93 protein-coding genes, 2 tRNA genes and 1 riboswitch (1 of these 96 only partly in view) are annotated in these 102,282 nt (G+C 44.2%); of the genes, 45 read left to right on the forward strand and 50 right to left on the reverse strand.

Translation table 11 applies throughout. From position 1 onward, the window contains the following. Positions 1-322, reverse strand: the 5' portion of a protein-coding gene (gene sdhD / locus BTW00_RS01010; protein ID WP_178379226.1) for a succinate dehydrogenase, hydrophobic membrane anchor protein. 86 nt of this gene lie to the left of the window's left edge; only the first 322 of its 408 coding nucleotides appear in the window; its start codon is at positions 320-322; the stop codon falls past the left edge of the window. After that, positions 322-708, reverse strand: a complete 387-nt coding sequence (sdhC, locus tag BTW00_RS01015) for a succinate dehydrogenase, cytochrome b556 subunit (protein WP_075105828.1) — start codon at positions 706-708, stop codon at positions 322-324. The genes sdhD and sdhC overlap by 1 nt, the downstream gene beginning before the upstream one ends. Positions 709-1,737: 1,029 nt before the next feature. Between sdhC and gltA the strand changes: the two genes are divergently transcribed. Further along, positions 1,738-3,018, forward strand: a complete 1,281-nt coding sequence (gene gltA, locus BTW00_RS01020; RefSeq protein WP_075105829.1) for a citrate synthase — start codon at positions 1,738-1,740, stop codon at positions 3,016-3,018. A gap of 118 nt (positions 3,019-3,136) precedes the next feature. Here the strand turns inward: gltA and BTW00_RS01025 are convergent, their stop codons facing one another. After that, positions 3,137-4,033 carry a hypothetical protein gene (locus tag BTW00_RS01025; RefSeq protein WP_075105830.1) on the reverse strand — a complete coding sequence of 299 codons (897 nt, stop codon included), beginning with the start codon at positions 4,031-4,033 and terminating at the stop codon, positions 3,137-3,139. A gap of 84 nt (positions 4,034-4,117) precedes the next feature. After that, positions 4,118-4,651 (reverse strand): type IV secretion protein Rhs, encoded by a 534-nt coding sequence (locus BTW00_RS01030; protein ID WP_075105831.1) that lies wholly within the window; start codon positions 4,649-4,651, stop codon positions 4,118-4,120. Between the two features lie 415 nt (positions 4,652-5,066). Between BTW00_RS01030 and BTW00_RS01035 the strand changes: the two genes are divergently transcribed. Together BTW00_RS01035 and ribBA are read left to right on the forward strand one after the other, a co-directional pair. Continuing rightward, entirely contained in the window at positions 5,067-6,356 is a 1,290-nt protein-coding gene (locus BTW00_RS01035) for a replication-associated recombination protein A (protein ID WP_075105832.1), read from the forward strand. 310 nt (positions 6,357-6,666) lie between these two features. Further along, entirely contained in the window at positions 6,667-7,779 is a 1,113-nt protein-coding gene (gene ribBA, locus BTW00_RS01040) for a bifunctional 3,4-dihydroxy-2-butanone-4-phosphate synthase/GTP cyclohydrolase II (RefSeq protein ID WP_075105833.1), read from the forward strand. Between the two features lie 132 nt (positions 7,780-7,911). Here ribBA and BTW00_RS01045 read toward each other — a convergent pair whose 3' ends face one another. From BTW00_RS01045 to BTW00_RS01070, 6 genes are all read right to left on the reverse strand, one after another. Further along, a complete protein-coding gene (locus BTW00_RS01045) occupies positions 7,912-8,391 on the reverse strand; it encodes a thioesterase family protein (protein WP_075105906.1) in 480 nt (159 codons plus the stop codon). Positions 8,392-8,453: 62 nt separating this feature from the next. Further along, positions 8,454-9,491: a hypothetical protein gene (locus BTW00_RS01050; protein ID WP_075105834.1), complete on the reverse strand. Its 1,038-nt coding sequence runs from the start codon at positions 9,489-9,491 to the stop codon at positions 8,454-8,456. 59 nt (positions 9,492-9,550) lie between these two features. Next, positions 9,551-10,540 carry a uroporphyrinogen-III synthase gene (locus BTW00_RS01055; protein ID WP_075105835.1) on the reverse strand — a complete coding sequence of 330 codons (990 nt, stop codon included), beginning with the start codon at positions 10,538-10,540 and terminating at the stop codon, positions 9,551-9,553. Between the two features lie 95 nt (positions 10,541-10,635). After that, positions 10,636-11,670 (reverse strand): hydroxymethylbilane synthase, encoded by a 1,035-nt coding sequence (hemC, locus tag BTW00_RS01060; protein WP_075105836.1) that lies wholly within the window; start codon positions 11,668-11,670, stop codon positions 10,636-10,638. A gap of 204 nt (positions 11,671-11,874) precedes the next feature. Continuing rightward, positions 11,875-12,612, reverse strand: a complete 738-nt coding sequence (locus BTW00_RS01065) for a LytTR family DNA-binding domain-containing protein (protein WP_075105837.1) — start codon at positions 12,610-12,612, stop codon at positions 11,875-11,877. Positions 12,613-12,856: 244 nt separating this feature from the next. After that, positions 12,857-13,882: a histidine kinase gene (locus BTW00_RS01070; protein WP_256713950.1), complete on the reverse strand. Its 1,026-nt coding sequence runs from the start codon at positions 13,880-13,882 to the stop codon at positions 12,857-12,859. Positions 13,883-14,121: 239 nt separating this feature from the next. Here BTW00_RS01070 and argH point away from each other — a divergent pair, with 239 nt between their 5' ends. Both argH and BTW00_RS01080 read left to right on the forward strand, forming a co-directional pair. Beyond that, a complete protein-coding gene (gene argH, locus BTW00_RS01075; protein ID WP_075105907.1) occupies positions 14,122-15,495 on the forward strand; it encodes an argininosuccinate lyase in 1,374 nt (457 codons plus the stop codon). Between the two features lie 397 nt (positions 15,496-15,892). Next, positions 15,893-16,183, forward strand: coding sequence for an oxidative damage protection protein (locus BTW00_RS01080; RefSeq protein ID WP_062843543.1), 291 nt, complete (start codon positions 15,893-15,895; stop codon positions 16,181-16,183). Between the two features lie 83 nt (positions 16,184-16,266). On the opposite strand, the gene phoU is transcribed toward BTW00_RS01080, so the two are convergent. The 5 genes from phoU to pstS form a co-directional block, all read right to left on the reverse strand. Beyond that, positions 16,267-17,049, reverse strand: coding sequence for a phosphate signaling complex protein PhoU (phoU, locus tag BTW00_RS01085; protein WP_075105839.1), 783 nt, complete (start codon positions 17,047-17,049; stop codon positions 16,267-16,269). 100 nt (positions 17,050-17,149) lie between these two features. Next, entirely contained in the window at positions 17,150-18,070 is a 921-nt protein-coding gene (pstB, locus tag BTW00_RS01090; protein WP_083603517.1) for a phosphate ABC transporter ATP-binding protein PstB, read from the reverse strand. A 77-nt stretch (positions 18,071-18,147) separates the two neighbouring features. Beyond that, on the reverse strand, positions 18,148-18,960 hold the full coding sequence (gene pstA, locus BTW00_RS01095; protein ID WP_371915054.1) for a phosphate ABC transporter permease PstA: 813 nt from the start codon (positions 18,958-18,960) through the stop codon (positions 18,148-18,150). Positions 18,961-19,113: 153 nt separating this feature from the next. Then, entirely contained in the window at positions 19,114-20,067 is a 954-nt protein-coding gene (gene pstC / locus BTW00_RS01100; protein ID WP_058023582.1) for a phosphate ABC transporter permease subunit PstC, read from the reverse strand. Between the two features lie 220 nt (positions 20,068-20,287). Further along, the gene (gene pstS, locus BTW00_RS01105) at positions 20,288-21,460 is read right to left on the reverse strand and encodes a phosphate ABC transporter substrate-binding protein PstS (protein ID WP_075105840.1); all 1,173 of its coding nucleotides are present in this window, start codon (positions 21,458-21,460) and stop codon (positions 20,288-20,290) included. Between the two features lie 292 nt (positions 21,461-21,752). After that, positions 21,753-21,908, forward strand: a riboswitch (TPP riboswitch). 246 nt (positions 21,909-22,154) lie between these two features. On the opposite strand from pstS, the gene thiC reads away from it, so the two are divergent. Further along, a complete protein-coding gene (gene thiC / locus BTW00_RS01110) occupies positions 22,155-24,281 on the forward strand; it encodes a phosphomethylpyrimidine synthase ThiC (protein ID WP_256713951.1) in 2,127 nt (708 codons plus the stop codon). A 74-nt stretch (positions 24,282-24,355) separates the two neighbouring features. On the opposite strand, the gene BTW00_RS01115 is transcribed toward thiC, so the two are convergent. Next, the gene (locus tag BTW00_RS01115) at positions 24,356-25,246 is read right to left on the reverse strand and encodes a fructose bisphosphate aldolase (protein ID WP_075105841.1); all 891 of its coding nucleotides are present in this window, start codon (positions 25,244-25,246) and stop codon (positions 24,356-24,358) included. Positions 25,247-25,423: 177 nt separating this feature from the next. Continuing rightward, positions 25,424-26,272 (reverse strand): hypothetical protein, encoded by an 849-nt coding sequence (locus tag BTW00_RS01120; protein WP_075105842.1) that lies wholly within the window; start codon positions 26,270-26,272, stop codon positions 25,424-25,426. Positions 26,273-26,633: 361 nt separating this feature from the next. On the opposite strand from BTW00_RS01120, the gene BTW00_RS01125 reads away from it, so the two are divergent. Genes BTW00_RS01125 through BTW00_RS01135 form a run of 3 tightly spaced genes read left to right on the forward strand, consistent with a single transcriptional unit; the run spans position 26,634 to position 30,113 of the window. Beyond that, positions 26,634-28,547 carry an ABC transporter ATP-binding protein gene (locus BTW00_RS01125; RefSeq protein WP_075105843.1) on the forward strand — a complete coding sequence of 638 codons (1,914 nt, stop codon included), beginning with the start codon at positions 26,634-26,636 and terminating at the stop codon, positions 28,545-28,547. A gap of 37 nt (positions 28,548-28,584) precedes the next feature. Then, positions 28,585-29,475 carry an alpha/beta fold hydrolase gene (locus BTW00_RS01130; RefSeq protein ID WP_075105844.1) on the forward strand — a complete coding sequence of 297 codons (891 nt, stop codon included), beginning with the start codon at positions 28,585-28,587 and terminating at the stop codon, positions 29,473-29,475. 20 nt (positions 29,476-29,495) lie between these two features. Beyond that, positions 29,496-30,113: an alpha-ketoglutarate-dependent dioxygenase AlkB gene (locus BTW00_RS01135; protein ID WP_075105845.1), complete on the forward strand. Its 618-nt coding sequence runs from the start codon at positions 29,496-29,498 to the stop codon at positions 30,111-30,113. A gap of 32 nt (positions 30,114-30,145) precedes the next feature. Here the strand turns inward: BTW00_RS01135 and BTW00_RS01140 are convergent, their stop codons facing one another. Then, positions 30,146-31,030, reverse strand: coding sequence for an EcsC family protein (locus BTW00_RS01140; RefSeq protein WP_075105846.1), 885 nt, complete (start codon positions 31,028-31,030; stop codon positions 30,146-30,148). 65 nt (positions 31,031-31,095) lie between these two features. On the opposite strand from BTW00_RS01140, the gene BTW00_RS01145 reads away from it, so the two are divergent. Continuing rightward, on the forward strand, positions 31,096-31,746 hold the full coding sequence (locus tag BTW00_RS01145; protein ID WP_075105847.1) for an IS1595-like element ISPssp3 family transposase: 651 nt from the start codon (positions 31,096-31,098) through the stop codon (positions 31,744-31,746). A gap of 164 nt (positions 31,747-31,910) precedes the next feature. Here the strand turns inward: BTW00_RS01145 and BTW00_RS01150 are convergent, their stop codons facing one another. The 3 genes from BTW00_RS01150 to BTW00_RS01160 all read right to left on the reverse strand — a co-directional run bounded on the left by BTW00_RS01150 (position 31,911) and on the right by BTW00_RS01160 (position 35,187). Next, positions 31,911-32,936: an NADP-dependent oxidoreductase gene (locus BTW00_RS01150; RefSeq protein ID WP_075105848.1), complete on the reverse strand. Its 1,026-nt coding sequence runs from the start codon at positions 32,934-32,936 to the stop codon at positions 31,911-31,913. A 178-nt stretch (positions 32,937-33,114) separates the two neighbouring features. Then, positions 33,115-33,870 (reverse strand): endonuclease/exonuclease/phosphatase family protein, encoded by a 756-nt coding sequence (locus BTW00_RS01155; RefSeq protein ID WP_075105849.1) that lies wholly within the window; start codon positions 33,868-33,870, stop codon positions 33,115-33,117. 204 nt (positions 33,871-34,074) lie between these two features. After that, entirely contained in the window at positions 34,075-35,187 is a 1,113-nt protein-coding gene (locus BTW00_RS01160; RefSeq protein WP_058023597.1) for a hypothetical protein, read from the reverse strand. A 553-nt stretch (positions 35,188-35,740) separates the two neighbouring features. Here BTW00_RS01160 and BTW00_RS01165 point away from each other — a divergent pair. From BTW00_RS01165 to BTW00_RS01180, 4 genes are all read left to right on the forward strand, one after another. Further along, positions 35,741-37,942: a M3 family metallopeptidase gene (locus BTW00_RS01165; protein ID WP_075105850.1), complete on the forward strand. Its 2,202-nt coding sequence runs from the start codon at positions 35,741-35,743 to the stop codon at positions 37,940-37,942. Beyond that, entirely contained in the window at positions 37,943-38,200 is a 258-nt protein-coding gene (locus BTW00_RS01170) for a YheV family putative metal-binding protein (RefSeq protein ID WP_075105851.1), read from the forward strand. Positions 38,201-38,342: 142 nt separating this feature from the next. Continuing rightward, on the forward strand, positions 38,343-38,891 hold the full coding sequence (locus BTW00_RS01175; RefSeq protein WP_075105852.1) for a hypothetical protein: 549 nt from the start codon (positions 38,343-38,345) through the stop codon (positions 38,889-38,891). Positions 38,892-38,919: 28 nt separating this feature from the next. Then, on the forward strand, positions 38,920-39,483 hold the full coding sequence (locus tag BTW00_RS01180) for a hypothetical protein (RefSeq protein WP_075105853.1): 564 nt from the start codon (positions 38,920-38,922) through the stop codon (positions 39,481-39,483). 113 nt (positions 39,484-39,596) lie between these two features. Here the strand turns inward: BTW00_RS01180 and pnp are convergent, their stop codons facing one another. The 14 genes from pnp to tpiA form a co-directional block, all read right to left on the reverse strand. Continuing rightward, positions 39,597-41,699: a polyribonucleotide nucleotidyltransferase gene (pnp, locus tag BTW00_RS01185; RefSeq protein ID WP_058023602.1), complete on the reverse strand. Its 2,103-nt coding sequence runs from the start codon at positions 41,697-41,699 to the stop codon at positions 39,597-39,599. Positions 41,700-42,423: 724 nt separating this feature from the next. Next, positions 42,424-42,690 (reverse strand): 30S ribosomal protein S15, encoded by a 267-nt coding sequence (gene rpsO, locus BTW00_RS01190; protein ID WP_045443035.1) that lies wholly within the window; start codon positions 42,688-42,690, stop codon positions 42,424-42,426. A gap of 374 nt (positions 42,691-43,064) precedes the next feature. After that, on the reverse strand, positions 43,065-43,241 hold the full coding sequence (locus BTW00_RS13985) for a hypothetical protein (protein WP_178379227.1): 177 nt from the start codon (positions 43,239-43,241) through the stop codon (positions 43,065-43,067). A gap of 126 nt (positions 43,242-43,367) precedes the next feature. Then, positions 43,368-43,529, reverse strand: a complete 162-nt coding sequence (locus BTW00_RS13990; RefSeq protein WP_178379228.1) for a hypothetical protein — start codon at positions 43,527-43,529, stop codon at positions 43,368-43,370. A 74-nt stretch (positions 43,530-43,603) separates the two neighbouring features. After that, positions 43,604-44,128 (reverse strand): type 1 glutamine amidotransferase domain-containing protein, encoded by a 525-nt coding sequence (locus BTW00_RS01195; protein WP_025652582.1) that lies wholly within the window; start codon positions 44,126-44,128, stop codon positions 43,604-43,606. 385 nt (positions 44,129-44,513) lie between these two features. Beyond that, complete coding sequence (gene truB / locus BTW00_RS01200; RefSeq protein WP_075105854.1) at positions 44,514-45,602, reverse strand: tRNA pseudouridine(55) synthase TruB; 1,089 nt, start codon at positions 45,600-45,602, stop codon at positions 44,514-44,516. A 9-nt stretch (positions 45,603-45,611) separates the two neighbouring features. Then, positions 45,612-46,001, reverse strand: a complete 390-nt coding sequence (locus BTW00_RS01205) for a ribosome-binding factor A (RefSeq protein WP_058023606.1) — start codon at positions 45,999-46,001, stop codon at positions 45,612-45,614. Between the two features lie 202 nt (positions 46,002-46,203). Beyond that, positions 46,204-48,939, reverse strand: a complete 2,736-nt coding sequence (infB, locus tag BTW00_RS01210) for a translation initiation factor IF-2 (protein ID WP_075105855.1) — start codon at positions 48,937-48,939, stop codon at positions 46,204-46,206. A gap of 151 nt (positions 48,940-49,090) precedes the next feature. Next, the gene (gene nusA / locus BTW00_RS01215; protein WP_075105856.1) at positions 49,091-50,575 is read right to left on the reverse strand and encodes a transcription termination factor NusA; all 1,485 of its coding nucleotides are present in this window, start codon (positions 50,573-50,575) and stop codon (positions 49,091-49,093) included. 137 nt (positions 50,576-50,712) lie between these two features. After that, a complete protein-coding gene (gene rimP / locus BTW00_RS01220; RefSeq protein ID WP_075105857.1) occupies positions 50,713-51,213 on the reverse strand; it encodes a ribosome maturation factor RimP in 501 nt (166 codons plus the stop codon). A 443-nt stretch (positions 51,214-51,656) separates the two neighbouring features. Beyond that, a tRNA-Met gene (locus BTW00_RS01225) sits at positions 51,657-51,733 on the reverse strand. 123 nt (positions 51,734-51,856) lie between these two features. Beyond that, positions 51,857-51,940: transfer RNA gene (locus BTW00_RS01230), tRNA-Leu, on the reverse strand. A 142-nt stretch (positions 51,941-52,082) separates the two neighbouring features. Beyond that, positions 52,083-52,391, reverse strand: a complete 309-nt coding sequence (gene secG, locus BTW00_RS01235; RefSeq protein ID WP_021814138.1) for a preprotein translocase subunit SecG — start codon at positions 52,389-52,391, stop codon at positions 52,083-52,085. Positions 52,392-52,606: 215 nt separating this feature from the next. Beyond that, on the reverse strand, positions 52,607-53,419 hold the full coding sequence (gene tpiA, locus BTW00_RS01240; protein ID WP_083603518.1) for a triose-phosphate isomerase: 813 nt from the start codon (positions 53,417-53,419) through the stop codon (positions 52,607-52,609). 389 nt (positions 53,420-53,808) lie between these two features. Between tpiA and pilB the strand changes: the two genes are divergently transcribed. From pilB to coaE, 4 genes are all read left to right on the forward strand, one after another. Continuing rightward, on the forward strand, positions 53,809-55,524 hold the full coding sequence (pilB, locus tag BTW00_RS01245) for a type IV-A pilus assembly ATPase PilB (RefSeq protein ID WP_075105859.1): 1,716 nt from the start codon (positions 53,809-53,811) through the stop codon (positions 55,522-55,524). Between the two features lie 220 nt (positions 55,525-55,744). After that, complete coding sequence (locus tag BTW00_RS01250) at positions 55,745-56,968, forward strand: type II secretion system F family protein (RefSeq protein WP_075105860.1); 1,224 nt, start codon at positions 55,745-55,747, stop codon at positions 56,966-56,968. A gap of 7 nt (positions 56,969-56,975) precedes the next feature. Continuing rightward, on the forward strand, positions 56,976-57,878 hold the full coding sequence (locus tag BTW00_RS01255; RefSeq protein ID WP_075105861.1) for an A24 family peptidase: 903 nt from the start codon (positions 56,976-56,978) through the stop codon (positions 57,876-57,878). 104 nt (positions 57,879-57,982) lie between these two features. After that, positions 57,983-58,669, forward strand: coding sequence for a dephospho-CoA kinase (gene coaE, locus BTW00_RS01260; RefSeq protein ID WP_075105862.1), 687 nt, complete (start codon positions 57,983-57,985; stop codon positions 58,667-58,669). Here coaE and rlmB read toward each other — a convergent pair. Beyond that, entirely contained in the window at positions 58,632-59,402 is a 771-nt protein-coding gene (gene rlmB, locus BTW00_RS01265) for a 23S rRNA (guanosine(2251)-2'-O)-methyltransferase RlmB (RefSeq protein ID WP_075105863.1), read from the reverse strand. The two genes, coaE and rlmB, sit on opposite strands and share 38 nt — an antisense overlap. A gap of 191 nt (positions 59,403-59,593) precedes the next feature. Between rlmB and BTW00_RS01270 the strand changes: the two genes are divergently transcribed. Then, the gene (locus BTW00_RS01270) at positions 59,594-60,250 is read left to right on the forward strand and encodes an IS1595 family transposase (protein ID WP_075105864.1); all 657 of its coding nucleotides are present in this window, start codon (positions 59,594-59,596) and stop codon (positions 60,248-60,250) included. Between the two features lie 121 nt (positions 60,251-60,371). Here BTW00_RS01270 and BTW00_RS01275 read toward each other — a convergent pair whose 3' ends face one another. Beyond that, complete coding sequence (locus BTW00_RS01275; protein WP_058023616.1) at positions 60,372-60,707, reverse strand: pyrimidine/purine nucleoside phosphorylase; 336 nt, start codon at positions 60,705-60,707, stop codon at positions 60,372-60,374. Between the two features lie 719 nt (positions 60,708-61,426). Between BTW00_RS01275 and recN the strand changes: the two genes are divergently transcribed. From recN to BTW00_RS01310, 7 genes are all read left to right on the forward strand, one after another. Then, positions 61,427-63,106, forward strand: coding sequence for a DNA repair protein RecN (gene recN, locus BTW00_RS01280; RefSeq protein WP_075105865.1), 1,680 nt, complete (start codon positions 61,427-61,429; stop codon positions 63,104-63,106). A 157-nt stretch (positions 63,107-63,263) separates the two neighbouring features. After that, positions 63,264-63,827, forward strand: a complete 564-nt coding sequence (locus tag BTW00_RS01285; protein ID WP_075105866.1) for a YqgE/AlgH family protein — start codon at positions 63,264-63,266, stop codon at positions 63,825-63,827. A gap of 65 nt (positions 63,828-63,892) precedes the next feature. Next, on the forward strand, positions 63,893-64,474 hold the full coding sequence (gene ruvX / locus BTW00_RS01290) for a Holliday junction resolvase RuvX (protein ID WP_075105867.1): 582 nt from the start codon (positions 63,893-63,895) through the stop codon (positions 64,472-64,474). A gap of 86 nt (positions 64,475-64,560) precedes the next feature. Continuing rightward, positions 64,561-65,064 (forward strand): hypothetical protein, encoded by a 504-nt coding sequence (locus tag BTW00_RS01295; RefSeq protein WP_075105868.1) that lies wholly within the window; start codon positions 64,561-64,563, stop codon positions 65,062-65,064. 57 nt (positions 65,065-65,121) lie between these two features. Next, entirely contained in the window at positions 65,122-65,448 is a 327-nt protein-coding gene (tusA, locus tag BTW00_RS01300) for a sulfurtransferase TusA (RefSeq protein WP_075105869.1), read from the forward strand. Between the two features lie 29 nt (positions 65,449-65,477). After that, positions 65,478-66,416 (forward strand): site-specific tyrosine recombinase XerD, encoded by a 939-nt coding sequence (gene xerD / locus BTW00_RS01305; RefSeq protein ID WP_075105870.1) that lies wholly within the window; start codon positions 65,478-65,480, stop codon positions 66,414-66,416. Between the two features lie 47 nt (positions 66,417-66,463). Next, positions 66,464-66,802, forward strand: a complete 339-nt coding sequence (locus tag BTW00_RS01310; RefSeq protein WP_075105871.1) for a DUF3817 domain-containing protein — start codon at positions 66,464-66,466, stop codon at positions 66,800-66,802. 1 nt (position 66,803) lies between these two features. On the opposite strand, the gene BTW00_RS01315 is transcribed toward BTW00_RS01310, so the two are convergent. After that, positions 66,804-67,250: a PH domain-containing protein gene (locus tag BTW00_RS01315; protein WP_075105872.1), complete on the reverse strand. Its 447-nt coding sequence runs from the start codon at positions 67,248-67,250 to the stop codon at positions 66,804-66,806. A 230-nt stretch (positions 67,251-67,480) separates the two neighbouring features. Here BTW00_RS01315 and BTW00_RS01320 point away from each other — a divergent pair, with 230 nt between their 5' ends. After that, the gene (locus tag BTW00_RS01320; RefSeq protein WP_075105873.1) at positions 67,481-68,101 is read left to right on the forward strand and encodes a class I SAM-dependent methyltransferase; all 621 of its coding nucleotides are present in this window, start codon (positions 67,481-67,483) and stop codon (positions 68,099-68,101) included. A 90-nt stretch (positions 68,102-68,191) separates the two neighbouring features. On the opposite strand, the gene lptG is transcribed toward BTW00_RS01320, so the two are convergent. Both lptG and lptF read right to left on the reverse strand, forming a co-directional pair. Next, entirely contained in the window at positions 68,192-69,400 is a 1,209-nt protein-coding gene (lptG, locus tag BTW00_RS01325; RefSeq protein WP_075105874.1) for an LPS export ABC transporter permease LptG, read from the reverse strand. After that, complete coding sequence (lptF, locus tag BTW00_RS01330; protein ID WP_075105911.1) at positions 69,400-70,707, reverse strand: LPS export ABC transporter permease LptF; 1,308 nt, start codon at positions 70,705-70,707, stop codon at positions 69,400-69,402. The genes lptG and lptF overlap by 1 nt, the downstream gene beginning before the upstream one ends. Before the next feature lie 488 nt (positions 70,708-71,195). Here lptF and BTW00_RS01335 point away from each other — a divergent pair, with 488 nt between their 5' ends. From BTW00_RS01335 to sstT, 4 genes are all read left to right on the forward strand, one after another. Then, positions 71,196-71,813: a cysteine hydrolase family protein gene (locus BTW00_RS01335; protein ID WP_075105875.1), complete on the forward strand. Its 618-nt coding sequence runs from the start codon at positions 71,196-71,198 to the stop codon at positions 71,811-71,813. A 281-nt stretch (positions 71,814-72,094) separates the two neighbouring features. After that, the gene (locus BTW00_RS01340; protein ID WP_075105876.1) at positions 72,095-73,753 is read left to right on the forward strand and encodes a leucyl aminopeptidase; all 1,659 of its coding nucleotides are present in this window, start codon (positions 72,095-72,097) and stop codon (positions 73,751-73,753) included. 75 nt (positions 73,754-73,828) lie between these two features. Continuing rightward, entirely contained in the window at positions 73,829-74,296 is a 468-nt protein-coding gene (locus BTW00_RS01345) for a DNA polymerase III subunit chi (protein ID WP_075105877.1), read from the forward strand. A 523-nt stretch (positions 74,297-74,819) separates the two neighbouring features. Beyond that, positions 74,820-76,022, forward strand: coding sequence for a serine/threonine transporter SstT (gene sstT, locus BTW00_RS01350; RefSeq protein ID WP_075105878.1), 1,203 nt, complete (start codon positions 74,820-74,822; stop codon positions 76,020-76,022). Between the two features lie 77 nt (positions 76,023-76,099). Here the strand turns inward: sstT and BTW00_RS01355 are convergent, their stop codons facing one another. The 4 genes from BTW00_RS01355 to BTW00_RS01370 all read right to left on the reverse strand — a co-directional run bounded on the left by BTW00_RS01355 (position 76,100) and on the right by BTW00_RS01370 (position 78,483). Beyond that, positions 76,100-76,423 (reverse strand): chaperone modulator CbpM, encoded by a 324-nt coding sequence (locus BTW00_RS01355; RefSeq protein WP_075105879.1) that lies wholly within the window; start codon positions 76,421-76,423, stop codon positions 76,100-76,102. 93 nt (positions 76,424-76,516) lie between these two features. Next, positions 76,517-77,545, reverse strand: coding sequence for a DnaJ C-terminal domain-containing protein (locus BTW00_RS01360; protein ID WP_075105880.1), 1,029 nt, complete (start codon positions 77,543-77,545; stop codon positions 76,517-76,519). 332 nt (positions 77,546-77,877) lie between these two features. Next, positions 77,878-78,171, reverse strand: a complete 294-nt coding sequence (locus tag BTW00_RS01365; RefSeq protein WP_071002625.1) for a Bor family protein — start codon at positions 78,169-78,171, stop codon at positions 77,878-77,880. A gap of 12 nt (positions 78,172-78,183) precedes the next feature. Beyond that, on the reverse strand, positions 78,184-78,483 hold the full coding sequence (locus BTW00_RS01370; protein WP_058024719.1) for a Bor family protein: 300 nt from the start codon (positions 78,481-78,483) through the stop codon (positions 78,184-78,186). 777 nt (positions 78,484-79,260) lie between these two features. On the opposite strand from BTW00_RS01370, the gene BTW00_RS01375 reads away from it, so the two are divergent. After that, the gene (locus BTW00_RS01375) at positions 79,261-79,623 is read left to right on the forward strand and encodes a septal ring lytic transglycosylase RlpA family protein (RefSeq protein WP_058024720.1); all 363 of its coding nucleotides are present in this window, start codon (positions 79,261-79,263) and stop codon (positions 79,621-79,623) included. A gap of 108 nt (positions 79,624-79,731) precedes the next feature. Here the strand turns inward: BTW00_RS01375 and BTW00_RS01380 are convergent, their stop codons facing one another. Beyond that, positions 79,732-81,762 (reverse strand): ATP-binding cassette domain-containing protein, encoded by a 2,031-nt coding sequence (locus BTW00_RS01380; RefSeq protein ID WP_075105881.1) that lies wholly within the window; start codon positions 81,760-81,762, stop codon positions 79,732-79,734. A gap of 555 nt (positions 81,763-82,317) precedes the next feature. Between BTW00_RS01380 and erpA the strand changes: the two genes are divergently transcribed. From erpA to BTW00_RS01420, 8 genes are all read left to right on the forward strand, one after another. After that, the gene (erpA, locus tag BTW00_RS01385; RefSeq protein ID WP_058024722.1) at positions 82,318-82,698 is read left to right on the forward strand and encodes an iron-sulfur cluster insertion protein ErpA; all 381 of its coding nucleotides are present in this window, start codon (positions 82,318-82,320) and stop codon (positions 82,696-82,698) included. A gap of 314 nt (positions 82,699-83,012) precedes the next feature. Beyond that, positions 83,013-84,587 carry a glutamate--cysteine ligase gene (gene gshA, locus BTW00_RS01390; RefSeq protein WP_083499625.1) on the forward strand — a complete coding sequence of 525 codons (1,575 nt, stop codon included), beginning with the start codon at positions 83,013-83,015 and terminating at the stop codon, positions 84,585-84,587. Between the two features lie 52 nt (positions 84,588-84,639). Next, positions 84,640-85,170, forward strand: a complete 531-nt coding sequence (locus BTW00_RS01395) for a disulfide bond formation protein B (RefSeq protein ID WP_071002630.1) — start codon at positions 84,640-84,642, stop codon at positions 85,168-85,170. 447 nt (positions 85,171-85,617) lie between these two features. After that, a complete protein-coding gene (locus BTW00_RS01400) occupies positions 85,618-86,262 on the forward strand; it encodes a copper resistance protein NlpE N-terminal domain-containing protein (RefSeq protein ID WP_075105882.1) in 645 nt (214 codons plus the stop codon). A 240-nt stretch (positions 86,263-86,502) separates the two neighbouring features. Then, complete coding sequence (gene mpl / locus BTW00_RS01405) at positions 86,503-87,990, forward strand: UDP-N-acetylmuramate:L-alanyl-gamma-D-glutamyl-meso-diaminopimelate ligase (RefSeq protein WP_075105883.1); 1,488 nt, start codon at positions 86,503-86,505, stop codon at positions 87,988-87,990. A gap of 351 nt (positions 87,991-88,341) precedes the next feature. Further along, positions 88,342-88,596, forward strand: a complete 255-nt coding sequence (locus BTW00_RS01410) for a GlsB/YeaQ/YmgE family stress response membrane protein (RefSeq protein WP_058024727.1) — start codon at positions 88,342-88,344, stop codon at positions 88,594-88,596. A 197-nt stretch (positions 88,597-88,793) separates the two neighbouring features. Continuing rightward, complete coding sequence (gene def / locus BTW00_RS01415; RefSeq protein ID WP_075105884.1) at positions 88,794-89,348, forward strand: peptide deformylase; 555 nt, start codon at positions 88,794-88,796, stop codon at positions 89,346-89,348. A 114-nt stretch (positions 89,349-89,462) separates the two neighbouring features. Then, entirely contained in the window at positions 89,463-90,638 is a 1,176-nt protein-coding gene (locus BTW00_RS01420; RefSeq protein ID WP_075105912.1) for a type III PLP-dependent enzyme, read from the forward strand. 82 nt (positions 90,639-90,720) lie between these two features. Here the strand turns inward: BTW00_RS01420 and BTW00_RS01425 are convergent, their stop codons facing one another. The 3 genes from BTW00_RS01425 to dnaJ form a co-directional block, all read right to left on the reverse strand. Beyond that, positions 90,721-91,632 carry a hypothetical protein gene (locus tag BTW00_RS01425; protein WP_075105885.1) on the reverse strand — a complete coding sequence of 304 codons (912 nt, stop codon included), beginning with the start codon at positions 91,630-91,632 and terminating at the stop codon, positions 90,721-90,723. A gap of 34 nt (positions 91,633-91,666) precedes the next feature. Beyond that, the gene (gene dapB / locus BTW00_RS01430; protein ID WP_075105886.1) at positions 91,667-92,497 is read right to left on the reverse strand and encodes a 4-hydroxy-tetrahydrodipicolinate reductase; all 831 of its coding nucleotides are present in this window, start codon (positions 92,495-92,497) and stop codon (positions 91,667-91,669) included. 184 nt (positions 92,498-92,681) lie between these two features. Then, positions 92,682-93,806: a molecular chaperone DnaJ gene (gene dnaJ, locus BTW00_RS01435; RefSeq protein WP_058024731.1), complete on the reverse strand. Its 1,125-nt coding sequence runs from the start codon at positions 93,804-93,806 to the stop codon at positions 92,682-92,684. A gap of 415 nt (positions 93,807-94,221) precedes the next feature. On the opposite strand from dnaJ, the gene BTW00_RS01440 reads away from it, so the two are divergent. Then, a complete protein-coding gene (locus BTW00_RS01440; RefSeq protein ID WP_075105887.1) occupies positions 94,222-94,872 on the forward strand; it encodes a DUF2939 domain-containing protein in 651 nt (216 codons plus the stop codon). Between the two features lie 140 nt (positions 94,873-95,012). Here BTW00_RS01440 and BTW00_RS01445 read toward each other — a convergent pair whose 3' ends face one another. Then, entirely contained in the window at positions 95,013-96,077 is a 1,065-nt protein-coding gene (locus BTW00_RS01445; protein ID WP_075105888.1) for a disulfide isomerase DsbC N-terminal domain-containing protein, read from the reverse strand. A gap of 333 nt (positions 96,078-96,410) precedes the next feature. After that, a complete protein-coding gene (locus tag BTW00_RS01450; RefSeq protein WP_075105889.1) occupies positions 96,411-97,115 on the reverse strand; it encodes a pseudouridine synthase in 705 nt (234 codons plus the stop codon). A 197-nt stretch (positions 97,116-97,312) separates the two neighbouring features. Between BTW00_RS01450 and BTW00_RS01455 the strand changes: the two genes are divergently transcribed. The 4 genes from BTW00_RS01455 to BTW00_RS01475 all read left to right on the forward strand — a co-directional run bounded on the left by BTW00_RS01455 (position 97,313) and on the right by BTW00_RS01475 (position 102,224). After that, positions 97,313-97,915, forward strand: a complete 603-nt coding sequence (locus tag BTW00_RS01455; protein WP_075105890.1) for a YigZ family protein — start codon at positions 97,313-97,315, stop codon at positions 97,913-97,915. Positions 97,916-98,250: 335 nt separating this feature from the next. Then, the gene (locus tag BTW00_RS01460; RefSeq protein WP_075105891.1) at positions 98,251-99,300 is read left to right on the forward strand and encodes a YheT family hydrolase; all 1,050 of its coding nucleotides are present in this window, start codon (positions 98,251-98,253) and stop codon (positions 99,298-99,300) included. Positions 99,301-99,374: 74 nt separating this feature from the next. Next, positions 99,375-99,917, forward strand: coding sequence for an acyl-CoA thioesterase (locus tag BTW00_RS01465; protein ID WP_075105892.1), 543 nt, complete (start codon positions 99,375-99,377; stop codon positions 99,915-99,917). A gap of 531 nt (positions 99,918-100,448) precedes the next feature. After that, complete coding sequence (locus BTW00_RS01475) at positions 100,449-102,224, forward strand: hypothetical protein (RefSeq protein ID WP_075105893.1); 1,776 nt, start codon at positions 100,449-100,451, stop codon at positions 102,222-102,224. The last annotated feature ends 58 nt before the right edge of the window (positions 102,225-102,282 follow it).

Here is a 102,282-nt window from a genome sequence, read left to right on the forward strand (position 1 = left end):
ACTGTAGCACTAAACGTAAACCTGCTGCGCTTGAGCCCAGTTTGCCTGTCGTAATATAGTCAGTAAATACGGTCCACATTCCCACCCAAGCATGGCCAGCTAATGCAAGTACAGCAACTAAGCTGAATAAACGCATTGGCAGGCTAGTCATGAATGATGACCACTCAAGATACGTGACATCGCCGTGGGTCAAAAAGAAGCCCAGCAACACCACACTATAAACGGCTAAAAAAACAGCACTAATACGCTGAATAATCCAATCGCGTGAGCCTGAACCTGTCAGACCAGTAGCACTTTTGACTCCTGAATCATTTTTAATCATTAGAACATCACCCATATAAATGACGCGACAACTAAAATCGCTGCAATTACAAAACTGACCATAGAGGCAGTGCGGCCAGATTTTAGCTCTTCGTTCATGCCCATATCAGCAAATAAATGTTTGATACCCATCACGAAGTGATATGCGATGGCGGCAACAAATATCCATGCCAAAAAGCGCACAAGTACGTTGTCAAATACGGTCTCAAAACTCTCAGGCGACGCCAATGAGTTCTGTAATAGCCACAGCATTACAGGAATTAATAAGAATAAAATAATGCCAGAGATACGATGCAAAATAGAGGCGATTGCGATCGGTGAGCGATTAACGCTAATCACTTGGCTTAGAGGCAGATCAATAGGTCGGTTGCTTTTCACAGCGGGCATCCTTTTTGCGGTTATACTCCTGTATCTGCTATCAACGCTTGACAAAAATGGTGTCAGTTGAGCATCGAGCAACACACGAGACGAATAAAGTAAGGAAGAGCTAGCTGACTTCTTTTAGTTTGTGCTAAATATGAAGAAAGAATCATGTATATAAGGTATTGATAAGCTGTCTAGTGTCGCTTGTCGAGCTGACAGGCCTACAAAACAACCTATCTATTATACAACAAAGAAAATAAACATGAGTAAGATCGACTAACCAGTCTATTTTTATTGGTCGTATGAATAGCCAGACAACGTTAATATGTCTTCTCTATCAAAATAAACCTTGTACTGAGCACTAAATACTGGTGCTGAGCATCTAAAAATAGAGCAGTTAACAAGAACATTTAAACCACAGAATTCGGTTTGGTTTATCAAAACACCAGACAATCGTAAATAAGCATGTATAAAGTAAGCTCTAGGCGACACTATATCATGACTACTTATCAATTCGCACAAAGCTAGTGCCAGTCAATTCCTGCAATTATAAAATGACTGGGCGATAATTACAAATTTATCCCTAAAGTAATAAAGGCACACACTTAATTAACAAACGAATAGATATATGCAATACTGAATGTGGAAAACGCTTACCTCTGACAATTATGCTCGACACTTAACTTGTCTACTGCTCATGCCCTGTCTGTTTTTAGCCTCGTTTTTTGCGAAAATCCTGCTGCGTTTTTGCGACAAACCCCAAAATATAACGTCAATACTGACGTTGTAAATATGTTTGATAAACACAAAGTTTGGCGCAAAATAACCAATCAGACATATTTTGATACAAAAATTACAGTGAACAACCACCGCTAGGCCGTGCCAATTGGACCTACGGTCAATAAAAGTTTTTTCAAATCACAAGTAATTGCTGCTAATATACCTTGCGTATTAAATGAGTGAAACGGATTTTGCCGTTTGACAGATAACGACGTGAGGTATGCGTCTGTAGTAATTTTATTCTAACAAATCAAAAACAATGGAGAGCAATTTATGGCTGACACTAATGCCAAACTAACCGTGAATGGTGAAGAATACGAACTTCCTATTATTGAAGGTACTTTAGGGCGCCCAGTTATCGATGTTGCTGCTTTGCAAGAATCAGGATTTTGGTCTTATGACCCTGGTTTTAAAGTAACTGCTCCTGTTGAATCAAAAATTACTTATATCGATGGTGGCAAAGGCGAATTATTACACCGCGGCTACCCTATCGACGAGTTAGCAAACCATGCTGAATACCTAGAAGTGGCATATGCGTTGCTAAATGGCGACCTACCTAACGCTGAGCAAAAGGCAGATTTCTTTGAAAAAATTCGTGAACATACGGCTGTTCATGATCAATTGCGTAAATTCTTTGAAGGTTTCCGCCGTGACGCGCATCCAATGGCCATTATGGTTGGTGTCGTTGGTGCGTTATCAGCGTTCTATCATGACAACCTAGACCTCAGTAACGAAGAGCATCGTGAAATCACAGCTATTCGTTTGATTGCTAAGATGCCTACGCTTGCGGCGATGAGTTATAAATACTCGCAGGGCGAACCGTTCATGTATCCGCGTAACGACTTTAGCTACGCTGAGAACTTCTTGTACATGATGTTTGCGACTCCTGCTGATGTAGACTATAAGACGAACGACGTCATCACTCGTGCAATGGACAAAATCTTTACCTTGCATGCTGATCATGAGCAAAACGCCTCTACGTCAACAGTACGTTTAGCAGGTTCTACCGGTGCTAACCCTTATGCCTGTATCGCTGCTGGTATCGCAGCTCTTTGGGGACCTTCTCATGGCGGCGCAAACGAAGCTGTACTAGAGATGCTTGATGAAATCGGTACGGTTGAAAACGTGCCTGAATTCATGGAAAAAGTGAAAAGCCGTGAAGTGAAGCTAATGGGCTTTGGTCACCGTGTCTACAAAAACTTCGATCCACGTGCGAAAGTCATGAAAGAGACTTGTGATGAAGTATTAGAAGCACTTGGTGTCAACGATCCTAAGCTTGAATTGGCAATGGCACTCGAAAAAATTGCACTAGAAGACCCGTTCTTCATCGAGCGTAACCTATATCCAAACGTTGATTTTTACTCTGGTATTATCTTAAAAGCCATCGGTATCCCAACATCAATGTTTACGGTAATCTTTGCACTGGCTCGTACTTCAGGTTGGATCAGCCATTTGTTAGAGATGCACAGCGCCCCATACAAGATCGGTCGTCCACGTCAGTTATATACTGGTGAAACGCGCCGTGACTTTGTCAAGGTTGAAGACCGTAAGTAAGCAAAAATAGTATCTTTCCAATAAAAAATCCCGCCATCGTGCGGGATTTTTTATTGTGTCTGTAAAGTCTATAGCAAATACGATACTTGGCACGCAACTATCGCCATCACGTCATACGCTATTGGAACTCTTTTAACGTCTGTTCATATTTGGCAATCTGCTCATCATATCCTTTAATCGTATCGTTGAATTTGGTCATGAGCGTTTCAAATTCTTGCTGCTGTTGTTGCTTCATTTGCTGCATATCAACCACTTGCTGCGCTTCTATTTGCTCCCATACTTGGTGCTGAATAATCAACCGAGCCAGCGCAGGACTTTTTGCACTGACCCTTCCTGCAATCTCTGCATGCTCAAACAGCTGAGGTATTAAGGTCGCTATATTGATCAGCGTATCAGAATCCTCTGCACTGAGTGGCTTAGTCACAGGCTGATATAACGCTGCCATCGTTTGCTGATATCGCTCGATGATCTGCTCTTCCGTCAATATAATCGGTTTGCGCGGCTCAAGGCTGATACGCTTTAATACAGTCAGATCACGCTCGCCCACTTCGGTACTTGTATTCATCTCTGCATCCGAACCTTCCTCACTGGTAGCGTTAGCTTCTACTGGACTATCAGCTGGTAATGGTTCGGAATTGGCGCTATTCGCATTTTCTGTAAGAGTAGCTGAATCGTTGGTCGCTCCATTGAGTAATAGCGACTCTTCGCTATCTGAAGCATCTGCCGCTTGCAGTGACTCATACTCTGCTTGTAGTCGACGCTGTAGCCCTTGCGCTTGCGCAACGTATATAGGCTGAAACTGCTCTATACGCGCCGCCGCAGAATCACTTTGCTGCATAGGTTGACTGTCTTCCTCACTTGTTTTTTCAGTTGTCTGAGTCTCATCTGGTACAGGCGGTGCGTCAGCTTGCTGCTGACAGCCGGTCAGAAATAGCACGCCCGTTAGCGCTACTGCGGCCAGAGCTGAGCTAGCAGAAGTATCAATATTAGGCTTTACTGGCAAAAGTCGAAGCATGAGAGTACGTATCCTTTAATAAAGCAAAAATATAAAAAGCTAAAATGGTGATGCACGTAGGCTTTTCGCTTACTATGAGGCAGTTTAAGCAGTAAAATTGCTGTTGGCGCGTTTTTTGTCAGTGATAGTATTCACTGTCAAAAATGGTATACAGGCTTCTAAATCCTGACAATCCTGTCCTTTTTGACGGCGCACAAAATAATCTTGAACCATTCGCGCCTGCTGCTCGATACCGTATTTAAAAAAGGACTTACCCGTCTCTAGCACATAATCATATCGCCGATCGATAAGGGCACCGCGTACCACTTTCAAGCCTTGCTGTAACTGCCACACATGGGTGAGCTCATGGATGAGCCAGCTTTGCTTGCCTAACGAGGCCACACTAAAATCTGTGATCCAATCGGCTGGATTAAAGTAAATATTACCATTCGGACTTACCGCATAACTTTTGAGAACCCACCAAGTGGTTTTTAGTCGCACTTCATCTAATCTGATACGGTCACCGAACACTGAGCGTGCCAGTGCTATCTCGCCAATTGTCAGATAACGCGACTGCTGCTTTTTTACGCTGCTGCGTGAATATAGATTCAACAAACGCTTGAGAGGTTGTCCAGACATCGTCAATGTAATACCTTATATTTGTTAGGGCAGTGATAATAAATGGTGTTTGGTCAACCATTCTGATCGTTACCATTGAACCGTTAGTAAGGATGAATGATTAAAAATAAAGTGCTGGGGACATAAGCTATACGCTTCGTTAGCTTTCATTAACATGTTTTTGCGTTAGCCTAGCGTGTATTGTTTATAGCAAGTACCCTACTTATAAAGTAGCCTACTTTGACTGCTGATGTCTAATACTCATTGTCATAGTAAAGTTGCTGCGAGAATCATGCCAAGCATACAAACGCATGTAATTTCAATAAAAGTGATAATTATAGACTAGTATGTCGTAATTTAGATTTGACTATAAAATCTCTCAATGGCCGCCACTTTAGCCAATAGACCGTTTTTTAATTTTTCAATAGAGAACCTTATGCCGCCTAACTTTCATGCCGACACCCCTCTTGCTCAGCGTATGCGCCCTGATTCTCTCGCGGCTATTATTGGTCAAGAGCATCTTTTGGCCACTGGCGCACCTTTACGGCGTTTGGTCGAACAAGGGTATCTGCCCTCTATTATTTTGCACGGCGAAGCAGGTATCGGTAAGACGACCATTGCAATGCTATTGGCGGATGCGGTTAATAGACCTTTTCATGCGCTTTCTGCATTGAATACTGGGGTCAAGCAGTTGCGCGAGGTGCTCGATAGTAAAGACTCACTGGCATTTGAATCACCAGTGGTGTTTATCGATGAGATTCATCGTTTCAATAAGGCGCAGCAAGATGCATTATTGGGCGCGGTAGAATCTGGTGATATTACGCTGATTGGCGCCACGACAGAGAATCCGTCGTTTAGTGTGAATAACGCGCTCTTATCACGTTGCCAAGTGTATCGTTTAGAGCCATTAACGCCTGAGCAAATCAGTGCGGTATTACAGCGGGCACTCTTGGAGGACCCTATACTCAAAAAGCTCACCATCGACTTGCAAGCACAAGACACCATCAGTCAACTGGCTCACGGTGATGCAAGAAAGGCACTAAATTTATTAGAACTAGCGATTCAAACAGCGGATGCCAAGCAATCACCGATTATTATCAATGATGAATTGGTCAGCCGAGTGGCGCAGACCGCGTTGGTACGTTATGACAAAGATGGCGAGCAACATTACGATATTATCTCAGCCATGATCAAATCAGTGCGTGGCTCAGATCCTGACGCGGCGCTGTACTGGATGGCGCGAATGCTCGTTGGCGGTGAGCCTGCCGATTTTATCGCGCGCAGGTTGGTCATTTTGGCCAGTGAAGACATCGGCAATGCCAACCCAAACGCTCTACTCCTTGCGGATGCAGCCCTGCGCAGTGTGCAATCCATCGGTATGCCAGAAGCGCGTATTATCCTAGGGCAAGTGGTGGTCTATTTAGCCACCAGTGCCAAAAGCAACAGCACGTATAAAGCAATCAACGCGGCGATGGCCTTGGCCGAAAAAGACGCCTCACCAGTACCACTACATTTGCGCAATGGCGTGACCAAATTGATGCGCAATCAAGGCTACGGTCAAGGGTATGCTTACCCGCATGATTATCCCAATCACTACTACCCTCAAAGCTATTTGCCAGAAAACTTAGCAGGCACGAGCTTTTATGAGTTTGCCGATAACCAGCGAGAACAGCATAGCAAGCAGTTTATGGCGTGGCTAAAAAGCCAAGCGGCCAGTAACGACTGATCTATTGACCCACTGGATCAAAAGGTTTGAAAGTTAGTTGCATATACTATTGGTAAAACTGAACCCTGTTTTTAAAAGACTAAGCGTTATAGTTCAGCTTTGGGTCAGCACGCTGAGGCAAAAACCGTTAAAATACCTATCGTCATGATGAATAAGAATCATGAAACATTTTCATATTTGGTTGCTATGATGATCAAACGATTTGCTCAACGGCAACAGCACGTGTTACCAACTACTGCTACAATGAGCCGACAACCCTTTATATTACAAACCACACATATTTATTAATAATAAAATATTGAGATTTACTATGAGTTTAAATACGATTCCTGAGATTATCGAAGACATTCGTGCTGGAAAAATGGTCATCTTGATGGATGATGAAGACCGCGAAAACGAAGGCGATATCATCATGGCGGCGACCCATGTTCGTCCTGAAGATATCAACTTTATGATTACCCACGCGCGTGGCTTGGTGTGTCTGACGCTATCACAAGCGCGTTGCCAGCAATTGGCATTGCCGCTGATGTCAGATCGCAACGAGGCAAAATTTAGCACCAACTTTACAGTATCGATTGAGGCGGCTGAAGGCGTGACCACAGGTATCTCTGCCGCTGACCGCGCGCGCACTATTCAGGCAGCGGTCTCTGCATCAGCCAAACCCGAAGACATCGTACAACCTGGCCATATCTTCCCTATCATGGCACAAAACGGCGGCGTTCTACACCGTGCAGGCCACACAGAAGCAGGGTGCGATTTATCAAGACTGGCAGGATTAGAGCCTGCTGCGGTGATTGTAGAAATCATCAACGCTGATGGCACCATGGCACGTCGCGATGATCTTGAGATATTTGCCAAAGAGCATAACATCAAGATGGGCACCATTGCTGATCTCATCAACTACCGCATCGCCAATGAGCAAACGGTAGAGGAAATCGAAACTCGTCCTTTTGAAACAGAACATGGCACTTTTACCTTGCACCGTTTCCGCGAGTTCGGCGCTGAAGAAACTCATATCGCCTTGGTAAAAGGAGATGTGAGCGAAGGCGTGAGTACCGTACGTGTCCACGGTTTCCACCCACTGCGTGATTTATTTGCCGCCAAAAACGATATGACAGGTCGTAGCGGCTGGAGCGTCCAATCAGCGCTAGAAGAGATTAGCGCCTCAGAGCGCGGTGTGTTGGTTTGGGTCGGCAACCATCAGCCGATCGATTTAGGAGATGCGTTAGATAAAGCCTTGGACAATGAGTCACAATCGACCATCACCCAGCAGCCTTATCGCAGTATCGGCGTTGGTGCACAGATATTGCGTCATTTAGGCGTCCGTGATATGCGTCTATTGTCATCACCCATGAAGTTTTATGCGTTATCAGGTTTTGATCTCAATGTGGTGGATTTTGTGCACGCACCGCAAGAGAGCTAAAATCTACTTGGAAAATGGCCTGAGAAAAGTCATGAAAAAAGGCACGCTACGATAATGTTAGCGTGCCTTTTTTATTTTTGATGGTTATATAACACTATCCGAGATAGGTCATCAACGCAGCTAAAGCCTATTCTAATATTCAGGGGTATGACCAAATTTTGCCTCTAATGCCAGTAAGCGCGCACGTTCTTCTGCTGTCCAAGGCAGTTTAGCTTTGCCATCACTATCGAGGCGCACCACGACAGCCTCAGCGGTGGCAACGATCTTATCCTGCGCTGTACTATAGTAGCTATATTCCATCGCGATACTGGTATTACCCAAACGCTGACAGCGAACCCCCAGTAGCAAGGTGTCAGGATACGTCACTGGACGCAAATATTGACAGCTCGATTGTGCTAAGACGGTAACCATACTGCCATCAAACATATCTAGCGCATGTAAATAGCCAATACGCGCTGACTCAGAATAACGATAATACACCACGTTATTTAAATGGTTAAAGGCATCCATCTCGCCCCAGTGGATCGGCTGATAATGTATCACTGGATAATGAGCCAGCTCTTTAGGACGGTCAATTGCTACCTCAGACATAAAATCTGGTTTTTCACTCATATGGGTCATAACTTACCTTGTACTTTATGTTGTTTATATCTATGGGACTCAGACAACATTGATTAGTTCTGCGGCTGATCCAAAATCTGTGTGGTCAGTAATGGCGTCGGTTTGGGTGCACTGGCAATCAGCTGATCAAGCCAAGTAATGACCTCTGGTATATCATTTGGCGACTGCATGGTCTCTAAGTTGTTGTCCATACCCTTTGGCTTTTTGTCGGATGGAGCAATGCCAATGGCGCCAACTTGCGAGGGGTTTTTGCCATTGCCAACCGATGATTTAGGTAGTAAGGTTTTTAGCTGTTTGCGCGCTTGGGTTAAATAATTGATCAGTTGATCCTGCTCGCGCATATTGCTCGCTTGACTCGCCAGATTCAACGTCATGATGACTTCATGAATCGTCAGTTGTCTATGCGTCAATGTCGTGTCGTTACGCGCTGACGTTTGAGCAGGCGGGTTCGCTACTGCACGCTTTTGGTCACCTTCAGTTGCAGCATCAACTAGCTCTCGGCGCTGAATATCAGCACCCTCGTAGCTGCTGAGGCGCTCATGACTATGCAAAAACTCTTGGATGTTTTGAATCGCAAGATTTTGTATTTGCCATGGGCTAGGTTGTGAGCTTTGCACCTGTAGTCGTTCGATATCTTTGAGCAAGCTTTGCTTGATCACGACGGTCAATGCAGGGGCAATCTCATTGCTACTTTGTGCCAATTGCCAATGCAAACCTCGCAGCAACTCTATCGCTGCGCTGTCATTGTTGTCTGCTATCAACCTATCTGCTGCTTTTATTTGAATACGTAGTAAATCCAGTTGGTTTTGCGCTTGGCTACTGGCTTTGACTCTAGGCTCTGGTAGCGTCTGCTGGCTCATGGCAAACAAACGATCGTCCATCTCGTTTAGGCGACTGACAACCTGCTCATTGCTTTGCAAGCGCTCGTTGACACTATGCTGAAAACGCTGCTGACTAATATAGAGCCACAGCAATGCCGCGATAAGCAGCAAGATAACCAGCCACTGTAAGCGCAGCAACAAAATGTGTGCTTGCCGGCGCTGCTGGATATGAGAAGGCTCCTTAGATAAGGACTCAGAATTCATTGACATAAGAACGTACCGCTATAGGTATGTGTAAACAGGTTTAACGCAAATAAAAAATGGTAACGCTAAGTATCATTATTGATGGCTGATAGAATGGTATCTGGCGCCAAATCTTCTACGCGCCAATAGTTCAGACGCTGAGCTGCCACCATATTGGCCAAGCGCTCACCCAATACGACATAAGAAAAGTCCGCTAGCGTGAGTGGCAAATTATCTCTTGCATCAGTCATTATGTCATTACTACGTTTTGGTTCTGACATTTTTTCTCTTGCACCTTGGACGATGCTCGTCCAATGCTCAAAAGCAGCTCCACTACTCACGACGACGATAGGTTTTGCTTGCTTTGGTGTTGTATTTGTCGTTTGATTACATACAAAAAAATCTTTTTGCCACTGCTGATACTGAGTCATTGCCTCGGTAGGCATCGAGCGCTCATACCACGCAATACTATCGATATGTACGCCGCGTGCTTGCAAGGTATCAACCAGTAATCGCCGTCCCCCAAGCCCGCGCCATATCAGTAGCTTATCGCCTGACTGTAAGCATTCGATTTCAGGCATGGCCAGCATCCCTTCATTATTGGCAACTTTGGGCTGTCGCACTTGATAGTTGGTCGCGTCTATTTTTGCCTGATTGAGGGCCGCAGCGGTCGCTTGCCCCACTGCAATGAGTGGACTTGGCGTTACCAAAGCCTTATGACCCCTATCTGCTGCTTTGTTTTCCGTTTTCGTATCACCACTATCGTCATGCTCGTTATGCACAAGTGACTGCCAAACCTTTAGACCTAAGCTTGCAGCAGTGGGGCTTACGATCACCAGTGCTTTATATTCACCTGCTAGCCACGCACGCATCAGTGCTAGGTCATCGCCAGTCGTTGGGCGCGGCCGCAACGTCAACATCGGTATCTCAACCACCGTGAACCCTGCTGCTCGCAAATGATTCGTCAATGGCGCAGCGCGTGCTATCGGCCGCGTATTGATGACAATTTTTGGCACCGACCCATCAGTGGATTGATTTTTATGAGTAGACCTAGCTTTAGTTGACGTTGATGACATAGATGTACCACGACAAAAGGCTTGTAGAATGGACTGAATCATCGACCAAACAGTGGATATGTGGATCAATGACTCAGTATGACAAAGTGAATACGCTACTCAGCGTGATAAATCGCTGACAAGATAGACCCTGCACCATCAGCAAGTAGTATATTGGCAACATCAATACCGAGCTGATTTGCCTGCGACTCTTGCTCGTCTTGTGTACCAACCAATGTCACTCGCTTTTCTGCTTTTAACAGCTTACTACCATCCGCTTTACCCACTCGACCACGTAACCACAATACATTACCGTTATCGTTGTTGCCGTTTTCACCATTGTCATCGTTATTCGCACTGGTTTCATCCGCCATCTGCAACACTGCGTAGGCTGCAATCGGGACTTGGCAGCCACCCTCCAAGTGACGGTTAAGCGCACGCTCAGCGATAAGGCGAATACGCGCTTTATCATCGTTCAGTGGCGCTAGTAATTTCAACACCTCGTCATCACCTTCACGGCATTCAATGGCTAACGCACCTTGACCAACGGCAGGCAAACAGGCATCAATATCTAGCTGCCCACGTATCCGCTCATCTAATTCGATACGCTGCAAGCCACTGGTCGCCAAAATAATAGCATCGTACTCGCCTGCATCCAGCTTGCCTAAACGCGTACCAACATTGCCGCGCAAGGTTTTGATCTGTAGATCTGGGCGGTAGGCTTTGATCTGACACTGACGGCGCAAACTTGAAGTCCCAACAACTGCACCTTGCGGCAATTCATCAATACTATTATAAGTATTTGAGACAAAAGCATCAGTTGGTGAAGCACGCTTGCAATAGACACCTAGTGTCAAGCCTTCAGGCAGCTGCATCGGTACGTCCTTTAGCGAATGTACCGCAATATCTGCTTGCTTGTTATACAATGCTTGCTCAAGCTCTTTGACAAATAAACCCTTACCGCCAATTTTGGCCAAAGGTGTGTCCAAAATCTTGTCACCCTTAGTGACAATTTTTAGTAACTCAATTGTCAACTCAGGATAGAGCGCCAGTAAGCGATCACGAATATGCTCCGCTTGCCATAGAGCCAAAGGACTCTGACGCGTGGCGATGGTTAAGGTAGTCAAAGCAGGTTGCTGCGGATTGCTCATAAAGGGCCTCAATAAATTCGATACTATAATCTAAATGCTACAATGTCAGTACTAAGTTGCTGCTAAGCGATTAGGAAAACTTGCCACAAAAAATGGTCGACTCACATCAGAGATAGTAAATGCTGGCGCAAAAAAATACCCCTATTTAAGCATAAATAAGGGTTTGATGATATGGGATGATTATGTCGCTCTGAAAACATCCTATTACATGCTTTGAATTTTGTCACGTAAGGCTGGCAGATGACGACGACTCACGGCTAACGTCTCATCGATTCCTTTAAAACGTATCTGATATTGTCCAGCATCTAGGGTTTCTAAAAAATCTAAAAAATTCAGATTGATAATAGCGTTGCGATGCACACGGAACAAACGATCATCAAACTCTCGCTCTAGCTCTTTTAGGGTCTCATCAATCAATACAATGCCATCTTTGTGACGTACTTTGACGTATTTTTGATCTGCCGCAAAATAATAGATATCTTTGAGCTTAATCAGCTCTACACCGCGATGGGTACGAGCAGTAATATGCTCGCGTATCGGACGCGCCGTTGGATTTGCAAGCTTGCGAATTTCATTCAATTGCGCCGCGTTTAGGTTTTTTGCTTTGTTCAGTGCTTCTAATAGCTCGTCTTTGTTTGCCGGTTTCAACAGATAACCGATTGCATTGGCTTTTAGTGCCGCTATCGCATAATGATCGTAAGCGGTGACAAATATAATGGCTGGTGGATGATCAAGTTTGTCCAACTCTTGGGCACAGCGCACCCCATCCATCTCAGGCATACGAATGTCTAATAATATAATGTCAGGCTGCTGAGTTTTTACGGCGACAATTGCTTCTGCCCCTGTGGTAGCTTGAGCAACCACCTCATGACCTGACTCCTGTACGATTCTGACCAAACGCTCACGCGCTAAAGGCTCATCATCACAAACTACGATACGCATGTAAACTCCCACCTCAAACTCTACTGAATATGTTTCGATGGTATGACGAATGTACTGACCAGTTCAATATGGTGAAATTTTCTGCATCATATTTTTGATAGTAAGCACTCATTGTCAATAATTGCCAGATAAAAATCGCAATAACCATATAGATATAAAAGACAGTGCAATAAATATGCCACAACATCTTATAATAAGAATATAGTGTCTGAGAACATCATGAAAAACGGTAAAAGAGGAAAGATTATAAACTGACGTCTTGTAAGGGATAGTCAATAATGGTAGTGATGTGGTTACCAGTAACTGTGCTTTGGATATCAGCACTTTGACCAAAGTACGCACGTAATCGATCCGCTTGAATATAAAAATCCATATGCTGACGCAAATCATGGTTAATGATTAAGGTCTTTGTAGGAAGTTCGACGTCGATCTGAATAGTTACTCTGTGCTGCTCCCAAGTGACTTTAATATTAAAATGGATGGTTTCAGTGGTCATCTCAACCACGTTGAGTAGCATTTTCTCTAGGACGCTTTGTAAGGTTAACGCCGTAATCACCATATCATACATAATATCTTCATCAGGCAAATCCCAATGGACCTCGAGTTTGTCTGCCAAACGGCTAGACTCAATCGCTAGATAATGCTCACACAGCGCAACTTCTTCTTCAAAGCTAATCTCACGTTCGCCGCTAAAACTGGCGCGATATAATACTGAAACGTGCTGTAATAAAGCAGAGGCTTTTGACGGATTGGACTCAATGAGTGAGACCAGTGTGTTAATGGTATTAAAGAAAAAGTGCGGGGCGGTGCGGGCTTTTATTAAGTCATTCTGTGCGGTCAATTTGTATTCAAACGATAGCTTGAGCGCATTAAGCTCACGGTGGCTACGCAAAAAGTACAGCAAAAATACAATGGTAAAACCGCCCGTCAGTACGGTATTGAAAAACAGATTGGTCATAAAAGCTTGACGATCATATTCCATCAAACCCATATTAATCAAAACCAAAACGACTAAAGCCATAGATACCGTAGCGGCAAACATCATGAGCATGACGATACACACACTAACACTAGGAATACTGGCATTTTTGAAGACAGGGCGCAGATAATCTACCAAATATAATGCAGGTATAACGGTCAAACCGTTTTGTATGGTTCGCGCAACAAGCTTGATGATAAAATCTGACCAGCTCGATAGACCATGCCGCTCAATCACTGTGAGAAACAGTGACCAAAAAGCAATATATGTCAGCCACTGCAAAGGCCTCATGATCTCCATGAGTTTTGGAATAAAAAACTCTAAGCGCGTAGCTAGTAAGGCAACCTCATCATTTGCTATACTTGAGTTCTTACTCTCTTGACTTGTCTTGTACCAATATGAACGCCAATTCTTCAAACCTTAGTAATCCCGAATCAAGTAAAAGTTCATCTGTTGCTGATTCTAGCACGAATGTCTCAGTAACAAACAAAGATGCACAAAACAGCCCTACCAGTACTCAGGGCCAGCAGATGTGGGGCGGACGCTTCAGTGAAGCGACGGACAGCTTCGTGGCTGCCTTTACTGCCTCTGTCGGCTTCGACCAACGCTTTGCTCGTCACGATATTCAAGGATCGATTGCCCATGCAACGATGCTCAAAGAATGCGATATCTTGACTGCTGATGAAGTGACCACCATTATCGACGGTCTTCATCAAGTATTACGCGAGATCGAAGCAGGTGAGTTTAACTGGTCAATCGCCCTCGAAGACGTGCACATGAATGTCGAATCACGCCTCACTGATATTATAGGCGCTGTTGGCAAAAAACTACACACGGGTCGTAGCCGTAACGATCAGGTCGCGACCGATATTCGTTTGTGGTTACGTGAAGAAACCGATAATATTATCGAGCTGCTCGTTCGCTTACAAAGTGGCTTACTTGACCTGGCTGATCAACATACCGATACCATTATGCCTGGTTTTACGCATTTACAAACCGCCCAGCCTGTCAGCTTTGGTCACCATGTAATGGCGTGGTTTGAGATGTTGTATCGCGATACCGAGCGTTTGATTGACGCCCGTCGCCGTATCAACCAGATGCCACTTGGTAGCGCCGCACTCGCTGGCACGACGTTCCCGATTGATCGTACCATCACCGCTGAGCTGCTAGGGTTTGAAGGTATTTGTCAAAATTCGCTCGATGCCGTCTCAGATCGTGATTTTGCGATTGAGTTTACCTCCGCCGCCTCGATTCTGATGATGCACATGTCACGTATGAGTGAAGAGATTATTCTGTGGATGTCAGCGCAGTTTAACTTTGTGCAGATACCCGATCGTTTCTGTACTGGCTCATCAATCATGCCACAAAAGAAAAACCCTGACGTGCCTGAGTTGGTACGCGGTAAAGCGGCACGTGTCTTTGGTCAGCTGATGACATTGCTTAGCCTGATGAAAAGCCAGCCACTCGCCTACAACAAAGACAATCAAGAAGACAAAGAGCCTTTGTTTGATTGTGTTGACACGCTAACAGGCTCACTACTTGCCTTTGCTGATATGCTGCCCAACATTGTCCCAAACAAAGAAAGTATGCGTGCTGCGACAATGAAAGGCTATGCTACTGCCACTGACTTAGCCGATTATCTGGTACGTCAAGGCGTTGCGTTCCGTGATGCGCATGAAGTGGTGGGTAATGCGGTTGCACTCGGCATTAAAGAAGGCGTTGATCTCAGTGACTTATCCTTGGCACAATTGCAACAATTCAGCGATGCCATCGGTGAGGATGTCTTTGACTATCTCACGCTAGAGGGCTCACTCGCCGCTCGTGACCATCTGGGCGGTACTGCACCAAACCAAGTCAAGCAAGCAGTGGTCAATGGGCGCGCTCGTTTAAAAGCCTTTGCCTAATCAGACCCTTTTCAGCCAGAGCTAACTTATCGCTGTATATCTGACACCCGCTATTGATGCGGGTGTTTTTTATTTATAGTCAATCCTCTATAAAAGAGCTACAGCGTTAACCTCACTTGAAGTATCACATAGTCATCTGCGCTCGGTTGTCTTATATCTCTTTTAAACTGAATTAACTATAACTTACTATCAGCTACCCTTTTTCGCGCTTGCTCTGTCTGCATGATATGAAATGATAAATCAGCATAAAGGTAAAACCTGCTGCTAACATCCTGTAAATTTGTGTCTGTTTAATAAGAGACACGAGATACCCTTTGCTAAATTGACCAAGACCGTTATCATAGGCTCATATGATTATTTAACTTTATCACTCAATATAATAAATAAGGAACACCTGATGACTGAGACTTTTAACCCCCAAGCCAATACCGTGTTTTGCCGTAAATATAAGCAAGAGCTGCCAAAAATGCCGCATCCGCCCTTCCCCAATAAAAAAGGCCAAGAGCTACAAGAAACGGTATCTGACAAGGCATGGAAAGAGTGGCTAGAACATCAAACTATGCTCATTAATGAGAATCATTTGAGCATGATGGATCCTGAAGCCAAAAAATTCTTGACCGAGCAACGTGATAAGTTTTTGGACAACGAAGATTATGAGCGCGCCCAAGGCTGGACGCCAGAAAGCTAGGCTGAGACCACTGTATTACATCCATAAAAAACGCGCTATAGTAAGCGCGTTTTTTACGTAAGAAGACTATTTTGCCTGCGTTATTAGTCGTCATTACTTTCTAAAGCTTCGTAGTCGTCGACTGACATCGTGCTCACTTGACGAGCGGCTAAGCGATCATTGGCTTCTTGCACTGCTTTTTCGACCATTGAGTAGTCAGAGTGACGCACGTCTTGGCCACTGATATAGTTGATGACAAGTTCGGCAACGTTTTGAGCATGATCGCCAATACGCTCAAGCGAGCGCAAAATCCACATGATATTGATGACTTTTGAGACTTGTCTAGAGTCTTCCATAATATAAGTCATCAGTGCTCGAATGGCCGTTTGGTATTCACTATTGACCACACTGTCGTTACGCATGACTTCAAACGCCAATTCAGCATTTGATTGGCTAAACGCTTCTAGCGAATTGTTAAGCATCACCCGTACTTGATTACTCAAATGCTGTACTTCAGCATAACCGTAAGAGGATTTGCCTTGGGCAGCTATCTTGCTGGCCATTCGCGCAATTTTTACCGCTTCATCGCCAATACGCTCCAAATCTACCACGCCTTTACTGATCGACATGACTAAACGCAAATCTCCTGCGGCAGGTTGACGCTTAGCAACCAGCAATAAAATATGTTCATCGAGCTCAACCTCCATTCGGTTGATATCAAAGTCCATCTCGATGACCTCTTGCGCCAGTGTCTCGTCTCTATCAATAAGTGCATGAATCGCTTTGGCCACTTGGTTGGCAGCACTATCACCCATGTATAAGAACAAACGGATGGCTTCATCAAGATCTTGGTCAAAACTTTTGGAGATATGCTTATCACTTTGCATTAGAGATATTCCCTGAAATCTATATTTTAGTAGCGCGATATGCTGGTTGAGTGAAACGACCCAACTTCAGTATTAGCTCTTCAGTACTAATTAATCAGCCCTAGCCATAGCGACCAGTAATATAATCTTCTGTCGCAGTTTGGGTAGGTTTGGTAAAGATCTGATCAGTCTCACCCATCTCGATCATATCGCCTAGATACATATAGACGGTATAGTCTGATACCCGCGCCGCTTGCTGCATGTTGTGGGTAACAATGGCGATGGTATAGTCATTTTTGAGATCTTCTATCAGATCTTCGATAGCACCCGTCGAGATAGGGTCAAGCGCAGACGTTGGCTCATCGAGCAGCAATACTTCAGGCTTGGTTGCGACACTACGAGCGATACACAGTCGCTGCTGCTGACCACCTGATAGTGACAGGCCGGATGCTTTTAGTTTGTCTTTCACTTCTGGCCATAGCGCCGATTTTTTTAGTGCCCACTCCACGCGATGATCCAGCTCGTCTTTGCTGAGCTTTTCATAGAGTTTGACACCAAAGGCAACATTGTCATAGATCGACATCGGGAACGGGGTTGGCTTTTGAAATACCATACCGACCTGCGCGCGTAGCAAGTTGACATCGATGTCTTTGCCCAAAATATTGCGCCCATCAAGGTTGATAGCGCCCTCTGCACGCATTCCTGGATACAGATCATACATGCGGTTAAAGGTACGTAGCAGCGTCGATTTGCCGCAACCTGATGGACCAATGAACGCCGTTACTTTCTTTTCTGCGATATCGATATTGATGTTTTTTAATGCCTGAAAATCATCATAATAAAAGTTGAGATCGCGGACTTCCATTTTTGCTTTGGGCATGTTTTTGGGCATATCATGAATACTTTGCTTGGTGAAGTCAGCAGTATTGGGTTGCTGCGATTGCGCACTATGAGACGCGGTTCTATTTAACAAGCTGTCTGTTGTACTGTTAAAGCGATCAGCCGTTGTTTCTGTGCGGGCTTTGCTTACGACATCATTCATAATATTATCCAACCTAGCTTAGTGTATTTCGTATAAATATAAGTAAATGCTTGGTATCTTTGCAGCGATATCTGTCTTTATTTGACCTGACCGCGATTGCCAATAAATCTTGCCAAAATATTCAATACCAAGACCGACGCTGTGATCAGCAGCGCGGCTGCCCATGCCAGTGTGTGCCAGTTATCATAAGGACTCATCGCAAACTGATAGATGGTATTGGGTAAGTTGGCAATTGGCTGACCCATATCGGTACTGAAATACTGATTATTGAGCGCGGTAAATAGCAATGGCGCCGTCTCACCAGTGATACGAGCAAAAGCCAAAAGTACCCCTGTCGTCAGTCCCGCTTTGGCAGCTTTGATAGTCACTTGCGTCACCATTTTCCACTTGGGCGTGCCAAGTGCATAAGCCGCTTCGCGTAAGCTATTGGGCACTAGATTCAGCATATTCTCTGTGGTACGTACGACGACTGGAATGACGATCAATGCCAATGCCAATGCGCCTGCCCAACCAGAGAAATTTTGACCTTTGACCATTAAAGCATATATAAACAGACCAATGACAATTGATGGTGCTGATAACAAGATATCGTTCAAAAAACGCGTCACTTGGCCAAGCATACTGCCTTTAGAAAACTCAGACAAATAAATGCCAGTCATAAGCCCGATGGGTGCACCGATGAACAATCCTGAAAACGCCAGCATGGCAGAACCCACGATCGCATTGCGCAAACCACCTGGGCTCATCGGCGGCGGCGTGTCAGCGGTAAAAATTGGCAGCTGCACCATGCCTTGGAAGCCTTCAATAAACAGCGTCACCAAGATCCATGATAACCAAAATAAGCCAAACACCATGGCTGACATGGCAAACCCCAAACCCAGCTTATTCATCCAGCGACGTTTGTTGTACAGACTCTTGTTGTAACGCCCCACGCTGCTTGGCTTGGTGGTCATGGGCGCATTCATCGCATTGTTAGCAGCCATACTATTTATTTCCCATATCTTTTATCAATATCAATCGAGATCCAATAACCATGCTTAGGCTTATCGGTTACCTGCTTTGTGATCCATGCGCATGAGCATCAGTTTGGCCAACGACAGCACGATGAAGGTGATGATAAACAAGATTAAGCCCAGATGCAGTAAAGACGCCAGATGCAGCTCACTTGACGCTTCGGCAAACTCGTTGGCCAATGCCGAGGTGATGGTCACACCAGAAGTAAATAGACTTGGGCTGATATTGAACGCATTACCGATCAAGAAAGTCACTGCCATGGTCTCACCGAGCGCACGACCCAGTCCCAAGATTACGCCACCAACGACACCCGCCTTGGTATAAGGCAGGATAATCTTGAACATAACCTCCCACGTCGTCGCACCCATACCGTAGGCGGATTCTTTGAGTAGATCTGGCACGACAGAGAAAACATCACGCATGGTGGCGGCGATAAAAGGAATAATCATGATGGCAAGTACCAACGATGCGGTAAACATCCCAAGTCCCATGGGCGCGCCAGTAAACAGCTTACCGATGATCGGTAGCGGGCCAACATGCTCAATAAACCATGGCTGAATGTGCTCACCAAAGAAAGGCGCAAAGACAAACAGACCCCACATACCATAAATGATAGAAGGAATACCCGCCAATAGCTCAATGGCAATACCAAGTGGTTTTTTGAGGAATTTTGGGCACATTTCGGTCAAAAATATCGCAATACCAAAACTGACTGGTACAGCGATAACAATCGCGATAAATGACGTCACCAAGGTGCCATAAATAGGCGCGAGTGCCCCGTACTCATTGGCAACCGTATCCCAATTATTACTGGTATAAAACCCCAGACCAAACTCTTGAATACTCGGCCATGCCCCAACAATCAGAGACACCAAAATGCCCCCTAACGATAGGAGGACGAGTATGGCAAACGCTTTGGTAGAGTTGACAAATAAAGCGTCGTAACGTTTTTGTTTAGCCAGTTGGGACCTTAAGTCTGTCATAAGTGTCTCAGCATTGAATGGGTGAATTCAAAAAAACCAGGGTGTTCATTTCGTTTTATGACAGCAAACGCAACTTGTAACATTACTAATGGTTATCGTGAAATAGAGCGATTAGTATTTTGGTCAAATTTGCTGTGATAAAACCTCTCAAACCACTACCGGAGAATAGTGGCTTAAGAGGAAATCAAAAAGTCATTAAGCAGCAGCTTGTACAGATCGTTTATTGCGCTGGCTTATAAACAGGCTGACCATCACTACCTTTGACTTCGTTCCACTTTTCTTTGAACAAGGCCACTGCCGTATCAGAGAATGGTACATAATCTAGGCTCATGGCACTGTCATCACCTTGGGTATATGCCCAGTCAAAGAAGTTCAACACGCCAGCGACTTGCTGAGGATTCTCTGGTTGCTTATGAACTAAGATGAAAGTAGCAGCAGCGATCGGCCATGCTTGATCCGTCTCAGAGTTGGTGATGACTTTATAAAAGCCTTCTTGTTGTGACCAATCGATGTCACCAGCGGCTGCAAAGGTTTCAGCAGAAGGCTGCACAACGTTACCCGCTGCGTTTTTCAATGCCGTGTGTGACATATTGTTTTGCTTAGCATATGCATACTCAACATAGCCGATAGAGTTTTTCATACGGTTGACGTAGCTTGAAACGCCTTCGTTACCTTTACCACCTGCACCAGTTGCAGAGGTTGGCCACTTAACCGTTTTATCAACACCAACGGTATCTTTCCAATCTGTTGATACTTTGGCAAGATAATCTGTGAAGTTAAACGTCGTACCTGAACCATCTGAGCGGAATACTGTGGTGATGGCGGCATCTGGCAAAGTCAAATCTGGGTTCATGGCTTTGATCGCAGGATCATTCCAGTTATTGATTTTACCCAGATAGATATTGGCTAAGGTTTCACCATCTAGCTTTAACTGACCTGGCTCAACGCCATCAATGTTAACGATTGGCACAACGCCGCCAATCACGGTTGGGAACTGGATAAGACCAGACTCTTCAAGCTCTTCAGGTGTCAATGGCGCGTCAGAAGCACCAAAATCGACGGTTTTTGATTGGATTTGTTTGATACCACCAGATGAACCAATAGATTGATAGTTGACTTGGCCACCTGTGGCAGCGTTATAGTCATAAGACCATTTGGCATAGATCGGCTGCGGGAATGATGCGCCTGCACCTGTGATATTCATGGCGATGTCTTCAGCAGATTTGAAACCCGTGTCAGCAGAAGGCGTTGCCTGAGTCTGAGTGGTGGTTTCAGCCGTGGTAGCGGCGCTACTGGTCGTATCAGCAGCTGGTTCTGCCGTCTCTGTTGACTTATTACACGCCGTAAGCATTAATGTACAACTAACGGCCACTGCTAATAACGAATAACGCATGTAGGACTCCTGAAATTTAACAACGATATAAAAAAGCATTGTTTGTGATATGAGCGTTATCTTGCCAAATCTTTATGACAGTTTAATGACAACCTCTCAAATCCTGCATTCGCTTTACACAATATTTAGCCATCGCCTCTAAGTATCAGTAATATCAAGGAATTTTAATTATTATCAATAGCTCCTGTTCTTTGTATCCATGCTAAATAGCAAAATAAGCGCCTGATATTTTCATCCAAATTCCATTAGCCGTTAACGCAGAATTTTGTTAGTATGAAGAAGATTTACAACACTGACAGACTCGGGGTGCGGTGTAGCATTGGCCTACTTTATTAAACGTTTATAGTTAAACATTGATAAAAGTAGCCACCTATCTACATTCGCTGAGAGATCACCCGCCGAACCTGATGCGGTTAGTACCGACGCAGGGAAGTCTTAAGCACGTTGTTATTGATGACAACGGACGCGTAGAAATACCTTTTTATCATCGCTATTGTCTAACGATGCACGTCGCATACGTAGATAACGAGAGAAGATAGAAAGCGGCGTCCACTATTTGATGACCATTAACCGCGACAATTTCTTTGCTCGCTGTTAGGTGTTGATAATATAAATTTGTCTGAATGACGAGTGTTTGCCCCGCAGCTACTGGCGGTGTTGCTTTTATTCAAAAACCAACACGCTAGGACAGCATATGACTATTTCAAACAGCAGCTCTTTTGACAGTGCCTCTTTTGACAGTGCCTCAGCGGCATCACAAATCCAAACGCACAACCCAGCCGATAACATACCTCTCGTATCAGACACCAAAGCCGATAAAAAAGCCGACGCGCTAAAGACACCTGCCCACCGCGCCGCCAGTGATGCGCGCTTTGAAGAAGACGCGCGCGACTTACACCGTATCCTACCCGCCTCGCGCAAAGTCTATATCGAAGGCTCACGGCCTGATATTCAAGTACCGATGCGTGAAATCAGCTTAACGGATACGCCAGTTGGTGGTACGGGTGATAAGGATGGCGAGCACAATCCGCCTTTTTATGTGTACGATACTTCAGGTGTGTATACTGACCCCAATGTCGAGATTGATCTGACCCGCGGTCTACCCAAACTGCGTGAAAACTGGATCGCCGAGCGCGGTGATACCGAGCAACTAAGCAGTCTGTCTAGCTCATACGGGCAAGCACGTGCCCGCGATATCAGCACTGCCAACCTCAGGTTTGCCCATATTGACAAACCGCGCCGTGCCAAAGCAGGGAAAAACGTCACGCAGATGTACTACGCGCGTCGCGGCATTATTACCCCTGAGATGGAATATATTGCGATACGTGAGACGCAAAAGCAGCATGAACTGACTGACATGCGTCAACATGAGGGTGAGAGCTTCGGTGCCAATACGCCCAAAATTATCACCCCTGAGTTTGTCCGTGATGAAGTGGCGGCTGGACGCGCAATTATCCCCAACAACATCAACCACCCTGAGTCTGAGCCGATGATTATCGGGCGCAACTTTTTGGTAAAAATCAATGCCAATATCGGTAACTCAGCGCTAGGCTCATCGATCGATGAAGAAGTGTCTAAAATGACGTGGGCCACGCGTTGGGGCGCGGATACCATCATGGATTTATCGACGGGTAATCATATTCATGAAACTCGTGAATGGTTGATCCGTAACTCGCCTGTGCCAATTGGTACCGTACCGATTTATCAAGCCTTAGAAAAAGTCGATGGCGTCGCTGAAGACCTGACGTGGGAGATATTCCGTGATACGTTGATCGAGCAGGCCGAGCAAGGTGTGGATTACTTCACCATTCACGCCGGCGTCCTGCTTCGCTATGTACCGCTCACCGCAAAACGCCTAACGGGTATCGTCTCACGCGGCGGCTCTATCATGGCACAGTGGTGTTTGGCGCATCATAAAGAGAGCTTTTTATATACGCATTTTGAAGATATCTGCGAGATTATGAAGCAATACGATGTGGCGTTCAGCCTAGGTGATGGCCTACGTCCTGGCTGCTTGCAGGATGCCAATGATGAGGCGCAGTTTGGTGAGCTACGTACGCTTGGTGAATTGACCAAAGTCGCATGGGAGCACGATGTACAGGTGATGATCGAAGGCCCTGGCCATGTCGCCATGAACCGCATCAAAGAAAATATGGACTTGCAGCTTGAGCTATGTGCGGATGCGCCTTTTTATACCTTGGGGCCATTAACGACTGACATCGCACCGGGTTATGATCATATCACTAGCGCGATTGGGGCGGCGATGATTGGCTGGTTTGGTACCGCGATGCTGTGCTACGTCACGCCAAAAGAGCATTTGGGTCTGCCGAACAAAAAAGATGTCAAAGACGGCATCATCACTTACAAAATTGCCGCGCACGCCGCCGACCTTGCCAAAGGTCATCCCGGTGCGCAGGCGCGTGACAATGCCCTATCCAAAGCACGCTTTGAATTCCGCTGGGACGATCAGTTCAATCTGGCGCTTGATCCTGATACCGCGCGTGAATACCACGATGAAACGTTGCCAAAAGACGCACACAAGTCGGCGCATTTCTGCTCCATGTGTGGTCCGAAGTTTTGCTCCATGAAAATCACGCAAAACGTGCGTGAGTATGCAGCAGGACTGGACAAAGACGCCGCCAACCAAAAAGTGACGCCGCAATCAGGCGACTTAAGCGATGATGATCATTTGATCAAAAAAGTCGATACAGAACTGGTCGGACAAGTAGGCGAAGCCAGTGCTGAAGAAGTCCGTCAAGGCATGGCTGAGATGATGGAAAAATACAACAAGGAAGGACGCCAGTTATACAAAGAGGTATAAGCTTTTTACTATAATAAAAAAGCCCAAACCTGACTATCAAGTTTGGGCTTTTTTAGTTTATGTATTTAGTAATATCAAACCTTCGACGCCTGATAAATCTCCTCAATCGACGTATTAATGGTATCGGCAAACTCTTCATCGCTTTGCTGCTTACTCAACCCTTCGGTAAAGGCGCGCGAGAAGCTGGCAATCATACCGGGGTTTTGTTTGAGCTTCGCGCACGCATCATTGCGGCTATAACCGCCTGATAACGCCACGACTTTGAGTACTTTTGGATGGTCAATCAGCTCCTGATAAAATCCTGCTTCTTCGGGCAATGTCAGCTTGAGCATCACTTGCTGTTCGTCATTTAAGCGTTCCAGATTACGCAAAATATCGGCTTTTAACAGTACTTCGCAATCATGTTTTTGTGCACTATCAATATTGACCTCTGGCTCAACGATTGGCATCAAGCCTTTTGAGATAATTTGCTTGGCCACATCAAATTGCTGCTGTACAACGAGCTCAATACCATCGACATTTGGCTCATAAATGACTGAGCGCATCTTGGTACCAAATACTGGATAGTTCTTGGCTTTATCTAGCAACAGGTCTAGATTAGGCATCGGCTTCATGACTTGGACGCCGCTCATTTGCTCGGCTAAACCCTTATCGACCTTCAAAAATGGAACGATTTGCTTGTCTTCCCACAGATAGTTGGCGGTCGACTTACCATTGACGTCGCGCTCCATGGTATCTTCAAATAAGATCGCACCAAGCACACGCTCATTGTCAAAACAGTCGCACGTCATGATACGGGCACGCATCTCATGCACCAAATCAAACATGGCCTCATCATTCTCATACTCATCGCCGCTGATGCCGTAATTCTCTAAAGCCTTTGGTGTGCTGCCGCCACTTTGATCGAGCGCAGCGATAAACCCTGAACCGTCTTTTATGCGCTGTAACTGATTGTCGTATTCCATTGAAAGTACATCCTATTTTTATTGAGTGAATTCAAACATCATAAATCAAGCTTTCTATCACCTATATAAGGTCTGCTATTTGTAGATGACCTTATCATAGGATGATAAGTATGCCTATATAGAAAACGTGACAACTTTGCTAAAAATTCTACTGTATCCTTCCTTGGACAACATATCTCACGCCAAAAATAAGACACCCACACAGCATACTGCGAGTAGCAGCCCCACCAAATTGATGCGATTGAGTCGTTCTTTAAACACGCCCACTCCGATCAATGTGGCGACTGCGATGACACCCACGTTCATCCCCGTAAACACAATACTGGGTGAATTGGAGAGCATTTGATGGGCTCTGACATAAGCATAAATATTACCCATATTCAGCGCGCCAAGTAGCAATCCAGCGACAAGGGCGTCTGCCTGCCAGCGCACCCGAGTGACGAGCAGATAAACGAGTAATAATAAACCTGCGACTCCAAAACTCACAAACAGTGTCAACGGAAAAGCAGTACCCTGCTTGGCCACTTGCTTAAACAAAATATCGATGATGCCGTAACCCGCCCATACACCGAATAACCACAGCGGTGTGTATTTTGTTTGCTTAGGGGTATCTGTCTGCTTTGGTCGATAAACCAGTGCTCCTAGTGCCAAAAAGCCAAGTGCCAATCCCAGCACACGCGTACCTGTCAGCACCTCACCAAATAGCAAAAAAGCGGCCACTATCGGAATAATCAATGATAAGCGCTGGGAGGCATCCGTTGCCACCATTCCCACCGCCTCAATAGCACGTCCAAGAATGATAAACACGGCCGGTAGCAAGATCCCAAGCGCGATGATGATGCCCCAAGTACTGTCTAGCGCATGTATGGCGCCGACATCAGGCTTCAATAAAATCCACGTCAATAAAAAAGCGACGGGATAACCTGCGACAATGGTCTGACGAATATCCATTTTCTTTTGGCGTAGTATTTTTAAAAGCACTGAAACAGCGACGCTACACAGCACCGCAATGGTTAGATACATCATTAAGGCCTACCTTTTGAACCCTAGTACTGGGTATTTATTATCCATACACTGGTGGCGCAGCATCAAGTAAGCCGCTTTGTATTCAACTGATTTCATTAAAAAATATGATTACAACGCTCATCATTCGATCAACTAAGCCAGTTGCGGTCTAGAAGGTAGCAAAATATATTTTTGACAGCAATCTATTTATCCGTATTTCCACGCGCGTTATTGGCAATAACGTATCAACCAAAAGCACTATGCATGGATAAATTACAATTTACTGCACGCCTGATTGCCAAGTTTTGATAAAATACCCTGCTATTTTATTAACATAAGTAACGACTCAAAACCGCTCTGTTTTGACGTATTATTGCCGCCTATGAACGCTCTCTTTCGTTTTTTTGAATCCCGTCTTCCTGCCTTCCCAGAAACGCCCATGCCATTGCCTCGTAAGGGGTTGTTGAAGTTTTTGTGGGCCTGTACTCATGGTTTGCGTGGCTGGCTGTTCTTATTTATGATCCTCTCCGCAGGTGTTGGGGTCTATGAGGCCATGTTGTTTGCATGGATTGGTAACTTGGTGGATTGGCTGGGTGCTTATACCCCGCAGACACTGTGGGCAGAAAAAAGCGACATGCTACTGCTGATGTTTGCTGTCTTAATCCTCAGCCCATTTTGGATTGCCTTATCGTCATTGGTACATTTTCAAGTGATCCAAGGCGTGTTTCCGATGCAGATGCGCTGGCGTTTTCACCGCCGAATGCTTGGGCAGTCGATGCAGTTTTATCAAGATGAGTTTTCAGGACGTGTCTCAGCAAAGGTGATGCAAACGGCATTGGCCGTGCGTGATACAGTGATGACCATCACCGATATGATGATGTATGTGGTGGTGTATTTTGTCACCACGGGTGTGATTTTATTTAATCTGGACAGCTTGCTGCTCATTCCATTTGCGGTTTGGTTTGTACTGTTTGGGCTTGCCATGTGGTACTTTATTCCGCGCCTCAAACGTACGGCTATTGTCCAAGCGGATGCCCGTGCGTTGATGACCGGGCGCATCACCGATGCTTATGCCAATATCATGACCGTCAAGCTGTTTAGCCACTCGCAGCGCGAATTGGGTTATGCCAAATACGCGATGAATCAGTTTTTGGGTACGGTACACGCACAGATGCGCTGGGTCAGCTATCTTGAGGTCGTCAACCATGCCATCAGTGTGACTCTGATTGGCTCGACTGCAGCTATCGGTGTATATTTGTGGCAACAAGGTGATGTTGGTGTTGGTGCGATTGCCGCAGCGACTGCTATGGCACTGCGCTTAAACGGTTTGACCCACTGGATCATGTGGCAGACTACCAGTTTGTTTGAGAGTATTGGTACGGTACAAGATGGTATGCGTACTCTATCAGCCCCGCAAAAAATCGTCGATAAGCCTAATGCGCAAACACTAACGGTCACTGATGGTCGTATTGTCTTTGATCATATTGATTTTGGTTACGAAGAGGATATGAGCGCTGCCGATGATGAAGGCGCGCGCGTCGATGAGGCGCACACTGCAGGTACCGCACTGGCGAGCAACCGTGTGAAGCTGCTAGATGACTTTTATTTGGACATCAAACCAGGTGAAAAAATCGGTCTGGTCGGACGCTCTGGGGCAGGCAAATCAACCTTGGTGAATTTACTACTACGCTTCTTTGATGTCGATAGTGGCAAAATCTGTATTGACGGACAGGCGATTGATGAGGTCACCCAAGAATCGTTACGTCAGCAAATTGGTATGGTAACCCAAGACACCTCATTATTGCATCGTACCATCCGTGAAAACATTGCTTATGGTCGTCCAGATGCCACCGATGCTGAAATTATTGAAGCCACTAAGCAAGCCCAAGCATGGGACTTTATCAAAGACTTAAGCGATGACAAAGGCAACACCGACCTTGATACCCAGGTCGGTGAGCGCGGCGTCAAACTCTCAGGTGGTCAGCGCCAGCGTATCGCCATCTCCCGCGTCATGCTGAAAAACGCACCAATTTTGCTGCTTGATGAAGCCACGAGTGCCCTTGACTCTGAAATCGAATTTGCCATTACTGAAAGCTTAAACGACATGATGACTGGCAAAACCGTGATTGCCATTGCCCACCGTTTATCAACCATTGCGGCACTGGATCGACTAGTAGTGATGGACAAAGGGCGCATCATTGAACAAGGCAGTCACGAGGCGCTGCTCGCACGCGATGGCGTCTATGCTAAATTATGGCAACGTCAAAGCGGTGGGTTTTTAGGTGAAGACAACTAAGACCTATCAAAATAAATCACAAGGAAGTGTTTATTTTATGGAAGCATTTACAAACAGCATCAATCTTGATGGTAAAAAAGCACGTTACTATCATCTTAGCCAGCTCAATCAGTCAGTTCAAACAGATAACCATCGCCGCACACCCGCGCATTTTTATGGTGGTAATAGTTTCACCGTTGGTACCTATACGCCATTGCTAAATGAGCTGACAACTGAGTTTGATATCAGCTCACTTGCCCTGCGTGGCTATTGGTATGACAAACCGCACAGCCGTCGTCTGACGCGTGAGCAAGATGCTGACCTGCTTATTGAGTTTTTAGAAAAAACACAAGATAAGCCTGTCGTCGGTATCGGACATTCACAAGGCGCAACCGCCACAGCCATGGCAGCAGCCAAACGTCCAGAGCTGTTTTCGCAGCTATATCTGATAGAGCCTGTCACGTTCACTAAAAATCAAGCCACCTTGTATAATCTGTTACCGCGTTCTATCCTACTGAGCCGTGAGCCTTTCAAAAGTACAGTAAATCGGCAATCTACGTGGCCGAGTGTTGATGCTTATTATGACAACTTGCGTGCGCAGCGTGCTTATAGACGCATCAGTGACGAGCATTTGCAAGTCTTTGCCGAACAGAGCTTGAGCAAAAATCCAAATGGAAGCTACAGCTTGATGTTTGCTCCAGAGCAAGAGCTGGCCAACTATTTTGGCGCCCCTCATATCGATGCCGCACTCAAAAAACTACGCTGCCCCTATACGCTGATTACCGGTAAGCCTACCTTATTCATCAATGATAAAGTACGACAACAATGGCAAAAATTTGTGCCTGATAGCAGCATCATCTCATTGCTAGACTATGGTCACCTGCTGCCAATGGAAGCGCCCAAACTGTGTGCTCAGATCATTCAAGAGCACTATCAACGCAGCAAATAATGAGAGATAACTATTGATCTATGACTGACCTTTTTGCGCCCGCACCCACAGATAATATATTGCCCTATGATGGTAATGTAAACGATCTAGGCATAGTCATAAACGATGCCAATACCCTATACGATACATTGCTAAATGGGTTGCCTTGGCAATCGGATATAGTGACGTTATTTGGTAAAACTCATGTGACGACTCGCCAAATTGTCTGGATGGGAGACACGGATGCAGACTATCAGTATTCAGGGCACACGCGACAGACAATACCATGGTCAGATATAGTGTTCCACGTGAAACAATATGTAGAAAAAGCGTTGGCAGACATCGGTATTGCAGCTCACTTCAATACCTGCCTACTCAATTACTACTCCTCTGGTAGCGATGGCATGGGCTATCATGCCGATGATGAAAAAGAGCTCGGTCATCAACCAATCATTGCGTCTCTCTCCCTTGGTGCCACCCGCAAGTTTGTTTTTAAGCACAAAAAAACTCAAGAAAAAGTCGCGCTTTATCTTGAGTCTGGACAATTAATCGTCATGCATGGGGACACACAGCGCTTTTGGAAGCATACAATCACGAAAACAAAAACTGTCGATACTGGTCGAATTAGCCTAACATTTCGGCAAATGCTTGCACGCTAGAACTGCCATAGTCATGTTGAGTAAACGACTACCTATGCAATGCGATCTAAAAAACGTTCACGGTAGCATTGACGCGCCGCTTCGCAGACATTGGCCGTATAGTTGGCATTGACGCCACCTGTGACTACCGCACCGACTGCTGGAATGACTTGTGCCGCCTTGGTTTTGACCATATTGGTCGCGACTTTCGTCGCTGTTTGACGCAGTACCCGCGACATGACCTCTTCATTAATCTGATTAAATGCCTGTTTTTCTGGATCTTTAATCATCTCATTGGTGTCATCCAATGCCGCTTGACGCGTTTCAGCAGAGCTAGAAGTGGCGACCGCTAACAACGACATGGCAAACAACTGCTCGCCTTTATCATTCATGTCAAAACCATAGTAAGTCGCATACTCTCCGACAGCGCGTAGATTGGTGGTAATAAGACCAACGACGTCGGCAGGAATACCTACCCAGCCAACCACCCCTGTCGTCACGCCTTGCGCACTGGTGAGCGCGACATATTTACTTTTGAGCAGCTTGACTTGTTTATCGACAACCGCAATTGGTAGATGTTTAATATCAGAAAGCGTCTTGATTGACGAGCCTTCAATATCAGGCTCCTCTTGATAGCTCTCGATAACGTCTTGAATGTTCAATGTCCAATTGGCGGCATTACTCAAAGTACTGATGGTTTGCGCAGTTGCTTTTTTTAAGGCATCGCCGAATTGCGGCACATCCATTAATGCATCACCTGCCGCGACAATAGGCGTATTAAGGACCGCAAAAGCTTTGTCCAAAACACCTTTATCAGGGTTTTTCCATGCTTCTATTTCTTCACGCACTTGCGCTTCATAGGCGACATGATCCATGACTTTTTCGTCTGTCTCTTTACTTTCTGTGTCTTTATTTTCAATGTCTTTATTCATAGTCATAGAACATCCTTTGTTATTACTTCATGGGGCTGTCCTAGATAAGTAAAATTATTTAGGATAGCACTATGAGAAAGAGTAAACTAAGTTGGTATAAACAAAGCAGACTAATCGAGTTATTTGTTGCCGGTTCTACCGCGAGAACAGCAGCAAGCTTAGTTGGTGTTAATAAAACCACAGCCAGTTATTACTTTCATAGGCTAAGACTGCTTATTTACGAGAATAGTCAAGACCCTGGTCTATTTGAAGGCGAAATCGAAGTAGACGAATCATACTTTGGTGGAACTCGTAAAGGCAAGCGAGGGCGAGGTGCTGGTAGCAAAGTGCCCGTGTTTGGTCTATTAAAGCGTAATGGCAAGGTCTACGCTTGTATTATACCCAATGCTAAAGCAGATACTTTGATCCCCATCATAAGAGAAAAAGTGAAGCCTGATAGCATTGTTTATACTGACTCATTTAAAAGCTATAACGCATTAGATGTCAGTGAGTTTACTCATTATCGTATCAACCACTCCAAAACCTTTGTTAATGACAAGAATCACATTAATGGTATAGAGAACTTTTGGAACCAAGCTAAACGGCATCTACGTAAGTTTAACGGAGTTCCAAAAGAACATTTTCACCTCTATTTAAAGGAATGTGAGTGGCGTTTTAATCACAGTGACCCAAAGTCGCAATTACTACAATTAAAACAATGGGTTAAACAGGGTTTGAACTAGTTATCTAGGACAGCCCCTACTTCATTTATCAGCGTGTCTCTCACTATCCTACAGCAGACAACATTAGAGAGTAGGCCTGTTGTGTTGTCAGAGACACCATTCTTGTAGAGCTTTATGAAGTACGTAAAGGATCCTATGATTTTTAAAAAACTGGTTAGCGCCCCTTATTCAGAAGCAGCAAGGACAATTTTTCCGAATGCATCGCCCTTTTGTAATTCATGATGAGCTGCAACCACTTCTGATAAAGGATAGATTTTTTGGATTTTTAAGGTTAATTGACCATCAGCGACTTGCTGTAAAACACGCGCCATATCATCACCACTACGCTGCGCTTTATACCCTGATACTTCTAGGTTTTTCTCCTTGCCAGCTTCTTTGAGTTTATCGACCCAAATGGTTGGCAACACATTCACGCGCGCGCCCGATTTGAGCACACTCAGGGCGCGAACACCGGCTTCATCGCCAACTAAGTCAAGTAGTACGTCGGCTTGCAAGTCAGGGAACGCTTCGTCTTTGGTATAATCAATCCAGCCTGCCAGCTTGTCAGTATCGATAAGCTCACCGAGCTTGGCATATTTTTCTGGTGAGCAAATAACTGTGACCTTAATATCATCACGGCTCACTTTGTCCATTAATAGCTGTATTAATAAGTGACCGACGCCGCCTGCTGGTGCATTGATTACGACATGCTCACCTGCTTGAATGTCAGCAAAATCTACAAACTGTATCGCCGTTTGTCCGATACATGGCAATGCCCCTGCTTGCTCTAATGTGACATTCTCTGGCACTTTCGCAAGCATTTTGGTGTCTACCGCCACATATTGCGCATAGCAACCACCAGTAAAGGTCAAGGCGGCGACGCGATCTCCAATAGCGAACGCATCGCTAGTGCTACTAACCACTGTACCTGATACGTCAAACCCTAAAATAGCAGGCTGGTCGTTATCGAATTTTTGTTTTTGGATATTTTCTGCGCCCCAGCCTTTGCCTTGGCGGGTCTTATAATCGACAGGGTTGATACCGGCGTAGGCGACTTTGACCAATACCTGATCGTCCTGTAATTCAGGGATATCGACACCATCCTGATATATCATTACTTCTGGTTCACCAAATTCACGTATTAGTGCAGCGTGCTGGGTATTGGGGAGTTGAGGTTGCTGATTGTTGTCATTAGTAGCTGGCGTTGCCATTGCAGAATATCCTTATATTTTGTTTATTAGGGCATGGTTACTATTTATCTTACGTTAGATGACTATTTCATAAGGAGCGATTGTAGTCGATAGTATTTTTGCTAAAAAAACGTTTTAGTCTCGATAGATTATCAAGGCAGTGCATCCGAGCACATCACCACCAAGTATTAAGAAAGTATTAAGGCAGCATCAGCTCTGCACTAATTGGCAAATGATCCGAGAGTGATGACCACGGCTTTCCACCATGTACCCATGCGTCTTTGACGACCAAATTACGCAGATAGATACGATCTAAACTGAGCACTGGCAGTTTTGCTGGGAATGTCGGTAGCAATTTGCCATGACAATGTTTAAATGCTTCTATCATACCAAGCTCGGTAGCCAGTTTGTCGCAAGACATTTTTTTCCAATCGTTAAAATCGCCTGCCAAGATGAGCGGTTGATCAGGTGCAATCTCATTTCTTACATAATCGCTGATGGCCTGATATTGCTTGATACGATCGCGCTCAAATAAATTTAGATGCGCACATAGCACCACGACTGGCCGCTCCCAACCGATAGGCTGTACTTCACAATGCAGGACGCCGCGCTGCTCCAGCCTATTGACGGTAATATTGACATTGTGTTTTGGGTCTAATGGGAACCGGCTCAATACCGCATTGCCATGATGGCCATTCTCGTATTCTGAGTTTTTGCCATAGCTATTTTCTAGATCTAAAAACTCGCCAAACCATTCATGCTGAGATTGATTGGGGTACTCATTATATTGCATGTTACGTTTGAGGTTTTGTCCCTGCACTTCTTGTAGACACAATATATCAGCACCCACAGTTTCTAGCGCTTGAGCAATACCTTGCATTTTCACCTGACGGTTTAGTGGTGACATGCCTTTATGAATGTTGTAGCTAGTTAAAACAAAAGAGGTGGTAGTCATAATTTGGTTAATTGTACGCTCAATATTTATGGAGTAAAAATCAATAGCTCAGCTACGATAACACCCAGAGTGATAGTAATGAAAGAAATAAAAAGAGCACTGGCTCATATCGAACCAATGCTCTCATATTACACCTATGCATTATTAATGGCTAATTCATAAATGAATATCGCACGTAGGTGTCATTGTTAGATCATCGTTAAATTAGTAACGAGTAACCAACGCGATTGGTTGATCTTCACCCATGATATCTTGTGGCATAAATACAGCTTTACCACCATTATGGATGACATGCTCGATGATTTCACCGATCGCATCATCAGTCACGCCTTCTGCGCTAGCGTCGCTTACAAGGCTTAGAGTTTGCGCTTTTTCATCAATTTTGGCAGATTGGATATAGCCACGACGTACATAAAGGGTCTCGCCGGCGCCTTGGAATGCACTACGGTATACTTCCTGCAGATCAGTCTGCAGCATATTCGCACCGCGGGCTTTATCGATTTCGCCCAAAGCAGCATGATGTAATGATGTACGGTATTCTTCTACCGCTTCTTGTACACTATCAACGATATGCTGAGCGCTGCCATCTTCTAAATTAGTAACATTTGACACGGTAGCAATGATGTTGTCTGGACGATCACAGACCTCTTTATAGTAACCGATGTTTTTGGCGTCACCAACGATCACGAGTGGCATCTTGTGCTCGCCCCATAGCTCTTGTACGCTTTTATCGACTTGATTAAAGTATTCTTTTAAGTGGCTGCTTTCATTATTTGATGAGCGATCTGACCCACCGTCACCTGTGGTATACAGCCCGTTATTTTCAACAGGAAACTGGATATTTTCCATGTTGTTTTGTATGTCGTCATCTTTATCAAACTCTCTAATGACGCGATCATTTGATGCTTCAATCAGACGAGAATTATCGCGGGTTAGGACAACCGTGTAGTAATGTACCGCACTGGCCATATCACGCACCAAATCACGAGTGGCAAAGCTGTCTGATATGACAACGCGCTCGGTCGTATCGATTGGCATACGGACGATTTGCACATCATCTGTACTAGCAAATATCGCTAAAGTATCAAGATTATAGTTATGATTTAATTCTTTGGTCTTTGCATGAATATTATCTAAAATAGTCGTCGCTGTGCTCTTATCATATTCTTTATTTAGGCGGTCTTCGACAACTTTCAACTGATTTTTTAGAGCGATAGGATCTTGCTCGTTAGCTGGATGTGCTCGGTGAGTCTTAACAAAGATACTTACCGCTGGATTGGCTTTGGTTTCACGTAAGCTTTTAAGAGTCGCTTTCATATATTGCTCCTTGTTTTATTATCATTTACTTTCGATTTTATACATTCTTTTATGAGTACAATGTCAGGGCATCTTGCCTTATTTATTATTAATAGCAGCTCTAATCATTGTCGGTAAACAACGAATTATGCTGTCAATTCATCAATATTTTTTGTCCATTGTCTATCTGTACGCCTGATCGGCGTACAATTTTTAAATTCCTTTATCTTGATGCTAACAGCTACCCTAAGCTCGCTATAGGGTTAATTTGCAAGCAAATGATAGCACTTTGTAAGTAGAGCAATCTGTATTGTTAAAGATTTCTACTATCTCAGCTTACTATATTATTTGTCGTTTCCTTTGAGCATTCACTTTTAGTTTAAGCATTCACTCTTAGTTTATAAGTACTCAGGTTGTATTTTGACTAAATGAACCCATCTTTTATATAACTAAATATAAATTTTAAATGGCGCGAGTCGTAGTACATCGCAAAGTTAGCTCGTATCAAGCGCGATTTAAAAGCTACGTTTGCCCAATGTTTCTTTAATAATAATCATTAATATCGGATACCTTTATGACTCTTCCTTCTTCAGATTTGCGCCTTGTTGATTTTACCAATGCTGCGCCAAGTACATTACAAACCCAAGTTATCAATGCTATCGACGATGCCAATAGTTTCTTAGATAACTTGACGGCGGTGGCTGACAATAGTACTGGCATTGCAAAATTAAGCGCTGAGCAAGCACTGGCAGATGTGATGCAGTTTGATCATATCAATCTAGCGCTAGATCGTAGCTGGGGAATCTTATCTCATCTCAATGGCGTGATGAGTAACGATGAGATTCGTCATGTCCACCACGAGCTACTGCCCAAGTTATCGGCTTACGGGACGCGGGTTGGCCAACATCAGCCACTTTTTACCCGCTATCAAACGATCGTCGATGTTACCGAGTTTTTTGCGGCACTTGAGCCGGCACGTGCGCGGGCGATCGAGCTGGCACTACGTAGCTTTGAGTTATCAGGGGTGGCATTACCTAAGACTGAGCAAGATAAATTTGCTGCTATTCAAAGTGAGCTATCTACCTTATCTGCGACATTCTCAGATCATATCTTGGATGCAACCCAAGCCTTTGCATTGCCTTTAGAAGAAAGTCAGCTAAAAGGCTTAACAGAGAGCGGTTTGGCGCTATTGGCAGATGCAGGTGAACAGTTCAAGACTCGTGAGCTTGCTAATGGCACCCTGAGTCAAACAGATATAGACGCGCTTCCGACGCCTTATTATGTCGCAAGCTTGAACATTCCTGTATATCTAGCGGTTATGACCCACGCTGATGACCGCAGCTTACGGGAAACGCTGTATCGCGCTTATGTCACGCGCGCCTCTGAATTTGATACGCATACCAATGCTAAAGGTGAGTCATTAAACAATGCTGACATCATGAGCCAAATTCTCACCTTACGTGAACAAAAGGCCAAGTTATTAGGCTTTGATAATTATGCTGAAGTATCCCTATCGACTAAGATGGCAGACAGTGTCTTGGAAGTAGAGACATTCTTACGTGACTTGGCGGCCCAAGCGACCCCAGCCGCGCAGAAAGATTTAGCACAGTTACAGAGGTGTGCGCAGGATTATGGCATTGATGAATTGCAACCTTGGGATAGCGCCTACATCGCTGAGAAAGTAAAACAAAGTGAATTTAGCTTGTCACAAGAAGAGATTCGTCCTTACTTCCCACTGCCAAAAGTGACTAGCGGTTTGTTTGCCATTGTCGAACGTCTATATGGTATTACAGTACAAGAGCAAAGCTATGAGGGTGCAGATGATCATTCTGTATCACGCTGGCACGATGATGTGCGCTTTTATCAGCTGTTTGACGCTGATGATCGCTTGATTGGCGGGTTTTACTTTGACTTATTTGCGCGCAGCGGTAAGCGTGGCGGTGCATGGATGAGTGGTTTTCAATCTCGTTACAGTTACGAGGAACAAAACCATCAGCAGCTACCTGTTTGCTTCATGGTTGGCAATTTTACGCCCGCACTTGATGGCAAGCCAAGCTTATTGACCCATGATGAGGTGCTGACCTTATTCCACGAATTTGGTCACGGCTTGCATCATCTGTTAACTCAAGTGACGGTCGGTGATGTCGCGGGTGTCAATGGCGTCGAATGGGATGCCGTCGAGCTTCCTAGTCAGTTTATGGAAAACTGGGCTTGGGATGCTGAAGGCATTGCCCTTATTAGCAGTCATGTCGACACTGGCGAGCCATTGCCTAAAGACAAACTTGATGCCCTATTGGCCGTCAAAAACTTCCAAAGCGGCCTACAAACGCTGCGCCAGATTGAGTTTGCGCTGTTTGATTTGCTGATTCATGCCCATACACCATCACTTAATTATGAGGGTATCTTAGCGACTTTAAATGCCGTACGTAGCGATATCGCTATCATGCAAACACCTGACTATAACCGCTTTGCCAATGGCTTCAGCCATATATTCGCAGGTGGCTATGCTGCAGGTTATTACTCGTATAAATGGGCTGAGCTGCTATCAGCTGACGCGTTTAGTAAGTTTGAAGAAGACGGCATTTTTAACCCAGCAACGGGTAAAGCTTTTCGTGAGTCAATCCTGTCTGTTGGAGGCAGTTTTCCAGCCAAAACCAATTTCGAAAACTTCCGTGGCCGTAGTGCGAACATAGATGCTTTGCTACGCCATAACGGTTTCACTGATGCAAAGAACACTGATGCTGCCAATGCTCAAACAACGCGCGAGGCTATCTAAATGCGCTATCAGTCATCAAGCCCTAAGCGTCGATTTTTAGCAGGAGTGCGCTGTCCAAAATGCCAGGAGATGGACGCTGTGGTACAGATAAATATTGTTACGCCAGCGCCAGATGAATACATCGAATGTACAAAGTGCGGACATTCGGAACATCGCCCTGACCCTGATGCCATCAGCGCCAAAAACTATTTAGAAGATCAGATGGCACGTGATGCCATGACAACAGGCACCAGTGGTACTGTAAAATTCAAGCCTTAGCTATCTAGCACTTACACTTGAAACTAGATTAAATACTTTATTATTTAATGGTCTATTAAGCCTATCTATCAATAGATAGGCTTTTTATTTTGAGTTTGCTATAGTAGGGCTACTTATATTCTTGACATGAATCGATCATAATATGAACCGTAAAAAAATGCGCCCTGTATCGACCAAGTCCTCCAAAGCAAAAACTGCGCAAGCAGGCCGACGCGTTTGGGTAATACTTATTTTTGCGGTGATACTCATTGCTGTTGGTTACTTACTTTGGATAAAACCCGAGCCAGAGGTAGTTTTACCTGTCAGTCAACCACCTACGATGAATAAGCAAACCGAGGCTGCTCAAGCGGCTTCGACTCCAGACGTCATAACTGATGAGCTTGACACTGTACTCACTGACAGCAGTTTCACTGATGAAAGCGCCAGTGCAGACGACAATAAGGGTGTTGAAACGCGAAACCCTAAAGCTATTTTAAATGCGCCGTTGCCAAAGACGGACAGCTTAGCCAAAGAAGAAATTGATCGTTTAGAAGATGAACGTAAACGCTTAGCTGAACAAGAAAAGTTGGCTGCTGAGCAATTGGCAATGAATAAACAGCTAACCGATATGAAAGCAGAACAAATCGCTCTACTTGAACAGCAAATAGCACAGTTAGAGGCGGATAGCTCTACTAGTACAGAGACACAATAAACGCAGGATTTTCACAAAGAGGTCTATAATGGCGATTCTGCAACTTACGCATGCCTCTATTTTAAATAGCAATGCACAGCTGCTTGTTTTACCTGTCAATAACGCTGGTGTCATTCTAGATCCTGTACTCACGCGAGCCAAAACTCTATTTCCTGATAACTATCATCGTTATCATAGCGCGTGCCGTGATGGCAGTCTAAGTGTTGGTAGCTGCTTACTGCATAAGCGCACACGTGAGCAATCTGGTCTTGGCATCAGTAGTAACGGCAATCAACCAAGTTATATCGCCAACCTCGTTATATCAAATCACCCATACCATCCTGCGCGGTCGCGTTGGCTCATCGCGGCTTTGATCGACCTACAGCAACAATTAATTCCGCTCATACGCTACCAAGGCATACGCAGAGTTGCGCTACTCGCTCGTCCGCTTATCTCCGATAATCCACGCGATCCTATATCTAATAAAAATGAGAGCATAAATTCGCTACTTCTAGATTGGCAGACTGATACATTGCCATTATTGACCACGTATTTACAAGACCTACCAAAACTGCGTATCGATATACATATGCCCAAAAGCATTGATTTATAAATGGCTCTCTAGCCAGTCATCATTTTTTTGCGCCCATAAAAAAACCGCCTTGGGCACTCATAAGAGCATCCCAAGGCGGTTTTTATGAATCAAACTACATCAAATACTGAGCCTTAGTTCTGCTCAACACCTTTCATCGTCAGTTTGATACGGCCGCGGTTATCAACGTCTTGCACAAGCACTTTAACGACCTGACCTTCTTTCAGATAATCAGATACATTTTCTACGCGCTCTTCTGCGATTTGTGAAATATGTACTAAACCATCAGTGTTTGGTAAAACATTCACAAATGCACCAAAGTCGACGATACGAGCAACCGTACCTTCATAAGTTTTGCCAACTTCAACTTCAGCAGTTATTGCTTCGATTTTACCGATAGCGGCTTTAGTCGCTGCCTTGTTTTCACCAAAGATACGAATCGTACCAGCGTCATCGATATCGATAACCGCACCAGTCTCTTCGGTTAGCTGACGGATAGTTGCGCCGCCTTTACCGATAACGTCACGAATTTTGTCTGGGTTGATTTCGATAACGGCATAGTTTGGTGCATGAGCATTGATTTCAGTACGGCTCTCAGGCAATACTTGGTTCATTGCGTCCAAGATATGGATACGACCAGCATGGGCTTGCTTAAGCGCTTGCTCCATGATGTCAGGGGTAATACCTTCGATTTTGATATCCATCTGTAGTGCAGTGATACCGTTTTTAGAACCGGCTACTTTAAAGTCCATATCACCTAGATGATCTTCGTCACCTAAGATGTCTGACAAGACAGCAAAACGCTCGCCTTCTTTAACCAGACCCATCGCGATACCAGCAACTGGTGCTTTTAAGGGTACGCCTGCATCCATCAACGCCAAGCTTGCACCGCAAACAGACGCCATAGACGATGAACCGTTTGATTCAGTGATTTCTGATACCACACGGATGACATATGGGAAGCGTTCGCTATCTGGCAGCATCGCTTGTACACCTCGGCGTGCAAGGCGACCATGGCCGATTTCACGACGCTTTGGAATACCTTCGCGGCCCGTCTCACCCACTGAGAAATGCGGGAAGTTGTAATGCAGCATGAAATGGTCACGAATCGTGCCCCCTAATGAGTCAATCATGTTGACATCGCGGCTGTTACCAAGCGTGGTAGTAACCAATGCTTGCGTCTCACCGCGGGTAAACAGTGCTGAACCATGTGTATATGGTAGAACACCCACTTGTACGTCAAGTGCACGAACCGTCTCAAGATCACGACCATCAATACGCGGCTTACCTGACAAGATATTGTCACGAACAGTACGATATTTAAGGTCGTTGTAGATTTCTTTTAGCTCAGACACAGTATCCGCATAAGTTTCTGACTCAGCATCACCCGCAAGCGTATCAATGATTGATTGTTTGATCTCATCAAGCTTCGTGTAGCGCTCTTGCTTATCAGTGATCGTGTATGCATCCGCAACTTGCTCACCGAACTGCTCTTTCATGCTGCTAGTCAGTGCTTGATCACGCTCAGGAGCAGAATACTGCTGCTTAGCAGTACCAATTTCTTCCGCCATTGACGCGATATTATCGATAACGATTTGCTGCTGCTGATGACCATATAATACCGCACCTAGCATCTGATCTTCTGACAGCTCAGCTGCTTCAGATTCAACCATCAATACCGCAGACTTAGTACCAGCCACGACCAAATCTAGATCACTGGTTTCAAGCTGCTCAGTCGTTGGGTTTAGTACGTATTCGCCGTTAATAAAACCAACACGAGCGGCAGCGACAGGGCCATTGAATGGCGCATCAGAGATAGCCAATGCGGCTGAAGCACCGATTAATGCAGCGATGTCTGCCGACTGCGTTTTATCTGATGATACAACGGTGGCAGTAATTTGAATCTCGTTTACATAACCTTCAGGAAATAACGGACGAATCGGACGGTCAATCAAGCGAGAAGTTAGTGTTTCAAACTCACTAGCGCGGCCTTCACGTTTGCCATAAGCACCTGGAATCTTACCCGCTGCATACATTTTTTCTTGATAGTTGACAGTGAGCGGAAAGAAATTCTGACCTTCTTTGGCTTCTGATTTTACGACTGCTGCGACAAGTACCGTAACGCCGCCCATATGTACTAATACAGAGTTTGCTTGACGGGCAATTCGGCCTGTCTCGATAACGACCTGCTGATCGCCGTACTGAAATTCACGCTTAATGGTATTAAACATTGTCATATAATCTTCCTAATGTTGACTGACAAAAGTGATATCAGCTTTAAAAAACCTGATATCTGTCATTAAAATTCTGTGTATATGGTCATTAACTGACAATCTCTCTATTAGAAATCATCTCAATCAATGCCAATAACTTTACCTAATTATTTCATATATCTTTTCGTGCTAAACATCGTACTATTATGTATATTTGGTCGTTCAATTTTGGCTTTACTATAAATACTATCAAACAGACATTAAGTCAAAAGACTTCGGCGCTAAAGACCGTCTAGGCTATGTCTACGCTCTTAAGAATCAGCTATTTACGCAGTAAGCTAAGAGACAAGTACTTTATCAGTAGTCGCTATATATTCAGTAGATATACTATCGAACTCACAAGGCATTATTTTACAGTGATTTATAGCCATTGACCAATTAATTGCAGAACAGAGCCGTTATCGATAGGAAATACTGATTTTAACGCCCAATCAGCATCATTATCACTATTTTTGGTCGCTTATGTTTGTCAACCTTGATGTGTTTTAGACAAATGGTGCTATCTAAACATAGCTTTCAAAATGAATAAGCATAAAAAAAACGGCGTGAAACTATTCCACACCGTTTTTAGAAAAATCTATTTTATCGATAACAACAAACAAGTTCCAAGCAGTTAGCAAAAATTTTAAGATTCTGCCATATAATGGCGTCCTTTGTTTTACCACCCACTCGTACTATTGTCGTTAAATTAGCGACGTAGACCTAACTGACTGATAAGAGTGGTGTAGCGACCAAGATCTTTACCTTTTAGGTAATCAAGCAATTTGCGACGCGTGTTAACCATACGGATAAGACCGCGACGGCTATGATGGTCAGCTTTATGTGCTTTGAAATGATTCTGCAAATCGTTGATACGAGCGCTCAACAAAGCTACTTGAACTTCTGGGGAGCCAGTGTCGTTTTCGCCACGTTGGTATTGAGCGATGATTTGTTCACGATCGGTATTAGTTAGCATAAATATCTCCAGCAATGCTAAAAGCTTTAAAAACGGACTACAATTTGAGTCAGATTAAAAGCAGTAGAATAGTAAATAAAATAACTTGCGCGCCATTCAGGACAACCCTGCATTACTAGAGTTAACCTAGTGTACGACAAATTCAGTTAAAGATAACGACCATTTAACACGTTTGAACGTATGCATTATATTTGTCAACGTCAACACCTAATTAAGGTGTGGATCTAACCAACATACATTATTTAAAACCTGACTTAAATGTGAGGGCAATTATAACAAAAAACTGCTGAACTATCAGCAGTTTTTCATAAAACTTGTAAATTCGGATCTGGCATTAATGGGAGGACAATTTATCAAAAGATGACAATGTTTGCTTATTTGTTAACATCATCTTGTGTTGCATTGCCACCTAGCTCGTCATCGTCAAGTGGTGACGCTGTGGTGACTTCTGCCAAACTATCAGGAGTAGCATCCTCACTAGGATCAATGTCTTCTGATAATTGCTGAATTTTTTTTTCTTGCGCATCCATATTATCTGTTGAGTTACTCATGTTAGCTCCTACATTATTATTTTTCAACATATCTATTTTACAGTTACCAATACTAAGATAATTATTGCTACTAAGCTAAAGCCAAATGCAGTTGTGCCATTCTAGATTGAATGACACACAAAGATACTATTTGTCTTCTTTAGCATCTTCTACATTACTAGCAATGCGGTCTGCTGCTGCTTCGCTGCTTTCAGTATGGTTGTCTTCAGTTTGACTTTTAAGAGCAGCAGTTGCCGATTCAGCACGTTGTTGCTCAAGTTCAGTATCATTTGGGTTAGAGTTAGACATAATATTTTCCTTAATTGTAATTATAAATAGTTGAGAATTTTTGATTTTTCATCTTTCAATAAATGAAGCAAAATTTAAGACAATGCTTTGTCGATAGCATCGACAAAGTTACTGATATCATCTGGATTACGTGAAGTAATTAAATTGCCATCGACTTGTACAGTCTTGTCGACATACGTCGCACCAGCATTTTCTAGATCGGTTTGCAGCGTATGATAGGCTGTTAGTGTTTTGCCTTTAGCAATGCCCGTGTTGATAAGCGCCCAAGGAGCGTGGCATATCACAGCTAATGGTTTACCTGCATCATTGATAGCATTGATAATATCATGGGCTTCTTTATTACCGCGAATGGTATCCGCATTGACCGTACCACCTGGTAACACCAACGCATCATAATCGGAAACATTTGCATCTTTTACGAAGATATCAGCAGTAAAGGTATCACCTTTATTTACATCTTGCTGCATAGCTTGCACTTCTTTGTCTTCATTGGTAGTGATCAGAAGGGTCTTGTAACCTTTGTCTTTCAGCTGGTTATTAACGTCTTCGTATTCTGCTTGCTCAAAATTATTGTGTAGTAAAAAAGCGATCGTTTTCATAATATTTCCTTTTCTGTCTATACTTGTTTCTGTTTATTTACATTCGAGTCTTTATAATCGAATTTATTATTGCGCGATAATTTTTGTTGTTTATTATGATTTGATAAATGATTTTTGCATCAATAATAGTCATCCTCTGACATATTTTTTCTTATTAAAGAACGTCCTTTCTACATGCTTTTTATTCTTATTTTTTATTGTTATATTATTTTTCCACTTTATTTTTGATCCAGTCTTCCCTAGCTAGGGTATCTACTGTACAAAAAAAACAGGTTTCACCATAGGTAAAACCTGCAATAAAATGTGACGGTATGTGATTAGTGTAAACTATTAGTAAATTGAATAGGCCACAGTTAACAGACTAGCTATAGCAATCACTCTATTATCAGCGCTGAATCAACTTTTTAGGCTGTAAGCGTCCATTGAGGCTAACAGCGCCCAATCCAAGAAATGCCCCTTGCTCGTTGATCAAGCGTATATCAACAGGTAGCTCGTGCTCTAAAGGCTGCGAGATGTCCATGCTGTCTTCAGTACCGATATCAGAACCAGCAATATTGGTTTCTGCTTCACTGGCATGGGATATTTGATGAGCAGCATTGCTTGCAACATAATCTCTAAGCTTACCTATTAAGCTATCGGATACGTTTAAGCGCTGTCCCATATGTACGCGCGCGCATTGTTCTTCGGTCAGTACCAACTCAGCATCGATATCAATACACGCATCGACAGGCAATAACTGAGAGTGTCGGCTATCTAAGTCTTTGTCTTCTAAAGCCGATAGTGCAATAGAGTCATCAATACTAAAATTACCGACTTGCGTGCGACGCAATGCCGTTAAATGTCCAAGCGTACCCAATGTTTTCGCAATATCCTCTGCTAATACGCGTACGTAAGTCCCTTTGGTACAAGTGACTGTCAAATAAATCTGTATATCATCAATCGCATGCAGCTCAATCGCCTTAATAATGATATCTCTCGGTGGCCTATCGATTTCAATACCAGCGCGGGCATACTCATACAGTTTTTTGCCATCTTTTTTTAATGCTGAATACATCGGTGGTATCTGCTGCTGAGGGCCCAGAAACTGCTGTGCGATAGTAGCCAATGAAACATCATCAAATGTTGGAATAGATGATTGTGCCACCACTTGACCGTCTGCATCACCCGTATCGGTTTGGCTACCAAGTAAAATCGTTGCTTGATAAGATTTGTCAGCATCCAGTTGATAATGACTAAACTTGGTCGCTTCGCCTAGGCAAATCGGCAGTAAACCAGTTGCCATCGGATCAAGCGTACCAGTATGACCAGCCTTTTTGCTATCGTGTATCGGTGACTTAAACAAATACTTCACTTTCGACACAACTTGCTGTGAAGTCATACCTTTGGGTTTGTCCACCAAGATAACCCCTGAAACTTTTATTTTTTCAGGTGCTTTGCTGGCTTTTTTATCAGGTTGCTTAGACGCTATAGACATAATAATAACTTACTCGTCATTCTCGTTTTGCTCAGTTTTGGTGACGGCTTTACTGATCAAGTCCATCATGTAGTTACCACGAGCAGTCACTTCATCATAGTGAAAGCGTAGACGCGGCGTAGTACGTGTTTTTAGGCTATGGCTCAGCTCAGTACGCAAAAATCCTGCTGCTTTATTCAGTACTTTGACGCTTTCTTCGTGATTGGTCTTAGTCATGGCATCATTGAGCTCAGGCTCCATGATAGTGACATAGATATCTGCATAGCCTAAATCTGGGCTCACTTTGACACTGGAGATTGTGACAAAACCTGTCAGACGAGGATCATTGACTTCATCACGAATAAGAACAGCAAGCTCACGCTGGATCTGATCGGATAAGCGTTGTAGACGTTGGTTCATGTTGTTACCTTACTTTAATGGGCTTATTGTTATTAATATATAGAACTGTTTGCTAAAAAATGTAGTAATGATATTTGCTAAAAAAGGCCTAGCAGGGTGTACCTGATAGGCCTAAGTACAGCTGAATATCGACAGAGTATCTAGCATGCTCAGCACATTTGGCATATTGCATTGCTACATACTCTGTTATCGAACAGCGGCTTTAGATAGTACGGGCGAACTCTTGAATTTCAAAGACTTCGATTTTATCGCCAGCTTCGACATCATAGCCACGAACGGCCAGACCACATTCCATACCAGTACGTACTTCATTGACGTCTTCTTTATAGCGACGTAATGATTGCAATTGACCAGTAAAGATAACTTGGTCATCACGCAATACGCGGATAGGTTTGTTGCGATAGATTGTACCTTCAACCACCATACAACCAGCAGCCGCACCAAACTTACTAGAGCGGAATACTTCACGAACTTCTGCAACACCAAGGATTTTCTCACGATGTTCAGGAGCAAGCATACCACTCATTGCAGATTTCACATCATCAATCAAACCATAGATGACACTATAGTAACGAATATCCATGTTAGCTGTATCTGCTTTACGGCGTGCGGTGGCATCTGCACGGACGTTAAAGCCTAATAATACCGCTTCGCTAGATTCTGCAAGTGTTACGTCAGACTCAGAGATAGGACCCACGCCTGAACTGATGACTCTGACTTTTACTTCATCAGTAGACAATTCATTTAGGGCAGCTAGTAGTGCTTCAAGTGAACCACGTACGTCTGTTTTCAATACAATGTTCAAGAATGACACATCGCCTTGACCCATCTGATCGAACATGCTTTCTAAACGCATGGCATTTTGACGCTCAAGTTGACGCTCACGCTCACGGTTGGTTCTAAAGGCCGCAACTTCGCGCGCTTTTTTCTCATCCGTTACTACTAAGAATTCACTACCAGCCGCAGGTGTTTCAGGCAGACCTAAAATCTCTACAGGAATAGAAGGGCCAGCTGATTTAACACGTTGACCATTCTCATCCGTTAGTGCACGTACTTTACCGTAGTACTCACCAGCTAGAACCAAGTCGCCTTGTTTCAACGTGCCTTTCTTAACTAGAACACTAACCACGGGACCACGACCTTTTTCGAGTCTTGATTCAATAACCACACCTTGTGCAGCACCGTCTAGTGGCGCCTCTAACTCCATTAACTCAGCTTGCAAGCTAATAAACTCTAGTAAGTCGTCGATACCTTCGCCTGTCTTGGCTGAAATACGTGCCATTGGTGTGTCGCCGCCCCATTCTTCTGTGACGACTTCTTTGGTAGTCAATTCATTGAGAACACGGTCAGGATCAGCACTTGGCTTATCCATTTTATTAATAGCAACAATGATTGGCGTACCAGCAGCACGTGCATGATCAATCGCTTCTGCCGTTTGTGGCATCATGCCATCATCAGCTGCGACGACAAGTACAACAATATCAGTTGCCTGAGCACCGCGTGAACGCATTGCGCTAAACGCTGCGTGACCTGGAGTATCAAGGAAAGTGATAACACCACGATCGGTTTTTACGTGGTAAGCACCGATATGCTGAGTAATACCACCCGCTTCACCATTCGCAACTTTCGTTTCACGAATTTTATCAAGTAGTGATGTCTTACCATGGTCAACGTGACCCATGATAGTGACAACTGGCGGACGTGTTTGAACGTTACTGCTACGCTCATCAACGGCGTCTTGTAGATCATCTTCCACTTTGGTATCACTGACTAGTACTGGGTTGTGACCCATCTCTTCAACCAGTAAACTTGCAGTTGCTTGGTCAATCGTGTCTGATTCACGAGCCATTTCGCCCATTTTCATGAGTAGCTTAGTGACTTCGCGAGCTTTAACCGCCATACGCTGTGCCAGATCAGCAACTGAAATTTGCTCACTAATCTCAACATCATAGACGATTTTTTCGACAGGTTTTTCAAACTTATGTTGTGATGCTTGTGTTGAACGCAAACCGTTTTTACGGTTTTTGATTTCACGCTCATCTTGATTTTTACGGCGACGACCACGAGCACCAGTGCTGTTTGCACCGCGTTTGATTTCGCGACGTTCTTTTTCGAATGACTCTTCTAATGCATCACCGACCAGGCCTTCAGCCAATGGTTCATCTTTACGTACTTCGGTAACAGGCTCACGATCGGTATATTTACCAGCCATTTTACGCATTTGCTCAAGCGTACGCTTTTGCGCTTCTTCTGCTTGAGTACGGCGAGTTTCTAATTCGATTTCACGTAAACGCGCTTCTTCTTTCTCACGAGTTTCGCGAGCTTTACGCTCAGCAGCTGTCTCAACTTTAGGCTTAGTAGCAGCAACCTTTTTCTTTGGCTGCTCTTTAGGCTTGACTTCAACGGTGGCTTTGCTCGCTTTACCGCCTTTTTTAACGACAACTGAGGTGGAGATATCATCGTTTTTGTCGTCTGATTTTTTGCTAGAGCCTAAGCTTGCACGCATTGCAGCTAAAGTTGCCGCTTGGCGCTCTTCTGCTTTTTTCTTGGTCGCAGCACGTTCTTCTGCTTCTTTAGCAGCACGCTCTTGAGATTCAATGAGAGCCTGCTCGCGCGCGGCTAATTCTTCAGCCATTTTTTCTGGATCAGGCTTTTCGAATACTTTCTTTTTACGCACTTCAACATTGACGCTCTTAGATTTGCCCGAAGAGCCAGTCACACGAGCGGTGCTCGTTGTCTTAGATTTGAGACTAATACGACGCTTTTCGTTTTGACCATGACTTTGTTTTAAATACGTCACCAACTTCTCTTGCTCAAACTCGGTGACTAGGTCATCCTCTGCGCGAGCAGGCAGGCCAGCATCTACTAGTTGCTGCTTTACAGCACTTGTAGTTTTGCCTACCATTTCTGCCAGTTCTTTGACGGTCTTATCTGCCATTTATTATCACCTACTGTCTATTATTTGCTATATGTTCAATTCAGTTGTTGGCTACAAATGATTGGGTTAAGGCCAGTATTTACAGTATGTAGACACCAGCACTTTATTCTCAATAGCATATCACCAAAAGACAGCGATATGCAGTTACCGCTTATTCATCGAACCAAGATTCCCGAGCTTTCATGATGAGTTTTCCTGCAGTTTCGGAGTCTAATCCTTCGATATCTTCTAGATCGAAGACGGCTTGTTCTGCCAAATCATCCACGGTAATAATGTCTTTTTGTGCCATTTTATAAGCCCAGCTGACTGTCATACCTTCAAGCTCTTGAAGCTCTTGACTTGGCTCTTTCATGTTCTGTTGTTTGACCAGCTCATCAGCAATGACGACGTCTTTAGCACGTTCTTGAATCATGTCGATTGCTTCATCGTCTAACCCTTCAATGTCATAGAAGGTATCGACTGGCACATAGGCGACTTCTTCAATACTGGTAAAACCAATATCAACCAGTGCCTGTGCTAAGTCTTGATCAACTTCTAGGCGCTCATAGAATAATTCAATGAATGCTTTTGATTCGTTTTCTTGACGCTGTTTGTACTCTTCTTCGAGCATCATATTCAGCTTATAGCCAGTCAACTCAGAAGCTAAACGTACATTCTGACCTTGAGAGCCAATCGCGCGTGCCAGTTGATCGTTGGTGCTAAAAATAATATCTGCTGTTTGAGTGTCTTCATCTAAGATGATGCTACTGACATCAGCTGGCTCTAAAGAGCTGATGATGAACTGAGCAGGATCATCTGACCATACCACGACATCGATACGCTCACCATCTAGCTCTTGCTGTACTGCTTGGATACGTGTACCACGCATACCAATACAGGCACCGACTGGATCAATACGATGATCGTTGGTCTTCACGGCTATTTTAGCACGGGTGCCTGGTAGACGAGCGACGTTACGAATTTCAATAATTTGTTCTGCAATCTCAGGTACTTCTTTTTGCATCAACGCTGATAGCATTTCAGGATGCGTGCGAGATAACAATAGTTGTGCACCGCGGTTTTCACGGTTTACATGATATAAGATGGCGTTGATACGCGATTTGGCACGTAGCTGCTCACGTGGCAACATTTGATCGCGTGACAAGTAGCCTTCAGCATTGTCGCCTAAGTCGATGATATAGCCATCACGTGTCTGTTTCTTGACTTCGCCATACATCATTTCACCAACACGTGGCTCAAAAGCGTCTGCAACAAGTGCACGCTCCGCTTCACGGATTTTTTGAATGATGACCTGTTTTGCTTGAGTAGCCGCAATACGACCAAATTCAATCGATTCGATTTGCTCTTCTTTGATATCACCAATTGACCATTCATCAGCATCAAGATCTGTGATAGCAAGCTGACAAGCAGGCATTTCATGGTCTTCATCTGCAACCACGGTCCAATAACGATAAGTGTCATAATCGCCAGTTGCACGGTCAATAGCTACTCGCACAGCCACTTCTGGCTGCTCGGTATATACTTTTTTCTTGGTCGATACCACCAAAGCGTCTTCTATGGCTTCAAAGATATCTTCAGGATTTAAGCCCTTTTCATTACTGACAGTTTCTACTACCGTTAAGATTTCACGACTCATGCTATACCTGTCCTATCATTTTTTAATTGACTTAAATTTTATAATTTGGGTGTTGCTATTATATAGTTACTATAAGCCACATAAGCTATTTGAAGATGACACTGCTGATCTATGAGCAGCTGCCTAATAATATGTAGTTAGGCATCTTCGTAAACTAAGTTGGCTTTATCAATATTACTTAATGCAATCTCAAACTGCTCACCATCGCTTGACGTCAGTTTTAAAGATTTTTCATCGATACTATCTAATGTACCTGTTGCTTTACGACGTTTTTGATCACCTGTGCCGATAGCTTGAATCAAACGTAAGCTTACTGTTTGACCCACATAGGCATGCATCTGCTCATCTGAGAAAAATGCACGGTCAAAACCAGGTGAAGACACTTCTAAAATATATTCACCAGCGATAGGATCATGAACTTCTAAGATACCGCTTACTTGATGGTTCACTGCGGCACAGTCTTCGATAGTAACGTGCTTATCTTGGGCTTGCTCTTCTGGCAATGCCTCAATATAAATACGCAATAAAGAGCGACGGCCTTGTGGCGCAAATTCTATACCCCATAGCGACACATCGCAAGCGGCCACAGCAGGGGCAATAATATTAGTCAGTTCTGCAACTTTAGTCGAAAGCTTCATAATCTCTTTGTGTTTTCCTATTCGCTTATCTATCGTACTCAGTAAACCGTATCAAAGCTTTGCTCTTTTCATACTTATATATAGTAAGAATTACGGTCATTATATAATGGTAAACCACAAACATATAACAGGTATTGTGCGTTTATATAGGGACGAGCCTAAAAAACATCAAGCTCAGCCAAACAATGCTTTTATTAGTTATAAAGCACTACTATCGATAAAAGCGTGAGGAATAAAAGATAGTGTTGCTTAAGGAGCATCGTGCCAGTGGCGGCCGATGATGACCAGTGACGAGTAATATCGTACTCTATAGACCTAGAGCTTAGCATAAGTAGGATAGATACCGCGATAACACTGACCTTCAGATACAAAAAAACCCACAAACATTATGGTGGGCTAATCGGTACTGACAAATTTAGTGTACAAAACATCAGTATAAAAAGTGGTAGCGGGGGCTGGATTTGAACCAACGACCTTCGGGTTATGAGCCCGACGAGCTACCAGACTGCTCCACCCCGCATCAATCTAGAACGCATATTATAGGGAGATAATGTAGAAGTGTCAACACTTTATTTTAAATAATTATAAATCAAGTGGTTACTACTAAAAATCCAACCTGACGCTATGCTACGTCTGTGAAACTTGGTGCGATTGGGGGGACTTGAACCCCCACGGCTTGCGCCACCACCCCCTCAAGATGGCGTGTCTACCATTCCACCACAATCGCATTTTACTACCCTGTTCTCTAACTTCCTATCTACTATATATAATGCGTAAGGTAGGCATTAATAGATAAGAACTTGCGAAAACAGAAAAGCATTGTAAATGTAACCTACCAAAATAGCAAGCGCTGACTAATCAAAAGCCACTTATTCAGGATTTTGTGTCAATGGACGCGGCGTTTGCGGTGCTGACACTGGCGCGTCTAGACGAAACTGGTCTTCGGCCTGCTTACGCGCATGCACCGCCAGCGTCATACTGGTAATAAAGAATATGACCGTTAGTACTGCAGTCGCACGCGTCAAAAAGTTGGCAGTTCCCGCTGCACCAAATACGGTACCTGATGAGCCGGCACCAAAAGAAGCCCCAGCATCTGCCCCTTTACCATGCTGTATCAAAATCAAGCCGATCATGGCAATGGCCACGATAATATGCAGGGCTAATATAAACGTAAACATGGTGGCCTCTTTTGCCGCGTAATGACGACTGATAACGGAAAATAAAACGTAAGGTTAATAAAAATAATGACTAGCATCTCATGATACCAAATCGATTATATAAATAAGGCGCATTGTACACGATTGCAAGGGTACTGTTAAACCTACTTTTACCAACTGGTAAAACCATACTGTCTATCGGCTATGATACTGATATCTGAGCGTTATTTATTTGATTAAGCATTCGCTTGACTAAAAGCATCAGCGATCGCTAAGAAGCTATCTGCTTTCAATGAGGCACCGCCAACCAATGCGCCATCAATCATAGAGTCAGCAGCAAAGCTATCAGCATTATCAGCATTAACGCTACCGCCATACAGTACGGTAATCGCACCTGCTATGTCAGCAAAGCCCGCAACGGTTTGCTTGATATGTTGATGAGTCTTACTCACTTCTGCCACAGTCGGTACTTTACCTGTACCAATTGCCCAGACAGGTTCGTAAGCGACGAGTAGTTTTTCAGATAACGATGTTGCTAAATCTGGTTGCTGAACAAGCATATCTTTAATCACTGAGAGTTGTTCATTGATAACGTCAAGTGTTTGACCATTATCATACTGTTCTTGCGTTTCGCCGATACAGAACACCACACCAAGATTTTGAGAAAACGCATGAGACAGTTTATTTATTAGACAGTCATGAGATTCTTTATGATACTGGCGACGCTCAGAGTGACCAAGTATCGTCCAAGTAGCTCCTGTATCTGCGACTTGCTGTGCTGAGCAGTCTCCGGTGTAAGCGCCTGTGCTTGCACTATGAGCGCTCACGTCTTGAGCGGCGCTAACTATTGAAGTATTTGCTAAGCGTGCACTGACTGCGGCCAAATGAATACAGCTTGGTGCTACCATCAATTTGCATTGACTATTAGAGGTTGGCGTTTTAGCTTGATTTTTAGCATCAACCTTAGTCAGCAGGTCATTTAACAGCGCATCAACATCATGGCTAGTTGCTGGATTCTGCTTCCAATTACCGATCACCCAAGCTTGCATACTTATTTACCTTGTCTCATGTATTCGCGCCAATTCGGCTCATATGCGCGCCAGTATAACAAATAATTCGTAAGTGCTATAGTAGTGTGCTGCCAAAAGCAGCGGTGCTTTTCAATACCTATGTTCAAAAATGACAACTAAAAACAGAGATTTTAATGTATTGATTGTTTAATCATTTGTAGAAAGCCTTTAAACTAAAATAAAGTCAAGTCGTATATTGTGTCTAACAGAAATTAAAAATTATTAAATGCTCTCTAAGTTATTACGAAAGAAGTAGAAATAACTTGCTGAATCAAAATACGTATCCATTACCGCAAATATTATTAAAGCATATATAGTAGTCTGTATTCTAAAGCGGTGTGCAAACCCTTTATCAAGGAGAGGTCATAATGTCTATTACAACCAGTAAATATGGTGGTCTAGCGCAGCAGCTCATCAGTGATGGCGTCGTTAGCGAAGCAAATATGAAAACAGCGCAGATTGAGTCGCAGGAGCAGAAAATCGGATTGGTGCCGTACCTTGTAGACAATAAACTGGCTGATTCTTATCACCTTGCTCAAATGTTATCACAAGCCTTTGGCGATCCCTTGTTCGATCTCGATGCGCTCAGCACTGATGTCATTCCAAAGGACTTAGTCGATGAAAAAATCGTCCGTAAGTTTAATGCATTGCCATTATTCAAGCGCGGCCAACGCTTATTTGTAGCGCTCAGTGATCCAACTCGTGTTGATGCTATTGATGCTATTGCCTTTAATTCTCGCTTGTCTATTGAAACGATTGTTGTTGAAGAAAATAAGCTAAAAAAGCGTATCGAAAGCGTTTACGCTGATACGATGCAGAGCTTTGACAGCTTCTCTGACAGTGACTTAAATGTTGGTTTTGAAGATGGTGATGAAGGTAACGATAACGGTGAAACGAAGCTTAGTGATGGGGTCGATGAAGCACCTGTTGTAAAATTTGTTAATAAAATGTTGGTCGATGCCATTCGTATGGGTGCTTCTGATTTGCACTTTGAACCCTATGAAAAATCTTTCCGAGTACGTTTTCGTGTTGATGGCGTGATGGAAAAAATAGCCAATCCGCCAGTCCAGCTCGCTGGCAAAATCGCAGCGCGTTTGAAAGTCATGTCGCAAATGGATATCTCAGAGCGCCGAGTACCGCAAGATGGACGTATCAAGCTCAAAATCTCTAAAACGAAAGCCATTGATTTCCGGGTAAACTCATTACCAACTTTGTTCGGTGAAAAAATCGTTTTGCGTATCCTAGATCCTTCATCAGCCATGCTTGGTATTGATGCGCTAGGGTATGAACCTGATCAGCAGGAGATGTTTTTAGAAGCGCTGCACAAACCGCAAGGTATGCTACTGATTACTGGCCCTACTGGTTCTGGTAAGACAGTCTCTCTTTACACAGGTATCAATATCTTAAACACTGGTGCCACCAATATTTCAACCGCCGAAGACCCTGTGGAAATTAACCTTGAAGGTATCAATCAGGTCAATGTCAACGCTAAGGTCGGCCTAACCTTTGCTAATGCGCTCAAGTCTTTTTTGCGTCAAGATCCTGATATTGTCATGGTTGGTGAGATTCGTGACTTGGAGACTGCCGAGATCGCTATTAAAGCGGCACAAACAGGACACATGGTACTGTCGACCCTACATACCAACTCAGCACCTGAAACCTTGACGCGTTTGCGTAATATGGGTGTGGCTTCTTTTAACATTGCAACGTCAGTCAACTTAGTCATTGCGCAACGTTTGGCGCGGCGACTGTGCAAGAACTGTAAAAAACCGATCAATATCCCTCGTCAAAGTTTGCTAGAGATTGGTTTTACTGATGCAGATTTGGATAATCCAGACAACGTGATTTATGAGCCAGTGGGCTGCAATGAGTGCCGTGAAGGTTATAAAGGCCGTGTAGGTATTTATGAGGTGATGAAGGTCAGCCCCGACATCTCACGTATCATTATGGAAGATGGCAATGCCATAGATATCAAAGATGCGGCGCTCAAAAATGGTTTTCGAGATCTACGCCGTTCTGGGGTTTTAAAAGTTATGCAAGGTGTCACTAGTATTCAAGAAATGATGCGCGTTACTTCTGAATAAGTAGCATAAGCATTAAGTCGTATATGCAACTATTAATCTTCTAGTATTTTTCTTTCTAAAGGCTCCTAACGTAGAAATACTATCTAATAGATATACTTAAAAATAAAACAGATAGGCACTGGTTTTTTGCGCTAAAATAAAGTATACCAGCCAACAATTTTGTCTGGTATTCTGCTTTATGTTTGCAATATCTATATTAGACAATTTCGAGGGTAGTAATATGGCAAAAGCTAAGACTGACATGCTGTTGGACTTTGTCTATGATGGCGTAAACCGGCGCGGGCAAAAGGTGAAAGGCGAAACCACTAGTCGTAGCTTAGAGTTAGCCAAAGCAACTTTACGCAAGCAAGGGATCACGGTTAAAGGTATCAAGAAGAAACCAAAACCGCTCTACACCTTCAAAAAACCAATTAAAGCCATTGATATTGCGATTTTTGCGCGACAATTGGCAACGATGATGAAAGCAGGTGTCCCGCTGACTCAATCTTTTGAAATTGTAGCAGATTCGCTTGATAATCCGAGTATGAAAGACTTGGTGCTACAAATCAAAGCTGATATCGAAGCAGGTGGCACCTTTGCTTCCGCCCTACGTAAACACCCTCGTTACTTTGATGATCTATTCTGCTCACTCGTCGAATCTGGTGAACAATCGGGTGCGCTAGAGACCATGCTTGAGCGTGTAGCGACTTACAAAGAAAAAAGCGAACTACTAAAAGCAAAGATTAAGAAAGCAATAAAATATCCGATTGCTGTCATCGTAGTTGCCATTATCGTTACTATGATTCTACTAATAAAAGTCGTGCCTGTATTTTCAGACCTATTTGAGTCATTTGGCGCAGAGCTACCTGCTTTTACTCAAATGGTAGTGGGTATGTCTGAGTGGATGCAGTCTTGGTGGTTTATTTTAATTATTTTTATCGGTGGGGCTATTATCGGATTTTCAGAAGCCAAAAAACGCTCTAAAAAATTCCGTGACTTTTTAGACCGTGCAGTATTAAAAGCACCAATTTTTGGCAATATTGCTTACCAAGCAATTATTGCTCGCTTTGCTCGTACCCTATCTACCACTTTTGCCGCTGGTGTACCTCTCATTGATGCGCTAGATTCTACTGCTGGTGCGACCAATAATGTCGTGTTTTATAATGCCACTCAACAGGTCAAAAATGACGTTTCTACTGGTCAGCAACTACAGTTCTCCATACGTTCAACCAATTTATTCCCAAGTCTCGTTATTCAAATGGTGGGTATCGGCGAAGAGTCTGGTAGCTTGGAAGAAATGCTAGATAAAGTCGCTGTCTACTACGAAAACGAAGTCGACAATGCCGTTGATGGTTTGACCAGCTTAATGGAACCTATGATCATGGCTGTACTGGGTGTATTAGTTGGTGGTCTGGTCATTGCGATGTACTTACCAATCTTCCAAATGGGCTCAGTCGTAGGATAATGGTTTAATGCAATTCATACAGTTACTACAAGAAAATATAGCTCTAGCCTTGGTCGTATTTGGTTTGTTAGGTCTTTGTGTTGGCAGTTTTTTAAATGTTGTGATTCATCGTATCCCACTTATGATGATTTACGGTTGGCGACAAGAATGTAGCCAATTTATGATCGAACAGGCAGATATGCCACGCGAGCATACGTTACCTATAGCGAATGTCGTGGCTACTGACCAACCCATTACTTTGAGTCGACCTGCCTCACGCTGCCCCCATTGCGCTCATAAGATCAGATGGTATGAAAACATACCCTTAATCAGCTGGCTGGCACTAAAAGGGCGCTGCTCAAACTGCAAAGCTGCGATTGGTTTGCGTTATCCTGTAGTTGAGTTAGCAACCGCTTTACTATCGGTGCTCGTGATCTACAAATTCGGTGTCAATGCAACTGGATTGTCAGCGCTCGTTTTAGTGTGGACACTAGTGGCTCTAACCGGTATTGATTTTGATACGCAGCTACTACCCGATCGCCTGACTTTTCCACTAGCAGGTCTAGGATTGGCCGTCAACTCACAAGGCTGGTTTGTCTCACCAACGCAGTCGATATGGGGTTTACTCTTCGGATTTTTATCACTCTGGATCGTCGTTAAAGTATTCTATTTAATCACTAAGAAACATGGGATGGGACAAGGTGATTTTAAATTACTAGCAGTATTAGGTGCTTGGCTCGGACCCATGATGTTGCCATTAATTATTTTATTATCATCCTTGCTTGGATCGATCGTCGGAATAATCTTGATGAAAAAACAAGGTGAGAGCAGGCCTTTTGCCTTCGGTCCTTACATTGCTGTCGCAGGCATTGTTGCTTTATTATACGGCTCAGATATCGTCAGCTGGTATCTTGGTATGTATACTTACTAAGTCTTGATAGTAAGTTTTTTACCCTAATCTATAAGCATAATTATTGATAAGCAATTTCTTCATTAGTCACTGCTTTTACTACCTCTGTCAAATAAGCCATCATTATGTCAAATAAAGCCGCACAATCTTATTCGCGTCAACCACAGAATCTACAGACAAAAAACAAGACGCTCGTCGTTGGTTTAACAGGCGGGATCGGTAGTGGCAAATCCGCTGCTAGTGCTTGGTTTTCTGAGCAAGGGATCGATATTATCGATGCCGATGTGATCGCTCATGAGATCGTTACTAAAGGCAGCGATACTCTGCGCAAAATCCAAAAAAGATTCGGTGATTGGGTGTTAAATGGTGATGGGTCAATGGATAGGGCCGCTGTACGTACGCATGTATTTGCAAACCCTGAAGCGCTTATTGAGCTTGAGGCGATCACGCATCCAGCGATACGTGAGACAGCGAAAGCACAGTTAGAGTCTAGTACCTCACCTTATGTGGTATTGTCCGCACCTCTACTCATTGAGGGAGCAGAAGCGGGTCTTGCCAATTTGTGTCAACGTATTTTGGTGATGGATGCCACCGAAGACACGCAGCTTGCGCGTGCCAGTCAGCGTGATGATCAAAGTATTCAAAAAATCAAAGCCATTATGACCAACCAGCTTAGTCGTGAAGAGCGCAATCGTCATGCAGACGATATCATACTTAACGAGAGCGACCTTGCCTCTCTATACTTACAGCTAGAACCCTTACACCAAGAGTACCTTACGCTTGCCCAGCAGCTAAAGTTCGCTGGCGATTAACCTCATATAGAGCCATACCAGTAGCGACGCTTACGTTTAAGCTTTGTAGGTTGCCATGCTCGTTTCCTGACATCGGAATATAGACCAGCTCATCGCAGCTCTCCATTGTCAGGCGGCGCATCCCCTCTCCTTCTGACCCCATAATGATGGCTGTTTTGCCAGTCAGATCAGCGGCGTGTATAGGCTTAGCATCGGCATTGAGCGCCGTACCAAACACAAATACTCCTGCGTTTTTGATTTGCGAAAGTGTACGTGCCAAATTGGTGACGCTAATAATTGGCATCATCTCTGCGGCACCAACGGATACTTTAGCGACTGTGGGCGTCAGGCTTGCTGCATGGTGTTTTGGACAAACCACGGCATCCACACCCATTGCTACAGCTGTACGCAAGCAAGCACCAAAGTTATGCGCGTCTGTTATTTGATCTAGCACTAACAATAAGCACTGTTCGCGACCAATAATGGTATCAAGCAGACCTTCATCAGCAAAACCTAGCGGACGAGCATTGAGTACCACGCCTTGATGCTGCGGACTACCACATAGCTGTGTCAGCTTATCTTTTTGGGTCGGCTGGATGCTAATACCATTGGCTTCCGCCTCAGCCATAATGGCTTGTACATGACTGTCACTCTCGCGCCCCTGTTGCACAAACAAGCTAAGACCATCCAAAGGGCGGTGTTTAAGTAACGCATCAATGGCATGAATGCCGTAAAAATAAATGGGTTTTGCCATAATAGGCCTATTAAATATTAGGTGGATATCGCGCTAAGCGATGGAATAAGAATAATGTTATTGACGTTAAGTATTGCAACTCATTATCAATGAGGGAGCGATTAAGTCAGCACTAAAAACAGAAATAAACAATACCAATCCGATATTGTTTATGGGGCTGTAGTAGATAAGCACTATGCTAGACTACTTTTATGAAGATAACCCGTTGTAAACTAAGTAAAAAAGTACAGCGAAGGCTGTTAGAGTTTTTCACAGCTGAAGTGACTGCTAGAACAGCCGCAGATTTGCTTGATATTCAGCCTAATACTGCTGCACTTTTTTATCATAAAATAAGACTTGTGATAGATTACCATCTCTCATTAGAAGCTGATGAGCTTTTTGATGGTGAGGTCGAATTAGATGAAAGTTACTTTGGCGGTGTACGCAAAGGCAAAAGAGGTCGCGGGGCTGCTGGTAAAACCGCTGTATTTGGTATTCTAAAACGAAACGGTAAGGTGTATACCATTGTCGTAGCAGACACCAAACAGACTACTCTAATGCCTGTTATTAAGCGTAAAATCAAGCCTGACAGCTTTGTTTATACGGATAGCTATCGAAGTTACAATGCACTGGATGTGAGCGAGTTTAAACATTTCAGAGTCAATCACTCTATAGAGTTCACTTGCGATAAAAACAATCACATCAATGGCATTGAGAACTTCTGGAATCAGTCTAAACGAACACTCAGAAAGTATAATGGGATTAATAAGAAAAACTTCCATTTGTTTTTAAAAGAGTGCGAGTTTAGATTTAACTATGGTTCACCATCTAATCAGCTAAAATTCCTGAGAAAATGGTGTGATATTTAATCCTTATCTACTACAGCCCCTTGTTTATTGTTTGGTCATTAATATTTGATGGCATTAGCTGTTCACTGATAGTGATAGCTTAACCGCACCCAATGTTAACTGAATCGCATTGTTGATAATATCAACCTTCTAAATGGCAGACATACTGGACGATTTCTTCGGTACGTAGATTGAAACCGCTATTGCCTTCGACAACAAACGATTGACCAGCACGATAGTAGCTAAACTCGTCATCACCATTAATTTTCACTTCACACTCGCCGCCGGTGATTTCGATACGCTCGGATGTATTGGTGCTAAAGTGATAATGCTCAACCAAGTTATCACAAGGTAAGATCACACCCAAGGTTTTGTGACGACCGTCTTCAAACATAATGGTATGGCTGGAACAGCGACCATCATAAGATACTGTCGCTTGGGCATTAACTGTTACGTTAGTAAATTGCGCCGCTGTCATAGTGGCTTCCTTATCAAATAATTATGGTAAAACTAAAAAATAAGTAACTGGTTACCGCTAGAGCCGCGTCATCAACACACCTCTCTGCACTGAGTGCGGCATCCTTCTCTACTAGATATCTGCGTGCTAAGAGTAGCCACAGGTTCTATGAAAACGCTTTGGAATAATGACTGATTGGCATACTCTTCTCACTATACGCCTATAATTTTACAAAATCATGACTCGTTATCATGCACCGTATGTCATCAATATAACAAGAAGAGTTTATCATTATGTGAGATTATGCTACCACATTATCTCTATAAAGTTTGTTAAAGCGACTAGGAAAATACTGTTTGATGCTAAGCTTAGATAGACTTATTTATCTGCTTTTGTGCCATTAACGCATCATTATACTGGGTCTATTTTTACGAATTTTGTCCAAAATCACGCTTAGTATATAGACATAATTTTGCTATAATCAACCCTCTTAATGATTGATATTACAGCGATTACTCATTGCCAGTTTTTGATAATTTTGTGGTAATCTTCCAATCACAAATTCGATTATACACTTCCTTAATGTTTGTATTTGAGCACATTTAGCACCATACTGTTTGCCTACAATATTTATCTATTTAGTGTCGTTAAATAGATAAATTCATTGCTTTATTTACCTTATTTTATAGATGGCTTCTTAAGATTTATATGAAGTTCATTGTCTGTCATGAGAGGCGTTGATGCTAGTATCATTAACTTTACATCAGTTTGCGTTGATCGCTCAGCATGAGCTGAGTGTCGCTGAAGGCTTCAATGTCATCACTGGTGAAACAGGGGCGGGTAAGTCGTTGTTGCTGGATGCACTATCCTTGTGTGTGGGCGCGCGCGCAGACAGCGCGATGGTCAGACATGGCGCAGACAACGCAGACATTTATGCTCAGTTTGATGTACACAACAACAGCGTCATTGCCGAATGGTTTGCCAAGAATGATCGGGCGCTAGACGAGCCTGAAGTACTTATTCGGCGGCAGCTGAGCAATACTGGTCGCTCAAAAGCATGGTTGAATGGTTCGCCTGCCAGTTTGGCTGAGCTAAAAAGCTTGGGCGCATTACTGGTCAATATTCATAGCCAACATGCTCAACAAGCCTTACTCAAGCCGCAGTTTGTGGTGAATTGGCTCGATGAGATGGCACAAATAACGCCACTCACGCGTCAGACAGCCAGTAGCTATCAGCAGTATCAGCAGCTAAAGCGTCGCGCTGATGATATTGCAAGTCGCGAGGCTCAGCGTCAAGACCGTATTCAACTTTTACAAAGCCAACTGGCAGACATCAGCCCTCTATTGGCTGTGGACTATGCAGAAGTTGAATCTGAGCACGAGGAGCTCTCTAATATTGAAGCCTTAATGCAAGAGGCCAGCCATGGCTTGCATCTGCTCGACAATGATACCGATGAGCCAGATGTAATGACCTTGCTCGGGCAAGTAATCAAACTTTGCGATCATCAAGTTGGTGTCAGCCAAACCTTTGAGCAAGCCTCTGAGCAGCTACATTTGGCGCAGCAACAAATCACCGAGGTGACGGCGCTACTGTCAGATTATGCCGAGCAGCAACTACCTGACCCTGAGCGCTTACAAGCATTAGACAATCTCATCAGTTTAGGTCATCGCTTATCACGTAAGTACAACTTGCCAGCGAGCGATTTGATTGATGAAGCAAAAGCTTGGCAAGAGCAATTAGAACATTTAGAAAACGAGCCGAGCAGTGATGCGATGGCCGCGCAAATTGAGCAAGCTTGGCAGGATTATCTAGCACTGGCCACACAGCTAAATCAAGAGCGTACAAAAGCGGCACCAACCATTAGTAAACAGCTTATCGAACAACTACAACCGCTTGCCTTACCCAATGCGCGCTGCGAGTTCGTTTTTACCAAAAAGACAGAGCCTAGCCAGTACAATGCACATGGCTGCTACGATATTGATTTATTGTTCAGTGCCAATGTCGGTATGCCCATGCAGCCACTGCATAAAATCGCCTCAGGTGGTGAGCTGTCACGAATGGCGCTGGTCATGCAAGTCTTGCAAGCGACCAACGCTGATAACAACGCTGCCAAACCCATGCTCGTATTCGATGAAGTCGATGTCGGTATCAGCGGCGGTACGGCGCAGGTGGTCGGCGAGCTACTACGCGCGCTTGGGCAAACGCAGCAACTGCTTGCGATCACTCACCAAGCACAAGTCGCGGCGCAAGCGCACCAGCACATCTTGGTACAAAAGCACCATCAAGAACAGACCGAAAGTGAGCTGATAATACTGACAGACAGCGCGCAAGTAGATGAGCTGGCGCGTATGTCGGGTGGCGTTACGATCACTGATGTGACTCGCGATCATGCTCGTAGCTTGCTGTCTGATGTCAAATGACACATTAATTGTCGTTAAATCATCCAGCACGATTCATCAAAAAAGTACTTGTTAAATCTTTGTGGCTATCAATAGCAGTTGGCGTGAATCTTGCTTTTCTATTGGTTATCACCATATAGTGGTCTTTCACCCTCATTATTCGGTTGCGTTTGTTTCTATGTCTAAAACCAATTTGACCCATCATTTCTTAATTGCGGCACCAGAGCTGTCAGACCCAAGGTTTGAACAGGCGCTCATTTATATTTGTCGCCATGATAATCACGGTGCACTAGGTCTAATGGTCAATCGTCCGTTAGAGCAGGCGCGAGTGGGTAAACTGCTAGAAGATTTGGATATTGAGGTGAGCGATCCGCAAGTGATGGAAGATGTGGCTTTAGAAGGTGGCCCTATGTATCCTGAGGTAGGCTTTGTGCTACATACAGGTCAGCCTGAATGGGCGTCCTCTTTTGCGATTTCAGAGAATGTCTGCATCACCACCAGCCAAGATATTCTAAAGCGTATCGCGGCAGGTCAAGGCGTCGGTCACTATCAACTGTGCTTAGGTCATGCCAGCTGGGGCAAAAAACAGTTAGACCAAGAACTGGGTAATGGTGATTGGCTCGTCTGCCCTGCCGATCTGACTTTATTGTTTGATACGCCGTTCGAAGAGCGCTGGCAAATCGCCGCTGACAAAATCGGCGTCAACTTTGACTATCTTAGCAGTGACATCGGTCATGCTTAATAGCACATGTTCTATGAATTGTGCTCTATGAATACAGATGAAAGAAATAAAGGATAGCCGTCACTATGGTAGATAGTACTTTTATGGTGGATAGCATAGAAGCTACAGATCATGATCTTGATATAAATGGCATTGGTAGCAATGAGTCTAACATCAACGGTCTTAGCGACTCTGAGCCAGAGATAAAGCCGCATCTTATTTTGGCGCTAGATTATGGCGTCAAAAAAATGGGCATGGCGCTCGGTAATAGCTTGACCCAGACCGCACGCGCTTTTGATATCTTGGCGATGAGTAATGGTCAGCCCGACTGGGACAATCTCATCGGTATTATAAAAGTCTGGGGCGTGGCACAGGTGGTGGTCGGCCTGCCACTTAATATGGATGGTAGCAGTTCCATGCTCTCAAAACGCGCACATAAATTTGCGCGGCGTCTGGCTCATAGAATTATGGAGCAGCATCTGCCAGTGACCGTATCATTATGTGATGAGCGTTTAACCTCTATCGAAGCAAGAGAAATCGCATGGGACAACGGCTGGATCAAGCATGAACGTGATCCGATTGATGATATCTCTGCTTGTATCCTGATGTCGACTTACTTTGCGGATCCAAATAGTAGTATCGCTATTGATGCGGTCAAAGCAGACTAATTAGGCAAGATAGGTAGAAGACACTGTTATTTCTGTCGCACCATTTTGCTACATCGTACCTATTCACAGATAAATGACTGATTACTATGACCACTGCCCTAGACCAAGACTTGCATACTAAGTCGCAACATGGTTTTGCTCCGCTTGCTATTGCTCGTATTAGAGGCGCGCAGCGTGCCAATCAGATAGCGATCTATCTCATTTATGCTGCCATTCTCGCCTTTATAGTATTTGGCACCATTGCCAGTATCAAGACATTTCATGACAATCAGCTGCTGTATCAACTGTTTTACAACCTGCCCTACGCCTTGGTTGCGTTGACCATTCCAATCACACTTTATGATGCTTTTGTGGTTTATCGTTATCGCTTAAATCAGCCATCGATGATTGCCATGAGTATTGGCGTATCGACCATCATATTGATCGGTGGCTTATTATTTGCTGATACGGCATGGTTAGGACTGTCCTGTTGGTTGGGTGTGGCATTTTTATTCAAAGTCAGTTTCAAGCGCTTTTTTAACTTCTTAGACGTGGCAAATACTGACAAAGAGACAGCAGCCGTAGACGATCTAGACAGTACACCTCAGTAAGCGATTAAACAAACGATCCATTCTTAAACCTATCTACTTAGCTTTACGATAATGACTATGACTACTTCTATACCAGATACGACCATCGACCATCATTTAGATACACAAGGGCTGATCTGTCCTGAGCCTGTTATGATGCTGCACCGAGTCATCCGCAAAGCAGATAGCGGTGAGGTAATTGAGATACTGGCCACTGATCCTGCTACCACGCGCGACATTCCAAATTTCTGTCGTCATCTGGGGCATGAGCTGATGACTCAAGAAACATTGGCAGAAAACATCAACCTAGACGCTGATCCCGATGAAATCACTATTGATGGCGATGGCACCACGCCAGCAAGCGCGACGCTGTATCGTTATGTGGTGAAGAAAAAAAGTGGTTAACTTATATCTGACCTATATCCGAGCATCCTATGAGTCGTGACCGCGCCGTACAGCAAAGGCAACCCAAAGCGCTGGCAGTCGATGATGAACCGTCTTATATGACTGAGTTTCGTCAAGCCATGCTAGCACGTGGTTTGGCGACGCGTACCCGTAATGCTTATGTGCGCGACTTGCGTTCTTGTGAGTTGACCAACCCACTCGCCCTGACCCGCTGGCAGCCTGATGATGTGCTGCACTGCCTTTCGCTGCTTGCCCAAGATGGTAAAACCCCACGCACCCAAGCGCGTATGCTCTCAAGTCTGCGTCAGTTCTATTTATGGATGATAGCGAGCAATCTGCGCGAAGACAATCCCTGCGAGCGTATCAAAAGCCCAAAGCTTGGACGTCCGTTACCAAAGGATTTGGCCGAGGCTGATGTCGATAATCTCCTTGCCGCACCTGATACCAGTACGGCGCTTGGACTGCGTGACAAAGCGATGCTAGAAGTGCTCTATGCCTGCGGTTTGCGCGTCAGTGAGCTAATTAATCTGTCACTGGAGCAGGTCAACCTAAACGCAGGCTGGCTACAAATCACAGGTAAGGGCAATAAAACCCGACTGGTGCCACTCGGTGAATACGCCAGCGATGCGCTAGAAGATTATCTGTCTCATGGGCGCGGCGATCTGATTGCCCATCTAAAATCTGGCAATTGCCAAGCAGTGTTTTTGACCGCGCAAGGCGGCTATATGACGCGGCAGAACTTTTGGTATCTACTTAAGAAATACGCTCAAATTGCTAGTATTGATAAGGAACTATCACCGCATACGCTGCGCCATGCCTTTGCCACTCATTTGCTCAATCATGGCGCCGACTTGCGCAGCGTACAGCTATTGCTTGGACACAGTGACTTGTCCACGACGCAAATCTATACCCATGTGGCGACAGCAAGATTGCAGCAGCTACATACCGCGCACCATCCACGTGGTTAGCGCGAGCGCTTAATTTATATATTGACTCATCAGCAAAGGACCATACTGTGCCGCAAGCTCAGCCATCTTCCAAGCCCACTCTCACCAAAGCGCAAGCATTTGCGTTAAAAAAATTGACCGTCATGGGTTATTTGGAAGGCACGTCTTTTCTGCTGCTACTGGGTATCGCCATGCCACTCAAATATATGCTGAATATGCCTGAAATGGTGGGCTACGTCGGGCCTGTACATGGAGTGTTGTTCATCGCCTATATTGTGGTGCTCTTTATCACGGCACATAAAATCAAAATGCCGCTGTGGGCGCTCCCTGCTGGTGTGCTTGGTTCATTTTTGCCCTTTGGTCCATTTATTGTTGATCATGTGTTAAAGAAGCGTTTGAGTAAGTAGTCTAGAAATTATATTTTTTCTCTATCACTATTTTAGGATTGCGTGCTTGTATCTCTTGATAAAAGCGCGGCTTGTCTTTTGGCGATATCAATATTTCTTTGTTTCGATATTCTATTTTAAGTCTATCCAATGATAGTGCTGGTGCAGACGTCATGCTTCGAGTTGGCGTAATATATGTGATATCTGCCAGTTCAATGGTTTGAGTAGACAGACCACTATCCACATATAGCTGGCTATCGGTTAGGGTGTATTTAGTACCAAAAAAAGGCATAAGCATCAGTGCTGCAAAAGGCAGTAAGATAACCATTAGCAGTATGTTTCGCATACGTGAATTACTTTTGCCCCAGCGCCATTCCCATAATGGAATGAGGATAAGTGATAAACTACCGACCCATAAAATCAACGCGATCCAGAAGTCGACTTTAGATACAAATATAATGTCTGCCATACATACTACTTCAGAGCTATCAGGTTAAAGTTGAGTGTAAGCCTCTCACCTAATCTTGCCAATATCTTTTTTTCTATGTATTTTCTACATGCTAAATTTGGCAACCATAATGATTCCCGTAATACGATGCTGCAAACCTACCCTTTTCTCGTTACAATACTCGTCATACGATGCGTACTGTCTAATTGGACAACGCACCCCCTTCTACCTATCTGTTATTTGAGAATCTCATGAGCCACCCACTAAATCATAAGCCACCTGCCGACCTCCTCAAAAACGCCGAACACTGGCGCGAAGACATCCATTTTCAGCAAGACGTGCTGGGTAAGCCGTTTGATTTTGCAACCACGTGGGGTATTTTTTCACCGCAAAAGCTCGATGATGGCAGCTTGATGCTGCTTGATTATGTAGATTTCCAAGCGGATGATGATTCAATCGACTTGGGCTGCGGCTATGGTGTGCTCGGTATGACCGCCGCGCGTGAGTGCCCGAACGGTCAGCATACACTTATTGATAAAGATTTTATGGCGGTAGAATATGCACGTCTGAACTGCGAAAAAAATGGTCTAAAAAATGTCGATGTGCATTTATCGAATGGCTTTAATCATGTGGCAGCGGATAAAGACTTTAGCCTTGTGATGTCAAACTTGCCTGCCAAAGTCGGTAAAGAGCAGCATTATCTGTATTTCCTCGATGCTTATGCCCGCATGCGTCAAGGTGGGCGTTTTTATGTGGTGACGATCAATGGCTTACGTCAGTTTATGAAGCGCTCGTTTACCGAAGTGTTCGGCAATAGCGAAAAGATCAAACAAGGCAAAACCTATACGATTACCATGGCGACCAAAGAATAATCTTTAGCATTCAGCCATAAAAGATCGTCATAAAAAAGCACGCTAAAATAGATCTAGCGTGCTTTTTGTTTTGTATGACCAACTGTCTTTCTACATCTGGCGTTTTATCAAATAACCACCCAATAGCGCACTACCGATAATCGGTAATAGCACCATCAGCATGGGCGAAAATCCTGTGGCGAGCGATATAAAACCAACCAAATCCTGAATATAGCTAAAGAGCAAGCCAAACAGCAAAGCCACCACGATGCGCAAGCCCAAACTGTGCGTGCGTAGCGAGCCAAAGACAAACGAGCAAGCAACAATGACCAGCGACAATATCGATAAAGGTGACAGCAGTTTTTGCCAAAATGCCACTTCATGATCTAAGGAGCGATTACCCTGTTGGCGCATAAAGGTACGATGCTCATAGAGCTGCGTCAATGACAAGTCCTCCGCCTTGCGCGTTAGCAAGTAAACAGACTCTGGGGCGAATGGTAAGCTGAGGGTATCTGATGGTGAAACGGCTTGGCTACTCTCAAAGCCCTGATTAATGCTAAGCTCGACCATATCGTTCAGCTGCCATTCGTAGCGATACTGCTCGCTTGGCTTGTCACTGGTCACATCGATAGGCTCACGCCCCGTATATTTTCCGCCATTAGCATGTACAGCGGTTTGCAGATTACCGTTGTTATCTAAATGCCAACGTTTGACCTCACCGATATTACCCGCAACATCGGCATAATCGATATATAAAATATCACTGCCATCAGGTGTGGCGCTGCCATCTTGTGCATTTTCAAAGCGTGGCTGCACCGTCCAATAGCCGCGCACCGAAGTGACTAGCGATGTGTTGTCCTCATCGTTTATTTGCTTTGCCAATTGATTGGAATGCGGTAGCACGAACTGATTAATCGCCAATGCCAGTAGTACAAAAATGAAGGCAGGTTGTAACACCCAGCCGACGATACGATAGATGCTGACCCCAGCCGCCCGCATGACGACCAGCTCACTTTTATTAGCAAGTAAACCCAATCCTATGACGGCACCGAGTAGCGCACCTGTTGGGATGAACTGCTCTAAGAAGTAAGGCGAGCGATAAAAGATATACTTGAGTGCCTGTCCCATCGTATAACTGTCATCTAACGAATCGAGCTCTGATAAGTAAGAAAAGACCAGCTGTAACGCCCATAAACCGACGACGGCCGCGATAATAGCAAGTAAGGCGTTGAGTTTGACATAACGGCTGAGGACTTTTAAATTGGCAGGTTTTTTGGCCAACTGATCAGTCCCTGCAGACTTAGCAAATAAAGAGCGCATTAAGACTGCCCTCCTTGTGAGCTATTGTGTTGATTGTCCAGACTGCTGATAGGCGCGGCGACGGTTAATCTGTTTTCTTGTTTACGAAAGCGCAGACGATGTTGCACACGGCTGCCCCAATTCAAATAAAGCGCTAGTGCCATAAAGCCTAATACCAGCCATGCATATGCCCATACGCTAATACTGCCTTTGCTCACTGCGTTCTTAAGCGAGATGATGCCTAGCGCACAGCTGACAAATAATAAGATAGAGGGAAATAGACGCAGCCAACGCCCTTGACGTGGACGCACTTGCGCAAGCGGTACAGCCAGCATCGGTGCAATAATCATCAGCCACGGCAGTGCCAGACGGTAGCCAAGCTCACCTTGGGCAGCACGCAGCGCATTATTGGTGGTAGTTTGCGCGTCACCTGTTGCCGCTTGCCATAGAGGTCCAATTGCTTGGGTTTCAATATTGTCTTCAGTGATGACGTCTTGTGAGGACTCAGTGAGCGTGATGCGATAACGATCAAAGGCGACTTGATTGTACTTTAAGCTGCCTGCACCCACTTCGTAACGACGACCTTGAAACAAATCCAACTGGGTCACACCACTATTGCCAGTATTGACCTGTTCAGCACGCTTGGCGAGCGTGATGGTGTCTTTACTGATGTTTTTTGCATCTCTATTTATAATATCTTTTGGCATATCAGAGATGCCCATTTGATCCGCGGTTTCTTGATCAATGGTATTATTCATATTAGCAGCAGTGTTTTTAGCATCGATGCTTTTCTCGGTGCCTTTAGGTGTAGGCTCAGACTGGATCAATATCACATCTTGTAGTTTTTTCTTATCATCGCTGAGACTACCCACGTATAGATGGTAGTTACCGCTGCTTATAAACTCATTTGGGCGAATCAAGTCAAACGCACTGGTCAATGCTTGCTGCTGCCACACTGCCTCGGATGAGCGCACGCCCCATGGTTTTCCTACGATAGATAATGCCGCCTCACCAACAAACAACGCTAATATCAATGGTGTCATCAGGCGCGCCAGCCTACCGCGAGACACGCCGCTGGCATTGATGACAGCCATTTCTTGATCGACATATAAACGACCAAACACCAGCATCAACGCGATAAAAAAGGCTAGCGGTAATATCAATTCTAGAAAATACGGCAGGTTGTACCCGATGATCGTAAACAGCAGGCTAATATCCAAACGCCCTTCAGCAGCAATGCCAAAATAACGTATCAAACGACCGCCAAGCATCATTACTACCAAAAACCCCAGCACCAAAGCAGTGGTCGAGGCAACTTGTCGAGTCATATAGCGGCGTAATATCACAATGGGTACTCTTAAACAGTTGGTATGCGCATGATGGATTGGGGGATCTATCGTCATATTTGAGCACAATAACAATGCATCATAGGCATCATATACGTTCAAATAATACTGACAATTACTGAGTGACTGATTAGTCCTACTCAACAAACACAAGCGACAAATATAACCGCTAATCGTAGCATGTTTTGCCTAAAAATGGCTGTGAAATGTGTTTGCAAACATTACGTACACCTTACTGATAGCACATTACTATTGGTAGACGATAAACATATCAAATATCGGATAAATCGTTAATGAAATCTTATATGGAATTGGTTTAACAGGGTTTTCTCCAATACGTTTTTTATTTATTTAGTTTGGAAAGGTTTGTTTATCATTCGTATCATCGAACCTCTATCTCTGTTATTAATTGCTAGACTGACTGACGAATAAAAATATTTTTATGTCATCTAATGTAATGGAGAATACCAATGACTAATACCACATCTACGCCCGCAACCCTACTTGAACTTGCTGGTGGTGAGTTCGATACACTTGATTGGTCAAATTGCGCTATCGTATTTATCGATTATCAAAACGAATACGTCGATGGCGCGATGCCACTGGGGCAAGCGGGCGCTAAGGCCATCGACAACGCACGACTATTGCTGGATAAAGCCCGCAAGCAAGATGTCCCCATCTTTCACATCACCCATCACGGTGCAGAAAATGGCAATGTCTTTGATCCCTTATCATCTAACGTCGAGATAGTCGAGCAACTACAGCCGCATGATGGTGAAACCGTGATTGTCAAAAACCATCCCAATGCGTTTTATGATACGCAGCTACAATCACTACTCTCGTCTGCAAACAAACAACAAATTATTTTTGCAGGTTTCATGAGTCATATGTGTGTCAGCTCAACCGCCCGCGCCGCATTCGATTTGGGCTTTGACAATTTTGTCTGTCACGACGCCTGTGCCACTCGCGATCTCCCAAGTGCTACTAGAAAAACCATCAGTGCTGAGGTCATGCATGATACCGCGATGGCAGCGCTACAAGACAGATTTAGTGCGTTAGTAACGACTGATGAGTTAGTTAACAGTTAATTTAATATATTAATAGCCACTGTAATAAGTGCCGTATCTCATCATTCAACGCGCGTCATGAGCTAAGGCTCATTATGAACTAGGCATAGCCACATATATCGTCGTATTGTAGTGTTAATTGACATACAATTTTGTTCGGACTTATTACCTAACCCTTGCAAACTGCGCACCATCATCGCAATATGCTACACTATCGTGATTGCTCTACAAGCCAAATAATCCAATAATCTAACAGGCACCAGCAATTGCATCATTTTCATAACTCTAATAAGGATAACTATATGAATATCAAATTATCTCAGCACCTGCCAAAGACGCATACGCAAAAAATCCTCAAAAAAGAAGCCATAAGTAAAGACGACGCTTGTCTGGTGGTCTTGGTCGATGACAAAAAAAACATCCTTGCCAACTCCATGCTGACTGACTATACCGCTCGTATTGAGCAATTGATTGAAGTCTCTCACTTCAAGGGCACAGCCTGTGAGACCGTTGCTGATTATGCATTGGCAGGGGATAAAAAAACCACCAAACAAAACCCTGTACAGCTATTGTTGGTTGGTGTCGGTAACACGGACAAATTCAGCAATACCGTACTGCAAAAAATTGCCAAGACCATCTATAGCAGCACGCAAAAGCGGGTATCGTCTATTACCGTTGCCTTGGGTGATGCGCTAGAAGAAAGCCATTTTGGTCAATTTGCCCTAAACCTATTGGCAGCCAGCTACCGCTTTGACAAATATAAATCTGAGCAAGCAAGTCCTGTCTTGACTGATATTTATCTGTTAGCTGATAACTCACTACAGCCTGCACTCGCATTTGCTGAGGCAGTATTCGCCGGTCAAAGCCTCACTCGTGACGTCGCCAATGAGCCAGGTAATATTTGCTTCCCTGCATATATGGCAGAGCAAGCACAAGAGCTTGCAAAAACCTATCCTGACCTATTGACTGTCAAGGTACTCGGTGAAGACGAGATGTCAGCGCTGGGTATGAACTGTTTCTTATCAGTGGCTCAAGGCTCTACCAAAGAAGGTCAGCTTGTCATCATGGAGTACCGCGGTAAATCCTCATTTAGTGCAAACGCTGGCACCACCGAGCAAACGATTAGCAACGCGAAAGTGACTGGTCTAAAAAAAGCGCTCACTGATAAACTACCAACCAAAAAATCCGCTAAGAAATCCGACAAAGCTAGCGACAAGAATGCACAAGCTACAAATGATGATGCGCCTATCGTCTTGGTCGGTAAAGGCGTGACCTTTGATTCAGGCGGTATCTCAATCAAGCCAGGCGCGGCAATGGATGAGATGAAGTTTGACATGGGCGGTTCAGCCTCAGTACTTGGTACTATCAAAGCTTTATGTGAAGCACGTCTACCAATCAACGTGGTCGGTGCGCTCGCCTGTGCTGAGAACATGCCATCAGGTGATGCCACGCGCCCAGGCGATATTGTCAAAGCCATGAATGGTAAATCTGTTGAAATTCTGAACACCGATGCCGAAGGTCGCTTGGTATTGGCTGATACTTTATGCTATGTACAGCGCTATAATCCAAAAGCCATCATTGATGTTGCAACGTTGACGGGTGCCTGCGTGGTTGCATTAGGCCATGTGCGTTCGGCAGTCTTTAGTAACGATGAAGATGTATTGTTTGATCTCGAGAATGCGAGCAACTTATCAGGTGATCTTATCTGGCACATGCCACTAGACGACGAGTATCAAGCACTGATTGACTCGCCAATTGCTGATATCCAAAACATCGGTGGTAAAGGTGCGGGCGCAGTGACTGCCGCTTGCTTCTTGTCTCGTTTCATTGAAGAAGGTCAGGCATGGGCGCATTTAGACATTGCTGGTACTGCATGGAACTCAGGCAAAGATAAAGCCGCGACTGGTCGTCCAGTACCGCTATTTATGCAGTACCTAAAAAACAGTGCGGATATGGCTTAATCGATCAATGGCAGTGCATTAACGACCGTCTATTGATAAATGCTATTTTATCAAACACTTTATGAAAACCATTCTATGAAGATCAGTTTTTATGTATTAAGTGAGAGTAAAGCCCAAGATTTCTTGGGCTTTATTTGTCAGTTGACTCAGACAGCGCTGAACAAAAGCACGCAGTCTTTGTTGATTTTGATCGAAGATGAAACGTTGCTAACAGAGCTAGATAGAGCACTTTGGGCACAAGAGGCCACCAGCTTTATCCCGCATCACTGCTTGTCAGATATTGAGTCTACAGGTTCTGACTCTAACGCTCATCATTCTACCGCCCCCGTGCTACTTGGCAATCATATGCCAGCAGACTTTAATGGTATCGTGCTCAATACAACGACACGTCCGGTGACTGGCTTTATGGCTACGACCAATAATGCCAAGCCCTCTCGCGTCCTTGAGCTAATCAGACCTGATGCTACCAGTACCCAAGAAGGTCGCCACAAATATAAAGCCTATCAGCAATTAGGCTATGAGTTGACCCACTTTAGGGTATAGCGCTGCCGTTCACTTTTCTCTGCGCTTCATCACTACTTTTAATACCTCGTTAACTAGGGCGTGTTGAACATTCGCAAATAGGCACTGCTGATCGCTAAAATTGTTCCAGACAAGGCACAAAGCGACGATAATGCAGATGCCTTAGCGAGATTTGTAACGCAGTATGGGGCAATTTTAGCATCAGCCCGCAGGGACAGGACTCTTTTTTGCCGCTTCATCGTTAAAAATAAGCGCTTAGAATGACTAAACTTATTATTTTTAACATCGAATCGCCTAAAAAATAGTCGCTGTCAGTGCCATGGTCGAATGTTTAACACGCCCTAGGCATTTTTGCTAATTTGCCTTCGTCTATACTTGCTCCACATTTGAGCACACTCGTTATATTTTACCTGTTACCTTTCACTTTATACGTCGCCTCCACTGCTGTGAGTGGTATGCGAATATGCCAAAAAATGCTACCATCCCTCGATAAATTTTTGCTCAAACAATTCATTTACTTTTGACAAACGTCGAGGATGTACAAATGCGTTCATTGATTGCGATGTATCAGCGTATCGGGCTGGTGCCGCTCATTATTATTGGTTTAGTGTTGGGGGTGCTGATCGGTTGGCTAGCACCAAGTATCGGTATCGCCATAGGGCTACTTGGTACATTGTTTGTTGGTGCACTAAAAGCCGTGGCACCTATACTGGTGTTCATTTTGGTCATGGCGGCGATTAGCCAACATCGCAGTGGCAATGAAGTCTATGTCAAGCCTGTGCTCATCATGTATATGTTTGGCACTTTTTTGGCTGCCTTAACTGCCGTTGGTGCCAGCTTTTTGTTCCCCACTGATCTGGTATTGGTCAACGCCGATATCGCGCAAGTTCCCCCCGCCGACCTAAAAGAAGTATTGACCAACCTATTGATGAATTTGGTTGCCAATCCGGTCAATGCCATTGCAGAAGCCAATTATATCGGTATCTTGGCATGGGCCATCATCATTGGTTTTGCGCTACGCCAAGCCAGCGACACAGCCCGCAATGTCGTTGGTGACTTTGCCGATGCCATCTCGCAAGTGGTCAAGTGGATTATTGCCCTAGCGCCTTTTGGTATTTTGGGTCTGGTTGCCAGTACGGTCGCTGAGACAGGCTTTGCCTCGCTAGCAGGCTATGCCCGTATTTTGATGGTACTGATCAGCTGTATGCTGTTTATCGCTTTGGTCGCAAACCCTATTATCGTGCTTGTTAAGACGGGCAAAAACCCTTATCCACTTGTGTTCAGATGTCTACGCGAATCAGGAATTACAGCCTTCTTTACGCGCAGTTCAGCCGCCAACATTCCTGTGAATATGAACCTAGCGCGTAAGCTTGGATTGCACGAAGATACTTACTCAGTGACCATCCCGCTAGGGGCAACTATCAACATGGCGGGTGCGGCGATTACCATCAACGTGTTAACCCTTGCTGCCGCTCACACCTTGGGCATTGAGGTGTCTTTTGCTTCAGCGCTTCTATTGAGTTTGGTGGCGACAATTAGCGCTTGCGGTGCCTCTGGTGTTGCTGGTGGTTCGTTGCTGCTGATTCCATTAGCAGCGAGCTTATTTAGCATACCGAACGACATCGCCATGCAAGTGGTTGCCATTGGTTTTATTATCGGTGTGATTCAGGATTCGGCAGAGACCGCACTGAACTCTTCAACTGATGTATTATTTACCGCAGCGGCTGATCCTACTTATTCACGTTAATTTTTAGCAAAGCATTTTCTGTCGATAAAAAAAGGCCTAATAAAGGCCTTTTTTTATGCGGTATTTTTAGGTCTTAACTACTTTATACTGTCGATCTCAACCTCTACGATAGGCGTTTGGCGCTCAGACTGACGTTTGAATTGACGCAGCTGCTCAACCTCATCTAACAGCTCAAGTATCAACCCAATGGCAGGCACGCTGGCGTCAAAATCACGGCTGAGTCGTGAGGCACGGCGCACAGTTGTCAGCTGGTAGCCCGTAAACTGTTCACGTTCTGGCACATCGTATTCAATAATACTTTCTTCAATCAATTCGATGACCCATTGGCGCTCTTGGCCACAAGCAGAGACAAGCTCATCTAAGCTCATAATGATATCGGTAAATTCAGGCGAGTGGTTCATAGCTATTATCCTCGTTTTCTCTTTATTCCATCGTTGGCGCATTCATCTTGATGACTAACTATAATGATGAATGTCGACCATCAAGCGCATGGATTAACGGTTGATAGTGGTGCCGGCAAAGGCTTGCTTGAGCTGCTCATAAGCCTGTCTTGCCGCATCGCTACTGACATCAGGATTGATGATATTTAAGGTCAAGTATAAATCGCCCACTTGCTTGGCAGGGATACCTTTACCTTTTAGGCGAAGATTGCTACCTGATTTACTGTTTTTGGGTATGGTCACTCCAAGCGTGCCAGCTGGCGTGCTGACATTGATTTTTTCACCCAGTGCCGCCTCCCAAGGAGCAATATTAACAGTCTGATAGACGTCCGCACCTTCTATACGGATATTGTCATCATGGCGGATTTTTACTTTTAAGAACAAATCGCCATTTTTGCCGTTGCTACTGCCCGCGGCGCCTTGTCCACTCAAGCGAATTTGCTTGCCATCGGTAATGCCTTTTGGAATTTTAATTTTGAGCGTTTTGTTGTCGTAGCTCACCTCGCCATTAGGCTGACGCACAGGAACGTTTAACTTAATGCTGTAATCATCCCCTTTATAGACTGAAGACAGATCGACTGTAATCTCGGCATGCTGATCCTGACCTTTACTATCTTGCGTCCCAAAACCGCCACCGAAAGGGTCAAACCCTTGGCTTTGAGAGCGACCACCTGCCTGACCACTGGCTGAACCACGCGCCCCGCGACCAAACGCTGAAAAAATATCATCGAAACGAAAGCCGCCATCGCCAAATGCTTCGCCATCGCCGAACTGGCCTTTGATATCCTCCCAGCGAAAACCGCCTTGCGACGCTCCCGCCTGACCGCCAAAACCACCAAAACCGCCTGCACCACCTTGTCCAGCGAACGGGTTGTCCAACATCGCATCGTATTCGGCACGCTTGTCTTTATCTCTAATGGTTTCATAAGCGTTATTAATCTCAGCAATCTTACTATCCGCGTCTGGATCATCACTGACATCAGGATGGAATTGACGCACAAGCTTACGGTATTTTTTTTTGATCTCGGCATCTGTGGCGTCTTTTTTGACCCCTAGAATGTCATAGTAATTTTTCTCTGCCATGTTATTTTCCTCAACATAAAAACATATCAGTCATACCGAATTGCTAACTGTAGAATGGATCATATCGATCAATATTAGTGTTCGGTATAGTCATTTTTTATAGTCCATACTTTATGATAGCAATAATCAAAATAAACACCGTTATAAAAATATTACCAGTAATCTTATCAATTCATTGCAGCATCTCTGTCATCACTGATGACCAATATTCACCACAAAAAAAAGAGCAAACAGTGACTGTTTGCTCTTTTTTTTAACGGCTCTAGGATACAACGCTCCACATCGATCAATTAATGGTCAAAATAAATGATGTGAGGTATTGATAACGTCTCTTATCGGCAAAAAACTTTAGCCGTACGAGGGGTATAAATACCAAAAGTGACCAAACCTAGTGCGATGTCTTTGGCTTCTTGTACTGTTTGAACTTTGGCAACATTTTGTGCGCCGCCGCATACTTCAGCAGCGTTTACAGTCTGTTCTTGCCCAATACCGCCAATAAAGAAGGTCTGTGACTTAGTATATTCTGGAGTGGTATTTTGAGTTGGTTGAATAAGACCTGTTTGGGTTGCACAACCTGATACCAATAATACTGAACCCATCACTGCCATTGTTAGTAGTTTTTTCATATTCATTATTCCTTACTTGCAGTAAACACGGACTTGGCGTGGGGTATAGATACCTGAGGATATAAAACCTAGCGCAATATTGATAAAGTTGCTTTGCGTTTGGATACTTGCCACATTCTCTTTGCCTTGGCAAACTTCGGCCGCGTCAATGTCTTGCTCTTGACCCAAACCGCTGACAAAGAAAGTCTGCATTTTATCAGCATCAGCCTTCGTAGCGGCTGTCGGTGCAGTCGATGAAGACACAAGATAGTTTTGCGTCGCACATCCTGATGTCAAAACAGCGAGCAATGCCACAGCAACAACTTTTTTCATACGTGACTCCATTAGTTAATATTTGTTGGGTAGAAAATTCTAAGCTTAAAGTCTCTTTTATGCAACTGTTTTGTAAGAAAACTTATAGAAATATATCTCTATAGTCAATATTGCTCTAGATGACTTCCTAGAATGCTTTATATCACTGACTTTTATTGATGTAACGAAAATTGAAAATATAAGATAAAGACAAAAATAAAGCCGCCTAATGATTAATAAAAGTGATGAGACCGTCTTTTTTACTCAATGATTGTTGTTTATATTTACTGAAATATTCCAACCTCTGTTTTTTAACAGCCATGAACCCCCATGTTTTTCTTAATGACTCGCCATACGATATGACCAGTTTTCTCAAACAGCCTAAAGCAATCAATAATTTTGGTTTTTTACAGTTTAGTAATAAAATAGAAAGCTTTTATTACAATAAAATAGACTGTTTTCGGTAGGCTTTCGCGGTCAAAACTTACTATATCGATAGTATTCGTATTTATATATCACTTATTTGCATTTTGTTATTTACTTTCTGGTCTCTTGTTGACTCCTTAGTAAGAATCATTCTCTATAAGCCTATGCTCGGTACTCATTCTTCCATTATTTTTAGTCAAAAATGATATTTTTTCCTTAAAAAACAAGTATTTGACCTCATGAGTTTTTTACACGGCTGTAATAGTTTGACAATCTATATCTTGTAAAATCCCCTCCTTATTCATACTCATAGGGGTATGACAACATAGGCAAGCATCGCTGTCTATTTCATAAATTGCTTATAGGTCATGAATGTCATATTTAATTAAGTCTTTGGTTGTCACGTTATCACTATTACTGAGTACCACAGTTTTTGCGGCCAATACCAGTTATTACGGCAGCAAGTTTCATGGTAAACGCACTGCAAGTGGTAGTATCTTTAACATGAACTCACTAACCGCTGCCCATCGCACGTTACCGTTTGGCACAAAAGTTCAAGTGACCAACCAAAAAACAAAAAAAAGTGTCGTGGTCAAAATCACAGACCGAGGCCCTTATATTCGAGGCCGTATTCTTGATTTATCGAAAGCTGCTGCTAGTCAAATCGATTGCCAGCTCTGTACGACCACAATGAAAGTATTGTCTTATGGTGATGGTAAATACCGTAAGGAATAATGTTGCAAAAAACGATGTAAAAAAAGGGAGGGCTTGCGCCCTCCCTTTTTTATGTTTGATTACTTACGACGAAAATCGCTTAACAGCCAAATCTCATATAACTTGCTACTAAAATTCCGCTTCCATTTCTTCTAGCGTCGTCATCGATAGCAGCAATTTTTCTTCGTTATCGCTGTGCTGCTGCTGTAGCGCGGTTTGCTCATTCAGTAAGACCAGTAAGTCCGCCTTACGGCTTTCTTCGTACAACTCGGTATCAGCCAGCTTTTCCTCAAGCGTTGCAAGCTGCCCTTCAATCTTGGCAAGTGCTTTTTCTGTCTCTTCTATCTCGCGGCGGATAGGTGCAGTGCGCTTACGCTGTTCAGCGGCTAATTTGCGTTGTTCTTCTTTACTAAGCGCTGGGGTCGCAGTGTTACTTTTTGATGAATTATCAGGTGCTGTATTGCTCACTTGATTGGTCACTTGGCTATTGCCTGTTTCACGTGAAACGAATTTTTTACTTTCTTTCTTGCTTTTCTTATTACTGCTACTTTTGTCTTGTGAATTTTCTTGCTTACGCTTTTCTGCCAGCCATTTGCCGTAGTCACTGATGTCACCGTCAAACTCATCAATTCTGCCATCATGAACGAGATACAGCTCATCACAGACATTGGCAATTAGCTCACGATCATGCGACACCAATACCACCGCGCCCTGAAACCCTTGCAAGGCAATGGTCAATGCTTGACGCATTTGTAAGTCCAAATGGTTGGTTGGCTCATCGAGGACAAGGACATTTGGACGTTGCCAGACGATCAATGCTAAGGTCAAGCGCGCACGCTCACCACCAGAGAATAGCTCACTAGGGGTGTCAATACGATCTCCGCGAAAATCAAAGCTGCCCAAAAATGAGCGTAACACGGCATCAGAGGTCTTGCCTGCTAGGCGGCGCAGCATTTCTATCGGCGTGGCTTTGGCATCCAAGATATCCATTTGATGCTGGTTAAAGTAGCCAAGTTTTAAGGTATCGGACACGCGGTAAGTACCTGACAAAATTTTCAGCTCGCCGACCAAGGCTTTAATCAAGGTCGATTTACCTGCGCCATTCATGCCCAATAGGCCAATACGCGTATCCGGCGTCACTTGCACATTGGCATCACGCAGTAGCGGCGTCTCGCTGTAGCCAATATCTGCATGGGTCAGCTCAATCAGCGGTGAGCTCATGTTTGCCGGTTCATAAAAGCGAAAAGAGAATGGGTTGTCAGCCATCATTGGTGAGAGCTCCGACATGCGCTCTAACTGCTTGATACGGCTTTGGGCTTGCTTGGCTTTACTGGCTTTGGCACGGAAACGACGAATGAAATCATCCAGATGTGCCTTGGTCGCTTCTTGCTTCTCAAACGCTTGCTGCTGCTGCGCCATGCGCTCGTGACGGGTGCGAATGAACTGTTGATAATTACCCGTATAAAGGGTTATTTTTTGTTGTTCGACGTGCAAGATATGACCGACGGTAGCATCCAAAAACGCTTGGTCATGCGAGATGACGATGACCAGTCCAGTATAAGCATTGATCCAAGTCTCAAGCCAGAGAATGGCGTCTAAGTCTAAATGGTTGGTCGGCTCATCGAGCAGCATCAAATCAGCGCGGCTCATCAAGGTTTTGGCGAGGTTTAAGCGCATGCGCCAGCCACCTGAAAACCCTGAGACAGGCAGCTCGTGCTGACTGGTGTTAAACCCAAGGCCTGCCATGATTTGTGCCGCTTTGGTCGGCGTACGATAGCCATCAATTTCATCGAACTGCTGATGCAAGACGCCAATTTGCTCATCACTGACGCTACTTAAGTCATTGAGCGCTGCATTGATCTCATACCACTGCTCATCACCGCTCAACACATAATCAATAGCAGACTGCGTCGTCGCACCCACTTCCTGCGCCATATGCGCGACATGCCAGCTATCTGGAATACTAACCTCGCCTCTATCGAGCGTGACTTCGGTATCGCCTTTGCCCATTTGCGTCAACAATAAGGCAAACAAAGTCGATTTGCCGGTGCCGTTGTTGCCTGTTAAGCCAACTTTGTGACCCGGATGTAGCTGAAAGCTTGCACCTGCAAACAATTCACGACCATCACGGCGAACACCAACGTCTTTAAATTCGATCATATAATTTCTTCATCTCAAAAATAATATAAATATAGGGCAATAAGAAACACGCATAGGATATGCCAACTGGCGGCTATTATTTCAAACGCTTGCCACATAGGCAAACAATTAAATAACTATTTCAAAACGAAGTGTTTTAAAATTAAGTATTTATGCCAATGACCCTAGATTATATAATCATTATCAGCCTATCGATACGAATGACTATAACAAGACTTTTGGCAGCCATATACTCTCGCACAAATAATGAGTATAACCTTGATAGCTATAAAAGTTTTGATTCATCAGTTCTGGTAAGGACGATGACTCTTGACAAGCGAATGAATACCCCCATTATGATATACTGCTAAAGATAAGTGCCCACCATCAATAAAGTGCTTTGGTGGCACAAACACCGTATTGATATTGCACAAACAGCTTATAATGCACCAATAGCTTTGCCATAACGACAGCACCCAATTAAATCAAACGCCGTGCGTATCTTTATTTGCAATCATTTTGTTGCAAACCCAAACAGGACGACGACCGCATTTGATCCTAGCAACTGAGGTAGATATGAACGAATCAGCCAACCAATTTAATCCAAGCTCAAATCAGCCAGTAGATCCTACGGTATTAAGCCTAACCGACAGTGCGGCACAAAAAGTACGCCGTCTGCGCGAAGAAGAAGGTGATAGCGAACTGATGCTACGCGTCTATGTGACGGGCGGCGGCTGTTCAGGTTTTTCTTATGGATTTAACTTTGCCAACGACTTAAATGAAGACGATGCCAATTTTGATAATGGTGATGTGACCTTGGTTGTTGACTCGCTAAGCTATCAATATTTGCAAGGCTCTACCGTTGACTACACTGAAGGGTTAGAAGGCGCACGTTTTGTCGTGACCAACCCCAATGCCACCACCACTTGCGGCTGTGGCTCGTCATTTTCTATTTAAACTGACGACAACACCATGACCGTATGGATGATGCCATGGTGCGTTGGCACTGTGTTTGATGGCTTATAGCATGACTGTCAAAGCATCTATCTCTTGGGTAGATGCTTTTTTTGGCCAACGAATTTGACTTAAAATATTAAGTCAAATCTAGATTATTCGGCTCGCCCAAAGCTTATCGTATTTGTAATTGTTCGTGGTTTTAACCACGGCTTTGAGCTAAACTGACGGGATTATTGACCGAACATTTAACCCTTTTATGGACAAACGCCCATCGTGCTTTGATCCGCCATAATGAATAACAATAGATGACTATTATGAGTAATTTTGCGAGTAGCTTTGTTAATTTTGACATTCCCAATTGGTTTGACAGCCAGCATTTAACGGGTATGCTTCGCGGTATCGAAAAAGAAGGGCTGCGCGTAAAACCTGATGGTTTTTTGGCACAGACGCCGCATCCAGCCAAACTCGGATCAAAATTGACCCATCCTTTTATTACTACCGATTATTCAGAAAGCCTGCTTGAACTTATCACCGAACCAAAAGCTTCGCCAAAAGAGACATTGAACATGCTGCGTCAATTGCATGTCTTGGTGTATCAAGGTATGCCGGAAGGCGAGCTGATGTGGCCACTATCTATGCCCTGTATGCTGTCTTCTAAAGATGAAGATATTCCACTGGCTGATTATGGTAGCTCTAATACAGGTAAGCTAAAAACCCTTTATCGCAGTGGTCTTGGTATCCGCTATGGTCGCCGCATGCAGACCATCGCAGGGTTACATTACAATCTATCTTTTGGTGACACGCTCTTTGAAACGTGGCAAGCGCAAACCCCAACGGCACAAGAGCAGACGCTAACAGAATTCAAAAACGAGAAATACCTAGGGCTTATTCGCAACTTTAAGCGACTGACCAGCATTGTGTTGTATTTACTGGGTGCAAGTCCAAGCGTATGTCCTTGTTTTGTTGCTGGGCGTGAGCATGACTTAGAGCTATTGAACGACTCAACCTACTATAAGCCGACTGCCACCAGTCTGCGTATGGGTAAGCTTGGCTACACCAATAGCGTGCAAGAGCAGCTGGATATTCGTTATAACTATTTGCCAGAGTATGTCGCTGGACTACGCCGCGCGATCCAAACACCGCATGAGAGCTTTGCCAAGCTTGGTCTGGAAGATGAAGATGGCAACCCAATTCAGATCAATAATCATATTCTTCAGATAGAAAATGAATACTATAGCCCTATCCGTCCTAAGCAAATTGCGATGAGTGGTGAGACACCAACCGAAGCGCTTGAGCGTCGCGGTATTGCTTATGTTGAGTTTCGTGCTATTGATCTCGATCCTTATAGCGATGTTGGTATTCGTCTCTCTAGTGCTTGCTTTTTAGAAGTGATGGCGCTCTACTGTCTATTCAGCGATTCACCTGATTTGCTGCCTGAAGAAGAAGAAGCACTCGCTATTAACCTAGAGCGTGTGGTCAACGAAGGTCGCCGTGAAGGTTTACACATCATCAATAACGGTCAAGAGCAATCGCTTGAGGGCTGGATGCTGATGCATCTGGAGCGTATGCAGCCACTTGCTGCATTGCTAGATGCTCATTATGGTGGCAATGACTACCGTGCTGCAGTGGCATTGATGCAAGGCAAAGCCGGACATTCTGAGTCGACGATCTCCGCCCAAGTAAACTCTGATAGCAAACGCTTAGGTAGTCTATGGCAGCTTGGTTTTACATTAGCGCAGCAGCATCGCGAGTCATTATTGCAGCAGACTCTCAGTCCAAACACCCAAGCGAAATACGAAGTATTGGCAGAAAAGTCTATCTTGCAGCAGGCTGAGATTGAGAAGTCTGAGACAGAAGACTTTATGGACTTTTTACAGCAGTATCGCTAAACCTGATTGCCTCCTAACCTCTGTATAGATGAAACCATAAGAGTAACGCACCATGCGACAGCTGACCACTTACCGTAACTTGCAAATATTTTTAGTATTGATGGCCATAATAGGCATGAGCTTTGCGCTGTTTTATTTACAGCGCCATCTAGGGCTTTCGCCTTGCCCGCTCTGTATTTTTCAGCGTATTGGTCTAATAGTCATGGGCGGTTTTGCGCTGATATCAGCATTATTTAATCCAAAATCCAAAGTGGTGAAGTTGCTATTATGGCTTGGTAGTTTGGCAGGTATTGGCTGGTCTACTGCTGTGGCTATACGCCATGTTTGGCTACAGCACCTACCTGCCGATCAAGTACCGTCATGCGGCCCAGGCTTGGACTATTGGCTAGATACCTTGCCTATGTTGCAAGTGCTCAAAGAAGTATTTGCAGGTTCTGGTGAGTGTGCTTCTATCGATTGGACGTTTGTCGGGCTTAGTATCCCTGAGCTGTCGTTGATCCTATTTAGCGTACTTCTTGTGGCGCATGGGGTGATATTGTGGCGTATCGTGCGACCTATCACCAATCAGTCTATCGCTCGATAGTTCATTAAAATCACTTTATATTTTACTGTTATCACTTCTTTCTAAACAGACATTCATATTTTTATGCAATGTCTGTTTTTATATTTGGTACTGTTAGACCTCTTTTATTACCTATGTTAGACAAACCGATAGAGCCTACTTTGCTATACCAAGCATATTGAACACAACAAAAAGTCCACAGATATATCTGTAACCCTTTGATACCTTTAGACAGCCTATTTTTTTAGTGGGTAGTTTTAGTGAGCAGTTATGAGAGCTCCGTCGCTTTTGAGCGATAAATTGTCTATATTTCAAAGATCAGATACGCTCTCAAATTCCAATATTTATATTATCGCAACGTTTATACGACCCATTGTCTCGCGTTTTTGGTAACGGTATTTGCTCAATGTTACCGATAGCATGGGTGATTTTTAGACACACTATTTAAAAAACTGTTTTGGTATGACCATGATATATCTTGCACCTATTTGCTCTACCACATCTACTGTCATTAGACGCTGGGGACCGTCCTTATTAGCGGTACCACTCTGTGTGCTATTGATAGGCTGTGATAGCGCCTCCTCGAATTCTGATCAAGACATGAGGACTAAAGCTTCATTTGTCGACGCATCAGCAGAATCTGCTCAGCAGAGCACATCAGAAGAGATAGAAAGCGACAGTATGTCTGAGTCAAATCCTGATGACAGTTTGAATGAATCTACAGAAGGGCAATCACTTATTGCTGCTGCCCAATCCAGTAATGAGGGGCATATGCACCCTTCGACTATACACTCGGAATCGAACAGTAGTGCGCTGCAAGCTACGCTAATGGGTGATTATGGTGGTATGGTGCCTTGTGACGACTGCGATAGTATCGATGTTACTTTGAACCTATTTTCTGATGGATCTGTACTAAAATCTAGTACCTATCACGATGCTGAACAACAGCGCGCACCGTTGCTTGAGTCTGGCGTCTATCGTCAAGATAAGGACAAAATCACCATTGTATATGAAGACAAACATATTGAGTCTTATTATATTCAAGACAATCATCTGATTTTGATAGATGAGCAAAAAAACCTAAATAATGACTATACGTTGTCACGTAAATAGACAGCAAGTGCTTGGTATGCTGCCAAATAAGACAGCATTTATCAGCTAGATAACGCCTACTTGTTAGGCGTTTTTTGTTGGTCATCGAACAGCGTTTACTTTACAATGATCGCTTGTCTGCCAGACTACTGCCATGGCAATGACTGATTAAAACGTTAGTCACGATTGATAACAGCTCAGCACCCAAAACTTTATTTTTACTCTCTCTATTTCACTTATTCAAGCTCTTACGGAACGTCTATGCATATTCATATTCTTGGTATTTGTGGTACTTTTATGGGCTCGCTGGCATTATTAGCGCGTGAACTTGGGCATACCGTTACTGGCTCAGATACCAATGTCTATCCTCCTATGTCTACCCAACTTGAAAATGCGGGCGTCACTATTGAAGAAGGCTATCTCGTAAAGCATTTGCAACCAGCGCCAGACTTGGTCGTTGTTGGTAATGCGATGAAGCGTGGCATGGATGTGATTGAGTATATGCTAGATACGGGTCTGCGCTACACGTCAGGTCCGCAGTTTTTGTCAGAGCAAGTGCTGCAATCGCGCCACGTGATAGCGGTTGCTGGTACTCATGGTAAGACAACAACGACAACCATGCTTGCTTGGATATTGCATTACGCTGGTATCGATACAGGGTTTTTAATTGGCGGTGTGCCACTGGTCAATACCACTGATGAGCACTTACAGCAGGTATTTGCACACAGCAGCTATCTAGGGGCAGAAAAAACTGACGATGATACGACAGTCCCTTCTGGTTATTTTGTCATTGAAGCTGATGAGTACGATTCTGCGTTTTTTGATAAACGTTCAAAATTCGTTCATTATCGTCCGCGCACCGCTATCTTGAACAACCTAGAATTTGATCACGCCGATATTTTTGCTGATTTGAATGCGATCCAAACGCAGTTTCATCATATGGTACGGATGATTCCAAGTACCGGAAAAATTATCATGCCTGCAGCAACAATCAGCTTAGAAGATACGTTAGCAAAAGGCGTTTGGACCCCTATCTGGCGTACTGCTGTCATCGATACGACCGCATCTAATACCAGTAAAAACGACAGTACGCTTAAAGACAATAGCGACTGGCAAGCGGAACTCATTCGCGAAGATGGCAGTCAATTTCAAGTGAGCTTTTCTGCTGATAAAGAAGTAGCTGTCATCGACTGGGGCATGAGTGGTATTCATAACGTCAATAATGCCTTGGTTGCCGTCGCGGCCGCTTATGATGTCGGTGTCAGCATCTCTACCGCTTGCGCCGCATTATCGGCTTTTGCTGGTATCAAACGCCGGATGGAGTTGATCGGTGATGTAAACGATGTCTTAGTCTTTGATGACTTTGCCCATCACCCTACTGCAATTACCACAACATTAGACGGTGCCAAAAAGAAACTGGCTGGCAGACGTATTTGGGCGATTATTGAGCCGCGCAGTAATACCATGAAAATGGGTATTCACCAAGACAGCTTGGCTGAGTCAGCTGCCCTCGCTGACTATACATTGTGGTATGAGCCAGCGGGACTAGAATGGGGTTTGAGAGAAGTCATCGAACAAGCCACGGCTACAAGTGACTCCATCAGTAACCAGCAAGTGATGTCTAGTGTCGATACTATTATTGAACATATCAGTAGTCATGCTCAAGCAGGTGATGCAATAGTCGTGATGTCCAACGGTGGTTTTGAGGGGATTCATCAGCGTCTATTAGCGGCATTGCGTGATAAATAAACGATTGATTTAACCCTAAACCCTAAACCCTAAAATTAGTATCTAAAAAATTAGTATTAAACAAAAGCGTGGCCGTCTGATAAACGGGCTGCGCTTTTTTATTTAATTCCCTACCCTCGTCAAATTCTTCTGTCGTAGCGCAATGATTGACACGCCATCCTGTTAGCACCACGGCTACCTTTTTAACCTTCCGTTTACCTATTACACCTACGTAATAGCAAATCTGACTTTTTCCTCACATAGGCCCTACACAGGTAACATTTTGTGCTTACTTTTACGTTTGAGGAATCTTTACAATGGAGTTATTAAATTAGCAACACATTATAAATATTAATAATTTAGGAGAATAACATGAGCTTTATTTGGATGATTATCGTAGGTTTGGTCGCAGGTTTATTGGCACGTGCTATTAAGCCAGGCAGTGACCCTATGGGCTGGATTATGACGATCGTATTGGGTATCGTCGGTGCCATGTTAGGCGGTTTCCTAGCGAGTTTGATCGGTATCAATGCAGATGGCGGTTTCACTGGTCTTATCTTCTCAGTCATCGGCGCGATCATTTTGCTATTCTTGTATGAAATGATTGTAAACAAACGCCGTGCATAATGACCGACTAGATGGAATATCTACAAAAAAGCCTTGCATTAAGTGAGGCTTTTTTTTGTCCAGATACTTATCAAAATCTTTAATTTGTAAATGCATGAGACGTGATATAGACGGGAAAGTATTGATAAGCATTACTTTTGTCCCCATTTATCTTATAATATCAACCCTATTTTGTCCTTATCATTGAGGTGAGCGTTATGGCACTACTCCCTATCTTAAGTTACCCAGATCCCCGCTTGCGCACGATTGCCAAGCCAGTCAAGGAAGTGACTGCTGAAATCAAAACCTTAATCTCAGACATGATTGAGACAATGTATGATGCTCAAGGTATTGGCCTTGCCGCAAGCCAAGTCGATCGTCATATTCAGCTGATCGTGATGGATTTGTCTGAAGACAAAAATGCGCCAAGAGTATTTATTAATCCAAAAGTCACGCCATTGGTAGAAGACAAACAACCGTACGAAGAAGGCTGTCTCTCGGTCCCAGATGTCTATGACAAAGTCGAGCGCCCTAATAAAGTACGTATCGAGGCACTAGACGAGAACGGCGACGTCATTGACGAAGTGGTAGAAGGCTTACTTGCCGTCTGTATCCAACACGAAATGGATCACCTCAATGGCGTGATATTCGTTGACTACCTGTCTCGTTTGAAACAGACACGTGCCCGTGATAAAGTTCGTAAAGTCCTCAAGATACGCGAAAAGCAAGGCGCATCATCAGCTGAACAGCAGCCACAACCGATCAATTCTTAATCTTTTATTCTGAATACAATGATGCTTAACGTGGATATTATGATCTAATATCCACGATTTGACGTTCACTTTTCTAGCAGATACTACTCTCATCAAAGGTTTACTACTATGACCATGATCAAAATTGACCAATATTTTGACCCTGCCAGCTGGCAGAAATTTACCAAAGCTGCTGAAGGTCGCGAGACCCCATTTTTGGTGGTTGACCTAAGTCGTATCGAGACCAAGTATCATGAGATGGTGACCCTGTTTCCGAAAGCCAAATTGCATTATGCGATGAAAGCCAGTCCTGCGGTTGAAGTTATCAATCTGCTGGCAAAGCTTGGTTCTAACTTTGACTGTGCCTCTATCTATGAGCTGAATCGTGTGCTTGATTGCGGCGTTGAACCATCGCGCATCTCTTATGGTAACACCATCAAAAAAGCCGACCATGTTAAGTATGCTTTTGAAAAAGGTATCGATCTGTACGCGACTGATTCAGAAGCCGATCTTAAAAATATCGCCAAACACGCACCTGGTTCTAAAGTATTTGTGCGCATATTGGTACAAGGATCAGAGACAGCAGAATGGCCATTGTCACGTAAGTTTGGCTGTCACCCTAATATGGCCATTGATCTACTCATTCAGGCGCGCGAGCTTGGCTTGGTACCTTATGGTATCTCGTTCCATGTGGGTAGCCAGCAAAAAGACGTTGCGGCATGGGATGATGCATTAGCCAAAGTTAAATATATGTTTGACTGGATGAAGAACGAAGAAGGCATCAAGCTACAGATGATCAATCTAGGTGGCGGCTTCCCAACCAACTACATCAGCGAAGTCAATCCTATTAAGGTCTATGCAGAAGAGATTACCAGCTATTTGACTGATGATTATAATGATGACGAGATGCCTGAGATTATTTTAGAACCAGGTCGTTCACTGGTCGGTGGTTCAGGTGTTTTGGTTAGTGATGTGGTACTGATCTCTCGTAAGTCAGACACTGATTTGGCGCGCTGGGTATATACGGATGTTGGTTTATTCCAAGGCTTAATCGAGACGCTCGGCGAAGCCATCAAATATCCTGTTTATACTCCCAAGATGGAAACATCTACCAGTGAAGGGACGGTCGTACTGGCAGGACCAACCTGTGACTCAACCGATATCATGTACGAAGAAGCAGGTTATCAGCTGCCAGAAGAGCTTGAGATTGGTGACAAAATCTATTGGCTAACCACAGGTGCTTATACCAACTCGTATTCATCAGTTGAGTTCAATGGATTTCCGCCGCTTGAAGTGGTTTATATTGACTAGGGTTTGAACCTATCATCTATAGAGAAGCGCGGTGCTATTAATAACACCGCGCTTTTTTGTATTTAGCCATTTGCATAATGAGCTATTGAACCAACAACTCAATCGGTACCGTGTTAGTGCTCTTGACCGTTCGACTGCCGCTATTGACTGAGCGTTGTGAAATCTCACCAATCGTCACCCATTGTCCGCGCGGCACAATGATCGTACTGTTCAGACTTTGACTTTGACTTTGAATGCTATTATTGCTCGTGCCGTGCTTATTATAGGATGAGTTGGATCGCGCCAGTCGCTCTTCAACTTGTGATAACCTCACTTCGACTTGACCATTCGGTAGTAGACGCGGTGTGACAGCAATGCCTTGCATCGTTGGCAGTAGTATTTGCTGCTGAATAATAATCTGCGCGCTTGGCTGACGGTCAGCTGGATAATGATAATTTGGTTGAATAGTGGCACGATAGTTCTGCGTCAATGAATAGAGCGTACCTGTACCGATACTAGCGGCACTACCAGACAGCGTTTGTACTTGATACAAGCTACTACCTTGTTGCTGGCGGTTATATTGATTGATTACGCCTGCACCCTGGATACCGCGATTGGTAATAATAACCTGACCCTGACGAATATTATCCTGAACACTGCTGCTATTGCCAACACGCACCGCGACTGTGAGCGCTTGTGGCTGACGGTCAATCTGCGTGAGTAGCTGCTGTATCATTTGATAATTGCGGGGTGTTGTTATTAGTACTAGCTTACCTTGGTAAATGCTGACGGTGCCGCCATCAGCGCTACTATTGAGTTGTTGCCTTACTATTGGCAGGAGCGTGGCACCGCCATAAGTGTCAATCACATAGGTTTGGACGTTACTGGCTTGTACGGTGATTGGTAGGACAGCCAGACTTAGGGCAAACGCGGGCAAGCTTATATTTTTGGTAATATTCACCTTAAGAATGGTACTAGCCAATTCGTGCTTTATACGTATACGACTCACCTGCATCTCCTCACCTTTTTTAAGTCATCGTCAATGCGCTCTAATCATTCAACCCCAATACATGTTGCATATTATATTGCCCAGCGCCCTGCTCAATTACCCAAGTTGCGGCACGTACAGCACCTGCGGCAAAGGTCATGCGCTCTCGTGCGCGATGGGTGATCTCGACCACCTCACCATCTGCGATGAACATCACCGTATGATCGCCGACGATCTCTCCACCGCGTACGGCATGAATACCAATCGTGCCTGATTCGCGCTCGCCTGTTTGTCCTTCGCGGCCATAGATAGCGACGTCTTTTAGATTCTGTCCGCGCGCCTCTGCGACGGCTTCTGCCATCATATAGGCTGTCCCAGATGGCGCATCAATCTTGTGCTTATGGTGTGCTTCGATGATCTCTACGTCAGCATCGTTACCAAATGCTTTGGCTGCCATACCAAGTAGTTTCAATGACAGGTTAACGCCGGTTGAATAGTTACCTGCGTAGACGATAGCGATTTTTTCACTGGCTTTTGCCAATACCTGCTCTTGCGCCTCATTAAATCCTGTCGTGCCAATGACCATCGCGACATTATGCTCGGCACAAACTTGCATGTTTTTTTCAGTCGCATCAGGCAAACTAAAATCAATCAACACATCGATGTCATTAATTACAGCCTCTAGCTCGTCAACGATTTGCACCTCTAAACGTCCGATAGCCGCCACCTCGCCTGCATCTGCGCCGACGAGACTAGATCCTTGGCGCTCAATCGCTGCATTCAGGATCGTCTTAGGATTATTTTGTACCGCTTCGATAAGCATACGACCCATACGACCACCTGCACCGATGACACCAACTTTGATGGTTTGTTCTGTTGTTTGTTGACTCATATCGCTACCTTACATACTTTATATTTGGTGGGTTATTTTTGGATATCATTTATCGTCAGTTTAACAAATATCACTACCAGAGTGGTTTTTTATCAGCACAAGAAAAAGCCCAAAGGTTTCATGTGAAACCTTTGGGCTTACTTTCAGTATAGCTATCTAGCAACAGTCTGTCTTAGTTAAATAATCAGTCAAACAAATCGCCAATCTTTTTAAAGAAGGATTTTTTATGTGGCGACTGCTGATGTTTACTGTCATCATCCAGTGTATCTTGGAACTGACGCAATAGATCTTTTTGCTCACGAGTCAGATTGACAGGGGTTTCGATGACCACACGGCAGATCAAGTCGCCTTTCATCGTGGTGCGTACTGGCGTCACGCCTTTGCCGCGTACACGCAGCAATTTGCCACTTTGCGTCCCTTCTGCGACTTTGATTTTTACTTTACCATCCAAGGTTGGGATTTCAACTTCTTTACCAAGTGCGGCATCCGTGATACTGACTGGCACATCCATATAGAGGTCCGCGCCTTGACGAGTAAAGACGTTGTGCGGTTTGACACGTACTTCAACATACAAGTCGCCGTTCTGTACGCCTGCGGCGCCAGCTTCGCCTTCACCTGCCAGACGGACGCGATCACCATCATCGACGCCCGCTGGGATAGATACTTCTAGCGTGCGTGATTTGTCTTTGACGCCATTACCATGACAGTCAGGGCAAGGGTTTTTGATTTGCTTACCAGAGCCGCCACACTGCGGACAAGTCTGCTGCACGGCAAAGAAACCTTGCTGCATGCGCACTTGACCCTGACCATGACACATCTGACAGGTCACGACATCAGAGGCATCTTTGGCACCTTTACCATCACAGGTATCACATGGCGCTGGCGCGGTGAAGCTGATTTCTTTTTTGCAGCCGCGTACTGCTTCTTCTAATGTCAGCTCGATCACATAACGCAAGTCAGAGCCGCGACGCGAGCGTCCACCACCGCCGCCACGTGATTGGCCAAAGATATCACCAAAGTTACCAAAAATATCGCCAAAGATGTCTTGGAAATTGCCGCCGCCTGCACCGCCACCCATGCCGTTTTCAAAGGCAGCATGACCCATGCGGTCATACGCTGAGCGCTTTTCTTCATCGCTCAGTACTTCATAAGCCATTGAGGCTTCTTTGAATTTGTCTTCAGAATCAGGGTCATCAGAGTTGCGATCTGGATGATATTTCATGGCAAGCTTGCGGTAAGCTCGCTTAATCTCCTTGCTGTCAGCGGTCTTGCTGACACCTAATACTTCATAAAAATCGCGTTTACTCATGGTTTCTCCTATCGTCTTCGTAGCACCACCAGCTCGTCAGTTCATTAGCTTTGATCAGCTTTTACCATTAACGGCCTTCATCTCATACACAATCACACAGCAACGTTTCATGTGAAACATGGCAAACCACAATGTCACAGGATGATAATATGTGCATGTAACGAACAAATACGGTGGGGGCTACTTAGCCAAATTAATTATAAAAAGTTTGCGCTATTTATGGAGATGGTCTGCTGATTTATCAAGCGCTTAAGTCATGAAATTCTTAGTTAGGGCAGTTAGGTTGCGATATACACGATTTATTAAGATTACTACAAAGCTTTTCATACCTGAATAATGACGAGTCGTGCTAGTATTTATCGCCATATCTACGGTCATTTATACCCATGACGTTTGCGACAAGGTTCCCCGTCTTATGAAAAAGCTGATTGTTTTATTAATCGTGATTGCCGTAGCAATCTATGCAGGCTCCCCTTACTACAGTGCTTATCAGCTCAAAAATGCTTATGATGCCAAAGACGGTGCCGCTATCGCAGCGACCATTGATTACGAGCAAGTGCGTCCAAGCATCCAACATCAGCTGACTGATCAATTTGCGACGACCATGACAAAGTACCCACTGATTGCTGAGCTGGGCGGAGACGCATTAACCCAAGCAGCCGATGGCTTTATCACAAAGGCCGTCGATGATGCCATCACGCCGCAAAATATCGAAAAGGTCATTAACACTCAGGGTCAAGCCAATACAGCAACCAAAGAGCTGGCGGCGGCATGGGCCATCGCAAGCGATCAGGTCGATCTCAGAAACCTCATTCAAAGCTTGATCATGCAGCGCGGCGATGTCGATGCTGTGGTCAAGAGCCAAATCCAGCAAGTCATGAAAAAACAAGCCGCGGAGCTTGAGCAACAAGCCGCTCAAGGCAACGATAGCGATAAGCCAGCACTGAGTTACTGCGGTATCAATTGCTTTGCTATCAGCGGTCAAGTCAAAGGCTATCCGCTCACGATAGAGATGCAGCGCCAAGGCTTGATTAAGTGGAAGATCGTCGATATTGTCTTGCCATAGACGAATTGAGACCGCTTTTGATATTCAACATTTTGATGAGTCAAACGATAAAAACCGCTTTATGAATCAGCTCATAAAGCGGTTTTTTGTGGCGTGATTTAAAACCTTTATTCACTAAAATGTGAACGACACCAATGTGATTATTCGATACCTAAAAATTCTAAAAACTCAGGACTCTCGAAGCTTGCTTGATATAGTACGCCGTCTTCACGGTAAATGGCAGGCGTTGCTATCACTGCCAGTCCAGCGGCTTTTTCGCGATTGGGCGTCACGTGGTCGACGTTACAGCTCGCTGATGCAGGTGTCATCTCTCCTTGTAGCATCGCCTTATCAAATGCCTGACGACGACTGCTCTCGCTATCTTGGCACCAGATACCGCGCATTTGCTCAGGGGACTGCTCGTATATCGGATAGCCAATGATTTTTACCGTCACACCTTTGGCATTGAGCATGGATATTTGCTGATGAAATCGACGGCAATACGGGCAGTTGACGTCATCAGCCACATAGATCACCGCCCTCTCAGGACTGGTCGCTGGATAAGTAATCAGCTGGCTTTCATCCAATGTCGCAAACACCGATTGATTTTTGCGTCGTTCAAACTTCTCATCGAGTCCGATAAACTGACCGTTTTCGATCACTGATATCTCACCGTCAGTGATGTACTGCGCATCGTCCGATAATAAGAAAGGCACCCCTTCTAGCGTTGCGCCCCAAATCACGCCGGGTACAGCCGTATAAAAGAACGGCGTTTTGGTGCTCATGTTTTTGAGCGCACGCGTATTTTTGAGCAGCGCCGATTTGACTGCTGCACTGACAGGCTTGCCTACCTGCGCACTCGTACTGCGTACTGGTGTTTTGGTCACTACCCGCTTGCTTGGATTCTTTTTTAACTCACCTTGGATGATATAGCGACCGTCTTCGGTGATGTGCAATGGCGGCTGTTCAGCCAAGTTTACCTGATACATATTGGGTAATTTGGACGGCGCAATGGAGGTAATCTGCGTTTTGATACCGGCTTGGGTCAGCACTTGGCGCAAGCGTTTATCGACCGTTGCACTTACCGCTTTGCTCGTCTGCGTGCTTTGATTTTTTTGATTCAATTGGGTGGGCGTCGCATCCGCTGAGTTTGACTGAGCACAAGCCGTGGTTGCGAGTAGCACAAGGCTAATCAGGCTTACCGAATTAAAGGCAGATAGTTTCACAAAAGCAGTCCTCGTTAATGATTTATAAATTTTTTACTTCATAATATCCATCTTGATTGATCATCATAATATTATGTAAAAAAAATAGATTGAGATATCAGACAGACTGTATCATAAGCAAGGTTTACACAAATGATTAGCGGCGCAATTTTGCAAAATGGCTACCCAGCTTTAAGAGATCGGCAACACCGGTAGATGGTAGAACAAACAGATAATAGATACGAAGGCAAATCAGCAGACAGCAAAAAGCAGCACACGATATCGCGGCTGCTGATGAATTTAAAACGATGATTTAAACAGTAGTATGGATGCACATACTAAAGAGGTCAGAGACTAAAACTTGGCCACTTCTTCTGGGGTTAAGAAACGACTGTCACCTTTTTCGAGGCCGTCTAGATTGATATGACCGATACTCGCGCGATGTAGCTCGGTCACTCGATTGCCAAAGTAACCCATCATGCGTTTGACTTGATGGTATTTGCCCTGCTCTAGTGTCAGACGGGCGTGTGTCTCATCGATGAACTCAAGCGTAGCAGGTTTGGTCGGCTCATAGTCGCCTTCTAATAAGATGCCTTCAGCGACTTTTTTCACGGCTTTTTCTTGGGCATCGCTATCCATCGGCGATGCTAGAGTCAGCTCATAGACTTTCGCATGTTCATGTTTAGGACTGGTGACACGGTGTAGCCAGCCGCCATCATCACTCATGAGTAGCGCGCCGGTGGTGTCGACATCGAGACGGCCAGCGATACGCAAGCTGCCCAGTTCTGGTACGGCAATCAGCTCAGTGACAATTGGGTGTTCTTTGGCTTTTAGCGTACACTCAAAGCCTTCAGGTTTGTACAGCAAGATATAGCGATTGCCTGTCGCAACTGACAGCGGCTCGCCTGCCCACATCACCTCATCGTTGATGACATCGACATGTAGCCCTGGGTCTTTGACCACTTGATCGTTTACAGTGATTTCGCCGGCGTGCATGATCTTTTTTGATTCTTTACGCGACAGCTCTGTGGCTTTACTAATGAATTTATCTAAACGCATACTATTTACTACCATCGGTTTTATGATACCAGCCCTAAATCAGAAACTAACGACGCCAGCACTCAGCCATGAGCGCCTCGTTATCTTCGATGGTTAGAAATGGTACTATAATGAAAAATGAAATGAACACTGTGCCAAATACGGACGACAGTGACAGTTAGCTAAGTTTACCATATCCAACCTAAGCCTGATGAAATATGAGCTATCAAACGCTAAAACGCGCCGTCATCGCGCGCCTAGAAATTAAGAAATCTGAGTTTATTGCTTACGCGTATCCGGTGATCTCGCGTGAAGAGGCCATGTTTCACGTGGAACAACTACGCGAACAATATCCAGATGCACGGCATTTTTGCTGGGGCTACATCATTGGTGACCCTGACAATACGACCAGTGCTGGTTTTGACGACGATGGCGAGCCAAGCGGCACCGCAGGCAGACCAATATTAAATGTCTTGCAACACAAGTCCATCGGCAACGTGATCATCGTCGTCGTGCGGTATTTCGGTGGTATCAAGCTAGGTGCTGGCGGTCTGACGCGCGCTTATGCAGGCGCGGCCCAAGCCGCGGTCGATGAGATGACATTGAACCCTTATGTACCCATGACACAGATTCAAATATTGGCAGAGTTTGCGACCGAGGCACAATGCCGCTATATGATAGAGAGCTTGGGCGGTCACATCGATGATGTCACCTATAGCAAACAAGTCACCTTGACTGCGACATTGGCTGAGGCAGATATTGACAGCTTAAAAGAGCGACTTGCGATGGATGGGCGGGTATTGAATCAGCCAGAAGTCTAAAAAACCTGATTAACCTTTCTCATTAGCCGCTTAGATATAGTAGAACCTCAATAAAATTGATACAGCATAGGAAACGCGCTCGATTAAACGCTACTTTTCTTGCTTGCTGTGACTGCGTCTCCAGAGGCTGCGAAAAATAGCGTTTAATCTTGCTATACCATTTTTATAATAGTTTCACTATAGTTGTATTCAGTCGCCATTTATTAGCTTGTCAGCCATTTTCAGTAATCATGCGTCCACTGAAAATCATTGGTTTTTACAGATACTGGCGTTATGATAAAAAACCTCACCACGCTACTTTTTGCTTTTCCACGATCATTAAATAAGACCAAAATATGTCAACCTCAACCAAACCTTTTTCTCCAACGCCCTTTAAGCCGCCCTTTTGGCTGACCAATCCACACTTGCAGAGCATCTTGCCCAAGTTCTTTGCGCCAAAAGCACCAACCTATCGCCGCGAAGTCGAAAAAGACTCTTTGGATGAAAGCGATATTGCTTACGATTTTTATGATGCGCATCCAATAGACGCATCGAAAAACGGCGCGCTTGAGCAGACACCTTTGATTGTCTTATTCCATGGTATGGAAGGCAGCAGCGACAGCCATTACGCGCGCGCCTTGGCTTATCAGATGCACGCGCAAGGCTGGCACTTTGTGGTCGCCCATTTCCGCAGTTGTGGTGGTATTCCAGCTAGTGGACGGGTGTTTTATAATGCAGGTGATACGGGCGAAGTGCACTACATGCTGCAAAACCTAAGCGAAAAATACGCCAATATGTATGCGGTCGGTGTCTCTTTAGGTGGCAATGCACTGGCAAAATATATGGGCGAATACGAAGACAAGGTTCTTTGTAAAGGTGCCGTAGTTATCTCTGCGCCAGTCGATATGTCATCAGCAGCGCTTAGTATGCATAGCTTTTTAAGTCATCGTATTTATACGCCTTATTTGCTCAACCCAATTATCAAAAAAGCCTTAGCCAATGACATTACTCAAGAGGAGATCGACTCGATCAAAGCGGTCAATCGTATCAGTGATTTTGATGATATCTTTACCGCGCCGCGTCATGGCTACCGCTCTAACAACCACTACTATCAAGCCTCGTCCGCCCTTCCCTATTTGATCAAAGTGACCAAGCCTTTATTACTCATCAGTGCAAAGGACGATCCGTTTATTGGCTTTACCGCGACACCAAACGATGTCTCTGATAGCGTCACTATCTTAGATACTGAGCACGGTGGACATATCGGTTATTTGCGTTATCGCTCAGATAAAGGTCAAGCCAAAAACAATGCTAATGGCAAGTCTTCAAAATTTGATATCAACTGGATACCCGAAACGGTGAGTGCTTACTTCAATTGGATTGGGGTCGAGTCACGTAAAAAATAGGTCTAAGTAACCCTGACAATAGCTCCTAATCTAACGACTTTTAATGCTATCCTTTAAACCTTCGAGACGACTTTATGTACCCATTTATCCGTTATGCCAGCACCATCGCTCATGCCGCCTTAAAAGTAAAAAAGGGCGATACCCTAACTCTAAAAGAGACCAGCGAGATTCAGTTTCGCTGTCGCCTGACGGATATCGATAATTTCTTGGAGATGAATAACGGTCGCGTATTCACGCTGTATGATTTGGGACGTATGGACTTTGCGGTGCGTAGCGGACTTGGCACGCAGCTGATCAAACAGCGGTGGGGTTTGGTCATCGCTGGCAGTACCATCCAATATCGCAAGCGTATTCGTGCGTTTGACAAAGTCACGCTAAAAACCAAAATCGTCGGTATCGATGCGCGCTGGCTCTATATTGAACAATCCATGTGGGTCAAGGGCAAGCCCTGCTCATCTGGACTACTGCGTACAGGCGTGACCAAAGGCGGGCGGGTGATTGACACGGCACAAGTACTGGCCGCATTGGGCAAGTCTGACTGGGACCTACCGCCAACTGGCTATGTCGCCGAATGGATAAAGAGTGACGCTGATCGTCCATGGCCACCAACAGAATGACAACCAAACCGCTTAACTTAAAACTGCTTGGCTTAAAACGACTCTTACTGAGCGTTGATTCAAAGCACATCACAGCCACGTAACCTTATAGCTACTATTTCATAACAACTCATTATATAAATACATATAATAAATATTAGGATATGAGTGAGTATGACATTCGACTCAACTAAATATAGTCTGATAAGGGGAATAATATGGCTAACACGACGGATTTTGTCGGTACGTTATTTGATAATAGTGAATCAAACCCAAGCAAAATTACCCTAGCCTTCACTAAGGATCGTTGCAGTTGAATTAATCGTAAAAGTTAAAAAGCAAAATTATAAGAATGAGTCAATTTTCTCAGTCATCTTTTTGGTGGCTTGGATGATTGGCTCTTTTTTTGTTTTGAAGACTCGGTTTTGAGTTATTTCCATTTCAAACATTAATTTAAGTGAATAACCGAAAAAGTAGGATTAGACTTAAGTTGCTAATGCACAAATATTGATGATAGATTAAGGATAATCTAATACCTATAGACAATAAAAAATGCAAAGCTACATTGATAGAAAGCTCGAATACGAGACTAAGAATGATGAAGGGACATTCGAAACTATAACTGTAGAGGACTCACAACTATTAGATATAGCCCAATCTAAACCTGTTGTCATTCTTGCTGATGCAGGTATGGGTAAAACTCTATTAATGGAAAAACTAGCTGAGTCAGGTACTATAAGAACAAGATTTTTAAGTGCTTCAGCGTTAGTTCAAAAATCAATCGAAAGGCTCAACATTCAGTCTGATGAAATTTTGTTAATTGATGCTTTTGATGAGATACCTTCTACTAGTGATAACAGTGGTATTGATAGTGTTTTGAACAAACTTGCCAAGCTAGGCTATCCAAAATTTGTATTAACTTGTCGGAGTATTGAATGGAATAGTAGTAACAATAACGAAATTCAGAATGACTACAAAGGTATATTGACTACCAACCTAACAAATCTATCTAGAGAAGATGCTCAACAGTTCTTATTATCTCGAGGTTTATCTACACAACAAATCTCTCAGCTTATCAGTCAATTAGACGAAAACAGCCTATCCTCTTTTTATGAAAACCCAAGAAATCTCGCATTACTAGCAGAAATTGACTTTTCAGTTCATCCTATACCTAAAACGAAAGCTAAATTATTTAATTTAGCAACTGAAAAACTATGGCAAGAGATAAACCCAAAAGCACAGAATGCACTTGGACGAATGTATCAAGAACAAGTTATTGAGTGTGCAGGTTTATTCTTTGCTACTTATCTATTAGCAGGGAAACAATTTATTTATAAGGGCATGACCTCCACTACACCTGATCATTCAATAAACATATACTCTTTAACTGACCTTACAAATAGTGAAACATTAAAAGCAACCATACAGTCAAGGTTGTTTCAGTCAGTAGAAGATGACTTATTTAAGCCATGGCATAGAAGCATTGCAGAATATCTGGGTGCTAAGTGGCTAGCAAAAGCAATGTCTAGCACTATCGTTAAACGTCATATTCTTTCTCACTTAGTGGTAGATAATGGTGTTATTGCTTCGTTGAGAGGTATTTTTGCTTGGTTGCCAACCTTTAACCCTAATTTATCTGAAATTGTAATCAAAACTGACCCTTACGGGCTGATAGAATATGGCGATACTAACTATTTTTCAGATACCGACAGCATTTTATTATTCGATGCTTTAGAAAAGCTAACTATAGAAAACCCTTGGTTTCGTAAAAACAGCTATTGGAAAAAAACGAAAGCCGGAGGGCTGGTTAGCCGTTCACTGCTTAAAAAATATAAAGACATACTAAGCAATAAAGAAGGTAACTTTCATTTCTTAACAACTGTACTTGAAGCACTACAAGATGCTGATTTTATTGAAGAGTTAGCCAACGACTTGTTCTCAATAACTTACGATGACGATTGGTATTATTCTGCTCGATTTGATTCTTTGATGTTACTCCATGATAACAGCTTGATTAATACCTCTGCTAACTTCACTCACTTGATAGAACGAGGTACTCATTCATCTTTAAGATTAGTTTTCGAGTATGCTAAGAGGTATGGGTTTGGTCTCATAACGGATGAGCAAGTTATTTCATTGATTATGAAATCATATAGTTTCAAGCTTTCTGATTCAAAGCGAGAAGATAATTTTGCACCTCAGAATGGCAGTTATTATTACTTTTCACAATATCCAATTGTTAGAATTCCTACACTTTTAAAGAATATTAGAAAAAATATTCTCGCACTAAATATTGACAAATATGACTATATAGTCAGTTCAAAATAAAATTGTTATGGTTAGGACAAATATCATAAAACAATTTGGATAAGTCGTTTTCCATCCA

The organism is Psychrobacter sp. C 20.9 (assembly GCF_001921765.1).
Classification (GTDB): domain Bacteria; phylum Pseudomonadota; class Gammaproteobacteria; order Pseudomonadales; family Moraxellaceae; genus Psychrobacter; species Psychrobacter piscatorii_B.

Coding starts and splice junctions, on each gene's coding strand:
- sdhC (WP_075105828.1), bottom strand. CDS start 708: ATGCCCGCTGTGAAAAGCAACCGACCTATTGATCTGCCTCTAAGCCAA.
- gltA (WP_075105829.1), top strand. CDS start 1,738: ATGGCTGACACTAATGCCAAACTAACCGTGAATGGTGAAGAATACGAA.
- BTW00_RS01025 (WP_075105830.1), bottom strand. CDS start 4,033: ATGCTTCGACTTTTGCCAGTAAAGCCTAATATTGATACTTCTGCTAGC.
- BTW00_RS01030 (WP_075105831.1), bottom strand. CDS start 4,651: ATGTCTGGACAACCTCTCAAGCGTTTGTTGAATCTATATTCACGCAGC.
- BTW00_RS01035 (WP_075105832.1), top strand. CDS start 5,067: ATGCCGCCTAACTTTCATGCCGACACCCCTCTTGCTCAGCGTATGCGC.
- ribBA (WP_075105833.1), top strand. CDS start 6,667: ATGAGTTTAAATACGATTCCTGAGATTATCGAAGACATTCGTGCTGGA.
- BTW00_RS01045 (WP_075105906.1), bottom strand. CDS start 8,391: ATGAGTGAAAAACCAGATTTTATGTCTGAGGTAGCAATTGACCGTCCT.
- BTW00_RS01050 (WP_075105834.1), bottom strand. CDS start 9,491: ATGTCAATGAATTCTGAGTCCTTATCTAAGGAGCCTTCTCATATCCAG.
- BTW00_RS01055 (WP_075105835.1), bottom strand. CDS start 10,540: ATGTCATCAACGTCAACTAAAGCTAGGTCTACTCATAAAAATCAATCC.
- hemC (WP_075105836.1), bottom strand. CDS start 11,670: ATGAGCAATCCGCAGCAACCTGCTTTGACTACCTTAACCATCGCCACG.
- BTW00_RS01065 (WP_075105837.1), bottom strand. CDS start 12,612: ATGCGTATCGTAGTTTGTGATGATGAGCCTTTAGCGCGTGAGCGTTTG.
- BTW00_RS01070 (WP_256713950.1), bottom strand. CDS start 13,882: ATGAGGCCTTTGCAGTGGCTGACATATATTGCTTTTTGGTCACTGTTT.
- argH (WP_075105907.1), top strand. CDS start 14,122: ATGTGGGGCGGACGCTTCAGTGAAGCGACGGACAGCTTCGTGGCTGCC.
- BTW00_RS01080 (WP_062843543.1), top strand. CDS start 15,893: ATGACTGAGACTTTTAACCCCCAAGCCAATACCGTGTTTTGCCGTAAA.
- phoU (WP_075105839.1), bottom strand. CDS start 17,049: ATGCAAAGTGATAAGCATATCTCCAAAAGTTTTGACCAAGATCTTGAT.
- pstB (WP_083603517.1), bottom strand. CDS start 18,070: ATGAATGATGTCGTAAGCAAAGCCCGCACAGAAACAACGGCTGATCGC.
- pstA (WP_371915054.1), bottom strand. CDS start 18,960: ATGAATAAGCTGGGTTTGGGGTTTGCCATGTCAGCCATGGTGTTTGGC.
- pstC (WP_058023582.1), bottom strand. CDS start 20,067: ATGACAGACTTAAGGTCCCAACTGGCTAAACAAAAACGTTACGACGCT.
- pstS (WP_075105840.1), bottom strand. CDS start 21,460: ATGCGTTATTCGTTATTAGCAGTGGCCGTTAGTTGTACATTAATGCTT.
- thiC (WP_256713951.1), top strand. CDS start 22,155: ATGACTATTTCAAACAGCAGCTCTTTTGACAGTGCCTCTTTTGACAGT.
- BTW00_RS01115 (WP_075105841.1), bottom strand. CDS start 25,246: ATGGAATACGACAATCAGTTACAGCGCATAAAAGACGGTTCAGGGTTT.
- BTW00_RS01120 (WP_075105842.1), bottom strand. CDS start 26,272: ATGATGTATCTAACCATTGCGGTGCTGTGTAGCGTCGCTGTTTCAGTG.
- BTW00_RS01125 (WP_075105843.1), top strand. CDS start 26,634: ATGAACGCTCTCTTTCGTTTTTTTGAATCCCGTCTTCCTGCCTTCCCA.
- BTW00_RS01130 (WP_075105844.1), top strand. CDS start 28,585: ATGGAAGCATTTACAAACAGCATCAATCTTGATGGTAAAAAAGCACGT.
- BTW00_RS01135 (WP_075105845.1), top strand. CDS start 29,496: ATGACTGACCTTTTTGCGCCCGCACCCACAGATAATATATTGCCCTAT.
- BTW00_RS01140 (WP_075105846.1), bottom strand. CDS start 31,030: ATGACTATGAATAAAGACATTGAAAATAAAGACACAGAAAGTAAAGAG.
- BTW00_RS01145 (WP_075105847.1), top strand. CDS start 31,096: ATGAGAAAGAGTAAACTAAGTTGGTATAAACAAAGCAGACTAATCGAG.
- BTW00_RS01150 (WP_075105848.1), bottom strand. CDS start 32,936: ATGGCAACGCCAGCTACTAATGACAACAATCAGCAACCTCAACTCCCC.
- BTW00_RS01155 (WP_075105849.1), bottom strand. CDS start 33,870: ATGACTACCACCTCTTTTGTTTTAACTAGCTACAACATTCATAAAGGC.
- BTW00_RS01160 (WP_058023597.1), bottom strand. CDS start 35,187: ATGAAAGCGACTCTTAAAAGCTTACGTGAAACCAAAGCCAATCCAGCG.
- BTW00_RS01165 (WP_075105850.1), top strand. CDS start 35,741: ATGACTCTTCCTTCTTCAGATTTGCGCCTTGTTGATTTTACCAATGCT.
- BTW00_RS01170 (WP_075105851.1), top strand. CDS start 37,943: ATGCGCTATCAGTCATCAAGCCCTAAGCGTCGATTTTTAGCAGGAGTG.
- BTW00_RS01175 (WP_075105852.1), top strand. CDS start 38,343: ATGAACCGTAAAAAAATGCGCCCTGTATCGACCAAGTCCTCCAAAGCA.
- BTW00_RS01180 (WP_075105853.1), top strand. CDS start 38,920: ATGGCGATTCTGCAACTTACGCATGCCTCTATTTTAAATAGCAATGCA.
- pnp (WP_058023602.1), bottom strand. CDS start 41,699: ATGACAATGTTTAATACCATTAAGCGTGAATTTCAGTACGGCGATCAG.
- rpsO (WP_045443035.1), bottom strand. CDS start 42,690: ATGCTAACTAATACCGATCGTGAACAAATCATCGCTCAATACCAACGT.
- BTW00_RS13985 (WP_178379227.1), bottom strand. CDS start 43,241: ATGAGTAACTCAACAGATAATATGGATGCGCAAGAAAAAAAAATTCAG.
- BTW00_RS13990 (WP_178379228.1), bottom strand. CDS start 43,529: ATGTCTAACTCTAACCCAAATGATACTGAACTTGAGCAACAACGTGCT.
- BTW00_RS01195 (WP_025652582.1), bottom strand. CDS start 44,128: ATGAAAACGATCGCTTTTTTACTACACAATAATTTTGAGCAAGCAGAA.
- truB (WP_075105854.1), bottom strand. CDS start 45,602: ATGTCTATAGCGTCTAAGCAACCTGATAAAAAAGCCAGCAAAGCACCT.
- BTW00_RS01205 (WP_058023606.1), bottom strand. CDS start 46,001: ATGAACCAACGTCTACAACGCTTATCCGATCAGATCCAGCGTGAGCTT.
- infB (WP_075105855.1), bottom strand. CDS start 48,939: ATGGCAGATAAGACCGTCAAAGAACTGGCAGAAATGGTAGGCAAAACT.
- nusA (WP_075105856.1), bottom strand. CDS start 50,575: ATGAGTCGTGAAATCTTAACGGTAGTAGAAACTGTCAGTAATGAAAAG.
- rimP (WP_075105857.1), bottom strand. CDS start 51,213: ATGAAGCTTTCGACTAAAGTTGCAGAACTGACTAATATTATTGCCCCT.
- secG (WP_021814138.1), bottom strand. CDS start 52,391: ATGTTTACGTTTATATTAGCCCTGCATATTATCGTGGCCATTGCCATG.
- tpiA (WP_083603518.1), bottom strand. CDS start 53,419: ATGCAAGCTTGGGTGATCGGTAATTGGAAGCAGAATCCAGCAACTAGC.
- pilB (WP_075105859.1), top strand. CDS start 53,809: ATGTCTATTACAACCAGTAAATATGGTGGTCTAGCGCAGCAGCTCATC.
- BTW00_RS01250 (WP_075105860.1), top strand. CDS start 55,745: ATGGCAAAAGCTAAGACTGACATGCTGTTGGACTTTGTCTATGATGGC.
- BTW00_RS01255 (WP_075105861.1), top strand. CDS start 56,976: ATGCAATTCATACAGTTACTACAAGAAAATATAGCTCTAGCCTTGGTC.
- coaE (WP_075105862.1), top strand. CDS start 57,983: ATGTCAAATAAAGCCGCACAATCTTATTCGCGTCAACCACAGAATCTA.
- rlmB (WP_075105863.1), bottom strand. CDS start 59,402: ATGGCAAAACCCATTTATTTTTACGGCATTCATGCCATTGATGCGTTA.
- BTW00_RS01270 (WP_075105864.1), top strand. CDS start 59,594: ATGAAGATAACCCGTTGTAAACTAAGTAAAAAAGTACAGCGAAGGCTG.
- BTW00_RS01275 (WP_058023616.1), bottom strand. CDS start 60,707: ATGACAGCGGCGCAATTTACTAACGTAACAGTTAATGCCCAAGCGACA.
- recN (WP_075105865.1), top strand. CDS start 61,427: ATGCTAGTATCATTAACTTTACATCAGTTTGCGTTGATCGCTCAGCAT.
- BTW00_RS01285 (WP_075105866.1), top strand. CDS start 63,264: ATGTCTAAAACCAATTTGACCCATCATTTCTTAATTGCGGCACCAGAG.
- ruvX (WP_075105867.1), top strand. CDS start 63,893: ATGGTAGATAGTACTTTTATGGTGGATAGCATAGAAGCTACAGATCAT.
- BTW00_RS01295 (WP_075105868.1), top strand. CDS start 64,561: ATGACCACTGCCCTAGACCAAGACTTGCATACTAAGTCGCAACATGGT.
- tusA (WP_075105869.1), top strand. CDS start 65,122: ATGACTACTTCTATACCAGATACGACCATCGACCATCATTTAGATACA.
- xerD (WP_075105870.1), top strand. CDS start 65,478: ATGAGTCGTGACCGCGCCGTACAGCAAAGGCAACCCAAAGCGCTGGCA.
- BTW00_RS01315 (WP_075105872.1), bottom strand. CDS start 67,250: ATGGCAGACATTATATTTGTATCTAAAGTCGACTTCTGGATCGCGTTG.
- BTW00_RS01320 (WP_075105873.1), top strand. CDS start 67,481: ATGAGCCACCCACTAAATCATAAGCCACCTGCCGACCTCCTCAAAAAC.
- lptG (WP_075105874.1), bottom strand. CDS start 69,400: ATGCGCTCTTTATTTGCTAAGTCTGCAGGGACTGATCAGTTGGCCAAA.
- lptF (WP_075105911.1), bottom strand. CDS start 70,707: ATGACTCGACAAGTTGCCTCGACCACTGCTTTGGTGCTGGGGTTTTTG.
- BTW00_RS01335 (WP_075105875.1), top strand. CDS start 71,196: ATGACTAATACCACATCTACGCCCGCAACCCTACTTGAACTTGCTGGT.
- BTW00_RS01340 (WP_075105876.1), top strand. CDS start 72,095: ATGAATATCAAATTATCTCAGCACCTGCCAAAGACGCATACGCAAAAA.
- BTW00_RS01345 (WP_075105877.1), top strand. CDS start 73,829: ATGAAGATCAGTTTTTATGTATTAAGTGAGAGTAAAGCCCAAGATTTC.
- sstT (WP_075105878.1), top strand. CDS start 74,820: ATGCGTTCATTGATTGCGATGTATCAGCGTATCGGGCTGGTGCCGCTC.
- BTW00_RS01355 (WP_075105879.1), bottom strand. CDS start 76,423: ATGAACCACTCGCCTGAATTTACCGATATCATTATGAGCTTAGATGAG.
- BTW00_RS01360 (WP_075105880.1), bottom strand. CDS start 77,545: ATGGCAGAGAAAAATTACTATGACATTCTAGGGGTCAAAAAAGACGCC.
- BTW00_RS01365 (WP_071002625.1), bottom strand. CDS start 78,171: ATGAAAAAACTACTAACAATGGCAGTGATGGGTTCAGTATTATTGGTA.
- BTW00_RS01370 (WP_058024719.1), bottom strand. CDS start 78,483: ATGAAAAAAGTTGTTGCTGTGGCATTGCTCGCTGTTTTGACATCAGGA.
- BTW00_RS01375 (WP_058024720.1), top strand. CDS start 79,261: ATGTCATATTTAATTAAGTCTTTGGTTGTCACGTTATCACTATTACTG.
- BTW00_RS01380 (WP_075105881.1), bottom strand. CDS start 81,762: ATGATCGAATTTAAAGACGTTGGTGTTCGCCGTGATGGTCGTGAATTG.
- erpA (WP_058024722.1), top strand. CDS start 82,318: ATGAACGAATCAGCCAACCAATTTAATCCAAGCTCAAATCAGCCAGTA.
- gshA (WP_083499625.1), top strand. CDS start 83,013: ATGAGTAATTTTGCGAGTAGCTTTGTTAATTTTGACATTCCCAATTGG.
- BTW00_RS01395 (WP_071002630.1), top strand. CDS start 84,640: ATGCGACAGCTGACCACTTACCGTAACTTGCAAATATTTTTAGTATTG.
- BTW00_RS01400 (WP_075105882.1), top strand. CDS start 85,618: ATGATATATCTTGCACCTATTTGCTCTACCACATCTACTGTCATTAGA.
- mpl (WP_075105883.1), top strand. CDS start 86,503: ATGCATATTCATATTCTTGGTATTTGTGGTACTTTTATGGGCTCGCTG.
- BTW00_RS01410 (WP_058024727.1), top strand. CDS start 88,342: ATGAGCTTTATTTGGATGATTATCGTAGGTTTGGTCGCAGGTTTATTG.
- def (WP_075105884.1), top strand. CDS start 88,794: ATGGCACTACTCCCTATCTTAAGTTACCCAGATCCCCGCTTGCGCACG.
- BTW00_RS01420 (WP_075105912.1), top strand. CDS start 89,463: ATGATCAAAATTGACCAATATTTTGACCCTGCCAGCTGGCAGAAATTT.
- BTW00_RS01425 (WP_075105885.1), bottom strand. CDS start 91,632: ATGCAGGTGAGTCGTATACGTATAAAGCACGAATTGGCTAGTACCATT.
- dapB (WP_075105886.1), bottom strand. CDS start 92,497: ATGAGTCAACAAACAACAGAACAAACCATCAAAGTTGGTGTCATCGGT.
- dnaJ (WP_058024731.1), bottom strand. CDS start 93,806: ATGAGTAAACGCGATTTTTATGAAGTATTAGGTGTCAGCAAGACCGCT.
- BTW00_RS01440 (WP_075105887.1), top strand. CDS start 94,222: ATGAAAAAGCTGATTGTTTTATTAATCGTGATTGCCGTAGCAATCTAT.
- BTW00_RS01450 (WP_075105889.1), bottom strand. CDS start 97,115: ATGCGTTTAGATAAATTCATTAGTAAAGCCACAGAGCTGTCGCGTAAA.
- BTW00_RS01455 (WP_075105890.1), top strand. CDS start 97,313: ATGAGCTATCAAACGCTAAAACGCGCCGTCATCGCGCGCCTAGAAATT.
- BTW00_RS01460 (WP_075105891.1), top strand. CDS start 98,251: ATGTCAACCTCAACCAAACCTTTTTCTCCAACGCCCTTTAAGCCGCCC.
- BTW00_RS01465 (WP_075105892.1), top strand. CDS start 99,375: ATGTACCCATTTATCCGTTATGCCAGCACCATCGCTCATGCCGCCTTA.
- BTW00_RS01475 (WP_075105893.1), top strand. CDS start 100,449: ATGCAAAGCTACATTGATAGAAAGCTCGAATACGAGACTAAGAATGAT.